We start from the raw sequence: 109,401 nt of genomic DNA, 5'->3' as shown, positions 1-109,401 counted from the left end.
CGGACATCATGGGCGAGCTGTACGGCAGGTACGGCGCGACAGTTGGTCAGACCCAGCTCGAAGGCAACTTCAATGCCTGGCAGAGCGGCAAGCTATGGGCGGTGTTCGAAGAGGTTGTCAGCCGGGACCAGCGTTACAACCAGGTGGGCAAGATCAAGCACATGATCACCGGCAAGACGGTGCGCATGGAGTCGAAGTTCATCAACGGCTGGGAAGAAGCCAACCACATGAACTCGGTGTTCCTGAGCAACGAGATCATGCCCTGGCCGATCAGCGAGAGCGACCGGCGAATGCTGGTGATGTGGCCGCTTGAAACGTTGCCGCCCGAGCGGCAGAAAGCAATCGCGCGTGAGCTGGCTAACGGTGGTGTCGCGGCGCTGTACGGCTGGTTGTTGGACGTCGAGCTGGGTGAGTTCAACCAGCGCACACGCCCTCCGGAAACAGAAGCCCGCCAGCGATTGGTCGAGCTGAGCCGCACGGCCTGGCAGACCTTCTTCTATCTCTGGCGTGCCGGGGAGCTGGGGCATGGTCTATGGGGCTGCTGCCTGACCTCGGACGTTTACGCGATGTTCTTGGAGTGGTGTTCCCACAACAAGGAGAACTCCATGAGCCACACCAAGTTCTCGTTGATGTTCAGTGCGAAGGTGGAGAAGACAAGGGCCATCCCCTGGTCAGATGGCAGCAACCGACGGTTCGCGGCGTTCTTCTTCCCCAGTGACGGCGATCCTTCCCTGCCCCCATCCGCAGTGGCGGCCGAGCTGGGCAAGAACGTCGTCGAATGGCGTGCCCGGGCAAAGCTGGCTGGGTGGAACGTGGACGGTTGGGACCACATCAAGAGGCTCGCAGCATGATTACGTCGGCAAGTGTGTTGGGTGTGTTGGGTTTGTGTTGGGTTGGTTTCGGTAAGCCAACACAGGTTAGAGCCCCGAATTCCGTGGCGTGGATGGCATGTGTGTTGGGTGTGTTGGGTTTGCGCACGCGCGCGCGCAGGCGCGCTTTTTTTAACAGTGATTCCGAAGGTGAGAAAAATCCCTATGCGAGCCTCGATAAACCCAACACACCCAACACACTCGACTCATATTCGCTTAATCCATTGAGTTCATTGGCTTTCGAGTGTGTTGGGTTTGTGTTGGGTTTGACTAAATGTGTGTTGGGTAGTGATCTGGAGGCTGCCGATGAGCAATGACCAAGGTTTGCGCCTACAGCAGCAGGTGGACCTCGCACTGCATCGCATGGATATGGCGGCGCTCATCGACCAGGCCGAGCGCCTGCATCTGGTTGGCGAGCTAATGAAGCATTGGGGGGAGCAGCGTTCTCAGCTTGGGCTGGAGGCCAGCTTGGGTAGCCAGATGGGCACCATCATGGAATGGAAGGGCTCAGCGCCACGCGGCGGCTCGTCAGGTTCGCGCATCTTGGTCTCGGGTGCAGGTCTCGACCACGCCGCGGCTGAAGTTGACGCGGCAGTGGCCCAGTTGGAGCGGCGAGACGCGCGGGGGGCCACGTTGGCCAAGCTGGCTCACCATCGATACCTCTTTGGCACAACGGTGCGGATACAAATGCGCGAAGTCGGGCTGGCTGAGGATGCTGATCGCACCTACCGGAACTGGGTAAAGGCCCTGCACCTTCAGGTGTTTGCCATCCTGGCTGCTCGCGCTGGCCGAGTCAGGCAACAAACCGTTCGTCGGGTAACTATGCGCCGAGTGTGCGCCGAAGATGCGCCGAAGTAGCGCCGAAGCGGATAACCGTAAATAGGCACTTTTCGGTTTTTCCGGTGGCATGTACAAAGGCGTCACGATATCAAAAGTGCGCTTAGGCGCTTCCCCCACAAGCACTGTGCTGTGCAACCCGCTCCGACCTGTCGGAGCATCGGAACCCTGCCAGCCGGCGGGGTTTTCTTTTTCCGGCGCCGTGCTTTGCCAATGAGGCTTATATGAACAGCGAGCAACAAACGTTAGCCGAACTGCCGATCTGGATGGTGATCGTGCTGTCCCTGGTCGGCGGTGTTTCGGGAGAGATGTGGCGGGCAGACATGGCGGGTGCTCGCGGTTGGGGGCTGATTCGCCGATTGGCGTTGCGCTCTGGTGCCTGCGTGACCTGCGGTCTTTCGACCAACATGCTGCTGTACGCCCTGGGCGCTTCGGTATGGGCGGCAGCAGCGGTTGGTTGCTTGGCTGCGATGGCCGGCGCCGATGTTGCTATCAACCTCTACATGCGTTGGGCCGCGAAGCGCCTTGGGCTGGAGCAGGCGCCGCCCCGGGCCGGCGAGCCGGGACAGTGACCCGACCGGCAGCCCCGGCGGGCCGGGGGACCCTGGCGATATGGCCGGGGTACGGGACAGGAAACCCGCGGCTTTTTGTTAGCGGGAGGTTCACCAGCTTAGTGAACTGCGGTGAACTGGTTAACCCCCTGAATTCATTGGGTGAACTGGACTTTTCGACATGACGTACCTGACGAAATCGGAGTTCGCTGCCCGTCACGGATGGTCGAAATCCTATGTCTCTAAACTGACCAAGCAGGAACGGCTGGTGCTGACCGACGACGGCAAGGTCGACGTCGAAGCCACTGAGCTGCTGCTGACTGAGTCCGCCGATCCGAGCAAGGCAGCTGTGGCTGCCCGACATGAAGAAAACCGCGTTGAGCGGGATGTCCGAAGCCAGCTCCAGCCCGGCCTCGGCCCACTAGCGGTGTTGCAGCCGGATCCAGCACCTGGCGGGGCTCACAATTTCCAGAAGGCGAAGGCGCACCGCGAGTACTACCTCGCCCAGTTGGCCGAGGCTGAGTTCAACAAAGTTCAAGGCAATCTGGTCGAGCGAAAAGCGGTGGAAGATGCTGCCTACACGGCAGGCCGGATGCTGCGCGACCAGTTATTTGGGCTCGCCCCGCAGCTCGCCGCCGAGCTGGTCGGTATGAGTGATCCGTGGGAGATCGAAAAGCATCTCGCGAGCGCCTTCCGCCGCGTTCTAACCGAGGTCAGTAAGATGAGCGATGCCGACCTCAACCTAGCCATCACAAAGAGCTGAGCCTATGCCCACCGGATACGCAGACGGTGCCGAGGTGTACCGCGAAGCGTATTGCCGAGGGCTGACGCCTGACCCTGAACTATGGGTTGATGAATGGGCGGACGAGTACATGCGGATCCCGCGTGACACCGGCGCCGCCGAACCTGGCAAATACCGCACCGCGCGCACACCCTACGCACGTGAACCAATGCGCTGCCTTTCTCCCGCGCACCCGTGTAAACGGGTGGTGACCAAGGTCGCCTCGCAGCTGATGAAAACGCAGATCGCCCTGAACTGGATCGGCGCCCTGATTCACATGGCCCCATCCAACATCCTGACACTGCTGCCCAGCCTGGGGCTGGCCAAGCGCGTGTCGTCCCGGATCGGCAAGACAATCGACGCAACGCCCGAACTCAAGGCGCGCGTGGCAGCTAACCGCTCCAGGGATGCCCGCAACACCATGGACACCAAAGAGTTCGAGGGTGGCACGTTGTACGCCACCACCGCTGGCTCGGCGGCGAACCTGTCTGAGCTGTCGGCGCGGTACATCTACGGCGATGAAGTCGACCGCTGGGACGTTGACGTAGACCAAGAGGGCGATGGCATCAAGCTGGCCGAAGCGCGCGGCAGTACCTTCGGCCGTAACGCAAAGTTCTATTTCTCCAGTTCCCCGCTCATCAAGGGGGCCTCGCGGATCGATGACCTCTTCATGATGGGGGATCAGAGGCACTACTACGTACCATGTCCAACCTGTGGGCATATGCAGATCTTGAAGTGGGAGCGCCTGCTTTACTCCGAAGACTTCAGCACGGTGCATTACCAGTGCGAAGGAACTGAGTGTGATGTGCTGATCGATGAGCATCACAAGGCAGAGATGTTGGCCAAGGGTGAGTGGCGAGCCCATGCTCAGGGGGACGGCGAGACAGTGAGCTTCCACCTCAATGCGCTCTATGCGCCTCTGGGGTGGCATTCCTGGACCATGCTGGCCCGCGAGTTCGAGGGGGCAAAGCGCGCCCAGGATCGCGGCGACTTGGAGCCGATGCAGGTGTTCTACAACACCCGTTTGGCAGAGGTCTGGGACAGTGCAGTCGAGCAAACCAAGGCCGAGGTACTTCAGGCCCGTGCGATGCAAGAGGACTACGTTCTTGGAACCTTGCCCGTGGGGGCGCTTGCCTTGACGGCCTCCGTCGATGTCCAGGCCAATCGCCTGGAGCTGATGGTGATGGCTTGGGGGACTGGCATGGAACGCTGGGTGGTCGATCACCAGGTAATCCCCGGCGACCCGGCCGACGAGCGTACTTGGTCACTGTTGGACGAGCGGCTGAAAGTCCGGTACCGGCACCCCTGCGGCGTGAGGCTCGGCATCCTGGCTACAGGCATTGACTCCGGCGGTCACCACACCCACGAGGTCTACCAGTTCACCCGTGTCCGCCGTTGGCGCAACGTGTTCGCGCTTAAGGGCGCAAGCAAGCCGGGGCGGCCCGTAATCGCCCAGCGGCCGTCGCAGGTGGATGTCACCTGGAAAGGCCAAACCGAGCGCAATGGTGCGGAGCTTTGGATCGTCGGTACCGATACTGCCAAGGATTGGATCTACAACCGCTACAGCTTTGAGAAAGGTCCTGGTGCGTTGCATTTCGCCAAGGACCTACCCGACGAGTTCTTCCAGCAGTGCGTGGCCGAGCGAAAGGTCGCCCGCTACGTGAAGGGCTATAAGCGGATTGAGTGGGTCAAGGGCAAGGCCGACCGCAACGAGGCGCTGGACCTGATGGTTTACAACTTGGCCATGGCCAACTTCCTCGGCCTGCACCGCTATGGAGAACAGGACTGGGACAAGCTGAGGCAGGCGCTAGCGCAGGCCAACTTGTTCGAGCAAAACGAAGCGGAGCCAGCCCGGCCCGAGGCCAGCGAGCCAGACGACGACCAGGACGACGAGATCGATTCGCCGGCTTCTGTACCTGCTCCGGTCAAGCGCAATGTTCCGCCACCACCGCCGGCTCCACGAGCCGCACTCCAACCCATGCAACGCCGCAGCTCCAGCAGCGGCTATCTCAAGAGACGCTGACATGGCATACACAAAGGCACACCTCGACGCTGTCGAACGGGCGATTGCGCGTGGTGAAAAGACCGTCCGGTACACCGACCGCACCGTTGAATACCGGACGGTCGACGAGCTGATCAAGGCTCGTGACCTGATCCGCACTGAGTTGACCGCTGCCGCAGGCCCCCGCTCGCGGGTGACCCGCGTCTACCACGGGGGCAAGGGGCTGTGAGCGGACGCTACCTGTCCCTCGGTCGTTCGGGCATTTTGGTGCCCGAGCGAATCAAGGCCAGCTACGAAGGCGCCGCCGAGGGACGGCGCTCATCAGGATGGGATGCGCCTGACACCGGCGTGAACAGCTTGATCATGCCGGCTTTGCGTAACCTGCGCTCCCGCTCCCGCAGCGCGGTGCGCAATGACCCTTATGCTGCCAATGTCATCGACAAGCGCGTCAGCAACCTGATCGGTACCGGCATCACGCCGCACCCGCGGCTGCTCGACAAGGCTGTCCGCAAGGTGATGCAAGAGCTGTGGGAGGACTGGGTTGATGAGGCTGATGCCGATCAGCTCACCGACTTCTATGGCCTGCAGGCGCTGGTGGCCCGTACGGTAGAGCAGTCGGGCGAGTGCTTCATTCGTCTGCGTCCGCGCCGGCTGGAGGACGGCTACGCGGTACCGCTGCAGCTGCAGTGCCTATCGCCAGAGTTTGTCCCCCATGACAAGTTCGAAGTCACCCGTTTCGGCAACGTCATTAGGGCCGGCATCGAGTTCAACACCCTGGGCCGGCGCGTGGCGTATTGGTGCTACCGCAACCATCCCAGCGACAAGTCCTCTCTCAATGTGGGCTACAACCAGCTGGTGCGGATTCCGGCTGAGCAGATGCTGCATGTGTTTGAGCCCTTGGAACCCGGGCAACTGCGCGGAGTACCGCGCTTGGCACCGGTCTTGAAGCGTCTGCGTAGCCTGGACAACTTCGACGACGCGGTGTTGTTCCGGCAAGAGGTCGCCAACCTATTTGCCGGCTTCGTTCGCAAGCCAGCCCCGGACGGCCCGCCGCAACTCGACCCGCTTACCGGGGCGCCGGTCAGATACGACCGGGACGGATTCACCCCGATGGTAGGGCTAGAGCCCGGCACGATGCAGGAGCTGCTGCCTGGTGAGCAGGTCGAGTTCTCGGACCCGCCGGACGCCGGCAACAACTACCCCGACTTCATGCGGCAGCAGCTGATGGCCGCTGCCGCTGGCTCGGGGTTGCCTTACGAACTCATGACTGGCGACATGCAAGGCGTGAACGACCGAGCGATCCGGGTGGTACTGACCGAGTTCCGTCGACGCTTGGAGCAACTCCAGTTCCAGGTGTACGTCCATCAACTTTGTCGGCCGGTACGCAAAGCCTGGATGGACATGGCTGTGCTCGCCGGTGCGCTCGACCTACCTGACTACGCACAGCGCCGCCGTGAGTACCACCGTACACGTTGGGTACCGCAGGGCTGGGCTTACATCCATCCGGTGCAGGATGTTCAGTCGCGCAGCATGGAGATCGCTGCAGGCTTCGCATCGCGCAGTGAGGTGTGCCTGCGTAACGGTACGGATGCGGAGGTGGTCGACGAAGAGAACGCCGCCGATATCGCCCGGGCGAAGGCTTTGGGCCTCAACTACAGCAGCTTGCCGGCCGTCGAGGATGACCCTGATGAGTCCGGCGACAAGGGGAAGAAATGAAAAAGCTGATGCCGTTTCGCATCTTTAACAAGGCGCCCTCGGTGCAGCAGATCGAAGACCAGCATTGGTACAAGATCAGCGCGGCGGCTGAGGGGCAGGGCGATGCCAAGGCCGATACCACTCCCATCGAGATCTACATCTACGGTGAGATCGGGGGCTGGGGCATCACCGCGAACGAGTTCATTCAGGACCTGAAAGCGATCGATGACGGCGCTTCACCGGTGGTGGTGGCCTTCAACACTATCGGTGGCGATCTGTTCGATGGGTTAGCTATTCACAACGCGCTAAACCGGTTGGGTGAGCGCTGCACCGCGCGTGTTGATGCTCTGGCGGCCAGCGCTGGAAGCGTCGCTGCGTGCGGCGCCCACCGCCTGGTGATGGCTTCGAATGCGATGCTGATGGTGCACAACCCGTGGACCTGGACCAGCGGTGATGCCGAGGACTTGCGCCGGGTGGCTGACGTCCTCGACCAAACCTTCGAGGCGATCATCGCGGCATACAAGGCCAAGGCGCCGGGCATCGACGATGCCGAGCTGCGCCGTATGGTCAACGATGAAACCTGGTTGACTGCGCAGGAAGCCCTCGCGCTGGGCCTGGCTGACGAAGTGGGCAACGGGGTCGAGGTCAAGGCGTGCCTTGGCCAGGGCGCGGCGATGCAGCGCTACCGTCAGACACCCAAGGCGCTGCTTGATCAATTGGCCGACCTGCCGGAGGCAGCGAGCGGCCAGCCGGCAACACCGCCTGACCCGCCAGCGGCTGACCCTGGCGACTCTACTGCGCTGGCCTTGATGATCGCTCAGGACTGCGCCAAGGCGGGAATCAGCAACTTGGTCGAGCCGTTGATCGCTTCCACCAAACTGGCCGACAAGGCCACGGTGCAGGCTGCTTTGACGCGTGCGAAGGGGGTCCGCGATCTCTGCGTAGCTGCTCGGCTGCCGGAACTTACCGTTGAATTTGTGCAGGCTGGCTTGGAGCCGGATGCGGTGCGGGCTCGGCTGTTCGAGAAGCTGGTCAGCTCCGGCAAGGGTTTTGAGATCGACAACAGCCTGCCGCCGGCCGATGACGAGCCAGAAAAGGTCAAGGCGCAGTTACCCAATCCATCCAGCATCTGGGCTGCCCGCCGGCAGGCCGCCAATAAAGGAGCACGACCATGAGTAATATCCGCCAGGAGCCGGTTCACACCGGTGAGTTCCTGCTTTCCGAGGGGCCGGGAAAGATCTCTCGCGAAGCCATCAATGTCGCTGCCGGTCCTGGAATGGTAGCTGGCCAAGTGCTTGGTCTGGTAACGGCCAGCAGCGAATTCACTGCCTACGACCCCTCAGCAGAAGATGGCAGCGAAAAAGCTGTATGTGTTCTCTATGCCTCTCTCGGCGAATCCGAAACCGTTCGGCGCGGCCGCGCGGTGGTGCGGCTGGCCGAGGTCAGTGAAGCCCTGCTGACCGGCATAGACGCCGATGCGGAACAGGCATTGGCAGCGCATTTCATCATCCTGCGCTGACCCGACTCTCTTTCACCCCAACCCCGCCCTGAGCGGGGTTCTTACTTTTTGGAGTACCTCATGGCTGAGATTGCCATTTTCCAAGACGACGCTTTCGGCGTTGCAGCCCTGACCGCTGCTATCAACGAGCAGGAGTACGTACCAGGACGCCTTGCGGCTCTTGGCCTGTTCCAGGAGGAGGGTGTCGCCACCCTTACCGTACAGATCGAGAAAGACGGTGACACGCTCGCTCTGGTGCCGGCGGGGGAGCGCGGCACGTCTGGCCTGGTGGTGGGTGGTAGCAAGCGCACGCTGATCCCGTTCAATACCGTTCACCTGCCTCAGCGCTTTGCGATCAAGGCGGACGAGATCCAGGGTATTCGCGCGTTCGGCACGCTGACGGAGCTGCAGGCCGTACAGGATGTGGTCAACAAGCGTCTGGCCAAGGCGAAACGCCAACTGGATGCCACTCACGAGTTTCATCGGATGGGGGCCATCAACGGCAAGGTGCTCGACGCAGACGGCTCCTCAGTGCTGCTGGACATATACAAGGTTTTCGGGGTGTCGCAGCAGAAGCAGTCGATGGGGCTGAATGACCCGAACGCCAACATTCAGGTGCAGTGCGTGGACGCCCTTGACATGCAAGAAGATGCTCTCGGCAACGTGACGACCACCGGCGCCCGCGCTTTCTGCGGCAAGACCTTCTGGAAGAAACTCATTGCCCACTCATCGGTTGTTGATACCTACAAGGGTAGCCAGCAGGCCGCAGCGCTTCGTGGCGACGGGCGTGAAACGTTCGAGTTCGGTGGTATCAGCTGGGAGCGTTACCGGGGCAAGGTAGCGGGTGTTCCATTCGTTCCTGACGATGAAGCGCGCTTGGTGCCAGAGGGGGTTTCTGAACTGTTCCTGTCGGTCTATGCGCCGGCAGACTACATGGAAACCGTCAACACCGAAGGCCTGCCATATTACAGCAAGCTGGAGGAGATGCCCTTCGGTAAGGGTGTTGCGGGTGAAGCTCAGTCCAACCCGTTGCACATCTGCACGCGTCCCCGTGCAGTCATCCGCCTGACCGCTTGATCATGGCCTTCCGCGACCTGGTCGATGATCTGGACGAGGTGGTATTCGATGTCCTCGGCGATCTTGCGCATATCGACGGTCGCGAGGTTCTCGGGATGTTCTCGGCACCGTGGCTGCAGCCCAAGCTTGGCCAGATTAATACCGGCCTGCGTGAGCCGCACCTGGTCATCCGCGTTGGTGACACCGCGGGTGTCGATACGCGGCAGAGCGTGATGATCGATCTGCCGCCCGAGGACGGTGGTGGGAATTTCACCATCGCCCGAATTGAGCCTGGTGGCGACGGGCTTGTAACCCTGGTGCTGAGGAAAACGGCATGAGTGTAGGCAGTTACCAGAAACAGTCGTCTAGTTCGGGTCTCATTACGCTGCAGGCGAACGCACAGCAGTCTTCAAACTTCGCTAAGTTCGCAGCCTTGATGCCGAAAGCCATCAAGGCGGCTGAACGACGGGCAATCAATAAAACCATCCGCTGGTTGCGCACGCACATTGCCAGATCGGTGAGCCAACAAGAGCGAATCGCGGTTACGGCGGTCCGTCAGCGCTTGAGAGCTTACCCAGTGGGCAGCAATGGCCAAGGCAAACTCTGGTTCGGTTTGAATCCCATTGAAGCCAGTCGAGCAGGCCGCCCTCGACAATCCCGCTCAGGTGTGTCCGTAGCCGGACGTTCGTATCAGGGGGCTTTTTTCCGGACTGTGTATGGCAGTAAGCCGGATATCTGGATCCGTACTGCCAGTAAGCACTTCAACGCTGATGATTATCCCACCAGTGAAGTCTCTGCTAGAGGCGGTGGGAGTTCAGGGTGGGTCGGTGAGAACAGCAGCCGATTTCCATTGGCTAAGGCGAAGATTTCGCTGGAAGAGGTGAGGCCGCATTTCGAGTCATGGACGAGCAAGGCACATCAGCGGTTGCTTGTGGTGATGGAGCAGGAGCTGAACTTCGAGCTGTTGAAGTATCTACGGAGATTAGGCAATGGATGATGATCCAATACCTCTTGAGCAGTTATATGCCGCTATCGAGCAACATATCAAAGACGCCATTCCAGGGCTGGCCTACGTCGGTACCATGCCTGACGGGATTGAGGTAGTTCCACCTCCAGCCGTTGTACTCGAACTAGCCGGATTCGACCATGTGGATATGGATCCGGGGACTGGCGAGACCGCCGTGGAGGCGCGTTTTGAGGCCCGTGCAATTGTTCCGGTAGAGGAGAAAAACTGCCTCCACGTTGCTGCCTTCGTTGCCGCGCAGCTTGCGGTTCTACTTCGTGGGCAATCGTGGGGGCTCCCTATCGGCTTTGCTGACTTTGTGCGTGCAGAGCGTGACTGGAGCCGCCCCGAGCTGGATACCTTCGCGGTCTGGGTCGTCGAGTGGACTCAGCTCATCTATCTCGGGGAAGAGGAGTGGCCGTGGCCCACTGAGCTCGGCCCGGCCGCTGCCGGCACTACTGCAGATGTGGGACCGCTTTCCCAAGGTTATGTCGAGATTGGGAGGATTACGGATGAGCTACCCGCTGGCTGAGCATGACCGAATGATCGCCGGCATGATTCGCAAATGCCGGGTCGTCGCGCTTGACCTCGCCGCCGATCCGCCGGTGTGCCGGGTTTCGGACGGCGAATGGACCAGCGCCTGGGTGCGCTGGCATACCTTGGGGGCCGCCCCTGGTGCGCGGCACTGGCTTGCCCCTGGCATGCATGAGCAGGGGGTGTTGATCAGTACCAGCGGCGATGTAAGCCAGGGTACATTCCTGCCTGGGCTATACAGCGGGCCTGCGCCGGCGCCGGATGACCGCGACCATGTCCAGCGCTGGCTGTTCGAGGACGGCGGTTCGCTTACCTATGACTGGCAAGCCAAGCGCTACAGCATCGAGCTGCCAGCCGGCCAGGTAGATATCAAAGTGGGCGGCTCGGTCGTTACCGTAACGGAATCGGCCATTGAAGCGATGGCGCCCATGCTGCGTTTCATTGGGCCGATGTTGATTCAGGGCGCGTTACGCGTAACAGGCGATATCTACGGTGACGCCCGAGTCATCGACACGGCCGGCAACACCGCCAACCACAAGCACTGATTCATAGCGGGCGGGCGCTCATGCGCCGCAGCCCTGATAACCACCAGCCCGCTGCGCGCGGGCTTTTTCATGCCTGGAGGAACCCATGGCGACCCCAAAAGCGGCTTCGACCTCTCCGGAGGCCCCTGTGGCCGTCGACCCCCAACGAGTGTTGTACCGAGACGTGGCGTTCCGCTCTCGCTCCATTTTCACCCCCGGAGGCGCCCAATTCGATGTGGTCAATTTCGAGGTGCGCGTGCCGGCCTCGGACGACGAAGCGCTGACCACTTTCGATGAGCACCCGGATTTCCAGCGCGTGCAGGAGTAATTCCCCATGATCGGAATGGACCGCCACACCGGCGCCGTGCTGTCCGGGGTCGAGCACTTGCGGCAGTCCATCGTGGACATTCTGACTACGCCGGTTGGGTCGCGGCTGATGCGGCCGGAGTACGGCAGCAAACTACGCCGGTTTGTCGACCAGCCGGTTAACGCGGGCTGGAAAAGCGCCGTACAGGCCGAGGCCGCGCGAGCGCTGCAGCGCTGGGAGCCACGCCTGGTCCTGCAGAGCGTGCAGGTGGTTTCTGCGGTGGGTGGCCAGATCGGCTTTCGCATCACTGGCACCTATTCCGAGGACGGCGTGAACCTTGAGGTAAGCATATGAGCACCATCGACCTGGCCAGCCTGCCGGCGCCTACGGTGATCGAGGAACTGGACTTTGAGACGTTTTATCAGGAAGGGTTGACGGGCTTTCGCGGGCTAATGGGCAACAGCTGGAATGCCACGTTGCTTTCTGATCCGGTGGTCAAGCTGCTGGAGCGAGCCGCCTATGAAAAGGTGATGACCCGTGCCCGTATCAACGACGCGGCCAAGTCGCAGTTCATTGCCTTTGCCCAGGGCGCCGACCTCGACCAGTTGGCCGCCAACTACAACGTCAAGCGCCTGGTGATCGTCGCGGAGGACCTGAGCGCAGTTCCGCCGGTGACCGAGCAGCTGGAAAGCGACGAATCGCTGGCCGAGCGCACCCTGCTGGCCTTCGAGGGCATGGCGGTGGCTGGGCCGGCCGGCGCGTATGAGTTCCATGCACGGTCTTCTGATGGGCGGGTGGCTGACGTTAAAGCCAGCAGCCCGTCGCCGGCCACCGTGCTGGTCAGTGTCCTTAACCGGGTCAATGGCGGGGTGGCCACCCAGGACTTGCTCGACAAGGTAGCCAAGGCGCTGACCCCTGAGAATATCCGGCCAGTAGGCGACCGGGTGCTGGTGAAGTCTGCCGAGCTGGTCAACTACGAGATTGAGGCGGTGCTGTACATGTTCCCTGGCGCCGAAAACGAGCTGGCCTTGGCGCAGGCCAAGACCTCCTTGGATACCTATATCAATGCGCAGCGTCGGCTGGGCCGGGACATTCGCCGTTCGGCCATCCATGCCGCGCTGCATGTGTCGCGGGTGCAGCGGGTGGAGCTGGTCAAGCCCGCTGCAGACTATGTGATCGAGGACCACCAGGCATCCAACTGCATCGGCTCCAGCGTCGTGATGGGTGGTACCGATGAGTGACACCAGCCTGCTGCCGATCAACCGCACCGCGCTGGAGGATGCCCTGGCGCAGGTGGGGCTGGAGCCGGCCGACCTGGCCAACGTGCTGCGTTCGATGAAGCGGCCAGAAACCTGCCCGGCCGAGATGCTGCCGTGGCTGGCAATTGAGCGCAGCGTGGACCGCTGGGACCCGGCATGGTCCGAGGAAATCAAACGCAAGACAGTGCGCGACTCGTTCGAGGTCCACCAGCGCAAAGGCACCATCGCCTCGCTGCGCCAGGTCATTTCGCCGTTTGCCGACATTATCGACATTGTCGAGTGGTTCGACCTAACCCCCATGGGGCCGCCCGGCACGTTTAGCCTGAGCCTGGCGCTGCTGAATACCGGCCTTAGTGACCGTGGGATTGCCGAACTAGAGCGCATGATTCTGTCGACCAAGCCGGTCAGTCGGCACCTGGTCGGTTTGAGCATCACTTACAGCCCCAACGGCCAGTTCTACATGGGCGCTGCCGTGTCCTCGGGTGACGAAACCGAGATTCTATCGGCCGACCTGCAGGCCGAGGCCTTTGCGGACCTGGAGCTGATGATGCTGGCCAATGACCTGCATTACTTCGCGAACCACCGAATGCCTGAATTACTGGAAAAGCCATGAGCGAACTATCCGACCGCCAGGCGGCCGCCATCGCCTTGATGGAAGCCGCCGCACAGACGGCCCATGACATTGTGCATGGCGCGGCTGACGCCACGGTTGAGACGGCTTCGGGGCCGTCTCCGACCTACTTGGCGCTGGCCAAGATGATCACCGACCTGACCGGCGGGCTGCTACTGCCGCGCCGCAAGGCTATTGCCGCCGCTGGCAGCGCCTTGGCGCTGGATGTGGCGTATACCGCCGGGGTGTCCTTTTTCGATGTGACGCTAGACAAGCCGCAGTGCGCGCTGACCTTCACCAACTCGGCAGTGCCGCCGGGCTATACCTGGTCTTTCTCGGTGCGCCTGCAGCAGGGTACCGGAGCCAACCGGGTGACGTTCCCGAACAACGTCCGCTGGCCGGCCAACCGCCCGCCGGTGCTGTCGTTCGAAAAGGGCTCGGCCGACCTGTTGACGTTCCTGTGGGACGGGGTGCGCTGGTCCGGTTTCTATGACGGGGGGTGGCTCGATGTTTCTTAATCCGCTCAACAGCCGGCGCCCGGTCAGCCAGCGCACGGGGCTGGCCAATGCCATCAGCCTGATCGAGGGTCATCACCGCTTTCTGCGCAACAACACCGGCGACACCGTCGACGCGACGGTGCAGCACTATGTGCAGAACAACCAGGGCGTGCTGTCGAACAACCGGCATTTCATCGCCCATTCGCAGATGGAGTACCAGCCCAACGGCGACGGTACCACCGAGGGCCAGGCGCTGCATGTGCTGGGCTATGCCCATGCCTACCTGGCCACCCAGGACCCGCGCTATCTGGAGGCCGCCATATGGCACTGGGAGGCCTACGAGAAGTATTTCTATGCCGGCCAGCCGATCCCTGACACGCCGCAGCGGCGTATCTGTAACTGGATCATCAATTCAAAGGAGCCGGTGCTGGCCAACTGGCCGGTGGACCCCGTCGAGCCGACGCACAGCGGCTTTAAGGGCGTGCCGTTCGCCTTCACCAATGGCGCCCTGTCGATTCCGCATGGTGCGCCGCACTGGGGCGAGTACCTGGACAAGGCGACGTTTGCCTTTGACGGTGCGTTGGCCTGGGGGGCGATCAATGCCGGCGTGCGAGCGCTTCGCGAAGACGGCTCGACCGACTGGGACAAGGACGGCACGGTGTATGAGGTGGATTGGATCATTGCCCACACCGGCCAGAAAATCACCGTCGACGGCAAGGTGCTATCAGAAGGGCATACCGGCGCCGATATCGGCCGGGTGCAACTCAAGGACACCAGCCTAAACGGTACCCACCTGTTCAACTACGCCACCCGGCAACCGGTCGAGCATGGCGGCTACCTGATCCCGCGCAACGCGGTGCAACACAACCGCCCGTTGCATGTGCCGCTGCTGGGCGGGGTCAACCAGATGGGCAACGCTGCAGACGGCGAGCTGTGGTACATGGACGCCTGTTATCTGTTGTGGCGTATTACCGGCGAGGAACGCTTTCAGAAAGCCATGGATGCCTGCCTGTATACGGCGCATGAATACACCCTGATCGACTCGACGGACCGGTTTTTCCGGCAAAGCACAGTGGCCGCCACGCCTTTTACAGACGGCATTTCTTACGAGTTCGCCTACCCCAGCGAGGCAAAGCGGGAGTACGGCCGCGACTCGCAGGGCTACATCACGCTGCAGACCGATGTAGGCGCCCAGGTGTCCATCGAGCAACAATCGGTATGGTTCCGCGTCGGCAAGGATTCCAAGGTGCGGACCAGCTTCGGTGGGGTCGACCGGGCTAACGGCGCGCTGACTGCCAAGGTCGAGGTCACGATTGCCCCGGAGAAAGTCGAAAATACCGGCACCCGTTACTGCTACATGCTGCCGGAATCGACCTCCAGCTGGCAGGTACTGCAGCACGATATCCCGCTGTCGCAGTTCTACCGGGTGGCCAAGGATGATGGGTCCGAGTTCATCATGGCGGACCTGCGCGCGGTGGTGCACTCGGCTGACATTACGTCGCAAGAGCGGCATGTGCCGGTGATCTTTCCCGGCCGGGCGGGCAACGTGGTGCGCTCGTTCTTCCCTGGTGGCGGCAATGGCGGGTGGTATGTGATCGGCAACTACCTGCAGCCGACCAAAAAGGCGCCGCTTAAAAGCATTACCTACCGGGCGAACGGCAATTTCAACGTCCGTATTCAGGACAAGGACGGCTGGCGATGGTGGTGGATGCTACCGGCCACCGATGGCGCGTTTTCTACTGTGCAGATCCGCCCCCAGGACGGCACGCTGTCAGGCTATCAGCCCAACGCGGCCGGCCGGCCGAACCCGTCAGCACCGAACTACGGCGAGCTGGCGGAAATGGACATTCTGCTGGACAACGATGCCGACACGAACCTGACGTTTGAGTATTACTGCATCAACGAGCTGCCCGACCTGTACGACGGGGTCGACGGCTACACGATGCTGTACCGGCTGACCCTCAACGGTCAGCAGCCATTTCGCGGCCTGGTGGGCGATTGCACGGTGATCGGCTATCGCAATGACTCGTTGGCCTACAGCCCTGGGGTGATTCCGTTTTCCAATATCTACTCGGACGGCAGCGAGCAAATCGGCGCATGGCACGGCATGCCCTATCCCGGCTATCAGTACCCACTGATCTTTTGCCTGGACCCGGAGACGTACAGCGTCGAGCTGGGGAACATGATCGATTTCCTGTACGACTCGCAGCAGTGGTACCAGCAGAAATTCGGCGTCCTCGGACCTGGTGCAGCAGCGTACATCTGGAACCGCTGGGATAACTACCGCTACGGCCCGGCCGACACCTGGACCCAGTACCACTGGGGCGATGGCAATGCCTGGGCCGGCTACCAGCCCCGGGCGATGATGGGCGCCTGCAGGGCCTGGTACGAGCTGGTGCACCGGGGCAAGCCCGTGCCGCCCAAGCTGGTCGCCTACGCCGAGAACTGGCTGCGCTGGCTGGTGAGGTTCGTCAAGGACTCCAAGGGCATCTTGCCGACCGACTTCCCGACCAACAGCGTGCCCAAGCCGGTGGAGGATGACTTCACCGGGCACATGACCGGGCTGTGGCTGGCCGGTGCTTGCCTGGCGGCGATGGCCGGCAGTCAGGTGGCTGACCTTGATGTGCTGATCGAGGCGTGCATGGACGAGCTGCAGGCGTACTACACGGTAACGCCCATTCCTGGTCATGCCATGAACGGCAGCTGGACCCCCGACCCGCGCCTGGGGACCGATAACGGCATGTTCTTTGGCTTTTGGGCCGGGGAAATCCTGCGCGGGCTGGGCTTGTACATCCAGTACCGGACCTTGGGCGTCGGGGCCAACATCTACGGCGGGCCTGTGCCCGCTTAGCGCTTCACGGCCTGCCGCGAGGGCAGGCCCCTTACTTCAAGAGCGAACCAATGGCAGATACAGACGCGATTTACGTCGCCATGCTGACTGACGCGGGCGCGGCTGCGCTGGCGAAAGCCATCGCCACCAAGACCACCCTCAAGATCAACCGCATGGCGGTAGGGGATGGCAACGGCAGTACGCCGCTGCCTTCCAAGCTGCAGAAGAAGCTGATTCACGAGGTTTTCCGGGTCAACCTCAACCGCCTTTCGGTGGAGAGCGGCAAGCCGGTGATTGTGGCCGAGGGCATCCTGCTGCCGGAGGTTGGCGGCTGGTGGGTGCGTGAGGTCGGCCTGTACGACGACACCGGCGTGCTGGTTGCGGTGGCCAGCTACCCGGCGACCTACAAGCCGCTGCAGGAGCAGGGCAGCGGGCGCACCCAGGTGATCCGCCTGCTGATTCAGGTCAGCAGCACCGCCAATGTGCAGATCCTGCAGGACCCCAACACGGTGACCGCCACCCTGGCGGTGGTGCAGGAAGCCATCAGCCAGGGCGAGGCCGCCACGGCCCGCGCACTGGCCACCGAGCGCACCATTTCGCTCAAGGGCGATGCCAGCGGCTCGGCCAAGTTCAACGGCGCCGGTGACGCGGCGATCAATGTCACCCTGGCCAACTCGGGGGTGCTGGCCGGTACCTATTCCAAGGTGCGAGTCAGTGCCAAGGGTCTGGTGCTGGAGGGGGCGGCGCTGACAGCTGCCGATATCCCCAGCCTGGACGCCGCCAAGATCACCACCGGCACGCTTAGCCGGCCGACCACGGGCAACGCCGGCAGCGCGACCAAGCTGCAGGCGGCGCGTGTGTTCACCTTCACCGGTGATGTGGGCGGTCAGGGCCAGTTCGATGGCGCTCAGGATGTGGCGATTGCCCTCAGTCTGGAGAGCACGGGGGTGCGGGCTGGTACCTATCCCAAGGTGCGGGTCAGCGCCAAGGGTCTGGTGCTGGAGGGTGCGGCGCTGACGGCTGCCGATATCCCCAGCCTGGACGCCGCCAAGATCACCACCGGCACGCTGAGCCGGCCGACCACGGGCAACGCCGGCAGCGCGACCAGGCTGCAGACGGCGCGCGCGGTAGGTTTCACCGGCGAGGTGACCGGGCAGGGGGTATTTGACGGTTCACAGAATCTGTCGATTGCCCTGAGCCTGGCGGGCATGGACGTTAGCAAACTGGTCAGCGGCATTCTGCCTGTCCACCGAGGCGGTACCGGGGGCAACACGCCTGACGGTGCGCGTAACGCGCTGAACGCGGCCGTTCGCTCGCAGTTCTCAGGGGCTCAGAACGGTTTCTACTGGGACACCGACAACGGCTTTATGGCCCAGTGGGGACGCTTGAACGTGGGTGACTTGCCCAGCCAGTTCACCGAGTACCAGGTGGGATTCCACTCGGGTGGGTTCTCGGCGGCGCCGTTCATTGTCATTCCGGTGATCTACCACAAGAGCAACCCAGGGGTGCCGGCAGCAACGCTGACCCCGGCGATCATGGAGGGCAAAACCACAGGACAAAGTTTCAACATCATGATTGGCGAGTGGGCGAATTCGGTACAGGACTTCGCGCTGTACTGGTTCGCCATCGGCTTCCGAGCGGGCTAACGCTCATCACATTTCAAGCTGTTCAACACGACCGCCCTTTGGCGGTTTTTTCGTTTCTATGGGGAGCATTTATGCCTAACTTTTTCCATGGCGTGACCACTTCGCTGGTCACTTCCGGAGCGCGCACCATCAGCGTGCCCTCGTCGTCGGTGATCGGCATCGTCGACGTTTATACCCCAGGGGTCGGCCTGGCTGAGCCCAACACGCCGGTGCAGATCGTCAGCGACCGCGAGGCCGTGGCGGCGTTTGGTGTCGCGTCGCCGCTGACCAAAGCCTGCCTGCAGATCCTCGACCAGGCCAAGGCCGTGATCATCGCGGTGGGTGTTACGTCCGCCGGCACGCCGGCCAGCATCACCAGTGCCGTGATTGGCGGTGTGGCGGCCGATGGCAAGCGCAGCGGCCTGCAGGCCTTGCTCGATGCCAAAAGCCTGTTCAACCAGCACCCACGGCTGCTGCTGGCACCCAAGCACTCGGCCACCAAGGCGGTGGCCACCGCCATGGACACCCTGGCGGACAAGTTGGAGGCCCTGGGCCTGATCGACGGGCCGGGTACCACTGACGAGGCGGCTATTGCCTACGCCACCGGGTTTGGCAGCAAGCGGCTGTACATGGTCGACCCCGGCGTCAAAAAGTGGAGCGTTACCAGTAACGGCGACGAGGACCTGGCCGCCACGCCAGTGGCGGCGGGCCTGTTCGCGCAGACCGACGCCAATATCGGTTTCTGGGCTTCGCCGTCCAACAAGGAAATCAAGAACGTTACCGGCACCGTGCGGGCCGTCGAGTACCTGGACAACGATCCGACCTGCCGGGCCAACCTGCTCAACAACGCCAATGTCACCACCATCATTCGCGACGGCGGCTATCGCCTGTGGGGTAACCGCACGCTGTCGACCGATAGCAAGTGGGCATTCGTCACGCGGGTGCGCACCGTCGACATGGTGATGGCGGCCGTGCGGGCCGGCATGAAATGGGCCGTCGACCTCGGCATTACCAAAAGCTATGTCAAGGATGTGACCGAGACGGTGCAGGCGTTCATGCGCGACCTCAAGGCCGCCGGGGCGGTGATCGACTTCGAGGTTTACGCCGACACCGAGCGCAACACCGCCAGCCAGCTGGCCCAGGGCAAAATCATTTGGGTGATTCGCTTCACCGATGTGCCGCCTGCCGAGAACCCGATTTTTGAAATCGAGGTGACCGATGAATACCTGACCCAAGTTCTCGACGTAGCCTAAGGAGCGCGCGCAATGGCTGTTATTCCAGAAGTACTCTTCAACATGAATGCCTCGGTGGGCGGTGTCAGCCTGCAGGGCGATGTGCCGTCGCTGACCCTGCCCAAGCTCACGGTCAAGACCGACGAATATCGCGGCGGCGGCATGGACGCGCCGATTGAGATGGATATGGGGCTTGAGAAGCTGGAAGCCAGCTTCACCTCCAACGGCATGCGCCGGGAAACCCTCAAGTATTTCGGTGACTTCGACCAGACCGGTTTCAACTGCGTGTTCCGGGGTAGTTTCAAGGGGCAGGGCGGTGCCACCAAGGCGGTGGTCGCCACCTTGCGCGGCGCGCTCAAGGAAGTCGATCCGGGGGACTGGAAGCCGGGCGAGAAAGCGGAAATGAAGCACAGCATCGCGGTGCGCTACTACAAGTTGGAGGTCGGCGGCCGCCTCATTTACGAAATCGATCCTGTGAACTGCATCCGCGTTATCGACGGTGTCGACCAACTGGCCGGCGTTCGCGCTGACCTCGCCATTTAAGGAGCCTGAACATGTCCATTTCCAATCCTATTCCAAGCTGGCTCAACATCGAGGACGGCCGCGCCGTGGTGTCCCTGAGCGTTCCCCTGGACGTTTACGGGGAGGCGCGGCAGGCGCTGACCATGCGCAGCCCTACCGTGAGCGAAGACCTCATGGTGGGCCTGCAGGTCGGGGACAACGACGAACAGCGCGAACTGCTCATGCTGGGGTCGCTGTGCGAGCTGACCGAGGATCAGCTGACGGCCCTGCAGGTGCGCGACTACAAGCGCTTGCAGCGGGCTTACAAGGAGCTGCTGGGCGATGACAGCGGCGAGAATCCCGCCTGGCTCAAGCTGACCCTGGAGCATGCGGTGGTGCGCCTGGCGGCGCCTATCGTGCGCGAAGGGGTAAAGGTCGACCGCCTGACCATGCATTCGCCTTCGATCCGCCTGAGCCGCGAGGTGGAAGCCGAAGCGGGCGACGACAACAGCAAGCTGGAAACGCTGCTGTTCCAGCGCCTGACCGAAACCACGCCGACCGAGCTGCATTCGCTGACCATCCGCGATTACAACCGGGTGCGCGCTGCCTACTTTCGCCTGGTCCACCAAGACGGGGTTTAACACCCCCGGATTCCAAAAGTCGCTTGCCAAGCGCCTGGCGCGGGAACTGGGGTTCTCGCCCGGCGAGCTCGAGCAAATGCCATTCGCTCGCATGGTCTGGTGGCTCTCTGATTGAGCCGCCGGGCTGTGCCTGCGTGGGAGTGAGAAACCATGGCCAACAACAAGTTTTCCATTGGCCTTGTGATCGGCGGGGTGGTCAGCGCAACGGTCGGCGCGGCGTTCAAAGACGTTGAGGGCCGAATCGGCAAACTCAAGAAGCGCGGCGAAGAGGCCAAGGTGCTGCAGGGCGTCATTGGCGAAACCATGCGCCTGCGCGATGAGTGGAAGAAAGCCAGCGAGGCGGGAGAGGCCAGTGCGCGCGGCCTACGAAACCAGCTCGACCGCAACGTTGCTGCCCTGCGAAAACAAGGTGTCGAGGTCGGTCGCCTGGAGGACCACTACCGCACGCTGGGTCGCACTGCGCAAGCCGCTGCCCGGCAGGCCAAGGGTCTGCAGCAGATCGAGGCGGGCAAAGCCGGCCTGCGATCCACTGCCGTGCAGGCCACGGTCGGCACCGCGGCCTTAGCGGTACCCACCAAGATCAGTGCCGACTATCAGGCGATAGTGCGGGATATCGCCATCAAGGCGGGTGTGGCCAACAAGGCCGAGGAAGTCGACCTAAACCGGGGCATCATCACCACGGCCAAAGACACCGGCCTGGCGCGCAACGAGGTGGCCGATGTTCTTAACAACCTGGTGGGGGCCGGTATGGACCTGCAGGAGGCGGCGCGTTATTCCAGCGTGGCCGCCAAGTTTGTGGTGGGTCAGGGCGCGGACGGTACCGACACCGCGCGAATGATCAACGCCCTGGGGCAAAACGCCAAGATCACCGACCCCGTGGTGATGCAGCGAGCGCTGGAGGCCATCGCCTACCAGGGGCAGGCTGGTAGCTTCGAGGCCAGCGACATGGCCAAGTGGTTCCCTGAGCTGCTGGCCGGCATGGCGAAGCAGGGCATTTACGGCATGGACGCCGTCACCCAGTTGGGTTCGATCCTGCAGGTGCAGATCAAGTCTGCCGGCAGCGCCGATGAGGCGGCCAACAACCTCAAGAACTGGATGGAAAAGATCGGCTCGGGCGAGACGGTCAAGGCGTACAAGGACGCCGGCATTGACTATCAGAAGTCGCTCATTTCCGGCCTGCAGAGCGGCATGTCGACGCTGGAGGCCAGCTTTGCACTTGCCCAAAAATACATCCAGAAGACCGACCCGAAAAAGGCCGCTGCCATGGCTGAGGCGGCGGCCAAGATCAACCAGGAGACGGACCCCGAAAAAGCCAAGCGCATGATGCAGGCGCTGGAGGAGGCCATGCGTACCGGCGACTTGTTCGCGGATATGCAGGTCAAATCTGCGCTCATGGCCTACATGCAGAACAAAGCGCTGTACGAGGAACTGAAAACCCAGTCTGCAGACGCGGCGGGCATTCTCGACCAGAACCTGGCAGAGCGCCGCGAAACGTCCTCGCAGAAGTGGAAAGAAACCGCCAACGAGATTGACGACGCGTTCCGCGCCATTGGTAACGGCTTGCGGCCGTTGACGGACGGTGCCGCCGACGTATTGCGGGCGACGGCCACCGGCATTGGCTGGATTGCCGAAAAGGTGCCGTCCTTGGCCCTTGGGGCTACAGCGCTGGCAGCGGGGGGCTTTGCCATCACCAAAGCGGTGGCGGCCATTCGGGTTGCCAGAGGCCTGTACAACGTCGCCAAGGGCGCTGCAGGCGCTGCTGGAGTGCAACGCGTATTTGTCACCAACCCCCAGGCCGGGGCTGGTGATGGCGGCGGCAGTTCGGTAGGCGGCGGGGCTGGGGACACCGCACGGCGCAACCCTCGGCGTAGCCGGTTGGGCCGTGTCGGCGGTCTGCTGGGGCGTGCCGGACGCTTGGCCAGCTTTGGTAAGGGGGTGCCGGTGCTGGGCGCTGCGGTGGCCGCACTGCAGATTGGCAGCGCTGTGGCCAGCGACCAGCCACCCGAACAAAAAGCCGAGGGTGTCGGCAGTGCGGTGGGCGGTTTGGCCGGAGGCATTGCCGGCGCAGCCACGGGCGCGGCCTTGGGCTCGATCATTCCGGTGGTCGGCACGGCTATTGGTGGTCTGGTAGGCGGTATACTTGGGAGCCTTGGCGGGGACGCGCTGGGCGCCAAAGTCGGCAGCCTTTTTGCCACGAAGGCGCAGCCTGATCCAGCGGCTGCGCCGGCGGAACAGGGGGCGCCTACAGAAGGTAGCGAAGGCGGGGCGGCGAAGGCTGAGCCCTCCGAGTCGCCTGTTACGCGTAACGGCCCTGAGTCGCTGCGGGTGGTGCCGGCGCCTGCCGAACCGGCGGTGTCCTACGATCCCAAGGACCCTGATTCCAAGGACCCGTTCCTGGTGCCGGGGCTGACTGCTGGCAAGGTGCGTTTCCCTGGTGCACCGCTCACGCGGCCGCCGGCCGAGCCGGTCGTTACGCGTAACGAGCCTGAGCCGTTGCGGGTGGTGCCGGCGCCTGCCGAGCCGGCGGTTTCCTACGATCCCAAGGACCCTGATTCCAAGGACCCGTTTCTGGTGCCGGCGCTGACTGCTGGCAAGGTGCGTTTCCCTGGTGCACCGCTCATGCGCCCGCCGGCCGGCGACCCTGCGGCCTTGCTGGGCAACCTGCAGCCCGCCGGTGCAGTGGGGCCTGGCATGGCTCAGGCCGGGCAGATGCTGGGCGACTACCAGCGTGCAGCGGATAAGCCGGCGCCGGCCAAGGCTGAGCCGGCATCCCTCAAGCTCGACCAGCGCTTTGAGCTGAGCATTCCGGTCACGGTCCAGGGGGACGTAGCAGACCGGCAGAAACTCGCCAACGAGTTGCGTCCCTATTTCATGCAGATGATGCAGGACGCTACCCGCGACATTAACGCGCGTCAGCTGTACGACGCGCCGCACCTGTAGGGAGGATAACTAATGGCGTACATGGAGCAGCTGCAGGGCAGCCTAAAGTCGCTTGCCGCTGCAGGAGAGGCTGGCCGCCGCACGGTGGACGGCATGCTGGGTCCTATGAATGGGGCCGTTACGCAAATGAAAGGGGCTGTTTCCGAGCTGGAAACCCTGCCGGTGGTGGGGGAACTGATCGGCGGCAAGCTGAACCGGGTCATGGGCGGTATCGCCCAGGCCCAGGCCAAGGTCGGCAAGGTGCTGGCCGTCTACAACCAGGCCAGCAACGCGGTCACGCAAGTGCAGGAGCGGGTGGCCGAGTTTGGCGAGCAGGCAGACCGGGCAAAGAAGGCCATTTCCAACATTGCGGACAAGTACAACCAGGCCGGCGGTATCAGCGGCATGGTGTCCAATTTCTCGCTATCGGAAATGTTCTCCAGCGCCTCGATCCGCTCCAAGGAAGACCCGCCCAAAGAGGCCATCAAGGCGTTCCCTCATCTGCTGATCCTGCAGCCTCAGAGCGTCAAGGCGGAGCCGTTCTATTTCAACCTGGACACGGCGGCCTTTGACGAACTGCGGCGCAAGACCTCGTTTCGCTGGGCAGCTCAGGAGCGCCTTACCCGGCGCTCTGCGCAGCAAGCGGTGGGCATTGGCGATGAGCGCCTGACACTCAAGGGCGCAATTTTCCCCTCGTTCCGGGGTGGCCTCGGCCAGCTCGACACTTTGCGCAGCATCGGCGGCCAGCTGCAACCGCTGGGGCTGACCACCGGCTACGGCCAGGTGTTGGGCAATTGGTGCCTGACCGATATCGAGGAAGAACAAGCCACGCTGCTGCAGGGCGGAATTCCGCGCAAGCAGGCATTCACCTTGGAGTTCACGCGCTATGGCGATGATTTGTCGAACGTCTGACGGCGATGTGCTCGATGCTATCTGTTTCCACTATTACGGGCACCTGAGCGGCACGGTGGAGGCGGTGCTGGGCGCTAATCCGGGCCTTGCCGTCGAGCCGCAGCCCTACCGCGCCGGGGTGCTGATCAGCCTTCCCGAACTCGCTAGAACCGACCAGCTGACCGTCCAGCTGTGGGACTAGCGCACCTGCCTTACCGGAGTTTTCCATGAAACCGCAATTTCGTATCGTCGCTGACGGTACCGATATCACGCGCCTGATAAACGACCGTCTGCTGATGCTGCGCACGCTCGACAAGCCCGGCATGGAGTCGGACGAGTTCGAACTGCGTATTGACGACCGCGATCAGGCCGTTTCGCTGCCGTCGCGCGGCGCCAAGATCGAGGTTTTTCTAGGCTATGACGGCGCGCAGCTGACCCGGATCAACAGTTATACGGTCGATGAGATTGAGCTGACCGGGCCGCCGGATACGATGGTCATACGAGGCAAGGCCAGCGACATGCGCGGTAGTGGCAAGACCACTCGCAACGGCAGTTTCGAGGGCAAGACGTTGGCCGAGATTGTCGCCACGGTGGCCCGCCGCAATGGCTGGATACCGGCCTGTGATGTGCAGACCGTCGTGGGCCGGGCGGACCAGCTCGGGGAGTCCGACTACAACTTTATCACCCGCATTGCCCGCTTGTATGACTGTACCGCCAAGGTGGCCAGCGGCAAGCTGATAGTCCTCAAGCGGCAGGCTGGCGTCACGGCCAGTGGCAAAACGCTGCCGGCAGTCACCATTCGGCGCGCGGACGTTAGCCGCTACTCATTCCGCGTCGGGGACCGTTCCACCCATAAGAGCGTCAAGACCACCCACCATAACGCCAAGACCGGCACCCTGGACGTTATCGAACTGAAAAACGACGACGCCCCGGACGGCCTGCCGCCTGTGCATACCGACCGCCATATACACCCTAATAAGAACGCTGCTGAGCAAGCCGCCAAGGCGCGCCTGGCGGCGTTCAACCGCTCGACCGCTGGGGTGCGATTGGAAATGCCGGGCGGTGTCGACCTGTTCGCAGAACGCCAGATCAACGCCCAGGACTTCAAAGACGGTTTTGACGGCGAGTATCTGGTGGATTCCGTGGAGCAGGTATTCACCCAAGCAGGCTGGTCGACCACCGTTGAATGCAATGGCGGCAAGAAGGGCAAGGCCAAAGCTGCTGGTAAGAAAAAGAAAACCTCAACACCTCTCGAAGTCGTGCAGCTTTAACCGCACAGACAAACAGACCATCACTGGAGACTTAAATGGCAATCTCTGTACATCAGCTGCAACAAATCCTCCCCAACGCCGGCCGAAAAGCCGGCGTTTTTGTTTCCGGCCTCAACGCAACAATGGGCAAGTACTCGATCATCACTCCTCGGCGTATGGCTGCGTTCCTAGCACAAGTCGGCCATGAGTCGGGCCAGCTGCTGTATGTGCGAGAGCTCGGTAACGATGCCTACCTGGCCAAGTACGACACCGGGCGATTGGCGGAGCGCCTCGGCAACACCCCGGCGGCTGACGGCGATGGTCAGCGATACCGTGGCCGCGGGCTTATCCAGATCACCGGCCGTGACAACTATGAGGCCTGCAGCGAGGCCCTGTTCGGTGACAGTCGCTTGCTCAACACCCCCGACCTGCTCGAGCAGCCGGTCTATGCGTCGCTGTCGGCCGGCTGGTACTGGCAGCGGGCGGGGCTCAATAGCCTCGCTGACAAGGTGCTGCAGGCCGATGATTCGGTGTTCGAGCTGATCACTCGCCGTATCAATGGTGGCCTGAATGGGTTGAAGGATCGCCAAATGCTCTACATGCGCGCGCTTGAGGTGTTGCAGTAATGCCGCTGAACTGGCGTATCGCGCTTCTGGCCGTTGCGGTCGGACTCTATGCCGGCGGGCGAGGGGCCTGGGTGTGGCAGGCCAGCGAGTACGGAAAGCAGTTGGCTGAACAGGCTGCAGGTTATGTCCAGCAACTGGCGGACAGTGATCGGGCTCACGGTCGAGAACGTGAGGAGGCTGCAGCTGCAGCCCTGAATCAGTTAGCGGAGCAGAAGGCTCAGCGAAAAGTCTTGGAAGCTCGCCTGCAGGAGCAGGGAAAAACACATTGGCGGGAGATAAACGATGCTCAAGAAACTCAAGCTCGCCTGCGCGACAGGCTTGCTGCCGCTGATCTGCGGTTGTCAGTCCTTGTCGACGCCAGAGCCTTCGCCTGCCCGGGTTGTGACGGTGGGGTGCGAGAATCCGCCGGCACCCGAGGCTTGGTACATGGTGCCGTACGCGCCCAACTTGACCCAGCGAATGCTCAACGAATTGTCGCCATCACCAACGAAGGCGACCGGGGACTAATTGCTCTTAGGGCTTGTCAGGCCTACATAAGAGAAGTATCGCAACGGTAAAGGGACAATCTTGGCCCAGTATGAAGAAGGCTTCGGGATCACAGCTTACTCCAGACCGGGCGTTAATGGGGGAGGCAACATTGCCACAGGGAACTGCCTACGTGACATTTTTCGCTTGAGTGGGGCTACACTTCGTCTACCGTAGAGGGTTGTCTCGGATTGGCCAATTCGAGCATTCGGTCCCAGTTGGTGGAGTGATCATCTCAGCATCCGCTGACATCCTTCTGTCAGAGGTATTCCTTTTGCATATAATCTAGGCATAATCCATCGAAATCAAATGCCGAGCTGAAGGTTTTTTATCATGGCTGAAATATCAACGCTGACAGCGGTTTCCTCTATTTCTCGTCTTTTGGCGCCCGTTTTGAGTGGGCTTTATGCAAGTGCGAAAGCGCCGATTAAGAGTAGTATGCAAGGCTGGAAGGCAGGAGAGGATCTGGACAAAATCTCTGAATATTATACCAGGCTAGCTAGCGTTAAAACGATATTTTCCCGCGATGAGGCTTTGGCGATAGACTCTTTTTACTATCCTTCAAAAATTGCCACCAAAGGAAAGTCCGCAAGTTTCAGGGTTCATAGTAAGTTGGGTATGAGCTTGAGAGCTAAGACTGTGGATGGATTACGCGACTTGCCAAAGGGGCACTTGGTCGTTGAAGGCGTGGTGGGGCAGGGTAAGTCGATATTTATGAGGCATTTAGCATTGTCTATGTTGTCAGACGATGTTGATAAAAAGGTTCCGATATTTATTGAGTTGAGGAATGTTAGCAAGATAAATTCGCTGAGGAGCCTTGTTCGTAAAGCCTTCCAAGCCATTGGTGTGGAGGTTGATGATGGCGTGATTAAGTATTTGTCAAAGAAAGACAAACTTGTCTTTGTTCTGGATGGCTTTGATGAGGTTTCCCAAGAGCTGGTATCCGATCTCCTAGTGGAGATCAATGAGCTAAAAAATCTGAATAGTGGGTTGAGAATAATAGTTTCATCAAGACCTCAGAATGCCATCCAGAATGTCCCTGAATTTAATGTCGTTTCGTTGATGCCTTTGGGACCTAAGGATCACAATGCTTTCTTAAGAAAGCTGGGGGTTGATACAGTACGGCGAGAAGAGCTGGTTGAAGCTGTTAAATCAAGCCCCAAAGATATACAAGAAGCTATCAGCACTCCACTCATGATGACTATCATGGTGTTGGTGTATGAAAGTGTTAAGCAAATACCTCCATATCTTTCAGATTTCTTTAGTGCGTTGTTTCACGTGGTTTTTACTCAGCATGATAGTCTGAAAGAGGCTTTTCGGCGCGAGCATCACACAGGTCTATCTGAGTCAAAGTTGCAGCATCTGTTTGAAGCATTTTGTTTTGTTGTGATGCAGCGCTCATATGGGCGTACTCTAACTAAAGCTCAGTTCAATGAGTGCTTTGAAAAGGCGTCCAAGTATGTCCCGAAAATTGAGTGTTCTGTTGAGCAGTTCAGGTCGGATATTGTGGGTGTCGCATGTTTGATGCTTGAGGAAGGGGTCGGTGAAGCAACCTTTCTTCATAAGGGTATTTTGGATTATTTTGCTGCAGCATTTGCCGCTAGGTTTGAAAAGCTTTCTGAGAATTTCTACAAATCTATTGCTAGGTCTTATTTGGGATGGAAAGTGTCGCTTCACTTTTTGGAAAAAATTGATCGCCATCGATATCTGAAATTTTATTATCTGGCTGTTGTTGTTGAAGAGTTAAAGGCGCTTTCTGAGGCTCTCGGGGCCGCAGATGAGCTGTCATTTGAAACTTATGTTGTAGGTTTGTTTGATGGTGGACTTATAACCAAGCAATCTTCAGTGATTAGCTACGGTTTAATGCCGGTCGCGAGAAATGAACTCGCTTATGATGCTGCTCGGGCAGTTATTGAGCGTGTTAGTCATACCCATTTGTTTGATATTGATAATAAAAAATTCAGTGACTTTGCTTCAAGTAGTAAAAGGCTAATAAACGTAGCTGATACTTATGTTGAGTTGAGTTTAGAGGCCTGGATGGAAATGTTCGGTGTGGATGGTATACGGTCTGCGTTGGCTGCGATCGAGAATGATTATGCCGAGCGTGTTAGATGTGCTAGGGAAGAGTTGAAAGCATTCGAAAGTGTCGATGCTGTAATTGATATGAGTTTTGAGGTTTAATAAGCAGAAAGTTTGACGTTATCATAGTGGGCTGCGTCGAATAATATCAAGGTGAACCTTGGTGTCTGGGCCGAGCATGAGTCATTGGCATGCCGCGGTCCAGATTGCCGAGTCCATTGAATAAGTTCTACGCTAGGCCGTGTAGCCGTAGTAGAATGCCCTTGAATAAATTGAAGGTTTCAGTGCGCTTTCCTTCTTTTCTGATAATGGTTTCATCGCAAGTCATATAGTGCCCGCTTAAAAAAATTTCAATGCTAGTAGTAGACGTCGCATCAGCCTCCCCCGAGTCACACTCCTTTGTTAACCAGTCATTTAACAATTCCTTTGCAGAATATAATTTTCTAGCCTTCGCAACGTCGGATGTATCTGTAAATTGCTCAATACTTGGAAAGTGGCAATGCCAAATGAAAGACTGGATCTCAAGAGAGCTAATATCTTCCTGCGACTGAAGCAGTCTTCGACCATTACGTGAAAAATACATCATGGAATGTGCAGTATCCATCCCCCCTAGCCAAGGTCTATCAAAAGGGGTAACACGTAGACTCTCGCTTAAACTATTTACTCTCTCGCTTCGTGCTTCTCCAGGGCTTATAATTTTCCCTCGACTATCTTTCCAGTACAATGCGCGTTTAATTTTTGAGGGGGCTGGATCTACAATCTCCGTGACGCCAAACTTACTGGGGTTTTTTGCTATAATTGCTCCCGGGGTTAGAACAAAATCGCCAATGCCGGCTAGTGCCCATTTGTCTCTATATTTCAGTAGGAAGTTAAAAGTTTCTTCGGATTCTATGGGGGTTTCTCCCGGGAAGCCGATGAACCCCATCATTTGAACGCCGATGTTATTTGCGGATAGCTCCTCTAATATCTGAGGTAAAATTGCCAATTTAACACCTTTGTCTATTAGATTTAAAACCCGCTGGGATGCTGATTCGAAACCGAATGATATAGATACGCATCCAGCATCACGCAGTTCACGTGATAACGTTTTTCTAAAGCTGGGCTCTAGTCTCAATTCTGCACTCCATTTCAGTGTCAAACCTTTATCTACAATCTCAGCGCCTAGATCACGAAGATAAGAAGGAGACATTGAGTCAACTGCGAAATAAATAAAAGGAGTGATTTTAGATATCTCTTGCAGCTGCTTTACAGCAGTAGCTACTTTAAGTTCGCGTGAAGGTGCGGTCGGGCTGTCTTGGTTTAGGCCGTAGTCACAGAAAGTACAACGATTCCAATAACACCCTCGTGTAGGTGAAAATAAAAACAAGGGGAAGGGTGACCAGTATTTGTTATAATCCCATATTGAGTATTCGGGTTCTGCGAGGTTGTTGACATCTTCATAACGAACAGGGTAACTCCCCGATGTGGACCTTATGCTTTTCTTTGTAAAAATCCCTGGAGCAGCTACAGGTATTGGTCGGCCTTCAGATACATAGTTAAGTATGTCTACGAACGCGGACTCACCTTCTCCAACAACGAGAACATCTATATCGTTAAAGACTTGCCATAGGTCAGTAGTATTTCGAACTCCCTTGAATATATCCGTAATCTCGGTGCCTCCTGCTATAATTAGCGATGAAGGCGAATGCTGTCGTATAAGTCGCATCATCCATAGAGCGAGAGGAAGTTGAGAGATATAATTTATCGAAATGCCCACAACGTCCCACTTCGCACCTGATAAGTACGATTTGAATTTTTCAGCCCAATACTCTTTAAATGGTGAGGCTAGCAACTCTAGTAGCTCTGGGTTTGATAGGTCGCTGGGTGAGCTAAAGTCTAATACGTATCCTGATCTCATGCTAAAGTTGTCGAACTGCCCCGGCATTCCTTTTAGGCTTAATATATCCATCCATCTATTAAGTATCATTACCGATTGCTTGTAATGCTGGTAATCAAAGAATCTGTCTTTATCACGCATAAGGTCTCTTGCATCTTTGACGTCGGATGACTTCATCCCAATTGCGCGGAGTGCAAATCTATAACGTAGCTGTTCTCCTCTAGATAAGAGTGATTTCTTTTCAAGGTGTTTAAGCTCATCTAAAGCCTCGTTTAAGAGCTTTTCAATGCGATCCGGATGCAGCGTAAACTCGAGCATGTCTAGATTTACATCGATACACTGGCCGTTGGTGAAGCCGGCCCTAGATGCTGCTCCCACCAAATATGAAAGAGAGTGATATGGTGACGTCGGGTCTGATAAGGGAGCGTTGAGCAAAAGAAAGCTCGGGGACTTTGCTGCATTGCTTGAACATATTAAATTCATCTTATTAAGTCTCCGAGCTTCCATGTGTTATAGCTTGTCGTTGTTGTTATTGTTAACTATGTGTGCGGCGATCGGATCCATGCCACCTAATTTTTGACGAATGGAATCCAAAGCTCCAATTTCATCATCAGATAAGCCGATTAATGCTGTCTGGTCGTCAGTGGGCAGGTCCTGCCCAAACTGCTTGATAGCTTCGCTGATCCCTAAGTTTTTAGCGTTGGCAAGTACTTCTTTTATCACCAAAGCACGAGTTGTTTGGTCCATGTTTTTCTCCAGGAGTCAAATTTAAAAGTGGTCCTCCTGCTAATAATATTTTCATGGCCATTACAAGCGAGAGGGTACTGGCTCCAACGAATGCCGAGATCATTAACCTGTTTAGCCCAGTCTGAACTTCTATGCTTGGACATGTTAAGTCAGTGATACACAAATCTCGATGTCGAAGCTGTACACTGACGAGCATAGACGACGCTATTTGGTCTTGCCAGCTTTGAGGGTATGAGATTCGAGCTGCTCTAAACCGCCTGTAATCAAGCTGCTCACCACTTGCTTTTGATCCGTAACCTTTCTTGGTTTAGGACAGGGTGGGTGGGAAGCGGCCGTTGCGGTCATCCACCTTTTGAACCTTGGGGCTGTAATCTGGACAGCTGAAGGAGCCTCTGGTCATGAATCGCACCTTGATTGGATTAGGGGGGCAACGAACATCTAGTACAGTTAGCGCTTGAGGTGATCAAGAAATGTTATGGCTTGTTAGTTGATGAATGTGAAGCAACTGAAAGCTCTAGGACCTCCTCTTGGAGAGTCTCATCAAGTGAGACTTTTTTGAGTGGGAGTCGGCCGGTCGGGTCAATGACAGAAGGGTTGGTGCAAGATTGGTTCGAAAGATGCGAGTTAGCGCTGGACACTCCGTTTTGAAAGACTTTTGGAATTAATGGCCCGATCCATCATCGGGCATTCCCCCCCCCTGCGTTTTGTGGCTCGGCCCGCTTGACGAGACAAATCTAGCGGTGAGTAGCTGTTGATTCAGGACCGTAAACCCTCTATTCCAATACAAATCGCCTCTGCGTGAGTGTCCAGTGTCGTCAGGGCCGCCATGACGTTTTCATGGATTTGAGTTGAACCACGTTGACTCACCCATAGCGACAGCTCCTCCAAGGCTGCTCTGAGGGCGGTTTGATTCAATAGCAGCAGTTCCATTGTGTCCGCTGTGATTGCGGCTTTCTCTTCCATGGCGAGCTCCCTGCGAGTGGATTCGAGGGTAATAATAGGACAGTTCTAGGGCGCCTGGGACCCGAGTAAGGCACTTGTTACGGGAGGGCAGTGAGCGGGTGTGTCGCACCGAATTCAGTTCCGCAATGGCGAGATGGGTCAGCGGAAAATACGGCCTCCAGCGAAAGGCTTGGTAAAGGTTTGCGGAAATTTTTCGAGGTTAAGTCACTGATTTTAAAATAAAAAATCGTAGACTTGAAAACCGTCGATGGGCAACTATCCTAGAGTTCGAATCTCTACGCTTCCGCCATATTCAAAGCCCTGATTATTCAGGGCTTTTTGCGTTTCTGGGGCATAGAAAAACTACCCATGGAAACACCCTTGGGAATGGTTTATCTCGGAAGCGCTTCTGATACGTCCGTAGGTCTGAGCCCGTCGATTGGCGCCTTCTCGAAGATGTCGAGCAACTGCCTACCTCGGCCCCAACATGACTAGGTCCTTAGCTGCTCGCCTTCGCTTCGAGTTCGCCCCACTTCAGTCGAGCCAAGCTCAGATCGCTGCCTAAGGGTCTCGGCTTAGCTGACTTGTCCAGGTAGAAATAGTTGATTCATTCCTTGCCGGGGTTCTTCCTGCGCTTGCTGGTGCGCTTGCGCCGGTAGTAGGTGACCTTTTCAGCGAGTCGATGAGCTCGTTTTGTGGCTCGCCCTCGGCCTGGCCAATAGCTCAGAGGTGCTGACCCCGCGCCCCTCGACGGTCGGTTGATGCTTTGTTTGCCGACCGCCATCCCCCACTGCTGCGTCGCAGATCAACTGCTTGTAAATGTTGTCGCCATCGATGCTAAGGCCGCCCCGCCCGAGTAGGTCGGCGGGCTTGAGTTTTAGGGGGAGGGGTTTAAAAGGCCAGGAGGCGCAGGTAAGTGCGAATAGAAGCTCGCGAGGATATAGCTTCGGTCGAAGCCGCACGACACAACGCAAGGTCGGACGGCCCCATTTTAGTGTCTTGTAGAGGGTTTGGATTTAACTCTTTCTGTATAGGCTCATTCCACAGCCGTGATAATCATTTGGAGCTTGGGCGACCTGGAATATGGCTAAGGATCGATTTGGAGAACCCGCCATCGACACAGATATCCTGCCCCGTGACATAGCCGGCTAGCGGGCTAATGAGAAATTCGATCACGTTTGCGATGTCTAGCGGTTCGCCGATTCTGGCCAGTGGAATGATCGCTTCTCGTGCTTTCTTGATCTGCGGATCAGCGTACATTTTTTCAGACATGGGTGTATGTGTCATGCCTGGCGACACGATATTGACCCGAATGCCTTCAGGTGCCCACTCCAGAGCGAGAGTTTGCGCCAGCATTGTTAATGCTGCCTTGGTGGGGCTGTAGGCGCCAGAGCCGGCGTGCGGAAGCTGGCCAGACATCGACGAGGTAAAGCACGCTGAGCCTCGGCTCTCGCGAAGATGCGGGTAGCTTGCTTTGGCAAGCAACCAGGCGCCGCGAAGATTGACGGCGAACATGTCGTCCCAATCCTCAATGGACAAATTGCAGATCGCGCCGGGGCTGGCGACGCCAGCATTCGCAACCAGCGTGTCAAGCCCGCCGAATTCGGCTACTGCAGCTGCCACCAGTTGGTCAGGCACCGCAGGATCGCCGAGATCACCAGACAATGAGATCGCGACGCCACCCATAGCCATGATTTTTCGAACGATTTCATCCTGGGTTGCGTTTGGGGCTTGCCCACAAACGGCAATTTTCGGCTGCGAGCCCCGGGCAAGCGCAGCCTCCGCGATTCTCAGGCATACCGAAGCACCGATGCCGCTACTACCGCCACTCACCAAAGCTCTCATTTAACAACCCTCACACATAGATTTTGTTGTAGGTGGAAGCCTTAACCTACAAAACCGGGTGCAATTTTGCAATCAAATTGACAATGGAATTCGATTACGTTATGTTTTTTTCACCATCAGAATGGCCTTGACAGCGCAACGGCTGTCGCCATCCACATACATCCATGGTCGCGTCTTCCTCTAAGCGATAGTGGTCAGCCTACAAAATTCATAATATGAATGGCCCGTTTCACTCCGGTGAGTACTCAACTGAAAGGATGTTTCGATATGATCATCAGCACGTTTTCTTATCTGTGGTCATCCACGGCAATCGATGCAATTGCGCAGCTCTCTGAGCATGGGCACCGTGTGTTCGAGGTGCCCGTAAGTTCGCCACATTGCTGGCCGGTGGAAATGTCGACTGCAGAGCGTTCTGCTGCAAGCGTGCGTCTGCGTCAGTACGATGCCAAGGTCAGGTCGCTCAACGCCGGCGGCTATGACGTCAACTTGGCAAGTCCCGCCGCCAATATGCGTCAGAAGAGCATTGATCACATTAAGGCGGTGATTGACCTGGCTGTCGCTTGGGATACCCAGGAGGTGGTGATATCTCCTGGCACGCGGCGCCCGATGATTTCTCCACCGCTCGAAAAGACTTATGATTGGATGTACGAGAGCCTGGCGGCTCTGACGCCGCTGGCGAAACAGGCTGGTGTGCGCTTGCTGCTAGAAAATACCCCGTATTGCTTCACCCCTACGATGCGGGAGTTGGCTGAGGTTGTTGATACTGTCAATGATGATGTCGTCAGAGTCGTTTATGACATCGCCAACGCTGCTTACATAGGTGAGGACCCAGTAGCGAGTTTGCTGGCCTACCAGAGTGCTATCGACTTTGTGCATGTGTCCGACACCGGCACGGATGTGTGGGGGCATGATCCAGTTGGTACCGGAGTCGTAGACTTCATCGGATTGGGTGAGGCCGTTCACGCGACCTGCGGTATTGAAAACTGCGTGCTCGAAATCATCCGCGAAGAAAACGCCTTATATGAACTGAACAAAGGTGTGCAGGATCTGCGTGAGAAGGGGTGGAACATTCGGTAGTTGCCTTTCTATCGCTCGTCGCCCCAGTAGCCCTGAGGCCCGCAATGGGCCCAGGTGCAAGTTAGAGCGTTAGCGCGCAGCTTACAAGTCTCCCTCGCTGACAGAAGTCCACAGGGACCAGCACTCTCCCACCCTTGTGGCCGATCGTTTCAAGTGTTCGATATGAGCATCCAAGGTTTCCTCGCGCATGCGTGCAATGGGGCCGGCGATGCTAAGGGTTGCCACCGGGGCCGAGTTGCTTGATCGTGAGGGGTCGAATACAGGCACTGCCACGACGCACACGCCCACTTCGCCTTCTTCTCGTACTACCGCATGCCCCTCTTTGCGGATCAGTGCGATGTCATCAAAAATGTCGCGAATCGAAACGCGTGCGTTGGGCCCTGCATATTCTCGGCTATTCTCGATATCCCAGGCGGCGAGAATGCGCATGGCGCGCTCATCACGCATAGTGGAGAGCCATGCTTTGCCTGCCGCAGTGGTATGGGGAATGATTTTTTCGTCTAGGGCGCGGCGGTATTGAAGGCCCCTGGTATTTTTCGTGGCCTGCAGTACCCAAGTCAGATGATCCTCTGCAACTTCCGCCAGGCGAACATGCTCGCCGGTTTCGCTGGCTAGTTCGTTGAGCAAAGGTTGCATGATCCTGGCAAACCCAGTTTCAGTGATGTAGTTCACGCCCATGCTGGGAATTTTCAGCGTCAGGCAGTAATGGTCCTGCTCGTCCTGGTAAACGTAGCCTCTCTCCCGCAGGGCGCTCAATATACGGTGAGCCGTGGCCATCGCCACTTGAGTCTGTTCACTGATTTCAGACAGGGCGAGGCCGCCTGGATGGGAAAGGAGCAGTTCCAGAGTATTGAAGTAGCGGCCTATATGTGACAATTTTTAGTCCTTTGTTTCGCGTCAGGGCATTATAGGGTGATGGGGGCGCCACCCAGGCGATCTGACTCATAGGCCGCCTCGATGATACGCATGACGCGGTGCATGGTTGCTAGCCCGGCGCCTGTATAAGCAACGTCTCGGTCAGGCGCGAGGATGTCGGTTACGAAGTTGTCGTAATACACGTCAGAGTTCAGGCTCATGTGCAGGTCACTTGCCTGCCCGGCCGCGTTGACCAGCCGCAAGCCGTCAGAGGTAGAGCGCGCATAGAACTGATCAGTTGACATTGAAAATGAATACTCCCGCTGCTCGGGTGTATTGGCGGGATAATTGTACCCCGTTTCGATAGTGCAGATGCAGCCACTCTCGGTCACCAGGGTCATCAACGAGCCGATCTCTACTGCTGTCAGTAACGAATCGCGATACATCACTGCCGACACGCTGCGAATCGCCTCTCCGGAGATTTCCTCAACCAGATCGACGAAATGAGGGGCGAGATTGATCGTGCATCCGCCCCCCGATCGTTTTGGCTCAAGCATCCAAGAGCAACTGTTAGCCAGGTAGCGTCCAGGCGGGCCAGCGTTGAATCGAAACGCCAGGGTTCTCCACTTGGCTTCACTCTGCCTGGCTTCTTGTTTTAGGCGGTTCAGTAATTCACTGTGCCTCCATATCAACGGCACCGCCACGAACAGACCGTTGGCTTCGGTGCGTTGGTAAAGGTCCAGCACCTCATGCTGGGTTAGCCCGCAAGGCTTTTCCATCGCGAAGGGGACCTTTTGCTCGATCAATGCCTCGCCCATGGCATACAGCTCATCATGCGGGCCAAAGGCGAAGGCAAAATCAGCTTCCTCGTTTTCCAGCAGGGTTTCCCAGCGATCGTAAAGTTGCGCTCCGAAACGCTGGGCGAGAGCGGGCCCCCGCGACCCCGTTGCGTCGGACACCGCCGTGACCGTTACATCAGGCAAGCGCTCAAGCGCATCGAGATAGAGCGGGGTGTGCCAGTGGCTGACTTCTAGGAGAACGACTTTCAAACATCCACCTTTATAAATAAGTATGTTTGACAAACCTGCGGTGCCATGGAGGTTACGGATCGAACCGCGAAAGAATAGCGCGCAAGCTACATTTTTGAGGTTGCAAAACAGCCTATCACGACCCTGTTATGAACGGAAGTAAGTTACGTTTTGATCGGGCGCTGAGCGCTGTGCCGGCGCTGTGGAGCAATAGCAGTCGGCGTGAGGGGTGCGCGCACGCCGAAAGCATGCGCATCGTGGAATGTTCTGATTGGAGTGATGAGGAGGGTGCGGGCTGGCAGTCAGGGGAAGGGTATGGGAGGCTACAATCCCGTCGAGTAACGGCGCTCGATGTCTTCAAAACCCAAGAAACTAAGAGCCAGCAAGGCCTGGCCTACGTGCATGGGCTGGCCGTCAAGGGTTTTGCATCCGCGTGTTTGTGCCTCAATTAATAAAGCGGTCGGCTCGGCTCGAGTGATGATGTCGACCACCACCGTAGCTGGGTTCAGCCGCGCTGCTTCTATTGGCATCGGATCATCAGGGTTCATGCCAAGCGGGGTAGCATTGATAACGATGTCATGACCTGTAGGGTCTGGAGGCCCTGCTTGTACGTTGCACGCCCCTTCTTTGCCAGCGTTTTGCGCCAAGTCAGCGGCGCGGAGCGGATCCAAATCTGAAATGGTCAGTGAGCGAGCGCCAGCAGCGGCAACGGCGAAAGCGATGGCCCTTCCCGAGCCTCCTGCTCCGACCAGGAGAACTGATTTCCCGTGTAGAGAAACACCCTGACGCTGCATGCCCAGTACGCAGCCGAGCCCATCGAACACAGCTCCCTCCCAGCGACCGTCCTTGTCGCAGCGAACCACATTGATTGCGCCGATCTGGCGCGCGGTAGGGTGAAGAATGTCTACGACTTCAAGCATGGTTTGCTTGTGCGGCATGGTAATCAGCAGTCCAGCGAGGTTGCGGATTGCGCGCGCGCCTTTTACGAACTCGGCCAGGCCCTGCGTACCGACCTCCAATGGAATGCAGACGGCGTCAGACTGTGCTTCGGCGAATAGCCTATTCAGCAGCATCGGGGATTTGGCGCTCTTGAGCGGATCACCTATCAATCCATAGATGCGCGTTGTGCCGGTGATGAGTGGATGCATGTGAACCTACTGTAGTTGACGGGGGCACGCCAATTGCCAGCTCGCAGCTGTTGGACTTTGTTGCTGGCGGCGCACACGTTTATCGCCGGGGTGCTTAACGTGCTGCGCAGAGCAACTGCGCAACACGTTGAGAGTGATGGGTCTGGTTGTCAGTCGGGCATCACTGGAGTTGATTTTTGAGCGCTTGATTGGGGGTGCTAGTGCTCGATCTGGGATTGGATTTTTCCCGCAGCAGTTCGTACTCCTCTTTCGACATTGGCACAGCGTTGGGGTCACCCAGTTCGCTCAGACGAATACGGAACGTTTCGCGGGTAGTAAACGCCGCAATGGCGCAGATGGCACAGATAGCGAAAGTCAGCGCTCCAATTTTCAGGGGGATATTTTCGGTGCCAGGCGGCGCAACGGATACGAACAGGGCTGGCAGAAACGCAGTGCATGCCACGCCGATGTTTTGACCGATGGCCATACCAGTGACGCGTACCCGTGTGCGGAACAACTCAGGGAACATGCTTGGGAAAACACCATTGAAACCTTGGTAGGCCACGCCCCACATGAGAAGCGAGAGAATCAAAGACAGCCAGAGATTGTGGATACTGATTGCATAGAGATACCCAAACGACAAGAGACCGCCGCAGAGCACGCCCACGATCACCGGGGGGCGACGGCCAATTCTGTCAGAGAGTTTACCGACGAATGGGATAAGTATCACAGCGCACAAATTGCCCAGGACAGGAATCCACATGAACAAGCCGGAGGGAAAACCAATACCGTAAGCTGGCTGGACTGCATAGGTGGCGCCGAACACGGAGGCGAGGATTGCAAGTACTGCAGAGAGTGCCATGCAGATGACACGCAACACATCCTTCCAGCTTTCGGTGAGTACCTCGACTACTGGCAATTTACGAGGCTTGTCCTGTGCTCGCGCCTCAGCAAAGACTGGGGCCTCATGTACTTCGCGGCGGATGATCCATCCGACCACAAGCACCACAGCGCTAAGCAAGAAGGGAATTCGCCAACCCCATGACGCAAAGTCATCCGCAGGCATGAATTGGGCGAGCGGCAGGAAAACCGCCGCCGCGAGCAGTTGCCCGGCTTGCACGCCTTGAAGGGTAAAGCTTGCGAAGTAACCACGGCGCCCGTCAGGTGCATGCTCCATGGTCATAGAGCTTGCGCAAGACACTTCACCGGCAACCGCGAACCCTTGGATCAGACGCAAGATAATCAGTATTGCGGGAGCCCACACGCCGATCTGCTGGTAGGTCGGGAGTAAGCCAATGCACATGGTCGAGAAGCCCATCAAGAACATGCAGTAGACCAATACTGTCTTGCGGCCATGGCGGTCACCCAGGTGCCCTAGCACCACTGCTCCTATAGGTCGTGCGATGTACCCAACGCCGAAGCTAGCGAGTGAAACGATGATTCCTACGGTTGGATCGTCCGTTGGAAAAAACAGTTGCGGGAAAAGCAGGGCAGCGGCAGTCGCATAAATGAAAAAGTCGTAGTACTCCAACGCCGAGCCGATCCAGCCGCTAGCTGCGGCCTTCCTTGACTGACGCTTGGAGTGTGGATCGCTCGGGATGCCATGGCTCATGAAGTGTCTCCGGTACCGTAATTTTGTTATTGTAACGTCGTTCCATTTGTAATGTTGTTCCCGCGCATTGCCTTTGTCAAGCGTGCTGGCACGGTTCAGGTTCATGAGTCGGCCAGCCCTTGGGCTGGCTGTTCACGAGCCATTCATTGTTTATGGGAGCGGTAGGCCCGCCAGCGTGAGTTGCAGCCTCATCGCTGTACTTCTAGTGAGCCGGGTATAGATAAGGAGTAGGGGACGGGCCAGCGAGTGAACGTATTTGCGTTGACTTGACGATCACGTGATGATTACTATTGTAACTGTGTTCCAGATAGAACGGCGTGACATTTTTTGTCGGCGCCGCTCAAAACCAGCTGAGAATAATCCCATGAGAGTCGTTAAAGGTGCTGTTGATCGTTGCCTTGAGGCTATCGAGCTGCTGGCTCGTGAGGCCCGCTGGATGCGAATGTCCGATATTGCAGGTGAATTGGGGATGGAAAAGGGGCCTGCGCACCGTGTGCTTGCGCAGTTGGTGGAGCAAGGGTGGGCCGAGCAGGATGAGGCGACGTCCCAATACCGTCTGACACTCAAATTGGCGCTTTTGGGGCAGCGTTATCTGAACGGCATCGGATTGCCGGAGCTTGTTCAGCCGATTATTGAAAATGTAGCGTCTTTATCCCATGAGCTGGTACGCCTGACTGTCGTCTGCGAGGGCGGCTTGTCCTGGCTGGCCTCGGCTCAAGGCGCTGCACCTGGGTTGATGTACTCGCCCGCCATGGATCAGCCTATCAATCTGTACACCACCGCTAATGGCAAAGCCTGGCTTGCATCTATGCCTGACGAGCAAGCTGTCGAGATTGCTATCCGCGACGGTCTGGGCAAAGACCAGGGTGCAGGCAAGGGTCCTCGGGCTATCAATACTGTCGAACGCTTACTTTCCGACTTGGCGGCGACCAGAGCACGGGGCTATGGACTCGTTGTGGAAGAGGCTGAGGCCGGCGTGTGGGCAATCGCGGTTCCGGTGAGGCTCATCCCATCTGGAATTGTGGTCGGGACCATGAGTATCGCCGGTCCGGTGTTGCGCATGCATCCAGACCGCTACGAGGATTTGCATGCACTGCTCGAGGATGCTGCGAACAAGCTCGGTACGGTATGGCCTCGGCAATCCAGCGTGCAGGGATGAAGTACATGGATAAGTTCAGTCAATCAGCCGATGCGCCTGAATCCATCCTTCTGCAAGCCGCCGCGCACCTCGCGAACGCACGGCAAACGGGTAATAAATTAGATGCCCTGCCATGCAATGAGATTTCACTGACCCTAGAGCAAGGCTTCGAAATACAGCAGCATGTCGGTGTGCTGGCCGGGAAAAAAGTGGGCGGATGGAAATGCGCACTGCCCAAGCCTGGCAAGTGGATAGTCGCGCCCATCTACACCGATAGCATCGTGAGCTGCGATCAATACACCCTGGGCTTCGCAACTTCCAAGGTGCGAATCGAACCTGAGCTTGCATGCGTGTTAGGGGCCGGCCTTCCTGCCCGCGCGGCACCTTACACGGCCGACGACATAACGCGCTCTATCAGCCAGGTACACCTTGCGCTGGAGGTGATCGACTGTCGGTACACCGATCCGCAAAAGGTTACGTTTGAGCAGTTGCTGGCTGATGGGTTGTTCAACCATGGGCTAGTCCTGGGGGGGCGTGCCGTTTCACTAGCCTCGAACAATTTGCCCACTCACCTTGATGTAACGCTTAGTCATCCGGGTGTCGAGCCTGTGAGCGTTGCCGGCACTCACCCGGATCAAGACCCCGTCTCGCCGATCGTCTGGCTTGCGAATTTTCTTTCTGCACGGGGCATTGATCTGCAAGCGGGTCAGGTCGTGATCACCGGCTCCTATGCAGGGGTACTCGAAGTTCCCACTCACCAGCCGCTGGACATCCAGTTCGGCGAGGCAGGTTCACTGTCTGTCTTTTTTTCAACGCTTGAGGAGTAACGTATGCGCTTGGTTCGTTTCGGTTTGCCTGGACAAGAACTGCCTGGGATTTTGGATGCTCAAGGACAGGTCAGGGATCTCACTGGCATTGTCGATGACATCGATGCAGCGGCGCTGTCGCCGTCCAGCATCGAGAAGCTGCGCGGTGTCGACATTGAGCGTCTGCCGTTCGCGCCTGCGGGATCGCGTCTAGGGCCGTGTGTGGGCAGTGTGCCGAACCTGATCTGCATCGGCCTCAATTATTCTGACCACGCCGCCGAGACCAACACGCCTATTCCGAGCCAGCCTGTTGTATTCAATAAACACACAGGCTCTATCAGCGGTGCAAACGACCCTGTGATTCTGCCGGGTGATTCTAAGAAGCTCGACTGGGAAGTTGAGCTGGCCATCGTGATTGGTTCACCCGCCTGGCACGTAGAAGAAAGCAAGGCGCTGGATCATGTGGCCGGATACTGCCTGGCTAACGATGTCTCCGAACGTGCCTATCAGCTTGAGTACGAAGGGCAATGGACCAAGGGTAAGAGCAGCTTTTCCTTCGCGCCACTTGGCCCTTGGTTGGTGACTCGCGATGAAATCGCCGACCCGCAGAACCTCGACCTCTGGCTGGAAGTGAACGGCAAGCGTTATCAGAACGGTAACACTCGGACCATGATTTTCAGTGTCGCGCACATCGTTTCTTACCTGAGCCGTTTCATGCCGCTCATGCCGGGTGATGTGATTATCACCGGGACACCACCAGGTGTTGGGCTTGGACAGAAACCAAATGTGTTTCTCAAGGCGGGTGACGTCATGCGCGTAGGGGGCACAGGGCTGGGCGAACAGTCTCAGGCGGTAGTGCCGTATGTAGCGGAAATGGGAGCTGCCTGGGTTGCGGGCCGTCATCCTAACGTTGATTAATGCCGGAGAATGAGACATGAGCTTTGCAGGAACAGGTGTGGTTGCAATTTGGCATGATCTTGTGCCCGACGCGCGGGATGAGTTCTACGAATGGCATAACCGTGAACACATGCCAGAGCGCGCGGCGATTCCGGGATTTCAGCGGGGGCGACGATACATCGCGCTCGATGCTGGGCCTGCTTATTTCAATCTGTACGAGGCTGATTCTGTCGAGGTGCTGGGGGGGCCAGATTACCTGGCTCGCCTAAATGCGCCGACGCCATGGACACAGAAAGTCGTGCAGTCATACCGTAATGTCGCCCGATCGATTTGCGACGTTCATTACACGGCCGGTGTGGGTAATGGCGCTTATTTGGTGACCCTGCGCTTCAATGTCGCTGTCGAGCGCTACACGGACGTTCTGCAAGCATTGCGCGATCGAATGTTGCCCCCGCTGGTCGATGCACAAGGGATCACCGGTGTCCACTTCTGCACCGCTGATGAAGCCGTCAGCAAGGTTGAAACTGCGGAGAAGAAGGCCCGATCAGAGGGCACTGAAATTCCATCCTGGATCATCATGATCGAAGGTTGCGCCGCTGACTATGTCGGACATATCAGAGAGCGACTGGTCGCGGAGTTGAGCAACCTGCTGGACGACCCTGAGCAGCAGCTCGCCACCACGCTTTACCAACTGGAATACACCCGTTGCAAGACACCTTCCAGCGCGGGTTGAGGTTTGCTGACCTGCAGCGACACTGCAGGTAGTGCTTGATCGTTTTCCTCTTCTGGGCGCGCCTCGCCAAGTGTCATGCGCTTTGTCTCTGGCGTGCTCATTTTTTGACTTTATAGAGGGTACTGGAGTTTGGCCTGCGCTCACGAATTAACGGGCTCGGCCGTCGCCGTCTGCTGGATGTCGCAACAATAGCGCGCCGCTCTTAGCCACGCGCTGCGCCACGGAGGCGCAGTAATAAGCCTGAGGTCATGCAGGCTTGCGCTATTCATAGAAAACGGAAGAACCCTCTGCTTAGAGGGGGCGTCAATTAATAGAAGGCGTTGTACAAAACCTCGTTGAATGAATGCTCGGCGTGACAAGCTGCGTTTATATTAAATGTCTGTGATGGAAACAATAAAAAATGAAAATCCGCGCATCCGAATATATTTACAATAACGCAAAGATATTTTTTGTTCTGCCGCTTTTCAGTACGGCAGTCTGCGTGCAGGCAACCGAGGCTGGATTTATAGGGGATTCAACTGCTGCGCTGGCGCTACGTAATTTTTACATTAACCGTAACTTTGTAAGCGACTCTACCACTCAAGGCAAAGCAGAAGAGTGGAGTCAAGCTTTTATCATGAGTTATAAGTCGGGCTTTACCCAGGGGCCGGTGGGCTTTGGCGTTGACGCCCTGGGGCTGTTCGCCGTGAAGTTAGACAGTGGGCGTGGCACCCGAGGAACACAATTGCTGCCCATTCATGACGATGGCCGCGCGGCCGATGATTACGGGCGTTTGGCAATTGCAGGTAAAGCGCGGTTCTCTTCTACAGAGCTCAAGGTCGGCGAATGGATGCCCACGCTGCCAATCTTGCGTTCAGATGACGGCCGGTCGTTACCCCAGACGTTCCGCGGTGCACAGATTACTTCTCGAGAAATCGAAAATGTTACCCTCTACGGCGGGCAATTCCGTGCTAACAGCCCGCGAAATGATGCCAGCATGGAGGATATGTTCCTCGCGCAGAAACCGGGCGTCACCTCTGATCGGTTCAACTTCCTGGGTGGCGAGTATACGTTCAATGACAAGCAGACGATGCTCGGCGTGTGGGGGGCTGAGTTGAAAGATATCTATAGTCAGCAGATGGTGCAGCTCACCCATAGCCAATCCGTTGGCGACTGGACGCTGGGTGCCAATTTACAATGGTTCACTGGTAAGGATGAGGGGCGATCTCTGGCGGGAGATCTTGATAACCGTACAGGGTCTGGGTTGTTTTTCGCCAAGTATGGTGCAAACACATTTTATATCGGGTTGCAAAAGGTCTCTGGTCAGGACGGTTGGATGAAAGTTAACGGCACGTCGGGTGGCTCACTGGCCAATGACAGCTTTAACTCTAGTTACGAAAATGCTAATGAGCGCTCTTGGCAGTTGCGACATGATTATAATTTCACGGCACTGGGTGTGCCCGGGCTGACACTTATGAACCGGTACATCAAGGGAAGCGGTATCCATGTGGGTACTGAGACTGACGCCAAGGAGTGGGGCAGGGAGAGTGAACTGGCTTATGTTTTTCAATCTGGCGCACTTAAAGACCTGAACGTCAAATGGCGAAATTCGACACTGCGTCGAGCGTGGGGGACTAATACTAGTTTCAATGAAAACCGCCTAATCATTAACTACCCGCTTTCGCTGTTTTGATTTACAGGGATTGTTAGTGGCCCCCGAGCGTCTGTGGTCTGCAGTTAACGGCAGGCTATATTAGGAAGGACTAGCTGGGTAGAGTCGCGTTCGGTTGCGATGAAGCCCATGCGTAAAGCAGTGGGCGTCATCGAGAAATGAACGTACAGATCGCCAGGTAGACTAAGTTCACGGTGATAAGCTCACGCATCATGGCTGTGGCCAGCCGCCATCGTATGGGCATTCATACTGCTGCCTTCCAGTTTGTAGTAGCACACCCCACGGATCCGCGATCATCCGGCTGTGCGGGTGCTGAGGCAGACAGTTGGGTTGATGGTGAGGCCAATTCCCTTTTGTTTGCTCTCGCGAATCGGGGGTATCGATTCTGATTTCAACGGGCAAAGCAAAGCCCGCCAAGGCGGGCTAGGGCGGTTCCGTCAGAGGGCGAGCGTTATACTTTTTGCTGTTGCCGGCGCTGGAAACGGGTCACGGCGATCTGCACGGCAGCCGCTACGACGCAAAGCAGGCCGATTTTCCAGCTGCCCTCCAGCCCGAAATGCTCGGATGCCTTCCCAGCGATGAGTACGCTAAAGAAGATGGCGACAGGCAGGATCAATTTATTCATTAGGGCTTCCAGCAGAGAACGACAAAAGGCGTAAAGGGCATACGGTTCGGGTCATTAGGCTTGGTCAGCCTTGGCGGAATGCACCTTGCGCACGATCACATCGATCCGATGCCAATTCACGGATTCAGAATCGATGATCATAGGGGATTCCGTTTCACGCAACAGGATAACCTCAAGCCCTTCTGAAAGCCGCCGAACGTCTTCCACGCTTTGAAATGACATCTGCACTTGGCTCGCCCAGCTGTGCCTCAGGCCGAAGAAATGGCCCACGAAGACGCCACCTGGCAGTAGTGCATCGCGCACCTGGCTCCAGAGGTAATCGAACCGGCCAGGGTGGCAAAAAGGCAGTGAAAGGCCGGCGTGGATCAAGTTCGAGGCAGGCACCTCGGTGAGGTGCTCAAAGTCTGCGACTTTCGCGTCGAGCATGCGGGCGTCGCTCAATGAGCACTTGCGGATCGTCCTGGCGATGGCTTCAGGTTCTTTGTCTATTGCCAGAACCTGCCAGCCTGCCTGGATGAGTTGCCAAGCCTCATTGCCGGCGCCGCACCCCAGGTCGACTGCGTGACGGGGGTATTGATCTTTGACGTGGTCAATCGCGTAACTGAGCAGTGGGGAGGGGGCACGTTTGTCCGTGCGCTCATAGAAAGCGTTCCAGCTCGTCATCGATAAAGCGTCCTGACCAGTCCATTGTTCATCAGGCCATTGAGGGAGTGGCCCTGCATCATCGATGGATATTATCTCGGTAACTCACCCCGCCTGGGTTCGGTGTATTACCGCACGTTACCGAGTACATCTAGCTTGAGTTAACCCCTCACCCTCAGCGCGCCAAATTCAAAGATGGGTACGTATCCACCCGTCAGCCACGTCGCCCATCGTCAACGGCTCGCCGCTCTTGATCCAGGCCATGAAGGTGCGATCAAACTTGAATGCGCTTCCGCACTCATCCGTCAGGAACCGTCGAACTTTTTGCGTGCTCCGGTAGTGTTTGTCCAGCGGGGTGCTTCTGGTGATCGGCCCTGCGTGCCAGTCAACGCTCATTTCCCTATTCCTGTATGAAGGCATGAGCAAAGAGCTTACCCGCGCAGACGCTACAAATCACTCATGCGCTGGCCGCTGGCTGAACAGGGGCTACTGCAAGGTCGGTGGTTTGACCGTGCCCGCCATCTTGCTCAACACCGCCTCTATTCGCGCGATCGACTTATCAAGGTCATCGGCTTCCTTGTCATAGCCCTCCTTTCTAAATCGATCACGCGACTGGCGCAGGGTGAGCAGGTTCTTTTGCAGTTTCAGGGCCGAGGCATCGAACGGGTCCATGCTTTTCTCATGCGGTGGGCATCCGTGCCGTTGTAGGAAAATGGGACCCTAGCAGCTCGATTTTGCCGATGAAACTGATGTTTCATACAGGGAAATGCCACTGCTTGGATTTCTCCTACGATGTACGGGTAAAGATCCTACAAACTTCGCATCTGACAGTTTCAAATCGTGTGCTGCAGAAGGTCCTCAACGCCCCGGGCTCAAGGGTTTTGAGCAATTTCGGTCGCGCCGTCGCCCGCAGCGGTGTAAAGCAAGGTCACCGAACGTTGTGAAACCTTATGTAGCAATTACAGCCCCTGAAGTAGGGGCTGCTGACGCGGGAAACACGTCGGTGACTACAGGTGGTCCGCGTCGATCACTGCTTGAGCGAACGCATCGGGGGCTTCTTGGGGCAGGTTGTGGCCAATGCCGCCACTGATCAGGCGGTACGCGTACTTGCCGGTGAAGCGTTGTGCATAGCTTTCTGCCGGTGGGTGCGGTGCTCCGTTGGCATCACCTTCCAAGGTAATGGTCGGCACACTGATGCTGGGGAAAGTGGCCAGTTTCGCTTCCAGCGGGGCGTAGCGGGCCTCGCCTTGTGCCAGCCCCAAGCGCCAGCGGTAGTTGTGCACGGTGATGGCAACCTGATCGGGGTTGTCCAGGGCCTTGGCACTGCGCTCGAAGGTGGTGTCATCGAAGGCCCACTTGGGTGAGGCGGTTTGCCAGATCAGCTTGGCGAACGCATGGCGGTTCTTGTCATAACCGGCTTGGCCGCGCTCGGTGGCGAAGTAGTACTGGTACCACCATTGCAGTTCGGCACTGGGCGGGAGCGGCGCCTTGGCGGCTTCCTGGCTGCTGATCAGGTAGCCACTGACTGACACCAGTGCTTTGACCCGCTCGGGCCACAGGGCCGAGACGATGTCGGCAGTACGGGCGCCCCAGTCGAAACCGGCGAGCACGGCGTGCTGGATGTGAAGGGCGTCCATGAAGGCGATGACGTCGCTGGCCAGGGCCGAGGGCTGGGCATTGCGTAGGGTCTGCGCTGAAAGGAAGCGGGTCTGCCCATAGCCCCGTACGTACGGCACGAGCACGCGGTAGCCTTTTGCGGCGAGCTTCGGTGCCACCGCCTCGAAACTGTGAATGTCGTAGGGCCACCCATGCAGCAAGATGACCACAGGGCCATCGGCTGGGCCTTGCTCGACATAGGCCACATCGAGCACGCCAGCTTCAACGTGCTTGAGTGGGCCGAAGCGCTCCGCTGGGGTGGCCGTTGCCTGAGCCGGTGCTGACGCAGCCGAACAGGCGGCAGTCGCCATCAGGCCCAGGGGAAGAAGGGCACAGGCGAGGAGGTGGCGGATGCGGCGTGTTGGGTGGCGTGAAGGTGTCGAGGGGTGGGCAAGCATCGTGCATCTCCTTGGCAAGGCCACAGGTATGGGTTGATGCAAGCCAGTAAAGAGGACCTCTGTATCAAGGGTATGTCCGATTTAGCTGTAGGAAACGTTCTTGTGTATCAGGTCTCAGTTTGTACACATAAAGATACAACCATGCCGTCGCAGCGTGTCAGACCGCTTCTGCTACGATCGATAATTTCCCCCAGGCCAAGGAGAGGCCCTATGCATTACGTCGTGATTGAGCGCCACCGCAGCGAATACCCAAGGCCGATTCGTTTTGCCAAGGGCACGCTGCTGGATATCGGCCCGCGCTATGAAGGCGAGCCGGGCTGGCAGGACTGGTACTTGTGTTCATGCCCTGGGCAGGAGGCGGGGTGGGTGCCGGCGCAATTGATCGAGCGATTCAGTGTGGAGAAAGGCAGGGCGCTTGATCACTACTCGGCCCATGAACTGGATGCCGACCCCGGGCAACTGGTGCAGCAGGTGCGCTCGCTCAATGGCTGGATGTGGTGTCGGCGCCATGACGATGATGAGTTCGGTTGGTTGCCGCTGGCAAAACTGGAGCAATTGAGTTGAGGTGGGTCGCGCCCCTGTGCTGAACACTGGCATCTGATCCGCTTTTTTTCTACAAACCTGCATCTGTAACCGTATCAGCCATGGACCGACAATAGGCCCATCCCCGCATCACACTGTAGAGGTTCCGATGGGCAAGCTGACGCTGTTCCTGGGTGGTTTTCTGCTCCTGACCATTCTGATAGGTATTTTGGGCACCATTCCGCCAAGCTGACTTTCACCCGACTCCTCCCTTCGCGGCCCGTCTGATTCGCCAGATGGGCCCACCCGCCTGCGCCCTCGGCTACTCCGTTCATTCACCATGACTGATCAGTGGTACCTGCAAGTAATTCTCAAGTGCGAATGGCTCGTGTAATCTCCCGCCGCCGTCCTGCGGCCCACGTTGACGGGCCGGTCTTTTGCCTTGGAGTCGAAACACACATGGAATGCAAGAAAGGCACTTCAGCCATGCTGGAGTGGCGTAGCCGTTTTCTCGCTGAAGGCACGCTCGATGAGGACGCGTACGACGAGGCACTGCGCAGCGCGGGCATATTGGAACAGGCGGGTGAGATCAGCACGCTTGAGTGGATCGAGTTGGTCAGGCTGGCCAATACAGCGTTGCTGCATGTGCGATAAGTCGTTCTTTGCGCTGGGAAATCTGTCCACAAAAAACGTGGGTAGGTCTGTGGATAAAATGCTGCAAGCCAAGCCGGAAGCGGGCTCTGTTAAATTGAGCAGAATTTGAACAGTCCTTTTGAGCCGTCGCCGTTAGGCCGACAGGCCGGCGCGGCGCAGGGCCTGCAGCAGTTCACGAACCCGAGCGGGCAACTCGCCGGCCGGGTACAGCGCGTGCATTTGCGGGTCTTGGCCGGTGCTTGAGGTCAAGCGGTATTGCGGGCACACCCGCACCAGGCGCCCGGCCTTGACCTGAGTTTCGCCCACCCAGGCCGCCAGGCGGGCGATACCGGCCCCGGCCAGTGTGCTGTGGTACACCGCATCGCCGGAATCCAGCCGAAGCCGTGGCGTCGGGCGCATGTTGGTGATCAGGCCATCTCGGCAAAAATGCCAGGCTTTGAGTATGCGTGGGGCGGTATGCAGAATCAGTGCGTGATGTTCCAGGTCTTCTGGGTGTTGCGGGTTGCCGGCCCTGGCCAGGTAAGCCGGGCTTGCATAAAGATGGCGCTGGTAACCCCACAGCGGATAGCCGATCAGTTCGCTGGATTGCGGAAAAGCGCCGCGCACCACGAAGTCGAACTTGTCCAGCAGCGGGTCCAGGGCGGCATCGCTGTACTGCACGTCCAAGGTCACCTGTGGATGACGCTGGGAAAACTCAGCGAGTACCCGGGGCAACACATGCTCACCCAGCAATTGCGGCACGGCGAAACGGATCCAGCCTTGGGCGCTACCGCTTAGCGCGGCCAACTCGTCGACTGCATCACGTTGCACATCCAGCAAGCGTTCGGCATGGGGGAGCAGGCGCTCGCCAGCTTCGGTCAGGGTCACCGCGTTGGCGTTGCGGTTGAGCAGTTTACTGCCGGCGTTGTCCTCCAGCGTTTGCACCGCTCGGGTTACCGCGCTGGGTGAACGCCCCAGGGCGCGTGCCGCAGCGACGAAGCTGCGCTTGTGGGCGACACTGACGAACGCCTGAATCTCCCGCAGCATGTCCAAGGCCATTGCCTGCTCCTAATTGCAGTTTTCGCAATATGGCATTTCAACACAAGCGCGGCACTTTGATTAGCCTTGCAGCCTGTCTTACTGCCTGGAGCCGCGTCATGATGGATATCGCTGTACTTTCTGTGTTCGCCTTTGCCGCCGGTTTGATCGATGCCGCCGTAGGCGGTGGCGGGCTTATTCAGATCCCGGCGCTGTTCAACGTGCTGCCCACCGCGCAACCGGCGGCCTTGCTGGGCACCAACAAACTGGCCTCGGTGTGCGGCACTGCCTTTGCGGCCCGCTCGTTCATCCGCAAGGTCACATTGGACTGGGGGCTGATCGTGCCAGCGGCGCTCAGTGCCTTTGTCATGTCGTTTGCCGGCGCCGCCACGGTATCGCTGGTGCCGCCCAGCGTGATGCGCCCGGCCGTGCTGGTGATGATCGTGCTGATGGCGATCTACACGTTCTGCAAAAAGGACTTCGGCACGCTGCACAAGCCCACGCAGATCGGCCGCAAGGAGCAATGCCTGGCGGTGTTGATCGGTGGGGCCATTGGTTTTTACGATGGCCTGTTCGGGCCAGGGACCGGCAGCTTCCTGATCTTTCTGTTCATTCGTTTTTTTGCCTTGGACTTCCTGCACGCTTCGGCTTCGGCCAAGGTGGTGAACATCGCCACCAACCTGGCGGCGCTGGTGTTCTTCGTGCCGTCGGGCAACGTGCTGTATGCCATCGCCTTGCCCATGGCGGCCTGCAACATCCTCGGTGCGTTGACCGGCACCTGGCTGGCGGTGCGCAAGGGCGCAGGTTTCGTGCGCGGGCTGTTCCTGATTTTGCTGTGCGTACTGATTGCCAAGTTGTCCTGGGATTTGCTGGCCGGTTGAGTCAGACCACCTGGCGCTGTGCCTCGGCCTGTTCGACGCGGTTGCGGCCATGCGCCTTGGCCCGGTACAGCGCTTGATCGGCGCGCGCCAGTAGCTCGTCCAGGCTCGGCGCCGGGGTGTCGGCGGCGCAGCCGTCCAGGCCGATGCTCACGGTGATCTGCAGGCGATGGTCGGCGTGCACCACATGCAGGTCCTGTACGGCCCGGCGCAGGCGTTCGGCAGTGAATTTGGCGCGATCTGGCGCAAGGCCTGGGAGGATCACGACGAACTCCTCGCCACCCATGCGCGCGAACAGCTCGCCTTCGTGCAACTGGTCTTGCAGGGTGCGGGCGAACTGGCGCAGTACCTGGTCACCGATTGCGTGGCCATGCGCGTCGTTGATCGCCTTGAAGTGATCGATATCCAGCATCATCAACGTCAGCGGCAGCGCTTGGGCATGTTGCTGGCGGCTGTCGAGCAGTGCATTGGCGCGGCGGGTGAACGCGCTGCGGGTCAGTACCCCGGTCAGGTGGTCGATGGTGGCCTGGTGCGCCAGGCGTGCCATCAGGCTGCGATTGGCCTGGCTGACGCAGGCCACCACCAGCGGCCCGAGTACCAGCATGGCGATGCCCAGGCGCGCCGACATCAGGGTGGTGACCCCGGGTTCGCTCTGCGGCACGCTGAAGTGCATGAGGTTTTGCGCGACTGCGACGATGAGGGTGCTGCCGGCGGTGAGCGTCAGCATCGAGACCAGAAACGGCGGGTAGGTCCAGGCACACCACAGCAGGGCGGCGATCGGGAATGCGATCGCTCCTGGCCCACCGAAGGCGATGCTGAAGGCCAGCGAGCCAAGCAGCACCAGCAGCGGCGGCAAACGCACTGCCTGGGCGCCACTGCGCACCATCGCCCGCACCGAGGGCGCCGTCAGCAGCACCGGCAGCACCAGTATACTGGTCGAGAATTGTTCACTGAACCAGGCCAGCCAGGTGGCCGGCAGCGATTGCTCGAACCACGGTGCGGCCATCACCGAGGCCATGCTCGCGGCAACCATCGCGCCAGCGGCGCATGAGGCAAATACACTGAGTACGCCATGCGGGCTGCGCATGCGTCGGTGCGGGCGCGGCACGCGTGACAACAACTGCCACACGGTGAACACCATGCCGAGGTTGCACAGGTTGAACCACAACGCCGGCTTCCAGGCGCTGCCGCACAGCAGGTCGGCCAGCACCATCGCCAGCCACACCAGCATGAAGCCGAGGGCGTTGGCCTGGCGGGGGTAGCGCAACAGCACGCCGACCAATACCGCATTCACCGGCCAGAACAGGGAGAGGGACTCGATGGGGCGTGCCAGGATGCCGCCGAGGGTCAGGGCAAACGTGAGGCAAAGCAGCGCGACATAGGGCAACAAGCGCGATTGGGCTGGAAAAACCATGAACTCGACCGGCAAGCGGAAACGAAATCCAGGACAACGGCTTGAAGCACCTGGGGCAATTACGTGTCAGTGTGTTTCGACAGGGTACTTGATGTCAATCTGCCGCGATCCTGCAAGATAATGCCAAATTGCCGGTATCCCCAGTCGATTTCCTTACAAGCCGAAGAACCACGGGACCATCACCACAGTCACCAGCATTACCAGCAAGGTGAATGGCACGCCGACTTTGACGAAATCACCGAACCGGTATTGCCCCGGGCCCAGCACCAGGGTGTTGACCGGTGACGAGACGGGCGTCATGAACGCAGCCGATGCGGCGAGGGCCACGGTCATGGCGAAGGGGTAGGGCGACATGCCCAGTTGCGTGGCCGTGCTGATTGCCACCGGCGCCATCAGCACGGCAGTGGCGGTGTTGGAAATGAACAGGCCGATCACTGCCGTCACGGCAAACAGGCAGGCAAGAATGGCACTGGGGCCGGCCCCGCCCAGCACACTGACCAGCCCGGTCACGGCCAAGTCGATGCCGCCGGTTTTTTGCAGGGCTTGGGCGAACGGCAGCATGCCGACGATCAGTACCAGGCTCTGCCAATGGATTGCCCGGTAGGCGCTGTTCATGTCGATGCACCGGCCTGCGCCCATCAGCAGGCAGCCGATCAGCGCGGCGATCACATTGGGCACCGCGCCGCTGACCATCAGCCCGACCATCACCGCCAGGCTCAACAAGGCCTGTGGCGCACGCGTGCGGGCCGGGGCGACCTGGTCGATCTCGGCGGGCAAGCTCAACACCAGAAAGTCGTGCGGTTTGCTCTGCAGTTGACGCACGGCTTTCCAGGGCCCGACCACCAGCAGGGTATCGCCCAGGCGCAGCTTTTCTTCCACCAGTTGCCCTTCGATGGCCACCTGATCGCGGCGCAAGCCGACCACGTTGAGGTCGAAACGGGTGCGGAACGCCAGCTCGAGGATGCTCTTGCCGATCAACTGCGACCCGGGTGGCAGCGACACTTCGGCCATGCCCAGTTCCTGCGACTGATCGATGAAGTAGGCCGCCTTGAAATGCAGCGGCTCCAGTTGCATGGTCTGGCACAGGCTGCGCAGGTCGTCGCGGTTGGCGAACAGGTCGAGCAGTAGCACGTCGCCCTGGTGCAGCACGGTATTGGAGTCGGCGGTGATCACCCGTGTGCTGAATTTGTGCTGGCGCTCGATGCCGATCACGTTGGCGCCATGCTTTGTACGCAGCTCCAGCTCGCCCAGGGTGTGGCCAATCAGCGGTGAGTGCGGGCGGATGCGCAGGCGCCGCTCGCGGCCGCTGAGCTTGTAGTCCAGTACCAGGTCAAGCAACGTGCGGCGGGTTTCCACCCGGCCGTCCTTGCGCACTTCGCCGTTGAGCCAGTGGCGGGTGAGCAGCATGTAGCCGATGCCCAGCACCAGCACCACCAGGCCGAACGGGGTAAAGCTGAAGAAATTGAAGCCCTGTTCGCCATGGCGCACCAGTTCGCTGTGCACCACCACGTTGGGCGGCGTGGCCACCAGGCTGAGCATGCCGCTGATCAGGCCGGCAAAGCTCAGCGGCATCATCAGGCGGCTGGGCGAGAGCTTGAGGCGTGCGGCGATGCTCAGCACCACCGGGATGAAGATCGCCACCACTCCCGTAGAACTCATCACCGACCCCAGGCCCGCCACCGCCACCATCAGCAGTATCAGCAAGCGCGCTTCACTGTTGCCGGCGCGTTCGCTCATCCATTCGCCGATGCGGTAGGCAATGCCGGTGCGTACCAGGCCTTCGCCGATCACGAACAGGGCAGCGATCAGTACCACGTTGGGGTCGCTGAAACCGGCCAGTGCCTGCTCCACCGTGAGGATGCCCGATAACGGCAGGGCGAGGATCACCATGAGGGCGACCACGTCCATGCGCGGGCGGTTGATGATGAAGAGGACGACGACGATGGCCAGCAGGCCGAGGACCCAGAGCAGCTCGTGGTTCATGGGGAGGGGGTGTTCCTTCACACAGGGGCACGGTAGACATTAGCAGCCAGTGTGCCAGCTTGGGATGAAGGGTGTGTTGATGTGTTGCAGGGTTTAAGACGCAAAAGGGGCCGCTATGCGGCCCCTGTTTGTCACCTGGATCAGTGACGGTGACGGTGGTGCTTCTTGCCGTTGTTGTCGCCCATGTGGTTACCGATGGCACCACCGGCCGCGCCACCCAGGCCGGCACCAATGGTGGAGCCGGCAGAACCGCCGACTTTGCCACCGAGCAGCGAACCGCCCGCAGAACCCAGGCCACCGCCGATGGCAGCCTCGGTGCGGTTGCCCTTGCGAGCGCCTACCGCACTGCCGGCAGCGCCGCCGACACCGGCGCCGATGGCAGCGCCTGTGCTGCCGCCGATCTGTTGGCCGACAACGTTACCCAGTACACCACCCAGGCCACCGCCAATGGCGGCGGTACCGTCACCGGCGAAAGCGCCCTGGCACAGCAGCAGGCCGAGGGCAAGGGAAGGCAGAGTCAGACGCATGGTACGAACCTCAAAAGGAATCATCAGGTTAAGGTGCCGCGCAGCGGGCGGCGGGTCAGGGTTGCAAAGACGCTTCAGCGGTAGTAGCGGTCACCGCGGTATTGACGGTCGTCGTCATCGTCACGGTCATGCCGATGATGGTGGCCATGGCCACGGTCGCGATCACGCCAGCCATCGTCGTCGTCATGGTAGCGATGGCTGTGGCAGCCAGCAGTCAGCAGGATGGCGGCAATCAGCGAAAAGCTTGCAAGGCGGGTCATCACGATATAGGTCCTTGATCCGCAAAGGTTTACGGGACACTTCCTGAGACTGGGATCGATCCATTTGGTTTCCTGGGCGGGCAAAAAATTGTCCTGCCAGCGATGAGTGGCGTGCTTGCCGGCTGCTGTTCTGTCTCGCTCGGTCATGGCCGAGCCGGCCGTCGGCACCTAGACTGCACGGTAAGCCGCAGCCAAGACGGCAAACTGCCACACGGTGAATCACGATGATCGCCCACACCCCCACGCTGTTCGCCGCGGTCGCCCTGGTAGCGACCATTCTGGCTTTCTGCCTGCTGCTGGTCGGCCGCAGCAACCGCCGCGACAACCTGCTGCTTACCGGCTGCGGGCTGCTGGTGCATGCCTTGGCGTATGTCTGCTACACCGTTTACGCGCAAGCGCCGCTGTGGCTCAGCTATGGCCTGGGCAACAGCTTGCTGTCACTGGCCCTGGCGTTTTATTCGGCCAGCTTGTTCCGGGTGCGTGAGCAAGTGATCCCGTGGCGGCTGATCTTCATCATCCCGGCGTGCATGCTGGTCGGGCTGATGCTGCTGCTCGACACCCTCGAACCACGCATGCTGCTGGCGACGCTGGTGCTGATGCTGCAGTGCTCGATGATCCTGTACTGGGCCAGGCGGTACGTCGAGCGGCCAGGCAGGGCGCACCTGCTGCTGCAGATCGGTGCGCTGATCAGCCTGGTCGGGTTGGGCATGCGCGCCGTGGCGGTGGCCAATGGCACGGCGGTGGAAATGCGCTATGACACCAGCAACCTCAAGCAGAGCATTTCGGTGGCGATCGGCACGGTCACGGTGATGATGTATTCGATCGGCTTGGTGTTGATGGCCAAGGAGCGTAGCGAATCGCGTCTACAGCACTTGGCCTTGCGCGATGTGTTGACCGGCACCTACAACCGCCGGGCGATCCTCGAACGCTTCGGCGTCGAGTTGGACCGCGCCCGCGAGGCGCAGAGCAGCCTGGCCGTGGCCATGATCGATATCGATCACTTCAAGCGGATCAACGACCTGTATGGGCACTTGGCGGGTGACGAGGTGTTGTGCCATTGCGTGCGTCAGTTGCAGCAGCGTTTGCGCCAGGGGGACAGCCTTGGGCGCTATGGCGGGGAGGAATTCCTGCTGCTGTTGCCAGGTACTGACAGAAGCGGGGCGATGGCCGCGTTGCAGGGCTTGCGGGAAGCGATTGCCAACAGCCCCGCGCGTTTTGCCGGTGATGAGATCGAGCTGCGTTTCAGTGTCGGGCTGTGGTGCGGTGTGCCAGGGCCCAGGGACAGCACCTCCAGCCTGCTGGCGCAGGCGGATGCAGCGCTTTATCAGGCCAAGGCCGCCGGGCGCAACACCGTGCACATGGCGGCCTTGGTGCAGGTCAGTTGATTCAGCTGGCCGGGTGGATCGCCAACACTACCCCATTGGTGATCTGCACCAGCACGTAGTGCTCGCCCATGCGTACCCAATGGCTTTCCTTTTCTGGGGTGGGCAGGCCTTTGGCCTTCCAGTCTTTTACCATCTGATCATCGCGCTTGTATTGGTCGGGGGCCTTGTCACCCACCTTGAGTTCACGGTTGTGGGTTTCTGGCCCCGTAATGCTTTCTTCGGCGGACGGGGCGGCAGAAGCGGCCAACGGCAGGCAGGGCAGGGCGGCGAGCAGCAAGGCGGGTATCAGGTGATGCTTTTTCATCGCGGTTTCCTTGTGACGGCATGTTCCTACTGCGACAGCAGCATGCGCCCGACAATTCACTCGCGGTGCCGCCAATGCTAGAGTCGCCTTCTTTTTTGCCCTGAGGATTGAACATGCGAGCGATTCTGCCGATGGCCGCAGTACTGATGCTGGTCGGTTGCGCTTCCGCGACCATGGAAACGGCACGTGGCGGCAAGCCGACCGCGCAGCTCGATTCGCACAAGGCGCCAGAATTGGTCGCCCAATGCATTCAGTTCAGCTGGCAGGAAGAGGCGGTGTTCGGGGACGATGCCAGTGGCTACCTGGAGCCGCGCAAACAGGGTGGTTTCACCGTGTATACCCGCGAGGCCGAGGCGTTCGTGGACGTTTATCCGCAGGCGGGTGGGGCGCGGGTCGATTACTACGCGCAAAAAAATGACGGCGTGGCGCTGCAGCGGCGTGCTGCTGCGGCGACGTGCCTGTAATAAAACAGTACGAGCAGACAAGGACGTCAACCATGGACCGATCGCTGCAACTCAACCGCACCAGCTGGGACGAACGCGCCCCCTTGCACGCTGCCTCGAAAGACTATGAGGTCGAGCTGCTGGTCGAACGCCCCGCGCATCTTTCCGAAACCGTTCGTTTCGACTTGCCGCTGCTGGGCGATATCCACGGGCTCAACGCCGTTCACCTGCAGTGCCACATCGGCACCGATACCCTGTCGCTCGCGCGCCTTGGCGCGCAGGTTTGTGGCCTGGATTTTTCCGCGGCTTCGCTGGCGCAGGCGCGGGCGTTGGCCGAACGCTGCGCAGCGCCAATCGCGTATGTGGAGTCAGATGTCTACGCCGCCGACCAGGTGCTGCCGGCGGGCACGTTCGACCTTGTCTACACCGGCATCGGCGCGCTCTGCTGGCTGCCCCGCATCGAGCCGTGGGCGCGCGCTGTGGCGGCCTTGTTGAAGCCGGGTGGGCGGCTGTTCCTGCGCGATGGCCACCCGATGCTGATGGCCGTCAACGAAGACCACCAGGACCGCCTGTTGATCGAGTATCCGTACTTCGAGCACGAAACCCCGACGGTGTGGCACACCGACCAGACGTACGTCGAAACCGACCAGCGCCTCGTCCATACCGAGACCCATGAGTGGAACCACGGCCTGGGCGAGGTTATCAGTGCCTTGCTGGCGCACGGGCTGCAACTGACAGGCCTGGTCGAGCACCCGAGCATCCCTTGGGAAGCGCTGCCTGGGCAGATGGACAAGGGCGCCGACGGCGAGTGGCGTTTGCGCCACCAGCCGTCACGCCTGCCCTTGAGCTACACCTTGCAGGCGATCAAGGCCTGATCAGGACAAGTAACCACCGTCGACGTTGAGTGCGGTGCCGGTGGTGTAGCTGGAGGCGTCGCTGGCCAGGTACAGCACCGCGCCGGCCATCTCCTTGGGGTCGGCCACGCGCTTGAGCGGGATTTGCTGCAGGGCGGCGTTGAGGATGGCCTCGTTCTTCACCAGCGCCGAGGCGAACTTGGTATCGGTCAGGCCGGGTAGCAGGGCATTGCAGCGGATGCCGAATGGCGCGCATTCCTTGGCGAAGACCTTGGTCATGTTGATCACCGCAGCCTTGGTCACCGAATAGATGCCTTGGAAGTGCCCAGGCGAAACACCGTTGATCGACGCCACGTTGATGATGCTGCCGCCGCCGTGTTCGCGCATCAGCTTGCCGGCTTCCACCGACATGAAAAAGTAGCCGCGGATATTGACGTCGACGGTCTTCTGGAAGGCGAGCAGGTCGGTGTCCAGCACGTTGCCGAACTGCGGATTGGTGGCCGCGTTGTTGACCAGGATATCCAGGCGCCCGAACTGTTCGCGTATCCCCGCGAACACCTGCTGGATCTGCTCCATTTCGCCGATATGGCAGGCCACTGCGGTGGCCTTGCCCCCGGCGGCGATGATCGCGTCGGCAACGTGCTGGCAGCCGTCCAGTTTGCGGCTGGAGACAATGACATGGGCGCCCTGCTGCGCCAGCAGATGGGCAATGGCCTCGCCGATGCCGCGGCTGGCGCCGGAAACGAAAGCGATCTTGCCGTCAAGGTCGAACAAGTGGGTCTTGGACATGCTGTTTTCCTTGTTATCTGTCGTCAGAGCATGGAGGTGCGGGTCACCTGCAAGGCCATCTGCTCCAGCAGCCGGTTCATGTGGATGAACTGAGCGAAGCGTTTGTCCTGGGTTTGGCCGTGGTAGTAGCGGTAGTAGATCTGCTGGACGATGCCGGCGAGGCGGAACAGGCCATAGCAATAGTAGTAATCGAAGTTGTCGAGGCGAATGCCGGCGCGCTCGGCGTAGTAGTCGACGAACTGCCGGCGGGTGAGCATGCCGGGCGCGTTACTGGGTTGGCGGCGCATCAGTTGCACGGGCGCCGGGTCTGCTGCCTCGATCCAGTAGGCCAGGCTGTTGCCCAGGTCCATCAGCGGGTCACCGAGGGTGGCCATCTCCCAATCCAGCACACCGATGATGCGCATCGGGTTGTCGGCATCGAGTATCACGTTATCGAAGCGGTAGTCGTTGTGGACGATGCCGGGGCGTGGGTGGTCGGCGGGCATCTTGTCGTGCAACCAGGCAATCACGTGCTCCCAGCGCGGGGCATCATCGGTGATGGCTTTTGCGTAGCGGCTGGTCCACCCCTCGATCTGGCGTTGCACGTAGCCTTCCGGCTTGCCCAGGTCGGCTAGGCCGCAGGCTTGGTAGTCGACCTGATGCAGCTCGACCAGGCGGTCGATGAAGCTTTTGCACAGGGCTTCGGTGCTGGCTGCGTCGAGCTTGAGTTCAGCCGGGATGTCCGAGCGCAGGATGATGCCGTTGACCCGCTCCATCACATAGAACTCGCCGCCGATCAGGGTCTCGTCGGTGCAGTGCACGTACGCCTTGGGGCAGTAAGGGAAGCCACTGTTGAGCTGATTAAGGATGCGAAACTCACGGCCCATGTCGTGGGCCGACTTGGCCTTCTGCCCGAATGGCGGGCGGCGCAGCACAAACTCTCGGCCGGGGTAGGTGACCAGGTAGGTGAGGTTGGAGGCCCCGCCGGGGAACTGGCTGATGCTCGGCAAGCCTTCGAGGCCGGGAATATGGGCCTTGAGATAAGGGTCGATGACGGCCGCGTCGAGTTCTTCGCCGGGGCGGACCTGGGTGGACTGATCGGTGAGCGTCATGCGTTTTCCTTATTTTCGTTCGCAACAACTATTGGCTAATCTAATGGCCTGCTGGCGTTGGAACAAGCGTGCCAGCCGTCATATAGGTAAGGGTGTTGCTGATGGATCAATCGCCTTGATGTGATCGGGCAAAAAAAAACCGAAGCCGGTCAGGCTTCGGTTTTTTGATCAATCGGCGTGCCCTTCACTCAGGACGGGAACAGCTCGCTGAGCTTCATCGACAGCATCATGTCGCCCTCGACGCGCAGCTTGCCGCCCATGAAGGCCTGCATGCCGTCGGTCTCGCCACTGACGATACCCTTGAGGGTCTCGCTGTCCAGCACCAGGGTGCAGTTGGCGTCTGGGTTTTCGCCTTCTTGGATGTCACACGTACCGTCCTTGATGATCAGGGCGTACTTTTTGTCTTCGTCGGTGATGTCGAAGCCGAACACCAGGTCCAGGCCTGCGGCAGCGGCTGGATTGAACTTTGCTTTCATCGCTTCGACGGCTTTAGCTACATCGCTCATGGCGTAATCCTTATTAAGTTATATTCGCGTCCGCAGGGACACAACAAGCCGGGCTCATCGGTAGGTGACAAGCTCCGGCGCCCTCAACAGCTGCACGTGGGCTTGGCTGTTGAAGGAGGCCAGTGCCACGTCGCGGCCCCGAAACTTCAGTTGGCTGAGCGACGTGTTGATGATCTGCCAGTTCAGCGCGAAGGCTTGGCTGGGGGTAATGCCGGTAACCAGATGGAGCAGGGCCGCAATGGTGCCGCCTGAGGTGAAGATGGCGATGTTGTCGCCACTGCCTGCGCCTTCGAGCACACGTTGCAGGCCACGCTGGACGCGCGCGGTGAAGGCCTGCCAGGTCTCCAGGCCATCGTCGGCAGGATGATCGCCAGCGTGCCAGCGCTGCACCATCAGCGCGAACAGGCGCTGGAATTCGCTGCGGTGCTGCGCGCCATTGCGCAGGATGTGCAGGGCATCGGGTTCTTGCGCCAGCAGGCCGGGCAGCAGGGCGCGGATCACGCCATCGGCATCGAACTCATTGAACGCCACATCGGTCTCAACAGCCGGCACCGGGCAGCCTGTGGCGTGCAAGGCCTCCAGGGCCAGGCGTGCGGTGTCCTGCTGGCGGCGCAGGTCGCCGGCCACGCAACGATCCAGCTGCACATCGAGGAGTGCCAGGTGTTCACCCAGGGCTTGGCTCTGACGCACACCGATGGTCGAGAGGACGTCGTAGTCCTCGGCACCGAAGGAGGCTTGGCCATGTCGGATCAGGTAGAGGTTGCCCACGGAGGTATCCGGCCTGTTGGAGGTTGCTGCGAGGTTAGGATGTGCCACACAGGCTGTCAACGAAAAAACATACAAGCGTTTGAAAAGGTTGTTTGAACTGTGTTGCCAGCGTTTACACCGGCTGGCAGCGCCTCAGGCGCACCGGTATGCTTGCAGCAGTTACGCGCCGAACTGGCGCTGGTCTATGAAGGAGTCAACGTGGAGTTTCTTGCCGAATACGCAAGCTTTCTCGCCAAAACCGCCACCTTGGTGATTGCCATCCTGGTAGTGCTGTCGGCCATCGCCGGTTTGCGCGGTAAAGGGCGGCGCAAACCGGGCGGGCAATTGCAGGTCACCCGCCTCAACGAGTTCTATAAAGAGCTGCGTGAGCGCTTGGAGTCGGGCCTGCTCGACAAGGCCCAGCTCAAGGCCCTTCGCAAACAGCAGGCCAAGGCGGAAAAACAGCAGAAAAAAGGCAAGGCCGAAGAAAAGGGCCGGGTCTTCGTGCTCGATTTCGATGGCGACATCAAGGCCTCGGCCACTGAGAGCCTGCGCAACGAAATCACCGCGCTGCTGACCCTCGCCACCCCGCAGGACGAAGTGGTGCTGCGCCTGGAGAGTGGCGGCGGCCTGGTACACAGCTACGGCCTAGCGGCTTCGCAGCTGGCGCGTATTCGCCAGGCGGGCATCCCGTTGACCGTGTGCATCGACAAGGTGGCGGCCAGCGGCGGTTACATGATGGCCTGCATTGGCGAGAAGATCGTCAGCGCGCCCTTTGCCGTGCTGGGTTCGATTGGTGTGGTGGCGCAACTGCCTAACGTCAATCGCCTGTTGAAGAAGCATGACATCGATTTCGAAGTGCTCACAGCGGGCGAATACAAGCGCACCCTCACCGTGTTCGGCGAAAACACCGAAAAGGGCAGGGAGAAATTCCAGGAAGACCTGGACATCACCCACCAGCTGTTCAAAGACTTTGTCTCGCGCTATCGCCCGCAGTTGCACATCGACGAAGTGGCCACCGGCGAAGTCTGGCTGGGCGTGGCGGCTCTCAACCGCAAGCTGGTTGACGAGCTGCAGACCAGCGACGAGTACCTCAGTGACCGCGCCCGCAACGCCAACCTGTTCCACCTGCACTACGCCGAACGCAAGAGCCTGCAGGAGCGTATTGGCATGGCAGCCAGCGGCACCGTGGAGAACACCGTGGTGGGGCTTTGGAGCAAACTCGGCCGCTTGCGCTAACACCTTGAACCCCTTGAAATTTTTTTACGTTCAGGGGGTTGCAAGGTTCGATGATTGAAGACATAATGGCGCCCATCGAAACGCAGCGAACTTTGAAAAAGGTTCAGTGTTTCAAGGAGATAGCAAAGCGCAAGCAGCTAGATCCGACTTTGAGGCCGAGTAGCAAAGTGGTTATGCTCCGGATTGCAAATCCGTCTACGCCGGTTCGATTCCGACCTCGGCCTCCATTATTCGAAAGCCCCGCAGATTAACGTCTGCGGGGTTTTTCTTTGTGGGGCGGAAAATACAGAAGCCCCTTGAGGCATGACGCCTAAGCTCAGCATGGTCTTGGGCTTTTCCGTTTTTAGCGACAGGGTTATTTTTCAAGGTGTACCGACTGTTGCGATTCACAAAAAAGAAACTCTCCAGAGCGCTGCGAAAGTGGTTCGTCTACCTCGCTATTGCAGGTGTCGCGGGCAATTCCAGCCGAGTGTTCGACCATCTTTCCCTGTGGAAACCCTGGCGTTTAGCTAAGGGCGTTGCCGCATACCTCATTGCCTTTTGATGACGTTTTATACTGAAAGGGGTACTGCAGCATGAAGCGGTGTGCCAGGGTACAAATTTATAAGTAGCGCTTCCGACCCTGGAGGAGTATTGATGGCTTCCCGGCGCAATGTCGGAGGGAGTCACCTCAATGGATCGCAAGCCAAGCAATCAGGAAGTCGCTGTGGCGATCGGCATTAGCGAAGCGGAAGTCATTCGGTACAGAAGCGAGACGTTGTTGCTCGGCGATGGGTCATGGCTCATCCACTTCACATTCTTGATGCCCAAAGAGCTTCGGTTCGGCCTGACCGGGAGCTTTACCCACATCTTGAAAGCGGCGCCGCCGGCCGGTGATCGGCGAGTGGAGGCCCTGTAACGGCAGGCACCGTTGGCGAGGGCAGGGGATTTCGCCCATTCTGTGGCCGATGCAGCGTATAGTGACAAACGAGTTGCTGCATTTCAGTGACTCCTCTATCGAGGTTCAGTCATGAATGCCTCCCATCAGTCCCCCACGCACAAAGCCCACCTGCGGCTAGACGAGCAGATCAAAGCATTCCTTTCTAAGGGCGGAGCCATCCAGGAAGTGGCGTCTGGCATTGGTGCATCCGATCGTGTTGGCCCCAAGCTGCCATCGGCGAGGTGGCCCAGCTCCAAAGTCGTCAGGTAAGGCGAATGGGGTCGCACAGCGACCCCAATGACGGCTGAAGAAGCGTTATTGAGGTGGATAGTGTGCCAAGTCCGCTTCCAGCTTTTCAGCGTCGCCTACCCGCTTGCGCACTTCGGCGTAAAACTGCTGGCTTTGGTTCTGAAACCGAATGTAGTCGCGGTCGCACGCTTCTTGCGCGGCCGTGAGTTCGTGGCCGGCAAGCCCCTGGGTGGATTGGCGTGACAGGATGTAGGCCTGCCAGCAGTTCTCTACTTTGAGCAACCCGCGAGCGAACGCTTTTGTCTCGATTGTCGCCATTGGAGCACCCTCTTTGCGCCGAAAATCGGCACGTCGGTGTGGATCGCCAGAGCGACGATGGGCAATGTGTGGAAAAGCCGAATACCCGAGTATCGGATAGTGGAGCTTAGTGCGTTTTGAAGGGGGCGCTCGTTGGTCAGCCGGTCGGGCGATGCAATAGAAAAGAAAAGCCCGCCTACAAGGGGCGGGCTAAAAAAACGTACGGAGCAAGGTCAGTGTGCCGCCCCTATTGTCGGTAATACGTGAAGCGGGGGTCATGAGGCTGTCGTTTTGGTGTGGGTAGGGGGCGTATGTGGGCTGCGAAGTGTAAGGCGTTGGCGTTTCTGCGCTTATAAGATCGATCGCCGCCCGCGCGGCGCATCGCGAGCAACGCTCGCTCCTACGTTTGTCTTTGGCCAATAACGCCTGCGACAGGCGCGCGCGACCGCCTTGGCGCATGCTTGATATCGTGTCGTACAAACAAGGCGGTCGCGCGCCGCCCCCACAGGCATGACTGGCCCGAAACAAACGTAGGAGCGAGCGTTGCTCGCGATGCGCCGCGCGGGCGGCGCTCGATTTCAAACGCGCTAGAAATCTCAAGCCAGGCCCTTCGCCCCACTATCAAAAATCACCGCCCAAAAAAAGCCCGCCATGAAAAGGCGGGCAAATAACGTTTGAAGGGAGAGCCTGCAGATTGCGCCCGCTCCGTTAACTCAGCATTAAGCCGCAACCCATTGACCTCGCCCCCTGTTCAGCCTATACAAGCCTCCCGCCATCCCAGGAGCCCGCCCCGCATGCGCGACGAAGACGATCTGCACGAGCCCGAGCATGATCACCTGCTCGACCACGAATTCCTTTACGACGGCATCGACCCCGAGGCAGACGCCCAAGGCGCCGAAGACCCTGTCGAGGAGGATGAGGAAACGCTGGATGACCTCGATGATGAGGAGCGTGATCACCCAGCCTGGTTCGACGACTGCGAAGACGCGTGAGTCAGCGACGGTCCAGCGAGAAGCGGCCGGGCCCACTCACGGCCAGCAACAGCAAGCCGCCAATGATGCTCAGGTTTTTCAGGAACTGGGTCATGTTGGCGCTGCGCTCGGGGTCCACCATGTTCCAGAACGGGTGGCCGATCAATGCGGTGCCCAGCACGAACAGTGCAAACAGGAAGGCCAGCGGGCGCGTGTAGAACCCCAGAATCAGCACGATGCCGACGAAAAACTCCATGATCACCGCAACGGCCGCGGCGATCGTAGGGGCGGGGGCGCCGAGGGAGGTCATGTAGCTGACCGTGCCTTCAAAGCCGGTCAACTTGGCCCACCCGGACACAACAAACAGAATCATCAGCAGAATGCGGGCAACCAGGATGATGAAGTCGCGTTGACCATCGAACAGGGAGTAGCGCATGGCGGCATACCAGTGGACGGGGACAAGCTCCACTCTAGCAGTTGCACCGGGGATTTCCGCTGGGCAGCAAAAAGGCGCCACCAGGGCGCCTTTTCGAAGGAATTTGGTGCGAGTGGCGGGACTCGAACCCGCAAGGCTCACGCCGGCAGATTTTAAGTCTGCTGTGTATACCAATTCCACCACACTCGCACTTGAATGGGCCTTGACGACCGACGGGCTTCTAAGCAGAGGTATCTAAGTAGAAAGCGCGTTGCATTCAAGCGCGCTTTATAACCCATTGTTATAGTTGAGTCAACCGCAGCACCTATGATCAAGGGAAGACAGCCCTCACCCGTGGCCGCAATGCCTGTACTCGTCGACCGAGAACGCTGACAATCAGTTGCCACAAGGGCGGCTGCAGAGGACACTCCTGATCACGCCCAATTCCTCCCCGCTGTGCCTGTGGAGTTTGCATGGTTTCAGCTGACTGTCTCGAACACCCTGTCATGCCCGCGCACCGCTACGAACAGCTGGTTCAGTCGGTGGTGGACTACGCCATCTACATGCTCGACCCGACGGGGCATGTGGTGTCGTGGAACGCTGGCGCCGAACGCATCAAGGGCTACCGGGCCGATGAAGTGATCGGCCAGCATTTCTCGTTGTTCTTCACCCCCCAGGATTGTGCGCAAGGGCGCCCCGAACGCTTGCTGCGCCAGGCACTCGAGCAAGGCGTGGCGCAGGATGAGGGGTGGCGCGTGCGCAAGGACGGCTCGCAATTCTGGGCGCTGGCCGCGCTGGATGTGATTCGCGATGACCTTGGGCAGATCATTGGCCTGGCCAAGGTCACCCGGGACATTACCGACCGGCGCGAATCGGCACTGCAGCTCGACGCTGTGCGTGCGCAGCTTTTTCAGGCGCAGAAGCTCGAAGCGCTCGGCCAGCTGACGGGTGGGCTGGCGCATGATTTCAACAACATGCTCACGATCATCCTGAGTTCCGCCCGGCTGGCCCTGACCTCCCACGACCCAGAACGCATCCAGCGCATGCTGCATCACATCCTCGAGGCCGGCGAGCGGGGCACCGAGCTGACCCAGCAACTGCTCAGCTTTGCCCGCCACCGCAAACTGGATGTCACGCGCATCGCGCCCCTGGAATTGATCGCTGCCACGCGTGGCTTGCTCGAGCATTCGCTGACAAGTGAAATCGACCTGCAACACCATTTGCCCGCGAGTCTGCCCGCCATCGAAGTGGATGCAGGGCAGTTGCAGATGGTGCTGCTCAATTTGCTGTTCAATGCCCGTGACGCCATCGAGGGTAAAGGCAGCATTGGCCTGGCGGTCGATGTTGTTGAACTGGCCGGGGATGTGGAAGGGTTGCGGGGCCGTTATGTGTGCTTCGAGGTGCAGGACAGCGGCAGCGGGATTGCTCCCGACGTACTGCCACGCATCTTCGAGCCGTTTTTCACCACCAAGGCCTTCGGCAAGGGCACCGGCCTTGGCCTCAGCCAGGTCTATGGCTTTGCCAAGCAGAGCAATGGCGCCATCAGTGTCGACAGCGTGCCTGGCCAAGGCACGTGCATGCGTCTCTATTTGCCCGCGTGTGACCCATAAGCGGATCGCCAACCTACAGGTACACACCATGGCACAAGCACTCAAGCGGCTGGTGACGGGGATCGAAGGGCTCGATGCCCTGCTCAAGGGCGGGCTGGTCGCGGGCGCGTCCTACATCATTCAAGGCCCGCCTGGCGCGGGCAAAACCATCCTCGCCAATCAGTTGGCCTGTGGCCACGTACAGGGTGGCGGCAGGGTGTTGGTGGCGACGTTGCTCAGTGAATCGCACGAGCGGCTGTTCCAATACCTTGGGACGCTGGCGTTTTTTGATCCGACCCTGGTGGGCGACCAGATCCAGTTTGTCAGTGCCTTCGATACCCTGGAGCAGGAAGGGCTCGATGCCGTGGTCAAGCTGCTGCGCCAGGAAATCAACCGGCAGCAGGCCAGCCTGCTGATCGTCGATGGGGTGCTCAATGCCCGCGTGCGCGCCGAAACGACCCTGGACACCAAGAAATTCGTCTCGGAACTGCAAGGCCACGCGGCCTTTGCCGGCTGCACCCTGCTGTTGTTGACCAGCGCCCGGCTGGACGAGGGCAGCCCGGAGCACACCATGGTCGATGGCGTGATCGAGCTGGGTGAGCAACTGGTGGGCAGCCGTGCCGTGCGCCATATTCAACTGCGCAAGACGCGTGGTAGCGCAGCCCTGTCGGGGCGCCATGAATGCTTGATCGATGAAGTGGGCATGCATGTTTTTCCACGTCTGGAATCGCTGTTCAGCCACCCCAGCCACTTGGGCAGCGCCAGCCTGAGCCGTGTTTCTTCGGGTATTCCGAGCCTGGATGGGATGCTCGACGGCGGGCTGGCCACAGGCTCGGTCAGCCTCATCATGGGGCCCTCCGGTATCGGCAAGACGTCCCTGGGCCTGGCCTTCCTTAGCGCGTGCACGAAAGAAGCCCCTGGTGTGCATTTCGGCTTCTACGAAACGCCCGAACGCCTGCGCCTCAAGGCGGCATCGCTGGGCTACGATTTTGCCGCTCTGGAACGCGAAGGTGCGCTGCAGATGTGCTGGCAGCCCACCACGGAGGGTTTGCTGGACCAGGTTGGTGCGCGCTTGCTTGAGCATATCGAGGCCCAAGGCAGCAAGCGTGTGGTGATCGACAGCCTGGGCGCCTTCAGCCGTTTGGCAATTGACCCGACTCGGCTCAACGCGTTTTTCCGCGCCTTGACCGGCGAGTTGCGGGCGCGAGACGTCAGTGTGCTGCTGACCTGGGAGATGCGTGACATGTTCGGGTCGGAAATCATGGCCCCGGCACCGGATCTGTCGAGCATCGTCGACAACTTGATGCTGATGCGTTTCGTCGAACTGGATTCCCAGCTGCGGCGCATGCTGTCGATTCTCAAGGTGCGTGACAGCCACCATGACCCCGCGCTGCACGAGCTGTTGCTCGGCCCGCAGGGCATTACCTTGCGCAAGGCCTTCGAGGGCGCCAGCGGCGTGCTCTCGGGGACGCCAGTGCAGCAAGGCGGCGGGTGACGGGGCGGCTGATGAACACCATTCTGATCGTCGATGACGAATACCTGATCGCCGACATCCTCGGCTTTGCCCTGGAGGATGAAGGTTATCTGGTGGAAAAGGCGAGCAATGGCCTGAAGGCGCTGGAAGCACTGAGGGAAAAACGCGTCGAGCTGGTGATCACCGACTACATGATGCCATTGCTCAATGGTGAAGAGCTGGCACGCAGGATGCGCGATGAGCTGCAGCTAAGCGACTTGCCGGTCATCCTCATGAGCGGCGCGCAGGCCAGCCAAGGATGCCCGGAGCTGTTCGCCGCGGTGTTCGACAAGCCCTTCGATATGGACAGGATGATCGCCAAGGTGCGCGAACTGCTGGGCACCTGAGGCGCAGGTCGATCAAGCGCGTCCGTGCGGCTTGAGGCAGTGCTGTTCAGTGCGAGTCGTCGTGTTTTTCCGGGGCTGGGTTGCCAGCCTGGATACGCTTGAAGATCTCTTCGCGGTGCACCTGAACATCTTTCGGTGCATCGATGCCAATCCTCACCTGCATCCCTTTGACGCCCAGAATGGTGACTTTGATGTCATCGTTGATGACGATGCTTTCGCCAACCTTACGGGTGAGTATCAGCATGTAGTTCTCCTTGGTAATGTTGAAATCCGTCGGGCTAATTGCCGCGGCGGTGGGAGCCAGTCCCTCTTCCTTCTCATTAAAGACGCTTTCGGCGGATAGGAATTCCCCGACAGACAAATTCTGTTGCGTATCTTCAGGTGCAGGCGCCGGTAACTGCCGCAAGCGGTGTCCCGGCGAAGGTGCTCGGTGGCAAGAATAGGGGGGTTCAGCCCGGATGGGAAATTTCTCTGCATCATGGCCTAAATAGACAGTGTCAATGATCGTCCTGTTCCTCCAGCGCCTGTAGAAATAACAACAGCGCCACTTCTTCTGGATCCAGGCCTTTGCGATTACGTTTGCGGGGCAAGCTGGCCAGGCGGCCGAGGGCAAAGTGTTCGAGCACGGCCGGGTGGATGTAGCAGCGCCGGCATACCGCCGGGGTATTGCCCAGGCGCGTGGCGACCTGCTTGACGATGGCAGCGACCTGGCGTTTCGCTTCGGTTTCCGGCTCCCAGGCCAGCGACCTGAGCAGGTTCAGCGCAAGGCTGCTGCCAGCCCAGGTGCGGTAGTCTTTGGCGGTAAAGTCAGCGCCAGTAAGCGCCTGCAAGAACTGGTTGATATCACTGGAACCGATGCTGTGGCGTTGCCCCTCTTCGTCGAGGTACTGGAACAGCGCTTGGCCCGGCAGCTCCATGCAGCGCTTGAGCAGGTTGGCCAGGCGCCTGTCGTGCAGGGTGACATCGTGCTCGACGCCGCGCTTGCCGCGGAACTGGAAGCGGATGGTGCCGCCTTGCACCTTGACGTGACGGTTGCGCAGCGTGGTCAACCCGTATGACTGGTTGTCACGCAGGTAACGCTGGTTGCCGATCCGGATCAGGGTGTGGTCCAGCAGGCTAACGACCAGTGCCATCACCTTTTCCCGGTCCAGGCCCGGTCTGGCCAGGTGGGCCTCCAATTGCGAGCGCAATTTCGGCAGTGCCTGGGCAAATGCCAACATGCGCCCGTATTTGTGCTGGTCGCGCAGTTCGCGCCATTGCTCATGGTAGCGGTACTGCTTGCGGCCACGGGCGTCGCGGCCGGTGGCTTGCAGATGGCCTTGCGGGTCAGCGCAGATCCACACATCGCTATAGGCCGGAGGGATCACCAGTGCGGCAATGCGTGCGAGGGTGTCGGCGTCGCGAACCCGCTGCCCCTCGGTGTCCAAGTAGATGAAGCGGTCGCGCCAGCGCCGTCGGCTCAGGCCCGGTTGGCTGTCGTCAACGTAATGCAGGGTGCGGGGCAGGGGGCAGTCGAGCATTGGCGGCAGGCCTCGATCAGGTCTCTGATCAATGGACAACGGCCGCGTCAGGGTTGCTCAGCCCAATAAAGCCACCGACTTGATCTGGGCGATCAGGGCCTGGCCTGGGTGCAGGCCAAGCTGGTCTGCCGAGAAGCGGGTGATGCGCGCCAGCAAGGCATTGCCCCCGGCATCCAGGCTCACCAGCACATGGGCCGGATTGTCTGCCGGGCGGGTTTCGCGCACCTGCACCGGTAGCCGGTTGAGAATGCTGGAGGCGCTGTCCGCCGTCAGGGCCAGGCTCACGTCGCGCGCCTGCACCTTTACCCGCAGGGTGCTGCCCATGACGTGAGCGGGGTGGGCGATGCGCAGTATCGGCGCGCCGCTGCCGGGCAGGCGCAGATCGAGCAGGTCGTAATGGGGGTCATGCCCGACTACCAAGCCTTCGAACACCACCCCGGCATCTTCGCCCTGGGCCAGCGACAGGTCCAGGCGTGCAAGCGTTTCGCCAATCGGGCCGCTGGCCACGGCCTGGCCTTGCTCCAGCAGCACCAGGTGGTCGGCAAGGCGCGCTACTTCGTCCTGGGCATGGCTGACATACACCAGCGGGATATCCAGCTCGTCATGCAGACGCTCCAGGTACGGCAGGATTTCGCGCTTGCGCGGCCCATCGAGGGCAGCCAACGGCTCGTCCATCAACAACAGCCGTGGGCTGCTCAGCAGCGCGCGGGCGATACCGACCCGCTGCGCCTCACCGCCGGACAACGTGGCGGGCCGACGTGCGAGCAGGTGGCCGATGCCCAGCAACTGGCAGGCCTGCTCAAGGCTGACCTTGCGCTCGCTGGGCGCGACCCGGCGCCAGCCAAACTCCAGGTTGCCGCGCACCGACAAGTGCGGGAACAGGCTGGCTTCCTGGAATACATAGCCCACCGGGCGCAGGTGAGGCGCTTGAAAATAGCCGCGGCTGCTGTCTTCCCAGACCTCGCCGTTTACTTCGATGTAGGCGCTGGCGGCGCGCTCCAGCCCTGCCAGGCAGCGCAGGCAGGAGGTTTTGCCAGACCCGGAATGGCCGAACAGCGCGCTGATCCCGCGCCCAGGCAGCTGCAGGTCGACATCCAGGGTAAAGTCGTCGCGCGCCAGCTTCAGGCGCGCCACAATCGATGCAGTCATATCAGCTCCAGCCAGCTTTGCCGCGGCGCCCCGCGTACAGCAGGAGCAGCACCAGGAACGAGAACACCAGCATGGCACCGGCCAGCCAGTGGGCTTGCGCATATTCCATGGCCTCGACGTGATCGAAGATCTGCACCGAAACCACGCGGGTTTTGTCGGGGATGTTGCCACCAATCATCAGCACCACGCCAAACTCGCCGACGGTATGGGCAAAGCCCAGAATGCTGGCGGTGATGAACCCGGGGCGGGCCAGCGGCAGCACCACATGGACGAAGGTGTCCCATGGGCTGGCGCGCAGGGTGGCAGCGACTTCCAGCGGCCGTTGGCCGATCGCGCCAAAGGCGTTTTGCAAGGGCTGCACCACAAAGGGCATGGAGTAAATCACCGAGCCGATCACTAAGCCGCTGAAGCTGAATACCACGCTGCCCAGGCCCAATGCCTGGGTGGCCTGGCCAAGCCAGCCATGGGGCCCGAGTGCGATCAGCAGGTAAAAGCCGATGACCGTCGGTGGCAGCACCAGCGGCAGGGCCACCACCGCGCCCACCGGCCCGCGCAGCCAAGAGCGCGTGCGCGCCAGCCACCAGGCGATGGGCGTGCCGACGATCAGCAGGATCAAGGTGGTCAGGCTGGCCAGTTTGATGGTCAGCCAGATGGCACCCAGGTCACTGGCGTCCAGTGGCATCAGAGCTCATAACCGTAGGATTTGATTACCGCGGCGGCTTTCGGGCCTTTCAGGTACTCGACCAGCGCCTTGGCAGCGGCACTGTCCTTGCCTTTGTTAAGGATCACGGCGTCCTGGCGGATCGGGTCGTGCAGGTTGGATGGCACGATCCAGGCTGAGCCGCTGGTGACTTTGCCGTCCTTGTAGATCTGCGACAGCGCGACGAAGCCGAGCTCGGCATTGCCGGTGGACACGAACTGGAAGGCCTGGGTGATGTTCTGCCCTTCGACGATCTTGCCCTTGGTGGCCTCGGTCAGTTTCAGCTTGTCGAGCACCTGGGTCGCGGCCAGGCCGTAGGGGGCGGCTTTAGGGTTGGCGATGGACAGGTGCTTGTACGTGTTCTGCTTCAGCACGTCCCCCTTGGCATCCACGTAACCTTCTTTCGCCGACCACAGGGCCAGGGTGCCGATGGCGTAGGTGAAACGCGAGCCTGGGACGATTTCCTTTTCCTGCTCGAGCTTGGCCGGGGTGCTGTCGTCGGCGGCGAGGAACACTTCGAACGGCGCGCCATTCTTGATCTGGGCGTAGAACTGCCCGGTAGCACCATAGGCGGCGACCAGCGTGTGGCCGGTGTCCTTTTCAAAGTCTTTGGCTATGGCCTGGATAGGGGCTGTGAAGTTCGCTGCGACCGCGACCTGGACTTCGTCGGCCCAGGCAGTGTTAAGGCAGATCAGGCTGGCCAGTGCAGTGGCGGCCAAGTGGAATGGGCGGATACGCATGAAGACAGCTCCTTGGGTTATCGTTATAGCGTGAACTATATAGCGATAGGCCATTGGCCGGGAAGGGGGCTGGACGACGACGGCGGTAATGGCCTGCAAGTGCTGTTCAGCGCGATAGCGTTTGCAGTGCCTTGCTGGCAATTTCCTGGGTCAGCTCAGCTGCCGGCATGTGCCTGCCCAAGCGCAGCGCCTGGCCCGACCACAGGTTGCTGAAGTCGCTGTTGCCTTGCGGGTCGGTGATTGCACGCAGTGGCATCAGCGCGCCACCTGCCAGCGGGAAGCGCGGTGCCAGGTCGCTCATCGGCCCAAGCTCACGCATGATGCGGTTGTTGATGCCCCGCGCTGGGCGGCCGGTGAACAGGTTGGTCAGGGCCGTGTCGCTGGCGGGCGCGGTGTCCAGCGCGCGGCGGTGGGCCGCAGACACCTTGGCCTCGGGGCAGAACAGGTAGGCCGTGCCGATCTGCACGGCCGAGGCGCCCAACGCAAGGGCCGCGACCAGGCCACGGTGGTCGGCGATGCCCCCGGCTGCAATCACCGGCACCGTGACCGCGTCGACGATCTGTGGCACCAGGGCGAAGGTGCCAATCTGGCTGGTGATGTCTTCGCTGAGGAACATGCCGCGATGGCCGCCCGCTTCATAGCCCATGGCGATGATCGCGTCACAGCCGTTGCGCTCCAGCCACTGCGCTTCTTCCACCGTGGTAGCGCTGGACAGCACCTTGGCGCCACTGGCCTTGACCCGTTGCAGCAGGTGGGGCTCGGGCAGGCCGAAGTGAAAGCTCACCACTTCAGGGCGCAACTGTTCGACCAGCTGGCAGCTTTGCTCATCGAACGGGGCGCGGTTGGAGACCGGCGTAGGGGCGTCGAAATCGGCACCCACCTCGCTGTAGTAAGGCTTGAGTACCTGCTTCCAGCGCGCCTCGCGGATCGCGTCGGGCGGTGGTGGTTGGTGGCAGAAGAAGTTCAGGTTCAGCGGCCGCGCAGGGCAGCCGGCGCGGAACGCTTCGATCTCATCACGTACCTGGTCACTGCTCAACATGGCGCAGGGCAGTGCGCCAAGGCCGCCCGCAGCGCCCACGGCAATGGCCATGGCCGAGCCCGTCGCACCTGCCATCGGCGCCTGCAGAATAGGCACTTCAATGCCCAGCAGATCGAGAATACGGCGGTCGGGCCAAGGGCTCATGCGGGTCTCCTTGCGGGCGGCGTGATCGGTGCGGCAGTGCCTGCGGGGCGTTTACAGGGCCTTGCTGACCTGGATGTCGCTGATCTTTTCGGCGTCGTCGCCGTGGATCTTGCGCAGCGCTTGCAGCGCCTGCTCCTGGGAGGCATCGGTCATGAGTGCGAAATCCCAACGGCGCTCGCCGTCGAGTTTGTATTTGATGACGTACTTGATGGTCTGGGTCATGGCGGTCTTATCTGAGTTTCGACGACGAGCGACGGATGATCTTGATCTTGTGGGTCAAGGTCGGCTTGCGCGTTACCGAGATCGGGCGCGTGGTCACGGTATCGAGGGTGATGTTCCAGAAACCGGTACTTGGAACGGTGATCTTGGCCGGGAACTTGTCGAAGGCACCACCATGGTAGGTGTGTCGACCGCCATTTTTGAAGCTGCGGAAGTTGGCGTCGTTCATCAGGCGGATGTTGCAGCGCTGGGAGCACTCGATGACGACGATATCGTCCTCGTTGAGGTGCTCGCGCTGGTGTACGAATTTCATGTGATGCTCCGCAAGGTTTGGATCTGCAAAGGCGAAAGATACCACGATGTCACGCTAAGCTGCCGCGCTCGATGGCCAGGCGTAGATAATTCTGCCAAAGCAGGGAGCAAACAGGCCTGGCTGTGGTCGAACTGGATTCTTGATGGCAGAGGTGCTGCAAATGAAGTGGATGGTGGCGGCGTTGTTCCTGGGGCTTGGGGGCTGTGTCAGCGTTTCGGAGCTTGAGCAGTCGCATGAAACGCTGGATGTGATGTCTGGCAAGACACCGCGTGAATACGCCGATTGCGTCAAGCAGAAGCTGGCCGATACCCGTGATCCGTTGGTCGAGGAGCAACGCGGTGATGGCTTGCGCCTGATCGTCCCGCAAAAGCTCACGGCCGGGGCTGGGCCGGCGGCACTGGTCGATATCGACTCGCGTGGCAGCGGCAGCAGCATCAAATTGCATGAACGGTTGAACAACTTCCCGTTGCGCCTGGGTGATGTGCGCACCGCAGCGACGCAGTGCATTTCTGGCCATTGATCTGGCGCAACGGATGCGCGGTTAAAAGGCCAATAGCTGTCACCTGGTAGGTGTTGGCGTTGTTGCGACTTGCCCTACGGGTCTAGTATCCATTTGCTTATGTTTTTTAAGCCTAAGCTTATAACAAAAGAAATGGAGATTCGTGATGACCCCGTTGAGTCGAGTCGTGATCGGCAGCCTGCTGATCCTGGCCTGGCCCACGGCGCATGCCGCCGATGGCCAGAAGATCTTCACCCAGGGCGGGGCGAACCCCGCCGCCATGGCCTGTATAGGTTGCCATGGCCCAGACGGCAAGGGCATTGCCGCTGCCGGGTTCCCTCGCTTGGCCGGCCTGCCGGCCGGTTACCTCAGCAAGCAATTGCAGGATTGGCGCAATGGCACCCGCAAGCAGCCGGTGATGGAACCGCTTGCCAAGGCCCTGAGCGACGACGAAATCAAAGCCGTCAGTGCCTACCTGGCCAGCCTCCCGGCTGAGCCAGCAGCCGATCTGCGCCGCCAGCAGATAGCCGATGACCCCACCACGCGCCTGGCACTGTATGGCGACTGGGGGCGGCAGATTCCGGGGTGTGTGCAATGCCACGGCCCAGGCGGCAGCGGCGTGGGTGAGCATTTCCCTCCGCTGGCAGGCCAGCCTGCGGCTTACCTGGTAGCCCAACTGAATGCCTGGCGCGACGGCAGCCGCAGCAATGACCCCAACCAACTGATGGTCGGCGTGGCCAAGGCCATGACCGATGACGAGGTCAAGGCGATTGCCGCGTTCTTCGCCCGTCCCGCCCACCCGGAGGTCACGCCATGAAGCCGATGATTCCAGCCGTGCTGCTGCTGGCCATGGGCAGTGCCCAGGCAGCCCCGATCGCCATGGAAGACCAGTCGCAGTTGAAAGTGCCGGGCGTGCAGGCCGAACCGCAGTTCGTCCCGCCAGCCGAGAGCGAGTTGCCGGACAATGCCTTTGGCAAGATGGTCCGCCAGGGCCATGCGCTGTTTGTCGATACCCGGCGGCTGATGCCGGAAGCCGTCGGCAACGGCATGAACTGCAGCAACTGCCACCTTGATCAGGGGCGCCTGGCCCACTCTGCGCCGATGTGGGGTGCGTATCCGATGTACCCGGCGTATCGCAAGAAAAACGACAAGGTCAACACCTATGCCGAGCGCATTCAGGGGTGTTTCCAGTTCAGCATGAATGGCAAACCACCGGCGGCAGATAGCCCGCAGATGACGGCGTTGTCGGTGTATGCCTACTGGTTGTCGACCAAGGCGCCGACAGGCGTGGAGATCGCCGGGCGCGGCTACCCGGATGTCCCTCAGCCCAAGGGTGGCTACGACTTCAAGCGTGGCCAGCAGGTCTACCGTGACCAGTGTGCGATTTGCCACGGCGACAATGGCGAAGGGCAGCAGGTGGCCGGCGAGTATGTAATGCCGCCGTTGTGGGGCAAGGATTCCTACAACTGGGGGGCCGGGATGCACCGTATCAACACGGCGGCGTCCTTCATCAAATACAACATGCCGCTGGGCAAGCCTGGCAGCCTGAGCGATGAACAGGCCTGGGATGTGGCGGCATGGATCAACCGCCATGAGCGCCCGCAGGACCCGCGGTTGGTGGACGGGTCTGTGGAGAAGACGCGGCTGAAGTTTCATGCCAATGACGGGGTGAACCTGTATGGGCAGAAGGTCGAGGGGGTGCTGATCGGGCAGGGAACCGGTAGCTGATAGGGTTGCTGTGCTGGCATCTTCGCGGGCCAGCACAGGCAACAACCGTTTTTGTCATCTACCCGTCACCGCCCTGCAACCACTGCCGGGTTGCAATGGCCGCCATCATCCTGAAGGAGCGCGGCCATGGAACTCTGTGTGATCGGGGCGGGGTATGTTGGATTGGTGACGGCGGCCTGTTTTGCCGAAATGGGCAATCGCGTGGTCTGCCTGGAACGCGACCCGCAGCGCCTGATGCAACTGCGCCAAGGCCACTGCCCGATCCACGAGCCAGGCCTGCAGGCGCTGTTGCACAGCGCCATGCAGGCGGACCGGCTGGCCTTCAGCGATGACTGGCAGCAAGCCCTGGCTGCCGCCGAGGTGGTGTTCATAGCAGTGGGCACACCGAGCCAGGAAGACGGCTCAGCCGACCTGCAGCATGTGCTGGCCGTGGCCGACAGCCTGGGGCGACACCTGACCCACCCGTGCCTGGTGGTGAACAAGTCGACTGTTCCCGTAGGCACCGCGGAACGCGTAGCCCGGCACATTGCGCTTGGCCTGCGCGAGCGTGGCGCAGGCTTCGTTGTCGAGGTGGCGAGCAACCCCGAGTTTCTCAAGGAGGGTAGCGCCCTCGAAGACTTCATGCGCCCGGACCGCATCCTCATCGGCACCGACAGCGCAGCCGCCAGCCAGTGCCTACAGCGGCTGTATGCGCCGTTTGTGCGTAACCGTGAACGCATCCTGTTGATGGCGCCGCGCGCCGCCGAATTCAGCAAATACGCCGCCAATGCCTTTCTGGCCACCAAGATCTCCTTCATCAACGAGCTGGCCGGGCTTTGCGCGCAGCTGGACGTGGATATCGAGCAGGTGCGACGAGGCATTGGCAGCGACCGGCGCATCGGCAGCCATTTTATCTATGCCGGGTGTGGCTATGGCGGCTCGTGCTTCCCCAAGGATGTCCGGGCGCTGATCCGCACCGCCGAGCAGCTTGGCTACCCGGCGGGTATCCTGCAGGCGGTGCAAGCCCGTAACGAAGCGCAGAAGACCTTGCTGTTCAAGGCGCTGCACCAGCATTTTGGTGGCTTCATGCGAGGGCGTAGCGTGGCGCTGTGGGGGTTGGCCTTCAAACCCGGTACCGACGACCTGCGCGAGGCGCCCAGCCTGGTACTGATCGACGCCTTGCTGGCGGCCGGTGCGCGGGTACAGGCCTGCGACCCGGTGGCGCTGGGCGGCATGGCAGGGCGCTACCCGCACGCCTTGGCCACTGGCCAACTGCGCCTGAGCGAAGACCCTTACGCCTGCGTCGAAGGCGCGGACGCCCTGGTACTGGTGACCGAATGGAAGCAATTCAGGCAGCCGGATTTCCTGCGGGTGCGGGGGCTTATGCGCATGCCAGTGGTATTCGATGGTCGCAATATTTACGATGCTCAGGAACTATCTACACTGGGTTATCTCTATCATGGCATCGGTCGGCCTCAGGTGGGGCATTGTAAGGTGACTGCCGCCTGATTAGACTGCGCCGAATTCCACAGGCCTAGCCTTCGTTAAGGACGTATATGATCAAAAAATGCTTGTTCCCGGCCGCCGGCTACGGCACCCGCTTCCTGCCCGCTACCAAAGCCATGCCCAAGGAAATGCTGCCGGTGGTCAACAAGCCGCTGATCCAGTATGGCGTTGAAGAAGCGCTGGATGCCGGGCTGAACGAGATCTCCATCGTGACTGGCCGTGGCAAGCGTGCCTTGGAAGACCACTTCGACATCAGCTACGAGCTGGAAAACCAGATCAAGGGCACCGACAAGGAAAAATACCTGGTCGGCATCCGTCGTCTGCTCAACGAGTGTTCTTTCTCCTACACCCGTCAGACCGAAATGAAGGGCCTGGGCCACGCGATCCTCACCGGCCGCCCGCTGATCGGCGACGAACCGTTCGCCGTCGTCCTGGCCGACGACCTGTGCGTCAACCCGGAAGGTGACGGTGTTCTGACCCAGATGGTCAAACTGTACAAGCAGTACCGCTGCTCGATCGTTGCCATCCAGGAAGTCGACCCGCAGGAAACCAACAAGTACGGCGTGATCGCCGGCGAGATGATCCGCGACGACATCTTCCGCGTCACCGACATGGTCGAAAAACCGGCCCCTGAAGACGCGCCATCGAACCTGGCGATCATTGGTCGCTACATCCTGACCCCGGATATCTTCGATATCATCGCCAACACCAAGCCGGGCAAAGGCGGTGAAATCCAGATCACCGACGCCCTGCTGCAGCAGGCCAAAGATGGCTGCGTGATCGCCTACAAGTTCAAGGGCAAGCGTTTCGACTGCGGTGGCGCCGAAGGCTACATCGACGCGACCAACTTCTGCTTCGAGAACTACTACAAGACGGGCAAGGCTTACTGATAAGCCTGGCAGGTCTGAGAGCCACCCTTCGGGGTGGCTTTTTTGTTTGCGGCGGCCAACGGCGGTATGCTGGGCGCCAGCCTAGGAGACTGAATAAATGGCCTACGATTTTGATCTGTTCGTGATTGGTGCCGGGTCCGGCGGTGTGCGCGCCGCGCGCTTTGCCGCGGGCTTTGGCGCGAAAGTGGCAGTGGCCGAGAGCCGCTACCTGGGCGGTACCTGCGTCAACGTCGGCTGCGTGCCGAAAAAACTGCTGGTGTATGGCGCGCACGTCGCTGACGAGCTGGAACAAGCCGCAGGCTTCGGCTGGACCCTGGAAGAAGGGCATTTCGACTGGGGCACCTTGATTGCCAACAAGAACCGGGAAATCGAGCGCCTCAACGGCATCTACCGTAACCTGCTGGTCAACAGCGGGGTAACCTTGTTGCAAGGCCATGCACGGCTGACCGGCGCCAACGAAGTGGACGTCGACGGCCAGCGCTACACGGCCGAGCACATCCTCATCGCCACCGGTGGCTGGCCGCAGGTGCCAGACATCCCAGGCAAGGAACTGGCCATCACCTCCAACGAGGCGTTCTACCTCAAGGAACTGCCACGCCGTGTGCTGGTGGTGGGCGGTGGTTACATTGCCGTCGAGTTTGCCGGCATCTTCCAGGGCCTGGGTGCCGCCACCACCTTGCTGTACCGCGGCGACCTGTTCCTGCGTGGCTTCGACGGCTCGGTGCGCACGCACCTGAAAGAAGAGCTGGAAAAACGCGGCCTCGATCTGCAGTTCAATGCGGACATCCAGCGTATCGACAAGCTGGATGACGGCAGCCTCAAGGCCACCCTCAAGGACGGCCGCGAGCTGGTTGCCGACTGCGTGTTTTACGCCACCGGTCGCCGGCCGATGCTGGACAACCTGGGCCTGGAAAACACCGGCGTCGAGCTGGATGCCCGCGGCTACATTCGCGTCGACGACCAGTACCAGACCACCGCGCCATCGATCCTCGCCATCGGCGATGTGATCGGCCGGGTGCAGCTTACCCCCGTGGCCCTGGCCGAGGGCATGGCCGTTGCACGGCGGTTGTTCAAGCCCGAGCAGTACCGCCCGGTGGACTACCAGAACATTCCCACCGCAGTGTTCAGCCAGCCGCCGATCGGTACCGTCGGCCTGACCGAAGAGCAGGCGCTGGAAGCCGGGCATAAGGTGCAGATTTTCGAGAGCCGTTTCCGGGCCATGAAGCTGACCCTTACCGACATCCAGGAAAAGACCCTGATGAAGCTGGTGGTCGATGCCGAAACCGACAAGGTCCTGGGTTGCCACATGGTTGGGCCGGATGCCGGTGAGATCGTCCAGGGCCTGGGGATTGCGCTGAAGGCCGGGGCGACCAAGCAGCAGTTCGACGAGACCATCGGTGTGCACCCGACGGCGGCCGAAGAGTTCGTGACCATGCGTACCGTTACCCGCTGATAATTGCGTGTGACGACACCACCCTGTGGGTTTACCCGCGAAGAATACAACGCGGTGTATGGCACCGGCTTTGCCGGTGTTCGCGGGTAAACCCGCTCCCACAGGGTTCTGCTACACAAGCAGCAGCTGCGTTGTTCAGCGCAATCTCTTCTATTAATAAACCTTGGTTATAGCCAAAACCAATCAGCAGCATCAGCTTTGCCAATGAGCCTTCATTGGGATGAACGGTTAGGATTCTCTCCATCAACTGATTCCAACCCCATGAAGGAGCGTCTCTCATGCCTATCATCAACAGCCAAGTCAAACCGTTCAACGCCACTGCCTACCACAAAGGCGAGTTCGTCCAGGTCAGCGAAGCCGACCTGAAAGGCAAGTGGTCTGTCGTGTTCTTCTACCCGGCCGACTTCACCTTCGTCTGCCCAACCGAACTGGGTGACCTCGCTGACAACTACGCCGAGTTCCAGAAGCTGGGCGTCGAGATCTACGGCGTGTCCACCGACACCCACTTCACCCACAAAGCCTGGCACGACACTTCGGACACCATCGGCAAGATCGAATACCCGCTGATCGGTGACCCGACTCACATCATCTCGCGCAACTTCGACGTACTGATCGAAGAAGCCGGCCTGGCCGATCGCGGTACCTTCGTGATCAACCCAGAAGGCCAGATCAAGATCGTCGAACTCAACGACGGTGGTGTAGGCCGTGACGCCAGCGAGCTGCTGCGCAAGGTCAAGGCTGCCCAGTACGTTGCCGCCCACCCAGGCGAAGTCTGCCCGGCCAAGTGGAAAGAAGGCGAAGCCACCCTGGCACCGTCGCTGGACCTGGTTGGCAAGATCTAAGGTCGTGCGCCAGTCGCGGGCGGTAAGCAGCCGCCAAAGCTGAAGTACCTACCGCCCCGCCAAACGCCCGGGCGCTACTGCCTGGGCGTTTTTGTATCTGAAGATTGAAAAAGGAATCGCCCGTATGTTGGACGCCACGCTTAAATCGCAACTGAAAACCTACCTGGAGCGGGTCACCCAGCCGATCGAGATCGTTGCCTCCCTCGACGACGGCGCGAAGTCCCGCGAATTGCACGACCTGCTGGTAGAAATCGCCGGCCTGTCGAACCTGATTACCCTGCGCGCGGACGGAAGCGACGCCCGTCGTCCTTCGTTCTCGCTCAACCGCCCGGGGGCTGACATCAGCCTGCGTTTCGCCGGCATCCCCATGGGCCACGAATTCACCTCCCTGGTGCTGGCGCTGCTGCAAGTCGGCGGCCACCCGTCCAAGGCCAGCGCCGACGTGATCGAGCAGATCCAAGGGCTGGAAGGCGAATTCACCTTCGAAACCTACTTCTCGCTGTCGTGCCAGAACTGCCCGGACGTGGTCCAGGCGCTGAACCTGATGGCGGTGCTCAACCCCAACGTGCGCCATGTGGCCATCGATGGCGCGCTGTTCCAGGACGAAGTTGAAGCGCGCAAGATCATGGCGGTGCCGAGCGTTTACCTGAACGGCGAAGTGTTTGGCCAGGGCCGCATGGGCCTGGAAGAGATTCTGGGCAAGATCGACACCAGTGCCGGCACCCGCCAGGCCGAGAAGATCAATGCCAAGGACGCATTCGACGTATTGGTGGTCGGTGGTGGCCCAGCCGGCGCCGCGGCGGCGATCTATGCCGCGCGTAAAGGCATCCGCACCGGTGTTGCCGCCGAGCGCTTTGGTGGGCAGGTGCTCGACACCCTGGCCATCGAAAACTTCATTTCAGTGCAGGAAACCGAAGGGCCGAAGCTGGCCACCGCGCTGGAAGAACACGTCAAGCAGTACGACGTCGACATCATGAACCTGCAGCGCGGCGAGGCGTTGATCCCTGCCACCGACGGCGGCCTGCACGAAGTACGCCTGGCCGGTGGTGCCTCGCTCAAGGCCAAGACCGTGATCCTGGCCACCGGTGCCCGCTGGCGCGAAATGAACGTGCCGGGTGAACAGGAATACCGCGGTCGCGGCGTGGCCTACTGCCCGCACTGTGACGGCCCGCTGTTCAAGGGCAAGCGTGTGGCGGTGATCGGCGGCGGCAACTCTGGTGTGGAAGCGGCCATCGACCTGGCCGGCATTGTCGCTCAGGTGACGCTGATCGAGTTCGACAGCCAGCTGCGTGCTGACGCCGTGTTGCAACGCAAGCTGCACAGCTTGCCGAACGTGAAGGTGATCACCAGTGCGCTGACCACCGAAGTGCTGGGCAATGGTGAGAAAGTGTCCGGTTTGCGCTACAAGGATCGCACCACCGATGAGCTGCATGACCTGGCGCTGGAGGGCATCTTCGTACAGATCGGTCTGCTGCCGAACACTGACTGGCTGAAAGGTACGGTCGAGCTGTCGTCGCGTGGCGAGATCATTGTCGATGCCAAGGGCGCGACCAACATCCCAGGCGTGTTTGCCGCCGGTGACGTGACCACGGTGCCGTACAAGCAGATCGTCATCGCCGTAGGCGAGGGCGCCAAGGCTTCGCTGGCAGCCTTCGATCACCTGATCCGCACCTCGGCGCCGGCGTAAGCCAAGCGCAAGCCTGAGGGTGTCTATGATTACCCCAGACACCCTCAGGAATCTCACCCATGACCCTGATCAGCCGCGAACCCTGGTGGCTAGTGCCACCCAAGCCCGGGCAAAAGGAGCAGGACCTGCACTGGGGCTATCTGGAAATCTACGCCGACGGCCGCACTGTGTTCGTCGACCAGCGCCCCAGCGATAAAGAACTGGCCGAGCGCAAAAGCTGCCGCAACTTCCCCGACCCCGAGCACTGAAGGGCTTAGCCTTCGAGCTCGGCCAGGCGCGCCTCCAGTGCTGCAATCCGGGCTTCCAAGGCCTCTATGCGCTCCTCCGAAACACTGCCGCCACTGCTGCGGGCGCCCCCTTCCTGCTGGCGCGCGGCCAAAATCGCCTCGATTTCTGCCGGGTCACCCAGCGCATGGGTATAGCGGTCTTCGCGTTGGCCTGCCTGGCGCGGCAGGTGCAAAGCCAAATTCCGTGAAATCAGGCGCTCCAGCTGGTGCTGGATTTGTTCAGTGTCGTCGAAGTCGTGCAGGCGGTTGCTGCGGCTGAGCAGCTCGTTGAGGGTTTGCGGCCCGCGCAGGAACATCAGGCCCATCAGCACCAGCTGCGCCGGCACCAGCTCCAGGGCCTTGTCCACGCGCTGCTCCCAGCGGTCGGCGCGGCTGCCCATCTGCAAGCGTGTCATGCCCTGGCCTTCGAGTGCGCGCAAGGCCTGGCCGACCTGGCCTTGGGTGAGGTTCATCACCGGCTCGCGGCTGGTCTTCTGGTTACAGGCCAGGACCAGGGCATTGAGAGTCAGTGGGTAGCTTTCCGGGCTGGTGGCCTGTTTTTCGATCAGCGAGCCGAGAATGCGGATCTCGGTGCTGTTGAAACGGCCTTCACCTGCGGTTTCGTGTTCTGACATGGCCCAGTCTCATTGCGAGGAAAAGGCCACTAGCGTAGGTAAAGCCGCTGCATTAGGCAATTGGCAGCGCTTGTTGAACGGCCTTGCCGGGGCTCCGGGCTGGTCGAAAGGGCCGCAAAGCGGCCCCAACACGCTTAAGCCCCGCGTCGCTCTTCAGCCTGGCACGCCGCTGCCGTGAACAGCACGTCGGTCGAAGAATTCAGCGCAGTCTCGGCCGAATCCTGCAGTACGCCAATGATGAAGCCCACGGCAACCACCTGCATGGCGATCTCGCTGGGGATGCCAAACAGGCTGCAAGCCAGCGGAATCAACAGCAGCGAACCACCAGCCACGCCCGAAGCGCCGCACGCGCAGACCGCTGCCACCACACTCAGCAACACCGCAGTCGGCAGGTCGACCGGGATACCCAAGGTATGCACGGCCGCCAGGGTCAGCACGGTGATGGTGATCGCGGCGCCGGCCATGTTGATGGTCGCGCCCAGGGGGATCGACACCGAATAGGTGTCTTCATGCAGGCCAAGGCGCTCCGACAGTGCCAGGTTGACCGGAATGTTGGCGGCCGAGCTGCGGGTGAAGAACGCCGTGATACCGCTTTCGCGCAGGCACAACAACGTCAGTGGGTACGGGTTGCGGCGAATCTTCCAGAACACGATCAGCGGGTTCATCACCAGGGCCACGAACAGCATGCAGCCAATCAGCACGGCCAGCAGGTGCAAGTAGCCGAGCAGGGCGCTCAAGCCCGACTGTGCCAGGGTCGCGCTGACCAGGCCGAAGATGCCCAGCGGGGCGAAGCGGATGACCACGCGCACGATCAGGGTCACGCCGTTGGACAGGTCCTCGACCACAGTGCGGGTGGTTTCGCCGGCATGGCGCAGCGCCACGCCCAGGCCGATCGCCCAGGTCAGCACGCCGATGAAGTTAGCGTTGAGCAAGGCATTGACCGGGTTGTCGACGGCGCTCAGCAGCAGGTTCTGCAGCACTTCCGTGATGCCGCCCGGCGCACTCAGCGCGGCGTCACCGGCGCTCAGTGCCAGGTGCGATGGGAACAGCATGCTGGCGACCACGGCCACCACGGCTGCGGCAAAGGTACCCAGCAGGTACAGCCACAGGATCGGGCGGATGTGGGTTTCCTGGCCATGGCGGTGGTTGGCGATCGAGGCCATGACCAGGATGAACACCAGGATCGGCGCCACGGCCTTGAGGGCGCTGACGAACACCTTGCCGAGGAAGGCCAGGTTGCGGGCGACGTCGGGCGCCAGCAGTGCCAGGGCGATGCCCGCGAGCAGGCCGATGACGATCTGCGTCACCAGGCTGGTGCGGTTGAGGAGGCGGAAGACAGGGGTCATGTGCAGCGCAGTCTCGGTTTTTGAAAGGGCGGGACTTTACCACAGACCGCTGTAGGGCTTGCCGGCAATGAAGTGGGAAAAATTACCAGTGGAACAGCTCCCGCCGCGCCCCTTCGGTAATGGCCACGATGCCCGGGTGCTTGACCTTGCGCTCTACTGAGATGGCATAGAACGACTCATGCACCGCCTCGGTCTGCCCGATCAACTGCACGCCATACTGGCGGCACACCTCCTCGGCGATGACGCTGGGCGCGACGAAAATGCCGCTGCCCGATTGCCCGAATGCCTGCATCAAGGCGCTGTCGTCGAACTCGCCAACGATGCGCGGCTGCACCTGTTGCTCGCCCAGCCAACGCAGCAAGCGGCTGCGCACCACGGTTTCCTGGCCTGGAATCAACAGCGGCGCATCTTGCAGGCAGGCCGGGAAGGGGCCGGCATGGCGTTGTGCCAAGGCCTGGGTGGCGAAGAAACTCAGGCCGCACTCGCCCAGCTTCTGGCTGTAGCCCTTGATGTCCAGGTGGCTGGGCATCGGGCTGTCGGAGATGACCAGGTCCAGGCGCTGGATCGCCAGGTCTGCCAGCAGCCGCTCGAGCTTGTCTTCGCGGCAGTTGATGCGCAGCACCTCGTCCAGCTCCATGGTCGGCGCCAGCAGGCGATAGACGATGGATTTGGGGACCACGTCGGCCACCCCCACACGGAACAGGATCTGTTCCTGTGGGCCGGCACGCAGTAGCGCTTCAAGCTCGCCGCCGATCTGGAACATCTGCTCGGCATACACCAGCGTCTGGCGGCCGGTTTCGGTCAGCTCCAGTTGCCGCCCGACCCGTTGAAACAGCTCCAGGCCATAGGTCTGCTCGAACAGGCTGATCTGCCCGCTGATGGTCTGGGGAGTCAGGTTCAATTGCTCACTGGCCCGCGCAATGCTGCCGGTCTTGGCCACGGCCCAGAAGTAGTGCAACTGGCGGTAGTTGAGCATCGGGGTTTTCTCGATTCGTAAAAACCGAAGTATAACCGCTGAAAATACGAATTTTCCTGATGTATTGGCCTCTTTAGAATGCGACTCCATCAGGCGCTGCGTGCGCCGCCGGAATATCGACAAGCGAGGAACCCATGTTGCAGCTTAAATCCATTGGCACGCCTTTGGTGTTGGCCCTGGCCCTGTTCACCCTGGCCGGCTGCGATCAGGCCGAGAAATCCGCCCAGCAGATGCTCGACCAGGCGGCCCAGTCGGCCAAGCAGGCCATCGACAAGACCAACGAAGCGGCGCAGCAGGCCCTGAGCGATGCCATCGGCAGCGAAGGCCAGCCGCCAAAAGACGTTGAAAAGCAAGAAAAGACCCAGGACATCTGACCCCAAGACCCGATGCAGGATTGATTAAATGGAATATTTGCTGGAACTCGCCGCAAGCCCGACCGCCTGGGTCGCCCTCGCCACGCTGGTGGCCATGGAGATCGTGCTGGGTATCGACAACCTGATCTTCATCTCCATCCTCACCAACAAACTGCCCCTGGAGTACCGCTCCAAGGCGCGGCGCATTGGTATCAGCATGGCCTTGGTCATGCGCCTGGCGCTGCTCAGCACTGTGGCCTGGATCGTCCAACTGACCGAGCCTGTGGTCGATGTGTTCGGCCATAGCTTCTCGTGGAAGGACATGATCCTGATCGCGGGTGGCCTGTTCCTGCTGTGGAAGGCGACCAAGGAAATTCACGAAAACGTCGACCCGCACGGCGCCAAGGAAGAATCCAAGGCCGGTTCCACCATCACCTTGGGCTTCGCTGCGGCCATCGGCCAGATCCTGTTGCTGGATATCGTCTTCTCGATCGACAGCATCATTACCGCCGTGGGCATGACCGAACACCTGCCGATCATGATCATTGCCGTGATCGCTGCTGTGATCGTGATGTTGGTGGCGGCCGACCCGCTGGCCAAGTTCATCAATGACAACCCGACCGTGGTGATGCTGGCCCTGGGCTTCCTGATCATGATCGGCATGACCCTGATTGCCGAAGGCATGGGCGCTCACGTGCCGAAAGGGTATGTGTATGCGGCGATGGCGTTCTCGACCTTGATCGAGATCCTCAACATCATGGCCCGTCGGGCGCGGATGAAGCGCGAAGCGGCAGGGGGTTGATCTAGAAAAAGAGGGGCCATGTGGAAGCGGGCTTGCCCCGCGAACACCGGCAAAGCCGGTGCCAACCACCGCGTGGCCCCATTCGCGGGTCACGCCCGCTCCCACAGGTATACATCAAATACGTGCGTTTAATGTGCCTCAACCTGCCGCCGCGCCCTGGGCACAGCCTGAGGTTCGGCCACACCCTGCGGTGGCAGGTGATGATGGGAATGACGCCGTACGATACGCAGTACACCCCACAGCATGGCGGCTGCGACGCTCAGCCACATACCTACCAGCATGAGGATTGCCAGGGTCAGGCTCATGTGTGCCTCCTTCTCTCGGGCCAGCGCGCTGTCAGCCAGGGCTCGCCTTACAGACACTTCATTAGTCTAGCCTGCCCCTTGTGACGTTCCATTGACCTTAGGTCTATTGCTGAGGCCGATTCGCTACAAGCCGGTGTCGGACTATACCCGCGCACCTGTGGGCCCTATGATCGGTGCCCAGAGCCGGGCGCTGCCTGCCTGGCATCGGAACAAGCGAGTGCCCATGGAGCAAGTTTCCTTCAAATCGTTGGCTTCAGCCCCACGCCGGTTGCTGCTGGCTGGCCTGGTGGCAGTCAGCCTGGCCGGTTGCGCCAGCGCACCGCCCGCCAGCCTCAAAGGCCTGCCGCAGCGGGTCGAAATCAGCAGCGTGCCGTTCTACCGGGGTAACGCCAACCACAGCGGGGCCATGGCCCTGGCGGCGCTGCTTTCGCAACAGGGCGCGCCGATCACCCCCGGGCTGCTGGATAAACCTTTGAACCTGCCCCAAGGCGCCGAGACCCTGGATACCAGTATCCCCCGTGTCGCACGGGACTACGGCATGGTGGTGTATGCGCTGGACAAACAACTGGACGCCTTGCTCACACAAGTGGCGGCGGGCAACCCGGTGTTGCTGCGTTACGAGGAGGGTTCGGCCTGGTGGAGCGAGCCACGCTACGCCGTGCTGATCGGTTATGACCGCTACAAGCAACGGGTACTGTTGCGCTCAGGCATGCACCGTCGGCAACTGATGGCCTTTGATGACTTTGCCTCGGCCTGGGCCAAGCAGGGGAGTTGGGCGGTGCTGCTGCAACCGCCGCGGCAACTGCCCGCCCAGGTTGACCGGCAACGCTGGTTGCAGGCTGCCGACGAGCTGGCCCGCGCAGGGCAGGAAGTCGCCGCCAAACAGGCGGTGAACAGCCTGGGGCGGTAAGCCGCGCACCGGCCGCTTCGCGGGCTTACCCGCAAAGCGGCCGGTGCGATGTTACAGAGGGCTCAGAAGCCCAGGCGGTCGCGCAGGCTGTAGTACCAGGCACCAATGGCGCTGAACGGTACACGCAGCATCTGTCCACCCGGGAACGGGTAGTGCGGCAGGCCGGCGAACGCGTCGAAACGTTCGGCCTGACCACGCAGCGCCTCGGCCAGCACCTTGCCTGCCAGGTGCGTGTAGGTCACACCGTGGCCCGAGCAGCCCTGGGAGTAATAGATGTTGTCGCCAATGCGGCCGACCTGAGGCAGGCGCGACAGGGTCAGCAGGAAGTTGCCGGTCCAGGCGTAGTCGATCTTCACGTTCTGCAGCTGCGGGAAGGCCTTGAGCATCTTCGGACGGATGATCGCCTCGATGTTTGCTGGGTCGCGTGCGCCGTAGACCACGCCGCCACCGAAGATCAGGCGCTTGTCGCTGGTCAGTCGGTAGTAGTCGAGCAGGTAGTTGCAGTCTTCGACACAGTAGTCCTGCGGCAGCAGGGTACGTGCCAGGTCTGCGTCCAAGGGCTCGGTGGTGATCACCTGAGTACCGCATGGCATGGACTTGGAGGCCAGTTCTGGCACCAGGTTGCCCAGGTAGGCGTTACCGGCGACGATGATGAACTTGGCGCGCACTTTACCCTGTGGCGTATGAACGACCGGGTTGGCGCCACGCTCGATGCGAACGGCCGGGGTCTGCTCATAAATGATGCCGCCCAGCGATTCGACCGCGGCAGCTTCGCCCAGGGCCAGGTTCAGCGGGTGAATGTGGCCGCCGCTCATGTCCAGCATGCCGCCGATGTAGCTGTCGCAGGCGACGACTTCACGGATGCGCTTCTGGTCCATCAGCTCCAGCTGATTGTGGCCAAAACGTTCCCACAGGCGCTTTTGCGACTCCAGGTGGCCCATCTGCTTGGAGGTGAGGGCAGCGAATACGCCACCGTCTTTAAGGTCGCACTGGATGTTGTACTTGGCGACGCGCTCACGAATGATGCGGCCACCTTCGAACGCCATCTGGCCCAGCAGTTGTGCCTGCTTGGGGCCGACGGTGCGTTCGATCACGTCGATGTCACGGCTATAGCTGTTGACGATCTGGCCACCGTTGCGGCCGGATGCGCCGAAGCCGACCTTGGCCGCTTCGACGATGCTGACCTTGAAGCCGTTTTCCAGCAGGAACAGGGCGCTGGACAGGCCGGTGTAGCCGGCGCCGATGATGCACACATCGGTTTCCACCTCACCCTGCAGCGCCGGACGTGGCGGCACCGGGTTAGCCGAGGCGGCGTAGTAGGACTGGGGGTAGGGGGTGTTGGCCATGCTCGAGGAACCTCGTGTTTTATATTTTTAACGAATGTAGCGATGCTATCAATAATAATAAACACCCGCTAGTCGTCCGTTAAAAATCCTTTACCCGGCTGTCGCCGAAGCCTTTCTATAAAGAGGTTAAGATTCAGTGAGTTAGCACGAAAAAAAGTGTTGACAGGGTTTTTGGATTGCGTAGAATGCGCACCACACGACAGGCACATAGCTCAGTTGGTTAGAGCACCACCTTGACATGGTGGGGGTCGTTGGTTCGAGTCCAATTGTGCCTACCAAATCGAAAAGGGGTGATCCGCAAGGGTCACCCTTTTTTATTGCGCACGCGTTTTACTGTAGGAGCAGCCTTGTGCTGCGAAGAGGCCAATCCCGCTGACATTGATCTGCGGTGACCACTCGGGCCCTTTCGCAGCACAAGGCTGCTCCTACAAAACCCGGTAGCGCAGCAAAGCTGAAAGTTTTTGATTTTTCTGAAAAAAACGCTTTACAGGTACGCATTCGATGTCTAATATGCGCACCACACGACAGGCACATAGCTCAGTTGGTTAGAGCACCACCTTGACATGGTGGGGGTCGTTGGTTCGAGTCCAATTGTGCCTACCAAATCGAAAAAGGGCGATCTACACAGATCGCCCTTTTTTATTGCCTGCTAGAAAGCCGCCGGCAACCACAGCGCCAGTTGCGGGAAAGCGATCAACAGCGCGATCAGCACCAGTAATGCCAGGCAAAACGGCAGCGCGCCGTACACCACGTCCATGAAGTTGCCCCGCCCACGAATGCTCTGCACCACAAACAGGTTCATGCCGAACGGCGGCGTAATCTGGCCCATCTCGCACAACACGATCAACACCACTCCAAACCATAGCGGATCGAAGCCCAAGGCGACGACAATCGGCACGATCAGTGGCGCGGTGGTGATCAGCATGGCCAGTGTGTCCATGAAACAGCCCAGTACGATGTAGAAGAGGATGATCGCCAGCAGTGTGGCCATCGGCGACAGGTTCAGGTCGGTGACAGAATTGACCAGTGTGGTGGTCAGTCCGATGGACGCCAGCACAAAGTTGAGAAAGAACGCCGACAGGGTGATGAAAATAATCATGCCGGTGGTGCGCAGGGTAGCCTCGAACGCCTGGCCCAGGCTTTGCCAGGTGAATGCCCGGCGCCACAGGCCCAGGCCAAAGGCACTCAGCACCCCCAGCGCGGCTGATTCGCTGGCCGTGGCGAAACCGCTGTAGATCGAACCAATCACCAGGGCGAAGATGGCCAGCGGCGGCAGCAGGTCAGGCAGGCAGGCCAGGCGCTCGGCCCAGCGGGTAGTCTCCTTGCGGCCGCCCAACTGTGGTCGAATCAGGCACGCCACCACGATCAGTGCGATGAACAGCATGCTCAGGATGATGCTGGGAAGCGTCGCGGCCAGGTACAGCTTGGGCACTGACACATTGGCGATCAAGGCAAACAGGATCATGTTGATCGAGGGCGGAATCAGGATGCCCAGCGTGCCGCCGGCGGCAATCGAGCCGAGAAACAGCGGCGCGTTGTAGCCTTTGCGTTCCTGTTCAGGGATGGCCAGGGTCGAAATGGTAGCGGCGGTCGCCACGCTGGAGCCGCTGGTGGTGGCGAACAGCGCGCTGGCGCCGATGTTCGAATTCATCAGGCCACCCGGCAACCACGACAGCCACTTCTCGACGGCCTGGTACATGCGCCCGGCGACGCCTGAACACACCAGCAGCTCACCCATCAGGATGTACAAAGGGATCGCCACCAGCAGGAATTCGCTGCTGGTATTCCAGGCGATCTCGCCCATGGCGCTACTCAACGGCAGCGTCGAGAACAGCTGCGACAGCGACATCCCCAGCAGGCCGACACTGACGGCGGCGGCAACGCTCAACGCCAATAGCGCCAGCAGCATGAACAGGGTAAGGCTCAGCATGGCGTGCGCTCCTTGCCCGGGGTGCTGTCTGGGTAACGTTCTGCCTGGATGTCCTCTTCCACCGAGTTGATGCCGATCAGTGTGCTGATAGCGTGCCAGCGGCCCTTCAGCAAGTGGCCCAGGCAGGTGATCGCCAGGCTCGCCAGGGTCAGGGCAAAGAACAGGTAGCCGGCGAACCACAGCGACTGGGGTATCCATTGTGGTACCTGCAAGGGCGTGTTCGATACCGAGCGGTATTCGATGGAGTCCCACAGCACGTTCCCTGCGTGGTAGGCCAAGGTGCTGACCAGCAGCGCCATGCAGGTGAGGGCGAACAGGTCGAGTGCCACCCTGGGCCGTAGGCCTAGGCGCGTGTAGAGAATGTCCACGCGTATGTGCGCGCGTTTCAGCAAGGTGACCGGAAACGCCCAGGCGCTGGTGATCGCCAGCACGTACCCGGCCATTTCATCGGCGCCGCCCAGGGATACACCCAGGGCCTTGCGCAAGATCAAGTCGATGCTGATCAGCAACGCACAGGCGAGCAGGGCGAAGCCGCCGACCCAGGTGCTGGCTTTGGCAATGGTGTTGATGACACCCATGCCTGAGCGGGCGGTGTGCATGTCGGTAGTCTCCGGGGCAAGGTGGCTCATGGGGCGAGGCGCATGCCGATGGCATCGCCCACGGTGGCATTCCAGCGCGCTACGCAAGGGCCGCCGCAGCGTTTGCCCCAGTCATTGGCGATGTGCAGCGCAGCCTGGCGCAGCGCCTGTTTTTCGCTGGCGGTCGGGGCCGAGGCGGTCATGTGCGCGGGGTGGTGAATCTGGCAATCAGGGCTGCCGACATTGCAGGCTTCGGCATAGCGGTTTTCATTGGCGGTCTCGCGCCACAAGGCGTCTTCCAGCACCTGCGATTGCGCCTGCAGCAATTGCTGCACCTCGGGCGGCAGTTGCTGCCAGCGCTTCAGGCCGATGCCATAAAAGCCGATCGACCAATCGACGGGCAGGTTGTAGAGGTAGCCTGCAACGTCGTACCACTTGGCGGCATTGCCAGAGCCAATACCGGTGATGGCGCAGTCGATGACGCCGGTCTGCATGGCGGTCACCACTTCGGCAAAGGGCAGGGTAACCGGCGCGGCACCGATGGCCTTGACCAGTTCGGCCATGTTGCGCCCGCGTGTGCGGATTTTACGGCCCTGCAGGTCGGCCAGCGCGTGCACGGCGTCGCGGCAGAAGAACACCTGCGCGGTATACGGCACGGTGGCCAGCAGCTTGATGCCGTGGCGCTCGGCCATGCGTTGTTCCAGCACCGGCTTGTAGGCGTCGGCGATGGTGTGGGCGGTGTCGATGGTATCGGCCAGGCCGGGCAGGTCCACGCCCTCGAAGGTGGCATCGTCGCCGGCCACGAAGGCGAACACGCCCATGCCGATATCGACTGCGCCAAAACGCATCAGGCGAATGATCTCCGGGCCCTTCAGGCCGCTCTCCGACAACCCCAGCAACTGCGCGGTGACCTTGCCTTGCGATTGTGCTGGCAACGTCTGGTTCCAGAACGGCTGTTCAACCGCGCGGAACGTGTAGTTGTGGCTGCCACCGCCGACCACGTTGAAGCGGATCACAGGCGGCGCTTGTTGCGGCGCAGGCGTGTCCGCAAACGCAGGCAAGTTACTGAGCAGCGCGCCGAGCGCCAGGGGGATGAGCAGGGGGCTGAACTTCACGGTAGTCCTCTTGTTCTTGTTCGGGAGCTACTTCAGGGCGATGTTGAGTCAGCGTGGGCGGGACGCAGCCTCGATGGTCGACCGCGAGCCGACGATATCAGGGAACTTCTCACCCTTGGCCAACCGCGCCAGTGTGTGCTTTTCGTTGCGCTGGAAGTCGATGGCACGCTGAGCCAGTTCGATGACCTGGCCCGGGCGCAGAAACACCATGCCGTTTTCGTCGGCCACCACCGCATCGCCGGGGTGGACAATCACCCCCCCACATTGGATGGCCGTGCAGAACTCGCCCTCCTGGCCGATCACGCGGGTGGTGATCGCGCTGGCGCCGCGGGACCACACAGGCACGCCATGCTCGCGGATTTCGCCCAGGTCGGTGACATAGCCATCGACGATGATCCCGGCCACGCCAGCCTGCTTGGCGGCGTACGCCATGGCGCCGCCCAGTGCGGCGGTTATGCGCTCGCCGCAGCGGTCTACCACCAGGAAGTCGCCTGGGCGCACGCAGCCCATGGCGTAGTGCAAAATCCCGCCATCGTTGCCGGGCATCCTCACGGTGACCGCAGTACCGACGGCCCGCACATTCTGAAAGTGGGCCTTGATGTGGGGGTTGGCAATACCGTGGGTAATGAAGTGGCCGATCGTTGCCGGTTCGGCGTTGATCAGTACTTCAAGTTCGGTGGCGCTGATCGGGGCGGGCAGTGCTTCGATAATATACATAGGAAGTTCTTGTTATGCCGGATGCTTTTTCGAAGGGTTTCGGTCATCCTAACAAGCACGCCGAACGGTCGATAATAAAAATCCGTAAGCAGTAACCGGAGCAGTTTTTATCATGCGTATTACGCTGATGCAGATCGAGGCGTTCTACTGGACCGCCCGCCTTGGGGGTGTTCACGCGGCCTCCCGCCATCTTCACCTGACCCAACCTGCGGTGTCGGCGCGGATCAAGGAAATGGAATCGCTGCTCAGCGTCAAGTTGTTCGACCGCAGCAAGCAGCGCATGAGCCTCACCGCAGACGGCCATACCGCCTTGCGCCATGCCGAACTGGTGCTTAACAACAGCACCCAACTCGAGCAATTTGCCGCGCAGCAAAAAAAGCACCGGCGTTTGCGCCTGGGCGCGGACGAGTGCTCGGCCATGGTCGGGCTGACCGCGGTAATCAGCGATATAAAGGCGCACTTCCCGGAGATCACCCTGGAGATTTCCATCGACGTCGGCGCCGTGCTCAACCGCAAGCTGAACGATCACGAACTCGACATCGCGCTGCTGACCAACCCGGCCACGCGTGAGGATGTGACCGATGTGTTTCTCGGCTGGATGACATTCCAGTGGGTGGCCGCGCGGCACCTGGACGTGGCCCAGGGGCCTTTTTTGGCGGAGCATGCCCGGCAATATTCGATCGTGACCCACAGTGCGCCCTCGACACTGTATTCAGTGGTGGACCGCTGGCTGAAAGAAAGTGGCTCGGTCAGCCATGCCTTTCATTCAAGCAATTCGCTGGCCTTTATTGCCAAGATGGTCTCGGCGGGGCATGCAATTGGTATTTTGCCGGTGCCATTGATTCGCGACATGTTGGCCGTGGATATGTTGAAGACTTTGCCGTGCGATCCGCCGATTCCGCCAGCCAAGTTCTGCCTGTCGTATTTGACCGAACGCCCGGATATGCAACTCGACACCTTGGTGTCGATTATTCGCGCGACCTTGGTCAAACAGAATTTTCTGGTTGATTAGGCTCTGTACGAAAAGTTTTGTGGGAGCGGGCTTGCCCCGCGATGGAGTGCGAAGCGCTCCCATACCCGATATCGACTAGCGTCAAAGTCGCCGCGAATTCAGGCTTTGCTGCCGCGTTGCGGCAGATCGCGGGGCAAGCCCGCTCCCACAATGATGGATGACCATACTTTTCGTATAAAACCTTGTTAGTCGCTTTTATAAGGCAGCAATAGGGCCGGCCGGGCACATGCACCCTGGCCGGCCGGCATTTAAGCCAATGCGTGTTTCACGGCCGCTATCTGTTGCCCGGCCTGGTTCAGCCAGGACAGGTCGCTGCCCATCAACAGCATGTCGCTGCCCATTTCGATCAAGCGTTGCGCCGTGGCCTGGTCTGCGGGGAAGCACGGCACCATCACCTGGATCGAGCGGGCGTGGCATTTCTCGATCAGCAACTGCAAACGTTGCAGCACTTCCGGGTTGCCCAGGCGATAGTCGACCGGCAGTTGTCGCGACAGGGAGTAGTCGGCAGGGCCGAAGTGAACGGCGTCGATCCCCTCCACATCGAGTATTTCATCGATGTTGTCAAAGAACTCGTAGCTCTCGGCCATCGGCACGATCACGCTACGGGTGTTCTCTGCCTGGGTATACGTGGCCCAGTCGAAGCCAGGCCCGGCGTAGCCTGCCGAGCGCACCGAGCTGTCACCGCCGCGGCGCCCCAGCGGAGGGAACTTGCTGTAGCGGATGATCTCGCGCATCTGCGCCGCGGTATGCACCTGCGGCACGATCACGCCCGCCGCGCCCATTTCCAGCGCCTTGCGAATGTCCCACTCCAGCGTGCCACGCACCCGCACCAGGCCGGGGATGGCGGCGCTGTTGGCGGCCAGCAAGAGTTTTTCCATCTGGCTGTCGACACCCAGCGCAGTGTGCTCGGCGTCGATGAAGACAAAGTCCAGCCCCCAGTTGCCGGCCACTTCGATGGCCATGCAGGCTGTGCTGTAGATGTTCATGCCAAAGGTGGTACCGCGTGCCATGCGGGCCTTCAGCGATGTGTTTGGGGTGTTTGGGTTCATGCTTGAAGTCTGCCTTTGGCGGGTATCAGATGCGGTAGGTTTCGGGCAGCCGGTCGCGGAACGGGTGCACTTCGAACACGCCAGGGTCGCGGATCAGCGATTTGTTGCGGGCCTTGGCCAGGTCGATCTCGACGCTGTACACACCGTCTTCGAGCCCTGCGCGTACCAAGGTCTTGCCGGAAGGTTCGATGATGTGGCTGGTGCCGATGAACTGCATGCCTTCATCCATGTCGTTGCGGTTGGGGGCGACGAAATAGACCATGTTCTCTGCCGCGCGGACGGTGCTGAAAATGTCCGGTAGCATGCGCGCCTGCTCGGGCCAGGCGGCGGGCAGCACGACAATGTCGGCGCCTTCTAGCGCCAGCGTGCGCACTACCTCGGGGAAGCGGATTTCATAGCAGATGGCCAAGCCGATACGGCCGATCTCGGTGTCGAATACCGGCGGTGTCCACTCGCTGGGGCGGTCGGTGAAGCGGTCGCCGATCATGAATGGCAGATGGCGCTTGCGGTGCAGGCCGATGATGCCCTGCGGGCCGATCAGCGCGGCGGTGTTGTAGACCGAGGCCTCATGCCGTTCGTAAAACCCTACCACGATCAGGATGCCGCTCTGTGCCGATACCTGCAGCAATGGCGCCAGGGCGTCGAGGGTGATGGCGCCGCGCTCGAGGTCTTCGCGGCTGTCGAAGGCGCCACCGGTGATCAGGCATTCTGCGAAGGCGATAAGGCGTGAACCTTCGGCGGCGGTCTGGCGTGCCAGTTCGGCGACTTTTTCAAGGGTGCGCGCCGGGTTGCCGGCCACCGGGTGAATCTGGGCGACGGAGATTTTCATGCTGTTCCTTATTGGCAATAGAGGGCGCCGCGGGGGCGGCGCGGGTAGCGTCACTGCGCCTGGTAGCCCATGGCCTGGTAGACCTTGCTGACCAATTCGGGGTTGATCTGGGCGGCGTACTTGTCGACCACAGGGCGGATCTTGGCCTGGATGCGTGCGAGCTCTTCGGCCGGCAGGTCGTTAACCTGCATGCCATCGCTGCGCAGGTCGGCGATGGCCTTGATGTCGGCCTCGCGAGAGATCCGGCGCTGCTCCAGGCGCACTTCCTGGGCGACCTCGGTAAGCAGTTGCTGCTCGTCGCGGTTGAGGGTGTCCCAGAAGGTTTTGCTGATCAGCACGATCTGCGGGTTGTAGTTGTGCCGGGTCAGGCTCAGGTACTTCTGCACCTCGTTGAAGCGCGAGGCGAGGATCAACGCCGCCGGGTTTTCCTGGCCATCCACCGTGCCGGTTTCCAGCGCCGTGTGCACTTCGGTGAAGGGCAGCGGGGTCGGGTTGGCGCCCAACGCCGCCCACACGTCGAGGAACAACGGCGATTGCTGGGCACGGATCTTCAGGCCCGCGATGTCTTCCAGGTTTTGCACCGGGCGCACGTTGTTGGTCAGGTTGCGCACGCCGAGCTCCCAGAACGCCAGGCCTACCAGGTTTTTCTCCGGCAACTGGTCGGTGAGCATCTTGCCCACTTCGCCATCGAGCATGGCATCCACCTTGGCGGTGTCGGTGTACAGGAACGGGAAATCGAGGATGCCGAAGTCGGTGACGTGGTTGATCATCAGCCCGGCGTTCCAGGTCATCATTTCCACTACGCCACCTTGCAGCGACGACAGCACCTGCACGTCGCCACCCAGCACGCCATTGGGGAAGGTGCGCACCTTGATCTTGCCATCGCTGCGTTCTTGCACTTTCTTGGCGAACAGCTCCATGCCGATGGCCGGTGGCGTGCCCTTGGGGCTGGTGGCGGCGAATTTGATCACGCGCGCGTTGTAGTCGGCGGCCATGCTCAGGCTGCTGGAAAGTAACAGGGCGGCGATGACGGCGAGCTTCTTCATGCTGTGTACCTTTTATTGTTGTGGGGATCAGTGGCCAAACCACTGGGCAGGGACGGTGACCAGTTCGGGGAAGATGACCAGCAGGAACAGCACGATGACTTCGGCGATCAGGAACGGGAACGTGCCCTTGAGCAGCGCTTCGTAGCGCATCCTGCCGATGCCACAGACCACGTTGAGCACCGTGCCCACGGGCGGGGTGATCAGGCCGATCGAGCAATTGATCATGAACAGCACGCCGAAGTAGATCGGGTCGATGTTCGCCGCGGTCACCACCGGTACCAGGATGGGGGCGAGCAGCAGCACGGTCGGGGTCAGGTCCATGACCATCGAGATCACCAGGATCAACAGCATCAGCACCACGATCAGCAGGCGCGGGTTGTCCATCACCGGCTGGATCAGGTCGATGATCTGCCCGGGGATATCGGCGATGGTGATCATCCAGGCCGGTATCGAGGCGGCGGCGACCAGGAACATCACGGCGGCGGTGGTCTTGCCGGCGCGCAGCAGCAGGTCATTGAGCGACTTGAGGCTCAGTTCGCGGTAGATGCACGACGACACCAGCAGTGCATAGACGCTGGCCACAGCACCGGCCTCGGTAGGGGTAACCACGCCAAAGCGCAGGCCGACCACGATGATCACCGGCAGCATCAATGCCCAGAAGCTGTCGACCAAAGCCTTGAGGCGCTCTTTGCCGCTGGCCTTCGGGCTCAGTTCGACGTCGGTGTTGCGCCGCGACATCAGCCACCAGGCCACGACCAGGGCGGCGGCGATCATCAGCCCGGGGGCGATGCCGGCCAGGAACAGCTTGGTGATCGACAGGCCGGACGCGACGCCCAGCACGACGAACCCGATACTGGGCGGGATGATCGAGCCAAGCACCGATACCGAGGCGATCAGGCCGCCGGAGCGGTCGCGGTTGTAGCCGGCGAGGACCATCATCGGCAGCAGCAGGGCGGTCAACGAGGCGGCGTCGGCCAGTGCCGAACCGGACAGGCTGGACAGCAGCACGCCGGCGAAGATGGTGACGTAGCCAAGCCCGCCGCGCAGGTGGCCGACCAGGGTGATGGCCAGCTTGATGATGCGCTTGGACAGGCCACCACTGTTCATGACCTCGCCAGCGATGATGAATAGCGGAATGGCCAACAGGGGGAAGCTGCCTGCCGAATTGATGATGTTTTGCGCGATGATCTGGCCATCGAACAGGCCCAGCAGCCACATCAGGGCCACGCCGCAGAGGATCAGGGCGTAGGCGATGGGGGCGCCGATCAAGATGGCGGCCATCAGCACGCCGACGAAGACTGACAGGGCCATTATTCGACTGCTCCGTGTTCGGCTGCCGAGGGCTCGGCCGGGGTGTGCGCGGGAAGGGTGCCCATCAGGTTTCTGACCAGTTGGGTGAAGATCAGTAGCCCGCTGAGGATGCAAAAGACCAGGCCCGCCCCATGGAACAAGGCCATGGAAATGCCGGTGGAGGGGGCGCCGACATGCAGGTTGATCACGGTCTGCTTCCAGCTGCCGTCAAGGAACAGCCAGGTCACGTAGAGCATGAGTAGTTGCGTCAGTGCCAACAGGCACCTGGCCACACCAGGCGAAACCCGGCGGGTGACGATGTCGACACCGATGTGGCCGTTTTCGTGAAGCATCAGTTGGGCGCCGGCAAACACCAGCCAGACGAATGCCAGGCGGGAGATCTCTTCGCTGAAGAACAGGCCCGAGTTGAAGCCATAGCGCAGCACGACATTGGTGAAAATCAGGCAGGTGATGGCCACAAGGCAGGCGATCACCAGCGTTTTCAGAACCAGAAAGTAACTATCGATCAGTGTTTTCATGGCGCCTCCTGGAGCAGAGCTGCCCAGGGAGCGCCGAAAGCGCTTGGTGCGAGAGCGCGGACAGCAACATCCACCTTTAGGTGTAAGCGGGGCATGGGGTCACCTTTTTATTATTGGACATACGTCGTCGTACGACTGCCTGGATTGTTGTCTGAAACGCCCGGTTTCGGCTGCCTCAAGTTTTTTATCAGGGGGATAAGAAATGGCGATCAGTGCGCGGGCCGTGGCTGCGCAGGGGCCCGTGGTCGGCGCATCGCGGTAGCAGGGTGTAACGTATGGTCGCGGTCCTTGCCCGGGGGCGGCATGCTAGAATCCGCCCCTTCGAATCTGGAGGTACACGCGTGCGCAAACTGGCTGTGGTAATGGCAGTGCTCGCCCTGGCGGGCTGTGAGAACGAAGTCGAAGGCGTGCACAAACAGGTGGCCGAGCACCTGCACAACCCCAAGACTGCCAAGTTCGGCAACGTGCGGATCGACACCCACGGCACCATCTGCGGTCAGGTTCGCGGCAAGGACGACGCCGGGCAGTACGAAGCCTACCGCAGCTACGTGGCGATCAAGCGTGATGGCCAATACGAGATCATCGTCGACGACAGCGGCAACAACCTGCGTATCCGCGAGCTGTGCGGTGGTGCCGACTTGCAGCGCCGCGCCGAGGCGCTGGCCGGTGAGCCGGCCCCAGAAGGTTGGGATGTCGAAGTGGTGCAGGGGGCGAACATGGGCGCTTTGAGCGACATGACGGCGCGCCTGATCGAGAAGGGCATCCCGTCTTCGGTCGAATACCGCAACGGCAAGCCGGTGGTGCTGATGGGGCCATTCCCGACCAAGGAAGAAGCCGAGGCGCGCAAGGCCGAGGTGATGGCCAAGCTGGGCACCGACTCGGTGGTCATCCAGCATGGCGCCCAGCGCTAACCCCGCAACCCACACCGTGTAGGCGCAGCCTTGTGCTGTGAAGCGGCCGGTGCAGCCACCTGAATACAGGGCGTCTGCACCGGCCTCTTCGCAGCACAAGGCTGCGCCTACAAAGGCTGGGCGTATATGCCCGTGCGGGCTATGCTTGCACTGGGAGAGCTGAACGGGGAGGGCCTCATGTCTACACTGGAGCGGGCCATTGCCGTGGCTGCCAGGGCGCATGAAGGGCAATACGACAAGGGTGGGGCGGCCTATATCCTGCACCCGCTACGCGTGATGATGCGGGTTTCCACGCCCGAGCAGCGGATCGTCGCGGTGCTTCATGATGTCATTGAAGACACGCCGATGACCCTGTCCGACTTGGCGCGTGAAGGCTTTGCACTGAAAATTCTTGCCGCGCTGCTGGCGCTGAGCCGGCGTGATGGCGAATCTTACCAAGACTTCGTCCAGCGGCTTGGTGGCGACCCGTTGGCGCGCACCGTCAAACTGGCCGACCTGGCCGATAACAGCGACCTCTCGCGCATCCCAGTTCCTGGCCCCGCCGACCTGGCGCGGCTGGCCCGTTACCGGGAGGCCAGCGCCTACCTGCAGACACTGGCTTGAGCCTCAGCCGCAGGCCTTGAGGTTCACCGGCCCAACAAACGCATTACCCCGCCCCATCACGCAGGCCACTTGCTGGTTGCGCTGCAGCTCCCATACCTGCGGCGGGTACGTTTTGTTCCACGCTTCGAACAGCTGCCGGTCCTGCTTCGACAAGCGCAGGTTGTACTGCTTGCTCATGTAGAAGTACGTGCGTGCGATCATGCCGCGGATCGAAGGGCGTGGCATGACCTTCTTGGCCTTGAAGTCGACTTGGGTCAGGCAACTGCCGTACTGGCCCTGCTGCTCAGGCAGCCAACCGAAACTGAAGTTACTGCGGTCGCCATTGACCTCACCGATACTGGGCACCAGGTTGTGCAGGTCGGCCTCGGCGCGCTGGTACACCTCATCGTGCTGCGAGCACTGTTTGCGCCCACCGTTCTGCCAACACTGGCGCTGGTGGCCGATCTGCCAGGCCGGCACGATGTGCTCCCATTCGATGCGCGAAGCCCGTTGGGCATTCTTGCGCGGCGTATAGCCGCAAGAGGCCAGGTCAACCTTGTTGCCTTTGTACTTGCAGCCGCAATAAAACTCCGTCGATTGTGGCGCGTACAGCTTCCAGGCGACCTTCTTGGCCTCCTGGAACGTGCGTGGGGCATCGGCATGGGCGAACGGGGTGGACAACAGCAGGCAGGCTGCAGCGAAAAGCGAAACTCTCATGCGCAGTCAGTCTTCCTTGGGCACGGTCCAGAAAATCTGCACGCCGCCATCGTCGCGATGGGCGAGGGTGACGTTGTCGTTCTCGGCGATTTCTTCGAGCAGGGTCTCCCAGTCATCCGGGGACTCTTGCTCCAGGCGGAAGATCAGCGCTGCACGGCTGCGTTGGGCGGTGGGGCTGTTGATGATCTTCTGGATACGTACGCCCAGTTGTTCATAGCTGCTCGGTGTTGCTGAGGAGGTGCTGGCCACAGGCATTTCCTTGTTTTTGCTGTATGTGCGTACAGTATTTCACCGTAAGTAAATTCGCAACTGCCTGTGAGGCAAAAGTGTGTGTGGCCGAGGTGAAGGATTGGTACCATCTGTGCCATCACCTCTCCGCTATCATTCGCGCGCTCTGTGCCTGGACACAGCAGTGACGCCTTGGGCATGACGCGAAATCGGTCAGGCCCAAGCTTCAGGAAGCTTCACATGTACCCATTCCGTTTGCATCGAGCTGCCCCTTTGCGCACAGGCCTGACCCTGTTGCTGACCGGCAGCATCAGCCCGTTGAGCCATGCCAGCAGCGAGGCAGTCGATGTGCTGATCACCGACCCGGTGGTGGTCACTGGCGCCTACGCGCCAACCGGCAGTTTCGACCTGCCTTTTTCGATCGATACCGTGGACCTTTCCCACGGGACCGACGGCCAGTTGGGCGTCAATCTTTCAGAAGTGCTGACCAAGGTGCCCGGCCTGGTGGTGCAAAACCGGCAGAACTATGCGCAAGACCTGCAAGTGTCATCGCGGGGTTACGGCGCACGTTCGGCCTTTGGTATTCGCGGCCTCAAGCTGCTGAGCGATGGTATCCCGGCCAGTACGCCAGACGGCCAGGGGCAGGCCGCCTCGCTCAACCTGGATGTGGCCGATCGCATCGAAGTGTTGCGCGGCCCCGCAGCGACCCTGTACGGGAGCAACGCCGGCGGCGTTATCCAGATGTTCAGCCGGGACGGGCAGGGGCCTGCAAGGGTAGGGGCCGAAACCACTTTTGGCAGCGACGGTTTCAACAAGAATCACCTGTCGGCCGAGGGTGGCAACGAAACCGCCGGCTTCGTGCTCGATGCATCGCGCATGGACACCGACGGTTACCGTGACCACAGCGCCGCCCGCCGCGACCAGACCTTCGCCAAGGTTCACGTAAGGCCCGACGCTGACTCGCGCCTGGCGCTGATCTACAGCAGCCTCGAACAGAACAACACGCAAGACCCGCTGGGGCAAACCTGGGACGCCTATAAACATGACCCTCGCTCCACCGCAGCGGTGGCGGACCTCTACAACACCCGCAAGAGCATCGACCATCAGCAGTTGGGCATGAACTACGAGCGCTATTTCGGCGATGCCACGTTGCAGTTCAACCTCTACGCGGGGCAGCGTAGCGTCGTGCAGTACCTGTCCATTCCGAAGACCGTGGCCTCCAACAGCCAGCGTGGCGGTGGGGTAGTGGACTTCGACCGTGCGTTTCACGGCGGCACCTTGCGCTGGATACAGCCGGTTCTAGCCGCCCCCGGCAACCTCACGGTCACGGTTGGCGCCGACTATGACCAGAGCAAGGACGACCGCCGCGGCTACCAGAATTTCAGCGGTGACACGCTGGGCGTCAAAGGTGAGCTGCGGCGTGACGAGCAAGACACCGCCACCAGCCTGGACCCATATATCCAGGCGCATTGGGAGCTCGGCAACTGGACCACTGACCTTGGCCTGCGCCACAGCTCGATGCAAATGCGCGTCGATGACCACTACCTGGCCAATGGCGATTCCAGTGGCAAGAAGACGTACCAGCAGAACACGCCATCGCTGTCGGTGATGTATGCGTTTACGCCGGATGTGCGTGGTTACGTGAGTGTCGGCAAGGGTTTCGAAACCCCGACCCAGGCCGAAATGGCGTACGCCCCTGGCCAGGTTGAACGCTTTAACTTCGGGCTCAAGCCAGCCTCCAGCACTCAGTATGAAGTGGGCGTCAAATACCGGCTCGGCGAACGTACCCGGCTCAACGCCGCGGTTTACGAAATCCATACGGATGACGAAATCGTGGTGGCCAGCGCCACCGACGGCCGTACCAGTTACCGAAACGCCGGGAAGACCTTGCGCCGCGGGTTTGAGGCGAGCCTGCACAGCGACCTCAGCGATCAGTGGCAGACGACCGTGGTGTACACCCGCACCGATGCCCGCTACGCCGAAGACTTCGCCCAAGGCACGCAGACCATCGAGGATGGCAACCGCCTGCCGGGCGTGCCGCTCGACAACCTGTTCGGCGAGCTCGTGTGGAACCCAGCGACGTTTGTCAGCATGGGGGTTGAAGGGCAGTACCGCAGCAAGGTGTATGTGGAGGACAGCAATACCGCAAAACCGGCGCCGGCCTATACCGTCTTCAACTGGCGGACGCGCTTCGAACAGCACGCTGGGCCGTGGACGTTCCACCAGCTGATCCGCTTGGACAACCTGTTTGATCGGCAGTATGTGGGGTCGGTGATTGTGGGTGACGGCAACGCACGCTACTACGAAGCTGCGCCGGGGCGGTCGTGGTATGCGGGCGCCGGGTTGGAGTATCAGTTCCGCTGAAGCACGGCTATGCAAACCGCTCGAACCGATAGGGGCTCGGGTCGATCAACGTGGGTGACTGCGAAACCAGGTCCGCCGCCAATTGGCCCGCTGCCGGTGAGGTGCCGAAGCCATGCCCGGAAAACCCGGTCGCCAAGGTCAGGCCGGGAATGGCCGGCACCGGGCCGATCACGGGGTTTGAGTCAGGGGTGACGTCAATCGTGCCAGCCCAGGAGGAGGCGATCCGGGCCTGCTCGAACACTGGCCAGGCTGCCTTCAGGTTACGCAAGGCTTCATCGTTCAATGCCGTGTTGGCCTGCGGGTCCTGAACCCTGACGCGCTCGAAGGGCGTCACCTGCGACGGACCCCAGCGCCGGGCCAGGGCCAGGTCCTTGAAGAAGTACTTGCCGAAGCTGATGCGCAAAAAGTCACGCTGTGCCCGCAGTTGCGGCAGGTAACGCCTGCCCAGCAGCAGGTGGTCCAGGGTCAGGAACGCATCGAGCGCCCCGCGCTGGGTAATGATGTAGCCGCCATCCTTGTGTTTGCGGAAGGAAAAGTCCGGTGCGCCCACCGCAATGTCGGTCGGGCCGTCCAGCGGGTGGGTGCGCAGTACAGAACAGGTCAGCGGCAGGGTGGGCAGGTTGATATTGAGGTTGCCGAGAAACTTGCGAGACCACAAGCCGCCGGCCAGCAATACCTGGTCGCAGCGAATCTCGCCTTGCTCGGTGACAACGCCGCTGACCCTGCCAGCGGCGGTGACCAGCGTGCGCACCGCGCAGTTTTCCACGAGCACCGCGCCTTTGGCCATCGCTGCACGGGCGATGGCGCTGGCGGCCAGGGTCGGCTCGGCGCGCGCGTCCGAGGCGGTATAGATGCCCCCGGCCCAGTCGGCACGGCCGCCGGGCACCTTGTTGGCAATCTCCTTGTTGCTGAGCAGCCGAGAGTCCAGGCCAAGGTGCTCGACGCTCTTGAGCCAGCTTTCGTGCATGCCCATCTGCGTGTCGTTGCGGCCGATGAACATGATGCCTGCTTGCCGGTAGCCGACATCGCTGCCGACCCGTTCCGGCATTTTCGCCCACAGTTGGTCGGCGGCCAGGGCCAACGGAATATCGTGTGCATGGCGGTTGGTCTTGCGCACCCAGCCCAGGTTGCGCGACGACTGCTCACCCGCAAGACGCCCCTTCTCCAGCAGCACCACGGGGATGTTGCGTTCGGCCAGGGTAAGGGCCGCGGTCAGGCCAATGATGCCTCCCCCGATGATCACCACGCTCGTGGCCTGAGGGTGGGTGGTAGGGGTGTGCACAGGGTCGATGACGGGGGACATGGCTTCACTCGGCGGCAGTGTGAACGGAATGTTGCGGTTCAAGGCTGGCGGCGCATCACTCGCCCAGGCGGATCAGCGTGACCTGCGCGCGCGAAGCCCCCCGGTACGCCGTCACTTCCAGCTCGACTTTGTAGACGGTCGAGCCCAGGGGCGGGCAGGTGACGGTGGTGGCCGGGTCGATGCCTCGGAATTTTTCGCCGATCACTTCCATGACCGTTGGCACGTCGGCCGGGTCCTGGATGAACACACGCGAGCTGATCACATCCCCCAGCCCGGCATCGACTGCCGCCAGTGCGGTTTCGATGTTGGCGAATACCTGGTGGGTCTGTTCGATCACGTCTTCAGGGATGACCTGGGTCTGCGGGTTGCGCCCGGCGGTGTTGGAGACGTGGATCCAGTTGTCCACCGCCACCAGGCGTGAATAGCTGGCCAGGTCTTCGAATTTCGAGCCGGTTTTCAGTTTGGTGATCTGCGTCATGGGGGAGCCTTTTTTGAGTGGTTGAGGAGTCAGCTAAGGACAGGTTTTTCCCAGAGATTGAGCTTCACGCCGATGCCTTTCTCGAGCGCGTTGCGGTACACGACGGTGCCCCAGGCAACGTCTTCCACAGGCATGCCACCCACCGACATGAGGATGATTTCGTCGTCGTTCAGACGGCCTGGCGCATCACCCCTGATGATCTTGCCGATGTCCTCGACCTGCGCGGCGTCCAGCTTGCCTTCGGCGATCATGTCCATGAAGCGCACGCCTACCAGCGGCACATGGTTGTGCGCAGGCTTGGGCAGTTCTTCGAACCAGGCTTGGTACAGCCCTGTGTTGTCCACCACCTTGCGCACGTCCGCACGCTCCATGCCGTCATCGATGCTGCACGGGGCAGGCATGGCCAAGAACGCACCGGGCTTGACCCACTCGCGCCGCACCAGCGGGTAAGTGCTGGGGTCGCCGACTTCGCCCGAGCTGCAGTAGCTGACCAGGTCGGCGTCACGTACCACTTCTTCCAGGGTCTGCACGACCTGGATGTGGGTGATTTGCGGGAAGGTCGCCTGGACCCAGGCAACGAAGTCATCCAGGTTCTTCTGGCCTCGGCCCTTGATCTTGATCGTGTCGATCAGCGGGCACACCGCCATGAACGCGGCAACCGTGGTCTTGCCCATCACGCCCGGCCCGGCCAGGCCGATGACCTTGGCGTCCTTGCGGGCCAGGTGGCGCGCACCAACCCCGGGGATGGCGCCGGTGCGGTACGCCGACAGCAGGTTGGCCGACATGTGTGCCAGTGGGGCGCCGGTGTCGGCGTCGTTGAGGGTGAACATCAGGATCGAGCGTGGCAGGCCCTTTTCGCGGTTGGCGATGTTGGAGCCGTACCATTTGGCGCCCGCGGTGCGGAAGTTGCCGCCCAGGTACGCCGGCATGGCCATCATGCGACGGTCTGCGGTCGGCTTTGGCATGTGCGGAAACGGCGATTGCTCGGGGAAGGTGATCATCGCGCCGTGGGAGTCGTTGTTCGGGCCGGCCATGCGGTAGTCGCCTTGGTAGAGCAGGTCGAACATTTCTTCCATGGTATCGACACAGGCGGGCATGTCGGTTACGCCGGCGCGGATCATGTCCTGTTCGGACAGGTAGATGAAGTCAATGCGGGTATCGAGGGTCATGGCGGGTCTCGCAAGGCGGCCGTTGTCAGGTTTTGTTCTTGTGGGCGGGGGCTGTCATTCGTGGTGTCAGTTTCGCTAACGAGCGGCAGGCCGTCTTGCGTCAGCGTGCCAGGCGACTTGACCTGCCGTGCCACGGCTGCGCTTCGTGTAGGAGCAGCCTTGTGCTGCGAAGAGGCCGATGAAGGCAGCGGAGATCTACAGTGCTTTCACTGGCCTCTTCGCAGCACAAGGCTGCTCCTACAGTGGCTCATGTGCTGATCTAGAACGGCACCGCGACTGTCAGCGTGCCAGGCAATTTGACCTGCCGTGCCACGGCTGAGCTTCGTGTAGGAGCAGCCTTGTGCTGCGAAGAGGCCGGCAAAGGCAGCGGAGATCTACTGTGTTTTCACTGGCCTCTTCGCAGCACAAGGCTGCTCCACAGTGGTTCATGTACTGATCTAGAACGGCACCGCGACCGTCAGCGTGCCAGGCAATTTGACCTGCCGTG

General features: G+C 60.3%; 118 protein-coding genes and 4 tRNA genes (1 of these 122 only partly in view). 69 read left to right on the top strand and 53 right to left on the bottom strand.

What is annotated here, in order from left to right; translation table 11 throughout:
* The 31 genes from GIB19_RS10845 to GIB19_RS10695 all read left to right on the top strand — a co-directional run.
* Nucleotides 1–851 carry the 3' portion of a DUF5906 domain-containing protein gene (locus tag GIB19_RS10845; protein ID WP_274885494.1) on the top strand. It extends 1,912 nt beyond the left edge of the window, so only the last 851 of its 2,763 coding nucleotides appear in the window; the start codon falls outside the window, past its left edge; the stop codon is at nt 849–851.
* Nucleotides 852–1,175: 324 nt separating this feature from the next.
* A complete protein-coding gene (locus GIB19_RS10840; RefSeq protein WP_274885493.1) occupies nt 1,176–1,727 on the top strand; it encodes a hypothetical protein in 552 nt (183 codons plus the stop codon).
* 203 nt (nt 1,728–1,930) lie between these two features.
* The gene (locus GIB19_RS10835) at nt 1,931–2,278 is read left to right on the top strand and encodes a phage holin family protein (protein ID WP_274885492.1); all 348 of its coding nucleotides are present in this window, start codon (nt 1,931–1,933) and stop codon (nt 2,276–2,278) included.
* Nucleotides 2,279–2,438: 160 nt separating this feature from the next.
* Complete coding sequence (locus tag GIB19_RS10830; protein WP_274885491.1) at nt 2,439–3,020, top strand: terminase small subunit; 582 nt, start codon at nt 2,439–2,441, stop codon at nt 3,018–3,020.
* A gap of 4 nt (nt 3,021–3,024) precedes the next feature.
* Nucleotides 3,025–5,061 (top strand): phage terminase large subunit family protein, encoded by a 2,037-nt coding sequence (locus tag GIB19_RS10825; protein WP_274885490.1) that lies wholly within the window; start codon nt 3,025–3,027, stop codon nt 5,059–5,061.
* Nucleotide 5,062: 1 nt separating this feature from the next.
* Complete coding sequence (locus tag GIB19_RS10820; protein WP_274885489.1) at nt 5,063–5,269, top strand: phage head-tail joining protein; 207 nt, start codon at nt 5,063–5,065, stop codon at nt 5,267–5,269.
* Nucleotides 5,266–6,756 (top strand): phage portal protein, encoded by a 1,491-nt coding sequence (locus tag GIB19_RS10815; RefSeq protein WP_274885488.1) that lies wholly within the window; start codon nt 5,266–5,268, stop codon nt 6,754–6,756. The genes GIB19_RS10820 and GIB19_RS10815 overlap by 4 nt, the downstream gene beginning before the upstream one ends.
* Nucleotides 6,753–7,910, top strand: coding sequence for a head maturation protease, ClpP-related (locus GIB19_RS10810; protein ID WP_274885487.1), 1,158 nt, complete (start codon nt 6,753–6,755; stop codon nt 7,908–7,910). The genes GIB19_RS10815 and GIB19_RS10810 overlap by 4 nt, the downstream gene beginning before the upstream one ends.
* On the top strand, nt 7,907–8,254 hold the full coding sequence (locus GIB19_RS10805) for a head decoration protein (RefSeq protein WP_085274133.1): 348 nt from the start codon (nt 7,907–7,909) through the stop codon (nt 8,252–8,254). The genes GIB19_RS10810 and GIB19_RS10805 overlap by 4 nt, the downstream gene beginning before the upstream one ends.
* Nucleotides 8,255–8,314: 60 nt before the next feature.
* Nucleotides 8,315–9,310, top strand: a complete 996-nt coding sequence (locus GIB19_RS10800; protein ID WP_039613466.1) for a major capsid protein — start codon at nt 8,315–8,317, stop codon at nt 9,308–9,310.
* A gap of 2 nt (nt 9,311–9,312) precedes the next feature.
* Nucleotides 9,313–9,627, top strand: coding sequence for a head-tail joining protein (locus tag GIB19_RS10795; RefSeq protein WP_274885486.1), 315 nt, complete (start codon nt 9,313–9,315; stop codon nt 9,625–9,627).
* Nucleotides 9,624–10,286: a hypothetical protein gene (locus GIB19_RS10790; protein ID WP_274885485.1), complete on the top strand. Its 663-nt coding sequence runs from the start codon at nt 9,624–9,626 to the stop codon at nt 10,284–10,286. Before GIB19_RS10795 ends, GIB19_RS10790 begins: the two co-directional genes overlap by 4 nt.
* On the top strand, nt 10,279–10,824 hold the full coding sequence (locus GIB19_RS10785) for a hypothetical protein (RefSeq protein WP_274885484.1): 546 nt from the start codon (nt 10,279–10,281) through the stop codon (nt 10,822–10,824). The genes GIB19_RS10790 and GIB19_RS10785 overlap by 8 nt, the downstream gene beginning before the upstream one ends.
* Nucleotides 10,805–11,371, top strand: a complete 567-nt coding sequence (locus tag GIB19_RS10780; RefSeq protein WP_274885482.1) for a phage baseplate assembly protein V — start codon at nt 10,805–10,807, stop codon at nt 11,369–11,371. The genes GIB19_RS10785 and GIB19_RS10780 overlap by 20 nt, the downstream gene beginning before the upstream one ends.
* 85 nt (nt 11,372–11,456) lie before the next feature.
* Nucleotides 11,457–11,678, top strand: coding sequence for a hypothetical protein (locus tag GIB19_RS10775; RefSeq protein WP_274885480.1), 222 nt, complete (start codon nt 11,457–11,459; stop codon nt 11,676–11,678).
* 6 nt (nt 11,679–11,684) lie between these two features.
* Nucleotides 11,685–12,011: a GPW/gp25 family protein gene (locus GIB19_RS10770; RefSeq protein ID WP_274885479.1), complete on the top strand. Its 327-nt coding sequence runs from the start codon at nt 11,685–11,687 to the stop codon at nt 12,009–12,011.
* Entirely contained in the window at nt 12,008–12,898 is an 891-nt protein-coding gene (locus GIB19_RS10765) for a baseplate assembly protein (RefSeq protein WP_274885478.1), read from the top strand. The genes GIB19_RS10770 and GIB19_RS10765 overlap by 4 nt, the downstream gene beginning before the upstream one ends.
* The gene (locus tag GIB19_RS10760; RefSeq protein WP_274885477.1) at nt 12,891–13,529 is read left to right on the top strand and encodes a phage tail protein I; all 639 of its coding nucleotides are present in this window, start codon (nt 12,891–12,893) and stop codon (nt 13,527–13,529) included. The genes GIB19_RS10765 and GIB19_RS10760 overlap by 8 nt, the downstream gene beginning before the upstream one ends.
* Complete coding sequence (locus GIB19_RS10755) at nt 13,526–14,044, top strand: hypothetical protein (protein ID WP_274885476.1); 519 nt, start codon at nt 13,526–13,528, stop codon at nt 14,042–14,044. Before GIB19_RS10760 ends, GIB19_RS10755 begins: the two co-directional genes overlap by 4 nt.
* The gene (locus tag GIB19_RS10750; RefSeq protein ID WP_274885475.1) at nt 14,034–16,874 is read left to right on the top strand and encodes a phage tail protein; all 2,841 of its coding nucleotides are present in this window, start codon (nt 14,034–14,036) and stop codon (nt 16,872–16,874) included. Before GIB19_RS10755 ends, GIB19_RS10750 begins: the two co-directional genes overlap by 11 nt.
* A gap of 50 nt (nt 16,875–16,924) precedes the next feature.
* The gene (locus GIB19_RS10745) at nt 16,925–18,499 is read left to right on the top strand and encodes a phage tail protein (protein ID WP_274885473.1); all 1,575 of its coding nucleotides are present in this window, start codon (nt 16,925–16,927) and stop codon (nt 18,497–18,499) included.
* A 71-nt stretch (nt 18,500–18,570) separates the two neighbouring features.
* Nucleotides 18,571–19,731 (top strand): phage tail sheath family protein, encoded by a 1,161-nt coding sequence (locus GIB19_RS10740; protein ID WP_274885472.1) that lies wholly within the window; start codon nt 18,571–18,573, stop codon nt 19,729–19,731.
* Between the two features lie 12 nt (nt 19,732–19,743).
* Nucleotides 19,744–20,253: a phage major tail tube protein gene (locus GIB19_RS10735; RefSeq protein WP_274885471.1), complete on the top strand. Its 510-nt coding sequence runs from the start codon at nt 19,744–19,746 to the stop codon at nt 20,251–20,253.
* A gap of 11 nt (nt 20,254–20,264) precedes the next feature.
* Nucleotides 20,265–20,852 (top strand): phage tail assembly protein, encoded by a 588-nt coding sequence (locus tag GIB19_RS10730; RefSeq protein ID WP_274885470.1) that lies wholly within the window; start codon nt 20,265–20,267, stop codon nt 20,850–20,852.
* Between the two features lie 150 nt (nt 20,853–21,002).
* Entirely contained in the window at nt 21,003–23,792 is a 2,790-nt protein-coding gene (locus GIB19_RS10725) for a phage tail tape measure protein (RefSeq protein ID WP_274885469.1), read from the top strand.
* 12 nt (nt 23,793–23,804) lie between these two features.
* On the top strand, nt 23,805–24,683 hold the full coding sequence (locus GIB19_RS10720) for a phage tail protein (RefSeq protein WP_274885468.1): 879 nt from the start codon (nt 23,805–23,807) through the stop codon (nt 24,681–24,683).
* The gene (locus tag GIB19_RS10715; protein WP_274885467.1) at nt 24,658–24,864 is read left to right on the top strand and encodes a tail protein X; all 207 of its coding nucleotides are present in this window, start codon (nt 24,658–24,660) and stop codon (nt 24,862–24,864) included. The genes GIB19_RS10720 and GIB19_RS10715 overlap by 26 nt, the downstream gene beginning before the upstream one ends.
* Nucleotides 24,865–24,889: 25 nt before the next feature.
* Nucleotides 24,890–25,933: a phage late control D family protein gene (locus tag GIB19_RS10710; RefSeq protein ID WP_274885466.1), complete on the top strand. Its 1,044-nt coding sequence runs from the start codon at nt 24,890–24,892 to the stop codon at nt 25,931–25,933.
* A gap of 35 nt (nt 25,934–25,968) precedes the next feature.
* On the top strand, nt 25,969–26,538 hold the full coding sequence (locus GIB19_RS10705; RefSeq protein ID WP_274885465.1) for a glycoside hydrolase family 19 protein: 570 nt from the start codon (nt 25,969–25,971) through the stop codon (nt 26,536–26,538).
* Complete coding sequence (locus GIB19_RS10700) at nt 26,538–27,095, top strand: lysis system i-spanin subunit Rz (protein ID WP_274885464.1); 558 nt, start codon at nt 26,538–26,540, stop codon at nt 27,093–27,095. The genes GIB19_RS10705 and GIB19_RS10700 overlap by 1 nt, the downstream gene beginning before the upstream one ends.
* Before the next feature lie 301 nt (nt 27,096–27,396).
* A complete protein-coding gene (locus GIB19_RS10695; RefSeq protein ID WP_274885463.1) occupies nt 27,397–29,244 on the top strand; it encodes an NACHT domain-containing protein in 1,848 nt (615 codons plus the stop codon).
* Between the two features lie 127 nt (nt 29,245–29,371).
* On the opposite strand, the gene GIB19_RS10690 is transcribed toward GIB19_RS10695, so the two are convergent.
* The 4 genes from GIB19_RS10690 to GIB19_RS10675 form a co-directional block, all read right to left on the bottom strand.
* Nucleotides 29,372–31,453, bottom strand: coding sequence for a B12-binding domain-containing radical SAM protein (locus GIB19_RS10690; protein WP_274885462.1), 2,082 nt, complete (start codon nt 31,451–31,453; stop codon nt 29,372–29,374).
* A gap of 75 nt (nt 31,454–31,528) precedes the next feature.
* Complete coding sequence (locus GIB19_RS10685) at nt 31,529–31,765, bottom strand: hypothetical protein (protein ID WP_274885461.1); 237 nt, start codon at nt 31,763–31,765, stop codon at nt 31,529–31,531.
* Nucleotides 31,766–32,521: 756 nt separating this feature from the next.
* Nucleotides 32,522–32,728, bottom strand: a complete 207-nt coding sequence (locus GIB19_RS10680; RefSeq protein WP_274885460.1) for a hypothetical protein — start codon at nt 32,726–32,728, stop codon at nt 32,522–32,524.
* A 1,035-nt stretch (nt 32,729–33,763) separates the two neighbouring features.
* Nucleotides 33,764–34,552 carry an SDR family NAD(P)-dependent oxidoreductase gene (locus GIB19_RS10675; RefSeq protein ID WP_099428822.1) on the bottom strand — a complete coding sequence of 263 codons (789 nt, stop codon included), beginning with the start codon at nt 34,550–34,552 and terminating at the stop codon, nt 33,764–33,766.
* Between the two features lie 267 nt (nt 34,553–34,819).
* Between GIB19_RS10675 and GIB19_RS10670 the strand changes: the two genes are divergently transcribed.
* Nucleotides 34,820–35,629 (top strand): sugar phosphate isomerase/epimerase family protein, encoded by an 810-nt coding sequence (locus GIB19_RS10670; RefSeq protein WP_274885459.1) that lies wholly within the window; start codon nt 34,820–34,822, stop codon nt 35,627–35,629.
* Nucleotides 35,630–35,710: 81 nt separating this feature from the next.
* On the opposite strand, the gene GIB19_RS10665 is transcribed toward GIB19_RS10670, so the two are convergent.
* The 4 genes from GIB19_RS10665 to GIB19_RS10650 all read right to left on the bottom strand — a co-directional run bounded on the left by GIB19_RS10665 (nt 35,711) and on the right by GIB19_RS10650 (nt 40,251).
* Complete coding sequence (locus GIB19_RS10665; protein ID WP_027592718.1) at nt 35,711–36,505, bottom strand: IclR family transcriptional regulator; 795 nt, start codon at nt 36,503–36,505, stop codon at nt 35,711–35,713.
* 29 nt (nt 36,506–36,534) lie between these two features.
* A complete protein-coding gene (locus tag GIB19_RS10660) occupies nt 36,535–37,533 on the bottom strand; it encodes a Gfo/Idh/MocA family protein (protein ID WP_274885458.1) in 999 nt (332 codons plus the stop codon).
* A 302-nt stretch (nt 37,534–37,835) separates the two neighbouring features.
* Nucleotides 37,836–38,660, bottom strand: a complete 825-nt coding sequence (locus GIB19_RS10655; protein WP_099428825.1) for a shikimate dehydrogenase family protein — start codon at nt 38,658–38,660, stop codon at nt 37,836–37,838.
* Nucleotides 38,661–38,820: 160 nt separating this feature from the next.
* Nucleotides 38,821–40,251 carry an MFS transporter gene (locus GIB19_RS10650; protein WP_274885457.1) on the bottom strand — a complete coding sequence of 477 codons (1,431 nt, stop codon included), beginning with the start codon at nt 40,249–40,251 and terminating at the stop codon, nt 38,821–38,823.
* 280 nt (nt 40,252–40,531) lie between these two features.
* Here GIB19_RS10650 and GIB19_RS10645 point away from each other — a divergent pair, with 280 nt between their 5' ends.
* From GIB19_RS10645 to GIB19_RS10625, 5 genes are all read left to right on the top strand, one after another.
* The gene (locus GIB19_RS10645; RefSeq protein WP_274885455.1) at nt 40,532–41,410 is read left to right on the top strand and encodes an IclR family transcriptional regulator; all 879 of its coding nucleotides are present in this window, start codon (nt 40,532–40,534) and stop codon (nt 41,408–41,410) included.
* Between the two features lie 5 nt (nt 41,411–41,415).
* Nucleotides 41,416–42,216: a 2-keto-4-pentenoate hydratase gene (locus GIB19_RS10640; protein WP_274885453.1), complete on the top strand. Its 801-nt coding sequence runs from the start codon at nt 41,416–41,418 to the stop codon at nt 42,214–42,216.
* 3 nt (nt 42,217–42,219) lie between these two features.
* The gene (locus GIB19_RS10635; RefSeq protein ID WP_099428828.1) at nt 42,220–43,113 is read left to right on the top strand and encodes a fumarylacetoacetate hydrolase family protein; all 894 of its coding nucleotides are present in this window, start codon (nt 42,220–42,222) and stop codon (nt 43,111–43,113) included.
* A 16-nt stretch (nt 43,114–43,129) separates the two neighbouring features.
* A complete protein-coding gene (locus tag GIB19_RS10630; RefSeq protein WP_027592711.1) occupies nt 43,130–43,825 on the top strand; it encodes a hypothetical protein in 696 nt (231 codons plus the stop codon).
* A 400-nt stretch (nt 43,826–44,225) separates the two neighbouring features.
* Nucleotides 44,226–45,497, top strand: coding sequence for an OprD family porin (locus GIB19_RS10625; protein WP_274885450.1), 1,272 nt, complete (start codon nt 44,226–44,228; stop codon nt 45,495–45,497).
* A gap of 430 nt (nt 45,498–45,927) precedes the next feature.
* Here the strand turns inward: GIB19_RS10625 and GIB19_RS10620 are convergent, their stop codons facing one another.
* The 5 genes from GIB19_RS10620 to GIB19_RS10600 form a co-directional block, all read right to left on the bottom strand.
* The gene (locus tag GIB19_RS10620) at nt 45,928–46,101 is read right to left on the bottom strand and encodes a hypothetical protein (protein ID WP_172960347.1); all 174 of its coding nucleotides are present in this window, start codon (nt 46,099–46,101) and stop codon (nt 45,928–45,930) included.
* 54 nt (nt 46,102–46,155) lie between these two features.
* On the bottom strand, nt 46,156–46,764 hold the full coding sequence (locus GIB19_RS10615) for a class I SAM-dependent methyltransferase (RefSeq protein WP_274885448.1): 609 nt from the start codon (nt 46,762–46,764) through the stop codon (nt 46,156–46,158).
* Nucleotides 46,765–46,932: 168 nt separating this feature from the next.
* Complete coding sequence (locus tag GIB19_RS10610) at nt 46,933–47,139, bottom strand: DUF6434 domain-containing protein (protein WP_099428831.1); 207 nt, start codon at nt 47,137–47,139, stop codon at nt 46,933–46,935.
* 90 nt (nt 47,140–47,229) lie between these two features.
* The gene (locus GIB19_RS10605) at nt 47,230–47,415 is read right to left on the bottom strand and encodes a hypothetical protein (RefSeq protein ID WP_099428832.1); all 186 of its coding nucleotides are present in this window, start codon (nt 47,413–47,415) and stop codon (nt 47,230–47,232) included.
* A 335-nt stretch (nt 47,416–47,750) separates the two neighbouring features.
* A complete protein-coding gene (locus GIB19_RS10600) occupies nt 47,751–48,797 on the bottom strand; it encodes an alpha/beta fold hydrolase (protein ID WP_274885447.1) in 1,047 nt (348 codons plus the stop codon).
* A 210-nt stretch (nt 48,798–49,007) separates the two neighbouring features.
* On the opposite strand from GIB19_RS10600, the gene GIB19_RS10595 reads away from it, so the two are divergent.
* Together GIB19_RS10595 and GIB19_RS10590 are read left to right on the top strand one after the other, a co-directional pair.
* Entirely contained in the window at nt 49,008–49,361 is a 354-nt protein-coding gene (locus GIB19_RS10595; RefSeq protein ID WP_274885446.1) for an SH3 domain-containing protein, read from the top strand.
* A gap of 417 nt (nt 49,362–49,778) precedes the next feature.
* Nucleotides 49,779–49,973: a hypothetical protein gene (locus GIB19_RS10590; RefSeq protein ID WP_274885444.1), complete on the top strand. Its 195-nt coding sequence runs from the start codon at nt 49,779–49,781 to the stop codon at nt 49,971–49,973.
* Between the two features lie 132 nt (nt 49,974–50,105).
* On the opposite strand, the gene GIB19_RS10585 is transcribed toward GIB19_RS10590, so the two are convergent.
* On the bottom strand, nt 50,106–51,011 hold the full coding sequence (locus tag GIB19_RS10585; protein WP_265967893.1) for a LysR family transcriptional regulator: 906 nt from the start codon (nt 51,009–51,011) through the stop codon (nt 50,106–50,108).
* A 98-nt stretch (nt 51,012–51,109) separates the two neighbouring features.
* Here GIB19_RS10585 and GIB19_RS10580 point away from each other — a divergent pair, with 98 nt between their 5' ends.
* Nucleotides 51,110–51,871, top strand: coding sequence for a sulfite exporter TauE/SafE family protein (locus GIB19_RS10580; RefSeq protein WP_027592702.1), 762 nt, complete (start codon nt 51,110–51,112; stop codon nt 51,869–51,871).
* Nucleotide 51,872: 1 nt separating this feature from the next.
* On the opposite strand, the gene GIB19_RS10575 is transcribed toward GIB19_RS10580, so the two are convergent.
* The 4 genes from GIB19_RS10575 to GIB19_RS10560 all read right to left on the bottom strand — a co-directional run bounded on the left by GIB19_RS10575 (nt 51,873) and on the right by GIB19_RS10560 (nt 56,052).
* Nucleotides 51,873–53,297, bottom strand: a complete 1,425-nt coding sequence (locus tag GIB19_RS10575; protein ID WP_274885443.1) for a GGDEF domain-containing protein — start codon at nt 53,295–53,297, stop codon at nt 51,873–51,875.
* Between the two features lie 138 nt (nt 53,298–53,435).
* A complete protein-coding gene (locus GIB19_RS10570) occupies nt 53,436–55,265 on the bottom strand; it encodes an SLC13 family permease (RefSeq protein ID WP_274885441.1) in 1,830 nt (609 codons plus the stop codon).
* 140 nt (nt 55,266–55,405) lie between these two features.
* Nucleotides 55,406–55,792, bottom strand: coding sequence for a glycine zipper domain-containing protein (locus GIB19_RS10565; protein WP_027592699.1), 387 nt, complete (start codon nt 55,790–55,792; stop codon nt 55,406–55,408).
* A gap of 74 nt (nt 55,793–55,866) precedes the next feature.
* Complete coding sequence (locus GIB19_RS10560; protein ID WP_027592698.1) at nt 55,867–56,052, bottom strand: hypothetical protein; 186 nt, start codon at nt 56,050–56,052, stop codon at nt 55,867–55,869.
* Nucleotides 56,053–56,276: 224 nt separating this feature from the next.
* On the opposite strand from GIB19_RS10560, the gene GIB19_RS10555 reads away from it, so the two are divergent.
* Entirely contained in the window at nt 56,277–57,437 is a 1,161-nt protein-coding gene (locus GIB19_RS10555) for a GGDEF domain-containing protein (RefSeq protein WP_099428838.1), read from the top strand.
* A gap of 1 nt (nt 57,438) precedes the next feature.
* Here GIB19_RS10555 and GIB19_RS10550 read toward each other — a convergent pair whose 3' ends face one another.
* Entirely contained in the window at nt 57,439–57,741 is a 303-nt protein-coding gene (locus GIB19_RS10550; RefSeq protein WP_274885439.1) for an RcnB family protein, read from the bottom strand.
* A 113-nt stretch (nt 57,742–57,854) separates the two neighbouring features.
* Between GIB19_RS10550 and GIB19_RS10545 the strand changes: the two genes are divergently transcribed.
* Entirely contained in the window at nt 57,855–58,205 is a 351-nt protein-coding gene (locus GIB19_RS10545; RefSeq protein ID WP_027592695.1) for a hypothetical protein, read from the top strand.
* A gap of 32 nt (nt 58,206–58,237) precedes the next feature.
* Nucleotides 58,238–59,059 (top strand): class I SAM-dependent methyltransferase, encoded by an 822-nt coding sequence (locus GIB19_RS10540; RefSeq protein ID WP_238217283.1) that lies wholly within the window; start codon nt 58,238–58,240, stop codon nt 59,057–59,059.
* Here the strand turns inward: GIB19_RS10540 and GIB19_RS10535 are convergent, their stop codons facing one another.
* From GIB19_RS10535 to GIB19_RS10520, 4 genes are all read right to left on the bottom strand, one after another.
* Nucleotides 59,060–59,827 (bottom strand): SDR family oxidoreductase, encoded by a 768-nt coding sequence (locus tag GIB19_RS10535; protein ID WP_027592693.1) that lies wholly within the window; start codon nt 59,825–59,827, stop codon nt 59,060–59,062.
* A gap of 23 nt (nt 59,828–59,850) precedes the next feature.
* Complete coding sequence (locus tag GIB19_RS10530) at nt 59,851–60,918, bottom strand: phosphotransferase family protein (RefSeq protein ID WP_274885438.1); 1,068 nt, start codon at nt 60,916–60,918, stop codon at nt 59,851–59,853.
* 188 nt (nt 60,919–61,106) lie between these two features.
* Nucleotides 61,107–61,424: an SCP2 sterol-binding domain-containing protein gene (locus tag GIB19_RS10525; protein WP_085273065.1), complete on the bottom strand. Its 318-nt coding sequence runs from the start codon at nt 61,422–61,424 to the stop codon at nt 61,107–61,109.
* A 54-nt stretch (nt 61,425–61,478) separates the two neighbouring features.
* The gene (locus GIB19_RS10520) at nt 61,479–62,192 is read right to left on the bottom strand and encodes a histidine phosphatase family protein (protein ID WP_274885436.1); all 714 of its coding nucleotides are present in this window, start codon (nt 62,190–62,192) and stop codon (nt 61,479–61,481) included.
* Between the two features lie 198 nt (nt 62,193–62,390).
* Between GIB19_RS10520 and sohB the strand changes: the two genes are divergently transcribed.
* The 4 genes from sohB (at nt 62,391) to GIB19_RS28375 (ending at nt 64,599) form a co-directional block, all read left to right on the top strand.
* On the top strand, nt 62,391–63,410 hold the full coding sequence (gene sohB, locus GIB19_RS10515; RefSeq protein WP_085273210.1) for a protease SohB: 1,020 nt from the start codon (nt 62,391–62,393) through the stop codon (nt 63,408–63,410).
* A 153-nt stretch (nt 63,411–63,563) separates the two neighbouring features.
* A tRNA-Cys gene (locus tag GIB19_RS10510) sits at nt 63,564–63,637 on the top strand.
* A 446-nt stretch (nt 63,638–64,083) separates the two neighbouring features.
* Entirely contained in the window at nt 64,084–64,308 is a 225-nt protein-coding gene (locus tag GIB19_RS10505) for a hypothetical protein (protein ID WP_027592688.1), read from the top strand.
* Between the two features lie 111 nt (nt 64,309–64,419).
* A complete protein-coding gene (locus GIB19_RS28375) occupies nt 64,420–64,599 on the top strand; it encodes a hypothetical protein (protein WP_369124820.1) in 180 nt (59 codons plus the stop codon).
* 45 nt (nt 64,600–64,644) lie between these two features.
* Here GIB19_RS28375 and GIB19_RS10500 read toward each other — a convergent pair whose 3' ends face one another.
* On the bottom strand, nt 64,645–64,896 hold the full coding sequence (locus GIB19_RS10500) for a hypothetical protein (protein WP_099428845.1): 252 nt from the start codon (nt 64,894–64,896) through the stop codon (nt 64,645–64,647).
* A gap of 773 nt (nt 64,897–65,669) precedes the next feature.
* On the opposite strand from GIB19_RS10500, the gene GIB19_RS10495 reads away from it, so the two are divergent.
* A complete protein-coding gene (locus GIB19_RS10495; RefSeq protein ID WP_085273068.1) occupies nt 65,670–65,867 on the top strand; it encodes a hypothetical protein in 198 nt (65 codons plus the stop codon).
* A 1-nt stretch (nt 65,868) separates the two neighbouring features.
* On the opposite strand, the gene GIB19_RS10490 is transcribed toward GIB19_RS10495, so the two are convergent.
* Both GIB19_RS10490 and GIB19_RS10485 read right to left on the bottom strand, forming a co-directional pair.
* Nucleotides 65,869–66,282, bottom strand: a complete 414-nt coding sequence (locus tag GIB19_RS10490) for a DoxX family protein (protein WP_085273069.1) — start codon at nt 66,280–66,282, stop codon at nt 65,869–65,871.
* Nucleotides 66,283–66,386: 104 nt separating this feature from the next.
* Nucleotides 66,387–66,471, bottom strand: a tRNA-Leu gene (locus GIB19_RS10485).
* Between the two features lie 263 nt (nt 66,472–66,734).
* On the opposite strand from GIB19_RS10485, the gene GIB19_RS10480 reads away from it, so the two are divergent.
* The 3 genes from GIB19_RS10480 to GIB19_RS10470 are packed head-to-tail and all read left to right on the top strand — an operon-like array spanning nt 66,735 to nt 69,710.
* Complete coding sequence (locus GIB19_RS10480) at nt 66,735–67,871, top strand: two-component system sensor histidine kinase NtrB (RefSeq protein WP_274885432.1); 1,137 nt, start codon at nt 66,735–66,737, stop codon at nt 67,869–67,871.
* A gap of 28 nt (nt 67,872–67,899) precedes the next feature.
* Nucleotides 67,900–69,345, top strand: a complete 1,446-nt coding sequence (locus tag GIB19_RS10475; protein ID WP_342456460.1) for an ATPase domain-containing protein — start codon at nt 67,900–67,902, stop codon at nt 69,343–69,345.
* Nucleotides 69,346–69,356: 11 nt separating this feature from the next.
* Nucleotides 69,357–69,710, top strand: a complete 354-nt coding sequence (locus GIB19_RS10470) for a response regulator (protein WP_274885430.1) — start codon at nt 69,357–69,359, stop codon at nt 69,708–69,710.
* A gap of 46 nt (nt 69,711–69,756) precedes the next feature.
* Here the strand turns inward: GIB19_RS10470 and csrA are convergent, their stop codons facing one another.
* The 8 genes from csrA to GIB19_RS10430 form a co-directional block, all read right to left on the bottom strand.
* On the bottom strand, nt 69,757–69,954 hold the full coding sequence (csrA, locus tag GIB19_RS10465; protein WP_023381281.1) for a carbon storage regulator CsrA: 198 nt from the start codon (nt 69,952–69,954) through the stop codon (nt 69,757–69,759).
* A 253-nt stretch (nt 69,955–70,207) separates the two neighbouring features.
* Entirely contained in the window at nt 70,208–71,230 is a 1,023-nt protein-coding gene (locus GIB19_RS10460; protein WP_274885429.1) for a DNA topoisomerase IB, read from the bottom strand.
* Between the two features lie 57 nt (nt 71,231–71,287).
* Nucleotides 71,288–72,379, bottom strand: a complete 1,092-nt coding sequence (gene modC, locus GIB19_RS10455; protein WP_265967883.1) for a molybdenum ABC transporter ATP-binding protein — start codon at nt 72,377–72,379, stop codon at nt 71,288–71,290.
* A 1-nt stretch (nt 72,380) separates the two neighbouring features.
* A complete protein-coding gene (gene modB, locus GIB19_RS10450) occupies nt 72,381–73,061 on the bottom strand; it encodes a molybdate ABC transporter permease subunit (RefSeq protein WP_027592679.1) in 681 nt (226 codons plus the stop codon).
* The gene (modA, locus tag GIB19_RS10445; RefSeq protein ID WP_099428849.1) at nt 73,061–73,819 is read right to left on the bottom strand and encodes a molybdate ABC transporter substrate-binding protein; all 759 of its coding nucleotides are present in this window, start codon (nt 73,817–73,819) and stop codon (nt 73,061–73,063) included. Before modA ends, modB begins: the two co-directional genes overlap by 1 nt.
* A gap of 106 nt (nt 73,820–73,925) precedes the next feature.
* Nucleotides 73,926–75,002 (bottom strand): NAD(P)H-dependent flavin oxidoreductase, encoded by a 1,077-nt coding sequence (locus GIB19_RS10440; protein WP_274885428.1) that lies wholly within the window; start codon nt 75,000–75,002, stop codon nt 73,926–73,928.
* Nucleotides 75,003–75,053: 51 nt separating this feature from the next.
* Nucleotides 75,054–75,224, bottom strand: a complete 171-nt coding sequence (locus GIB19_RS10435; protein ID WP_099428851.1) for a hypothetical protein — start codon at nt 75,222–75,224, stop codon at nt 75,054–75,056.
* 7 nt (nt 75,225–75,231) lie between these two features.
* Entirely contained in the window at nt 75,232–75,534 is a 303-nt protein-coding gene (locus GIB19_RS10430) for a DUF1883 domain-containing protein (protein ID WP_027592676.1), read from the bottom strand.
* 160 nt (nt 75,535–75,694) lie between these two features.
* On the opposite strand from GIB19_RS10430, the gene GIB19_RS10425 reads away from it, so the two are divergent.
* The 9 genes from GIB19_RS10425 to GIB19_RS10385 all read left to right on the top strand — a co-directional run bounded on the left by GIB19_RS10425 (nt 75,695) and on the right by GIB19_RS10385 (nt 84,366).
* Nucleotides 75,695–76,054 (top strand): hypothetical protein, encoded by a 360-nt coding sequence (locus GIB19_RS10425; RefSeq protein WP_027592675.1) that lies wholly within the window; start codon nt 75,695–75,697, stop codon nt 76,052–76,054.
* A 145-nt stretch (nt 76,055–76,199) separates the two neighbouring features.
* Nucleotides 76,200–76,850 carry a c-type cytochrome gene (locus GIB19_RS10420; protein ID WP_186681141.1) on the top strand — a complete coding sequence of 217 codons (651 nt, stop codon included), beginning with the start codon at nt 76,200–76,202 and terminating at the stop codon, nt 76,848–76,850.
* 62 nt (nt 76,851–76,912) lie between these two features.
* Nucleotides 76,913–77,761: a c-type cytochrome gene (locus GIB19_RS10415; protein WP_446731377.1), complete on the top strand. Its 849-nt coding sequence runs from the start codon at nt 76,913–76,915 to the stop codon at nt 77,759–77,761.
* 126 nt (nt 77,762–77,887) lie between these two features.
* Nucleotides 77,888–79,249 carry a UDP-glucose dehydrogenase family protein gene (locus tag GIB19_RS10410; protein WP_274885425.1) on the top strand — a complete coding sequence of 454 codons (1,362 nt, stop codon included), beginning with the start codon at nt 77,888–77,890 and terminating at the stop codon, nt 79,247–79,249.
* A 47-nt stretch (nt 79,250–79,296) separates the two neighbouring features.
* Entirely contained in the window at nt 79,297–80,136 is an 840-nt protein-coding gene (galU, locus tag GIB19_RS10405; protein WP_027592671.1) for a UTP--glucose-1-phosphate uridylyltransferase GalU, read from the top strand.
* Nucleotides 80,137–80,233: 97 nt separating this feature from the next.
* The gene (gene gorA, locus GIB19_RS10400) at nt 80,234–81,589 is read left to right on the top strand and encodes a glutathione-disulfide reductase (protein WP_274885424.1); all 1,356 of its coding nucleotides are present in this window, start codon (nt 80,234–80,236) and stop codon (nt 81,587–81,589) included.
* Between the two features lie 278 nt (nt 81,590–81,867).
* Complete coding sequence (gene ahpC / locus GIB19_RS10395; RefSeq protein WP_027592669.1) at nt 81,868–82,431, top strand: alkyl hydroperoxide reductase subunit C; 564 nt, start codon at nt 81,868–81,870, stop codon at nt 82,429–82,431.
* Nucleotides 82,432–82,555: 124 nt separating this feature from the next.
* Entirely contained in the window at nt 82,556–84,118 is a 1,563-nt protein-coding gene (gene ahpF / locus GIB19_RS10390; RefSeq protein ID WP_274885423.1) for an alkyl hydroperoxide reductase subunit F, read from the top strand.
* Nucleotides 84,119–84,177: 59 nt separating this feature from the next.
* On the top strand, nt 84,178–84,366 hold the full coding sequence (locus tag GIB19_RS10385) for a hypothetical protein (RefSeq protein WP_027592667.1): 189 nt from the start codon (nt 84,178–84,180) through the stop codon (nt 84,364–84,366).
* 5 nt (nt 84,367–84,371) lie between these two features.
* Here the strand turns inward: GIB19_RS10385 and GIB19_RS10380 are convergent, their stop codons facing one another.
* The 3 genes from GIB19_RS10380 to nhaR all read right to left on the bottom strand — a co-directional run bounded on the left by GIB19_RS10380 (nt 84,372) and on the right by nhaR (nt 87,341).
* On the bottom strand, nt 84,372–85,019 hold the full coding sequence (locus tag GIB19_RS10380) for a YceH family protein (RefSeq protein WP_099428856.1): 648 nt from the start codon (nt 85,017–85,019) through the stop codon (nt 84,372–84,374).
* A gap of 134 nt (nt 85,020–85,153) precedes the next feature.
* Nucleotides 85,154–86,365, bottom strand: a complete 1,212-nt coding sequence (gene sstT, locus GIB19_RS10375) for a serine/threonine transporter SstT (protein WP_099428857.1) — start codon at nt 86,363–86,365, stop codon at nt 85,154–85,156.
* Nucleotides 86,366–86,447: 82 nt separating this feature from the next.
* Nucleotides 86,448–87,341 carry a transcriptional activator NhaR gene (gene nhaR, locus GIB19_RS10370; RefSeq protein WP_085273080.1) on the bottom strand — a complete coding sequence of 298 codons (894 nt, stop codon included), beginning with the start codon at nt 87,339–87,341 and terminating at the stop codon, nt 86,448–86,450.
* A 134-nt stretch (nt 87,342–87,475) separates the two neighbouring features.
* Between nhaR and GIB19_RS10365 the strand changes: the two genes are divergently transcribed.
* Nucleotides 87,476–87,715 (top strand): hypothetical protein, encoded by a 240-nt coding sequence (locus tag GIB19_RS10365; RefSeq protein WP_027592663.1) that lies wholly within the window; start codon nt 87,476–87,478, stop codon nt 87,713–87,715.
* Between the two features lie 28 nt (nt 87,716–87,743).
* Nucleotides 87,744–88,496, top strand: coding sequence for a TerC family protein (locus tag GIB19_RS10360; RefSeq protein WP_099428858.1), 753 nt, complete (start codon nt 87,744–87,746; stop codon nt 88,494–88,496).
* 128 nt (nt 88,497–88,624) lie between these two features.
* Here GIB19_RS10360 and GIB19_RS10355 read toward each other — a convergent pair whose 3' ends face one another.
* On the bottom strand, nt 88,625–88,801 hold the full coding sequence (locus GIB19_RS10355) for a hypothetical protein (RefSeq protein WP_172960348.1): 177 nt from the start codon (nt 88,799–88,801) through the stop codon (nt 88,625–88,627).
* 166 nt (nt 88,802–88,967) lie between these two features.
* On the opposite strand from GIB19_RS10355, the gene GIB19_RS10350 reads away from it, so the two are divergent.
* Nucleotides 88,968–89,711 (top strand): peptidase C39 family protein, encoded by a 744-nt coding sequence (locus tag GIB19_RS10350; protein ID WP_099428859.1) that lies wholly within the window; start codon nt 88,968–88,970, stop codon nt 89,709–89,711.
* A gap of 62 nt (nt 89,712–89,773) precedes the next feature.
* Here the strand turns inward: GIB19_RS10350 and GIB19_RS10345 are convergent, their stop codons facing one another.
* Nucleotides 89,774–91,057 (bottom strand): NAD(P)/FAD-dependent oxidoreductase, encoded by a 1,284-nt coding sequence (locus GIB19_RS10345; RefSeq protein WP_027592660.1) that lies wholly within the window; start codon nt 91,055–91,057, stop codon nt 89,774–89,776.
* Between the two features lie 201 nt (nt 91,058–91,258).
* On the opposite strand from GIB19_RS10345, the gene GIB19_RS10340 reads away from it, so the two are divergent.
* Nucleotides 91,259–91,335 (top strand) — tRNA-Val (locus GIB19_RS10340).
* Between the two features lie 248 nt (nt 91,336–91,583).
* Nucleotides 91,584–91,660 (top strand) — tRNA-Val (locus GIB19_RS10335).
* 46 nt (nt 91,661–91,706) lie between these two features.
* Here the strand turns inward: GIB19_RS10335 and GIB19_RS10330 are convergent.
* Genes GIB19_RS10330 through GIB19_RS10315 form a run of 4 tightly spaced genes read right to left on the bottom strand, consistent with a single transcriptional unit; the run spans nt 91,707 to nt 95,397 of the window.
* Nucleotides 91,707–92,987, bottom strand: a complete 1,281-nt coding sequence (locus GIB19_RS10330) for a TRAP transporter large permease (protein WP_274885420.1) — start codon at nt 92,985–92,987, stop codon at nt 91,707–91,709.
* Nucleotides 92,981–93,616 (bottom strand): TRAP transporter small permease subunit, encoded by a 636-nt coding sequence (locus tag GIB19_RS10325; protein ID WP_274885419.1) that lies wholly within the window; start codon nt 93,614–93,616, stop codon nt 92,981–92,983. The genes GIB19_RS10330 and GIB19_RS10325 overlap by 7 nt, the downstream gene beginning before the upstream one ends.
* Nucleotides 93,613–94,680, bottom strand: coding sequence for a TRAP transporter substrate-binding protein (locus GIB19_RS10320; protein ID WP_274885417.1), 1,068 nt, complete (start codon nt 94,678–94,680; stop codon nt 93,613–93,615). Before GIB19_RS10320 ends, GIB19_RS10325 begins: the two co-directional genes overlap by 4 nt.
* Nucleotides 94,681–94,728: 48 nt before the next feature.
* Nucleotides 94,729–95,397, bottom strand: coding sequence for an RraA family protein (locus GIB19_RS10315; RefSeq protein WP_027596100.1), 669 nt, complete (start codon nt 95,395–95,397; stop codon nt 94,729–94,731).
* Nucleotides 95,398–95,509: 112 nt separating this feature from the next.
* Here GIB19_RS10315 and GIB19_RS10310 point away from each other — a divergent pair, with 112 nt between their 5' ends.
* On the top strand, nt 95,510–96,409 hold the full coding sequence (locus tag GIB19_RS10310; protein ID WP_027596101.1) for a LysR family transcriptional regulator: 900 nt from the start codon (nt 95,510–95,512) through the stop codon (nt 96,407–96,409).
* Between the two features lie 248 nt (nt 96,410–96,657).
* Here GIB19_RS10310 and GIB19_RS10305 read toward each other — a convergent pair whose 3' ends face one another.
* From GIB19_RS10305 to GIB19_RS10285, 5 genes are all read right to left on the bottom strand, one after another.
* Nucleotides 96,658–97,419 (bottom strand): HpcH/HpaI aldolase family protein, encoded by a 762-nt coding sequence (locus GIB19_RS10305; RefSeq protein WP_274885414.1) that lies wholly within the window; start codon nt 97,417–97,419, stop codon nt 96,658–96,660.
* A gap of 64 nt (nt 97,420–97,483) precedes the next feature.
* Nucleotides 97,484–98,287 (bottom strand): carbon-nitrogen hydrolase family protein, encoded by an 804-nt coding sequence (locus GIB19_RS10300; protein ID WP_085273086.1) that lies wholly within the window; start codon nt 98,285–98,287, stop codon nt 97,484–97,486.
* A 50-nt stretch (nt 98,288–98,337) separates the two neighbouring features.
* Nucleotides 98,338–99,333 (bottom strand): TRAP transporter substrate-binding protein, encoded by a 996-nt coding sequence (locus tag GIB19_RS10295; protein WP_085273087.1) that lies wholly within the window; start codon nt 99,331–99,333, stop codon nt 98,338–98,340.
* 27 nt (nt 99,334–99,360) lie between these two features.
* On the bottom strand, nt 99,361–100,644 hold the full coding sequence (locus GIB19_RS10290; protein WP_027596105.1) for a TRAP transporter large permease subunit: 1,284 nt from the start codon (nt 100,642–100,644) through the stop codon (nt 99,361–99,363).
* Nucleotides 100,644–101,162 carry a TRAP transporter small permease gene (locus GIB19_RS10285; protein ID WP_027596106.1) on the bottom strand — a complete coding sequence of 173 codons (519 nt, stop codon included), beginning with the start codon at nt 101,160–101,162 and terminating at the stop codon, nt 100,644–100,646. The genes GIB19_RS10290 and GIB19_RS10285 overlap by 1 nt, the downstream gene beginning before the upstream one ends.
* A 341-nt stretch (nt 101,163–101,503) precedes the next feature.
* Here GIB19_RS10285 and GIB19_RS10280 point away from each other — a divergent pair, with 341 nt between their 5' ends.
* Both GIB19_RS10280 and GIB19_RS10275 read left to right on the top strand, forming a co-directional pair.
* Complete coding sequence (locus tag GIB19_RS10280; protein ID WP_027596107.1) at nt 101,504–102,073, top strand: SPOR domain-containing protein; 570 nt, start codon at nt 101,504–101,506, stop codon at nt 102,071–102,073.
* Between the two features lie 177 nt (nt 102,074–102,250).
* Complete coding sequence (locus GIB19_RS10275) at nt 102,251–102,676, top strand: GTP pyrophosphokinase (RefSeq protein ID WP_027596108.1); 426 nt, start codon at nt 102,251–102,253, stop codon at nt 102,674–102,676.
* A gap of 3 nt (nt 102,677–102,679) precedes the next feature.
* Here GIB19_RS10275 and GIB19_RS10270 read toward each other — a convergent pair whose 3' ends face one another.
* Both GIB19_RS10270 and GIB19_RS10265 read right to left on the bottom strand, forming a co-directional pair.
* Entirely contained in the window at nt 102,680–103,372 is a 693-nt protein-coding gene (locus tag GIB19_RS10270) for an endonuclease I family protein (protein ID WP_274885412.1), read from the bottom strand.
* A 6-nt stretch (nt 103,373–103,378) separates the two neighbouring features.
* A complete protein-coding gene (locus GIB19_RS10265) occupies nt 103,379–103,621 on the bottom strand; it encodes a DUF1654 domain-containing protein (protein WP_027596110.1) in 243 nt (80 codons plus the stop codon).
* A 219-nt stretch (nt 103,622–103,840) separates the two neighbouring features.
* On the opposite strand from GIB19_RS10265, the gene GIB19_RS10260 reads away from it, so the two are divergent.
* Nucleotides 103,841–105,964 (top strand): TonB-dependent receptor family protein, encoded by a 2,124-nt coding sequence (locus tag GIB19_RS10260; protein WP_274885411.1) that lies wholly within the window; start codon nt 103,841–103,843, stop codon nt 105,962–105,964.
* 7 nt (nt 105,965–105,971) lie between these two features.
* Here GIB19_RS10260 and GIB19_RS10255 read toward each other — a convergent pair whose 3' ends face one another.
* From GIB19_RS10255 to GIB19_RS10245, 3 genes are read right to left on the bottom strand one after another with little or no spacing between them, the layout of a single operon-like run.
* Nucleotides 105,972–107,267: an NAD(P)/FAD-dependent oxidoreductase gene (locus GIB19_RS10255; protein ID WP_274885410.1), complete on the bottom strand. Its 1,296-nt coding sequence runs from the start codon at nt 107,265–107,267 to the stop codon at nt 105,972–105,974.
* A gap of 55 nt (nt 107,268–107,322) precedes the next feature.
* Complete coding sequence (locus GIB19_RS10250) at nt 107,323–107,745, bottom strand: RidA family protein (RefSeq protein ID WP_099428869.1); 423 nt, start codon at nt 107,743–107,745, stop codon at nt 107,323–107,325.
* Between the two features lie 29 nt (nt 107,746–107,774).
* Entirely contained in the window at nt 107,775–108,914 is a 1,140-nt protein-coding gene (locus GIB19_RS10245) for a tyramine oxidase subunit B (protein WP_027596114.1), read from the bottom strand.
* Nucleotides 108,915–109,401 lie beyond the last annotated feature (487 nt).

This window comes from Pseudomonas sp. ITEM 17296, from assembly GCF_028895205.1.
Lineage (GTDB): Bacteria > Pseudomonadota > Gammaproteobacteria > Pseudomonadales > Pseudomonadaceae > Aquipseudomonas > Aquipseudomonas kermanshahensis.
This window is presented reverse-complemented; position numbering and strand designations above follow the sequence as displayed.

Coding starts and splice junctions, on each gene's coding strand:
- GIB19_RS10535 (WP_027592693.1), bottom strand. CDS start 59,827: ATGTCCAAGACCCACTTGTTCGACCTTGACGGCAAGATCGCTTTCGTT.
- GIB19_RS10590 (WP_274885444.1), top strand. CDS start 49,779: ATGGAATGCAAGAAAGGCACTTCAGCCATGCTGGAGTGGCGTAGCCGT.
- GIB19_RS10505 (WP_027592688.1), top strand. CDS start 64,084: ATGGATCGCAAGCCAAGCAATCAGGAAGTCGCTGTGGCGATCGGCATT.
- GIB19_RS10500 (WP_099428845.1), bottom strand. CDS start 64,896: ATGGCGACAATCGAGACAAAAGCGTTCGCTCGCGGGTTGCTCAAAGTA.
- GIB19_RS10360 (WP_099428858.1), top strand. CDS start 87,744: ATGGAATATTTGCTGGAACTCGCCGCAAGCCCGACCGCCTGGGTCGCC.
- GIB19_RS10300 (WP_085273086.1), bottom strand. CDS start 98,287: ATGAAAATCTCCGTCGCCCAGATTCACCCGGTGGCCGGCAACCCGGCG.
- GIB19_RS10310 (WP_027596101.1), top strand. CDS start 95,510: ATGCGTATTACGCTGATGCAGATCGAGGCGTTCTACTGGACCGCCCGC.
- GIB19_RS10525 (WP_085273065.1), bottom strand. CDS start 61,424: ATGAGCGATGTAGCTAAAGCCGTCGAAGCGATGAAAGCAAAGTTCAAT.
- GIB19_RS10610 (WP_099428831.1), bottom strand. CDS start 47,139: ATGAGCGTTGACTGGCACGCAGGGCCGATCACCAGAAGCACCCCGCTG.
- GIB19_RS10285 (WP_027596106.1), bottom strand. CDS start 101,162: ATGAAAACACTGATCGATAGTTACTTTCTGGTTCTGAAAACGCTGGTG.
- GIB19_RS10810 (WP_274885487.1), top strand. CDS start 6,753: ATGAAAAAGCTGATGCCGTTTCGCATCTTTAACAAGGCGCCCTCGGTG.
- GIB19_RS10715 (WP_274885467.1), top strand. CDS start 24,658: ATGGCGATGATTTGTCGAACGTCTGACGGCGATGTGCTCGATGCTATC.
- GIB19_RS10825 (WP_274885490.1), top strand. CDS start 3,025: ATGCCCACCGGATACGCAGACGGTGCCGAGGTGTACCGCGAAGCGTAT.
- GIB19_RS10680 (WP_274885460.1), bottom strand. CDS start 32,728: ATGGAAGAGAAAGCCGCAATCACAGCGGACACAATGGAACTGCTGCTA.
- GIB19_RS10770 (WP_274885479.1), top strand. CDS start 11,685: ATGATCGGAATGGACCGCCACACCGGCGCCGTGCTGTCCGGGGTCGAG.
- GIB19_RS10600 (WP_274885447.1), bottom strand. CDS start 48,797: ATGCTTGCCCACCCCTCGACACCTTCACGCCACCCAACACGCCGCATC.
- GIB19_RS10650 (WP_274885457.1), bottom strand. CDS start 40,251: ATGAGCCATGGCATCCCGAGCGATCCACACTCCAAGCGTCAGTCAAGG.
- GIB19_RS10260 (WP_274885411.1), top strand. CDS start 103,841: ATGTACCCATTCCGTTTGCATCGAGCTGCCCCTTTGCGCACAGGCCTG.
- GIB19_RS10725 (WP_274885469.1), top strand. CDS start 21,003: ATGGCCAACAACAAGTTTTCCATTGGCCTTGTGATCGGCGGGGTGGTC.
- GIB19_RS10410 (WP_274885425.1), top strand. CDS start 77,888: ATGGAACTCTGTGTGATCGGGGCGGGGTATGTTGGATTGGTGACGGCG.
- GIB19_RS10655 (WP_099428825.1), bottom strand. CDS start 38,660: ATGCATCCACTCATCACCGGCACAACGCGCATCTATGGATTGATAGGT.
- GIB19_RS10550 (WP_274885439.1), bottom strand. CDS start 57,741: ATGAAAAAGCATCACCTGATACCCGCCTTGCTGCTCGCCGCCCTGCCC.
- GIB19_RS10595 (WP_274885446.1), top strand. CDS start 49,008: ATGCATTACGTCGTGATTGAGCGCCACCGCAGCGAATACCCAAGGCCG.
- GIB19_RS10735 (WP_274885471.1), top strand. CDS start 19,744: ATGGCTGTTATTCCAGAAGTACTCTTCAACATGAATGCCTCGGTGGGC.
- GIB19_RS10765 (WP_274885478.1), top strand. CDS start 12,008: ATGAGCACCATCGACCTGGCCAGCCTGCCGGCGCCTACGGTGATCGAG.
- GIB19_RS10830 (WP_274885491.1), top strand. CDS start 2,439: ATGACGTACCTGACGAAATCGGAGTTCGCTGCCCGTCACGGATGGTCG.
- GIB19_RS10795 (WP_274885486.1), top strand. CDS start 9,313: ATGGCCTTCCGCGACCTGGTCGATGATCTGGACGAGGTGGTATTCGAT.
- csrA (WP_023381281.1), bottom strand. CDS start 69,954: ATGCTGATACTCACCCGTAAGGTTGGCGAAAGCATCGTCATCAACGAT.
- GIB19_RS10760 (WP_274885477.1), top strand. CDS start 12,891: ATGAGTGACACCAGCCTGCTGCCGATCAACCGCACCGCGCTGGAGGAT.
- GIB19_RS10355 (WP_172960348.1), bottom strand. CDS start 88,801: ATGAGCCTGACCCTGGCAATCCTCATGCTGGTAGGTATGTGGCTGAGC.
- GIB19_RS10570 (WP_274885441.1), bottom strand. CDS start 55,265: ATGAACCACGAGCTGCTCTGGGTCCTCGGCCTGCTGGCCATCGTCGTC.
- GIB19_RS10420 (WP_186681141.1), top strand. CDS start 76,200: ATGACCCCGTTGAGTCGAGTCGTGATCGGCAGCCTGCTGATCCTGGCC.
- GIB19_RS10565 (WP_027592699.1), bottom strand. CDS start 55,792: ATGCGTCTGACTCTGCCTTCCCTTGCCCTCGGCCTGCTGCTGTGCCAG.
- GIB19_RS10290 (WP_027596105.1), bottom strand. CDS start 100,644: ATGGCCCTGTCAGTCTTCGTCGGCGTGCTGATGGCCGCCATCTTGATC.
- GIB19_RS10840 (WP_274885493.1), top strand. CDS start 1,176: ATGAGCAATGACCAAGGTTTGCGCCTACAGCAGCAGGTGGACCTCGCA.
- GIB19_RS28375 (WP_369124820.1), top strand. CDS start 64,420: ATGAATGCCTCCCATCAGTCCCCCACGCACAAAGCCCACCTGCGGCTA.
- GIB19_RS10635 (WP_099428828.1), top strand. CDS start 42,220: ATGCGCTTGGTTCGTTTCGGTTTGCCTGGACAAGAACTGCCTGGGATT.
- GIB19_RS10365 (WP_027592663.1), top strand. CDS start 87,476: ATGTTGCAGCTTAAATCCATTGGCACGCCTTTGGTGTTGGCCCTGGCC.
- GIB19_RS10710 (WP_274885466.1), top strand. CDS start 24,890: ATGAAACCGCAATTTCGTATCGTCGCTGACGGTACCGATATCACGCGC.
- GIB19_RS10295 (WP_085273087.1), bottom strand. CDS start 99,333: ATGAAGAAGCTCGCCGTCATCGCCGCCCTGTTACTTTCCAGCAGCCTG.
- GIB19_RS10605 (WP_099428832.1), bottom strand. CDS start 47,415: ATGGACCCGTTCGATGCCTCGGCCCTGAAACTGCAAAAGAACCTGCTC.
- GIB19_RS10530 (WP_274885438.1), bottom strand. CDS start 60,918: ATGACGCTCACCGATCAGTCCACCCAGGTCCGCCCCGGCGAAGAACTC.
- GIB19_RS10640 (WP_274885453.1), top strand. CDS start 41,416: ATGGATAAGTTCAGTCAATCAGCCGATGCGCCTGAATCCATCCTTCTG.
- GIB19_RS10620 (WP_172960347.1), bottom strand. CDS start 46,101: ATGAATAAATTGATCCTGCCTGTCGCCATCTTCTTTAGCGTACTCATC.
- GIB19_RS10615 (WP_274885448.1), bottom strand. CDS start 46,764: ATGACGAGCTGGAACGCTTTCTATGAGCGCACGGACAAACGTGCCCCC.
- GIB19_RS10245 (WP_027596114.1), bottom strand. CDS start 108,914: ATGACCCTCGATACCCGCATTGACTTCATCTACCTGTCCGAACAGGAC.
- GIB19_RS10675 (WP_099428822.1), bottom strand. CDS start 34,552: ATGAGAGCTTTGGTGAGTGGCGGTAGTAGCGGCATCGGTGCTTCGGTA.
- GIB19_RS10805 (WP_085274133.1), top strand. CDS start 7,907: ATGAGTAATATCCGCCAGGAGCCGGTTCACACCGGTGAGTTCCTGCTT.
- GIB19_RS10315 (WP_027596100.1), bottom strand. CDS start 95,397: ATGTATATTATCGAAGCACTGCCCGCCCCGATCAGCGCCACCGAACTT.
- GIB19_RS10385 (WP_027592667.1), top strand. CDS start 84,178: ATGACCCTGATCAGCCGCGAACCCTGGTGGCTAGTGCCACCCAAGCCC.
- GIB19_RS10345 (WP_027592660.1), bottom strand. CDS start 91,057: ATGGCCAACACCCCCTACCCCCAGTCCTACTACGCCGCCTCGGCTAAC.
- gorA (WP_274885424.1), top strand. CDS start 80,234: ATGGCCTACGATTTTGATCTGTTCGTGATTGGTGCCGGGTCCGGCGGT.
- sstT (WP_099428857.1), bottom strand. CDS start 86,365: ATGACCCCTGTCTTCCGCCTCCTCAACCGCACCAGCCTGGTGACGCAG.
- GIB19_RS10790 (WP_274885485.1), top strand. CDS start 9,624: ATGAGTGTAGGCAGTTACCAGAAACAGTCGTCTAGTTCGGGTCTCATT.
- ahpF (WP_274885423.1), top strand. CDS start 82,556: ATGTTGGACGCCACGCTTAAATCGCAACTGAAAACCTACCTGGAGCGG.
- GIB19_RS10425 (WP_027592675.1), top strand. CDS start 75,695: ATGAAGTGGATGGTGGCGGCGTTGTTCCTGGGGCTTGGGGGCTGTGTC.
- GIB19_RS10430 (WP_027592676.1), bottom strand. CDS start 75,534: ATGAAATTCGTACACCAGCGCGAGCACCTCAACGAGGACGATATCGTC.
- GIB19_RS10705 (WP_274885465.1), top strand. CDS start 25,969: ATGGCAATCTCTGTACATCAGCTGCAACAAATCCTCCCCAACGCCGGC.
- GIB19_RS10275 (WP_027596108.1), top strand. CDS start 102,251: ATGTCTACACTGGAGCGGGCCATTGCCGTGGCTGCCAGGGCGCATGAA.
- GIB19_RS10780 (WP_274885482.1), top strand. CDS start 10,805: ATGAGCTACCCGCTGGCTGAGCATGACCGAATGATCGCCGGCATGATT.
- GIB19_RS10775 (WP_274885480.1), top strand. CDS start 11,457: ATGGCGACCCCAAAAGCGGCTTCGACCTCTCCGGAGGCCCCTGTGGCC.
- GIB19_RS10490 (WP_085273069.1), bottom strand. CDS start 66,282: ATGCGCTACTCCCTGTTCGATGGTCAACGCGACTTCATCATCCTGGTT.
- GIB19_RS10325 (WP_274885419.1), bottom strand. CDS start 93,616: ATGAGCCACCTTGCCCCGGAGACTACCGACATGCACACCGCCCGCTCA.
- GIB19_RS10560 (WP_027592698.1), bottom strand. CDS start 56,052: ATGACCCGCCTTGCAAGCTTTTCGCTGATTGCCGCCATCCTGCTGACT.
- nhaR (WP_085273080.1), bottom strand. CDS start 87,341: ATGCTCAACTACCGCCAGTTGCACTACTTCTGGGCCGTGGCCAAGACC.
- modA (WP_099428849.1), bottom strand. CDS start 73,819: ATGCGTATCCGCCCATTCCACTTGGCCGCCACTGCACTGGCCAGCCTG.
- GIB19_RS10435 (WP_099428851.1), bottom strand. CDS start 75,224: ATGACCCAGACCATCAAGTACGTCATCAAATACAAACTCGACGGCGAG.
- GIB19_RS10720 (WP_274885468.1), top strand. CDS start 23,805: ATGGCGTACATGGAGCAGCTGCAGGGCAGCCTAAAGTCGCTTGCCGCT.
- GIB19_RS10495 (WP_085273068.1), top strand. CDS start 65,670: ATGCGCGACGAAGACGATCTGCACGAGCCCGAGCATGATCACCTGCTC.
- GIB19_RS10750 (WP_274885475.1), top strand. CDS start 14,034: ATGTTTCTTAATCCGCTCAACAGCCGGCGCCCGGTCAGCCAGCGCACG.
- GIB19_RS10555 (WP_099428838.1), top strand. CDS start 56,277: ATGATCGCCCACACCCCCACGCTGTTCGCCGCGGTCGCCCTGGTAGCG.
- GIB19_RS10670 (WP_274885459.1), top strand. CDS start 34,820: ATGATCATCAGCACGTTTTCTTATCTGTGGTCATCCACGGCAATCGAT.
- GIB19_RS10740 (WP_274885472.1), top strand. CDS start 18,571: ATGCCTAACTTTTTCCATGGCGTGACCACTTCGCTGGTCACTTCCGGA.
- GIB19_RS10685 (WP_274885461.1), bottom strand. CDS start 31,765: ATGGACCAAACAACTCGTGCTTTGGTGATAAAAGAAGTACTTGCCAAC.
- modB (WP_027592679.1), bottom strand. CDS start 73,061: ATGCCACTGGACGCCAGTGACCTGGGTGCCATCTGGCTGACCATCAAA.
- GIB19_RS10745 (WP_274885473.1), top strand. CDS start 16,925: ATGGCAGATACAGACGCGATTTACGTCGCCATGCTGACTGACGCGGGC.
- GIB19_RS10695 (WP_274885463.1), top strand. CDS start 27,397: ATGGCTGAAATATCAACGCTGACAGCGGTTTCCTCTATTTCTCGTCTT.
- GIB19_RS10800 (WP_039613466.1), top strand. CDS start 8,315: ATGGCTGAGATTGCCATTTTCCAAGACGACGCTTTCGGCGTTGCAGCC.
- GIB19_RS10645 (WP_274885455.1), top strand. CDS start 40,532: ATGATTACTATTGTAACTGTGTTCCAGATAGAACGGCGTGACATTTTT.
- ahpC (WP_027592669.1), top strand. CDS start 81,868: ATGCCTATCATCAACAGCCAAGTCAAACCGTTCAACGCCACTGCCTAC.
- GIB19_RS10415 (WP_446731377.1), top strand. CDS start 76,913: ATGGAAGACCAGTCGCAGTTGAAAGTGCCGGGCGTGCAGGCCGAACCG.
- GIB19_RS10305 (WP_274885414.1), bottom strand. CDS start 97,419: ATGGCACGCGGTACCACCTTTGGCATGAACATCTACAGCACAGCCTGC.
- GIB19_RS10545 (WP_027592695.1), top strand. CDS start 57,855: ATGCGAGCGATTCTGCCGATGGCCGCAGTACTGATGCTGGTCGGTTGC.
- GIB19_RS10540 (WP_238217283.1), top strand. CDS start 58,238: ATGGACCGATCGCTGCAACTCAACCGCACCAGCTGGGACGAACGCGCC.
- GIB19_RS10380 (WP_099428856.1), bottom strand. CDS start 85,019: ATGTCAGAACACGAAACCGCAGGTGAAGGCCGTTTCAACAGCACCGAG.
- GIB19_RS10350 (WP_099428859.1), top strand. CDS start 88,968: ATGATCGGTGCCCAGAGCCGGGCGCTGCCTGCCTGGCATCGGAACAAG.
- GIB19_RS10630 (WP_027592711.1), top strand. CDS start 43,130: ATGAGCTTTGCAGGAACAGGTGTGGTTGCAATTTGGCATGATCTTGTG.
- GIB19_RS10270 (WP_274885412.1), bottom strand. CDS start 103,372: ATGAGAGTTTCGCTTTTCGCTGCAGCCTGCCTGCTGTTGTCCACCCCG.
- GIB19_RS10460 (WP_274885429.1), bottom strand. CDS start 71,230: ATGCTCGACTGCCCCCTGCCCCGCACCCTGCATTACGTTGACGACAGC.
- GIB19_RS10820 (WP_274885489.1), top strand. CDS start 5,063: ATGGCATACACAAAGGCACACCTCGACGCTGTCGAACGGGCGATTGCG.
- GIB19_RS10475 (WP_342456460.1), top strand. CDS start 67,900: ATGGCACAAGCACTCAAGCGGCTGGTGACGGGGATCGAAGGGCTCGAT.
- GIB19_RS10700 (WP_274885464.1), top strand. CDS start 26,538: ATGCCGCTGAACTGGCGTATCGCGCTTCTGGCCGTTGCGGTCGGACTC.
- GIB19_RS10250 (WP_099428869.1), bottom strand. CDS start 107,745: ATGACGCAGATCACCAAACTGAAAACCGGCTCGAAATTCGAAGACCTG.
- GIB19_RS10785 (WP_274885484.1), top strand. CDS start 10,279: ATGGATGATGATCCAATACCTCTTGAGCAGTTATATGCCGCTATCGAG.
- GIB19_RS10330 (WP_274885420.1), bottom strand. CDS start 92,987: ATGCTGAGCCTTACCCTGTTCATGCTGCTGGCGCTATTGGCGTTGAGC.
- GIB19_RS10440 (WP_274885428.1), bottom strand. CDS start 75,002: ATGAGCCCTTGGCCCGACCGCCGTATTCTCGATCTGCTGGGCATTGAA.
- GIB19_RS10480 (WP_274885432.1), top strand. CDS start 66,735: ATGGTTTCAGCTGACTGTCTCGAACACCCTGTCATGCCCGCGCACCGC.
- GIB19_RS10585 (WP_265967893.1), bottom strand. CDS start 51,011: ATGGCCTTGGACATGCTGCGGGAGATTCAGGCGTTCGTCAGTGTCGCC.
- GIB19_RS10835 (WP_274885492.1), top strand. CDS start 1,931: ATGAACAGCGAGCAACAAACGTTAGCCGAACTGCCGATCTGGATGGTG.
- GIB19_RS10730 (WP_274885470.1), top strand. CDS start 20,265: ATGTCCATTTCCAATCCTATTCCAAGCTGGCTCAACATCGAGGACGGC.
- GIB19_RS10625 (WP_274885450.1), top strand. CDS start 44,226: ATGAAAATCCGCGCATCCGAATATATTTACAATAACGCAAAGATATTT.
- GIB19_RS10470 (WP_274885430.1), top strand. CDS start 69,357: ATGAACACCATTCTGATCGTCGATGACGAATACCTGATCGCCGACATC.
- GIB19_RS10580 (WP_027592702.1), top strand. CDS start 51,110: ATGATGGATATCGCTGTACTTTCTGTGTTCGCCTTTGCCGCCGGTTTG.
- GIB19_RS10755 (WP_274885476.1), top strand. CDS start 13,526: ATGAGCGAACTATCCGACCGCCAGGCGGCCGCCATCGCCTTGATGGAA.
- galU (WP_027592671.1), top strand. CDS start 79,297: ATGATCAAAAAATGCTTGTTCCCGGCCGCCGGCTACGGCACCCGCTTC.
- modC (WP_265967883.1), bottom strand. CDS start 72,379: ATGACTGCATCGATTGTGGCGCGCCTGAAGCTGGCGCGCGACGACTTT.
- GIB19_RS10255 (WP_274885410.1), bottom strand. CDS start 107,267: ATGTCCCCCGTCATCGACCCTGTGCACACCCCTACCACCCACCCTCAG.